Source organism: Flavobacterium branchiicola (genome assembly GCF_018383905.1).
Taxonomy (GTDB): domain Bacteria; phylum Bacteroidota; class Bacteroidia; order Flavobacteriales; family Flavobacteriaceae; genus Flavobacterium; species Flavobacterium branchiicola.
This window is the reverse complement of record NZ_JAGYWA010000003.1, coordinates 576,927-692,269: the sequence shown is the minus strand read 5'-3', so window position 1 is coordinate 692,269 and position 115,343 is coordinate 576,927. Positions and strand designations below refer to the sequence as shown.

Sequence of the window (115,343 nt, the reverse complement as noted above, 5' to 3'; positions counted from 1 at the left end):
TATTTGCTCAGAATATTTCAGAAAATAAGGATTGGTGTTCTTATTGGGAAATCAATAAATTTGGAAAACCGGCACCCGAAGATTATAGAAACGACAAAGAATTCTGGTACAATCTAAACAGTAATTTTGATGTTATGTATGCCTGCTGGAGATTGTATTTATGGACAGGTGACGAAAGCTATATTAATAATCCGGAGTTTGAGAATTTCTTCGAAAAATCAACTACTAATTACATAGAACGCTGGTCACTTCAGGCAGATTCGTTGCTAGCAAGATCCGAATTTAAGAACAGTCCGGTTCCTTTTAATGTAAAAGATGATTTTCATAAATGCCGAGGTTTGGCATCCTATTCTGAAGGAATTCCGGGTTTAATAATGGGAGTCGATTTAGTCGCAGCTATTTATCGCGGATTGATGACGTATTCTGCTGTTTTAAAACAAAAAGGACAATTTGAAAAAGCGCAGTATTTTGAAGATGAAGCAGCAAAATATCAAAAACAAATTGAACAAATCTGGTGGGATGAAAAAGCTTCGGCTTACAATGTAATTTACACTAGTGACGGAAAGTTTAGCAAAGACGGAGGTGAACTTTTTTTATTATGGTTTGATGCTTTAAAAGATGCAGGTCGTACAAAAAAAGCAATTGAACATATTATTTCACAGAAAACCAATGTTGAGAGTTTATCTTATTTACCATTTTTATTATATAAATATGGATTTGAAGATAAAGCTTACGAATATATTTTACATCTCACAGATCCTGCTACAAAAAGAAGAGAATATCCGGAGGTTTCTTATGGTGTAATCGAAGGAATTGTACACGGTTACATGGGTATTCAGGCAGATGCCACAAAAAAAACAATAACAACACTATTTCGCGGAAAAAAAGAGGGCATTTCAGAAGTCGACAATTTGGCTGTATTAAATACAGTGCTTTTTGTAAAACACAACAACCAAACAACAACAACAACAACAACAACACTGCACAACAAAGGCAAAAATGCAATACAATGGAGAGCGATGTTTCCCGGAAATTATAACTCGATAGTAGTAAATGGCAAAAAAATTACCGCCAATCATATTAAAGAAGATAATGGAAACGCTTATACATTTGTTGAGGTTCCGGTAAATGCCGGACAGAAAATAGATGCCGTTTGTCAGTAAAAAAACAACCCATCCAAAGTACTACTAATACAATGGATACAATTAATTTAATTTTAAAAGTAATGAAGAGATCCTTTAGAAAAAAACAAAAGTATTTTCTATTTGTAGCTGTCGCTTTTTGTTTGCTGAGCACTAAAGCATTTTCTCAGGAAGATCGTCGTTGGCAAATGGATCAGGATGGTTCTATTTCCTGGCAAATAAATAATAGTATTCCGCATGACGATCATATCGAGATGAGCGGCAAAAGAATCTCTTGCGTTCTAAGATATGGCGTTGCAGCCGATGGTTCTTTTCATGCAACCCGTAGCCTTGTATGGCCCATGCTTAGAACAATTCCCAACAACACACATGCGAGTTTAACACGCAGATTTGCACAAGATGCCTTTGATTTGGTAACGGTAAATTACAAACCAATTGCATCAGAAAAAGTAACTTCACTAAAGCTCAACGGAACCTTGTTGGTAAAGAGTACCGCCGGAAATACTTTAGAATTAACCCGACAATTTTTTCCATCAACAACTTTGGCAGGCTATTGCGAAATTTACACGATCAAAAACACTGCAGATAAAAGTTGTATAATTGAGATTCCGAAATCAAATGCAATATATACCACAGATGCAGCAAAAGGAACAGAAGGCAGTTATGATTTGCATGTTGATCTTTCTAATTCAGGAAGTTTTAACCTGCAGCCCAATCAGAGCCGAACATTCTCTGTTTTTTATTCCGGCGTAAAAGCAAACGAATCTGCTCCGGTTGCAAATATTGAAGAAGAAAAAAACAAACGTATTCAGTTAATCCATGAAATCTGGGATAAACTGATTTTAGAAACTCCGGATCAGGTTTTAAATACCGAATTTGCTTTTGCCAAAATCAGAGCCTCCGAAAGTATTTTTGAAACCAAAGGCGGGCCTATGCATGGTCCCGGAGGAGAATCGTATTATGCGGCAATTTGGGCCAATGATCAGGCAGAATATATTGGACCTTTCTTTCCGTATTTGGGATATCAATATGGAAATGAAGCTTCTTTAAACGCCTATCTTCAGTTCGCGAAATTCATGAACAAAGAGTATAAACCTATTCCGAGTTCAATTGTTGCCGAAGGAACTGATATTTGGGACGGAGCTGGCGATCGTGGCGATGGCGCAATGATTGCTTATGGAGCAGCTCGTTATGCTCTTTCGAGAGGAAATGCAGAAGAAGCAAAACAATTATGGCCACTAATCGAATGGTGTCTGGAGTATTGCCATAGAAAATTAAACGCAGATGGCATTGTAACTTCAGATTCTGATGAACTCGAAGGACGTCTTCCTGCCGGAAAAGCCAATCTTAATACTTCTTCATTATATTATGATGCCCTTAATTCGGCTGTTTATTTAGGCAAAGCTTTAGGGAAAAATAGTGCACAACTTAAAACTTATAAGACTGAAGCTGAAAAATTAAAAACAGCTATAGAAAAATACTTTGGTGCAAAAGTAGAAGGTTTCGAAACCTATAAATATTACAAAGAAAATGATGTTTTAAGAGCCTGGATCTGTACACCGCTTACAATGGGAATTTACGATCGAAAAGCAGGAACTATAGATGCTTTGTTTTCGCCTAGATTATGGACAAAAGACGGTCTTGCCAGTGTTGCAGGCGACAAAATATTCTGGGATCGCTCGACTTTATATGCGCTTAGAGGTGTTTTGGCAGCGGGAGAAACAGACAAAGCTGTGGATTTTTTACACTATTATTCTAATCGACGTTTATTGGGCGATCACGTTCCGTATCCTGTTGAAGCTTATCCGGAAGGCGATCAGCGTCACCTTTCAGCAGAAAGCGGTTTGTATTGCAGAATTTTCACAGAAGGATTATTCGGAATTCGTCCGACAGGTTTGCACAGTTTCGATTTCACACCAAGACTTCCTAAATCCTGGCCAGTGATGAAATTGCGCCAGATTCATGCTTTCGAAAAAGATTTTGATATAACGGTAGAAAGAGCAGGAAGTAAACTTAAAATAACGATAACAGATGGTAAAAAGGTATTGATAAATAAAGTCATCAAAGACGGAGAGACTGTAAATATCAAACTTTAATAAGTTAAAAAGATTTAATGCTGCACACTTCGTTTCAATCAGGATTTGTGTACACTAAATAAAGGGCGCTTTTTATAAACCAAAACAGGATTCTATGCAATAAAGTAATTAAACCAACGAATTGTTATTACAAAAAAAAAGGAGGAGCAATTGCTCCTCCTTTTCTTATTTAGCTTCCAGAAAGTTTTTCAAATTTCCGTTTTTATCAATAGTTTCAATTTTTGGATCACCTTTTTCATCTACATAAATTTTCATTCTCGCATTTCCATCAGCATCGTACAAGAACATTCCGGAATTATTAGCCTTGTTTCTTCCTATAAAAAGACGTCTTTTTGAACCCTCTTTAGTTCTAAGTTCCTCGATTTTTTGTGTCCTGATTTTCTCATCTTCAATTTTTTCGAGTTCTTTAAATTTAGCATTTCGGGTATCAATATTAGAACCAATCGGATATTCATTTATAATTAAACCCCTTTGAATACTGTTTTTTCCGTTATCATAATCTTCACTATTCAATATCTGAATGACCTGATCATCATGATAATTATCCATAGTAAAAGACATTCCGGAGCTTATTCTGTTTTCTTTAGTTTTACCCGCAAAGACCAGACCGCCACATTCGTCACCTTCATTATTAAAGAAAATCATTCCCGCCGGACGATCTCTTTTAGGATAATCTTTACCATTCATTCTCCCTGAATGTTGTCTGGTTTCATTACTTAAAACCATTCTTAGACTTCCGTCTTCCCCCACAAGGTTAATTTTCTTTACTGTAACTTCATCAAATGTTTCTTTTCTGTCTTCTTTTACAAAAGAACTTAATAATACAACACCAAAAACAAGCGTGCTGATAATTGCGTAACCGGTCAAAAAGTTGATTTTCTTTTCTAATTTTTTATCCATTTATAAAAATCTGTTTTTTCTTAATTGTATATTTTTATATTAATTAATATAAAAATATCAAAAAAAGTATATTTTTAATAGTTGCTTTCTTTTTAAAATACACTGCTGAAATTCTGGTTTTTCAGAACAGTTGCTACTTCCGATTCCAGATACTGATATATTTTGCTGTTGAGAAAATTCCCCATACTAATTCGTTTAACACCTGCATTTTGTAAAGTTTTAAAATCCGGTAAATCCGGCATGCACATTACATTGACAGGAAGTGCGGTAGCTTTTGTAATTTCAGCGATGTCTTCTGTTTTTGTAATGCACGGAAAAAATAACCCATGAACGCCTGTTGTTTCATAAAGGCTGATTCTTCTTTTTGCTTCAGTAAGACTATCCGGCATATTCAGCAGAAAAACATCAGAACGCAGATTGATAAAAATTTCAATATTTTCTTTAGAAAGTGCTTCAGTTACCGCTTTGATTTTTTCTGAAAAAATGGTCGCATCTACAATTGTTCTTATGCCGTTTTCAACCACAGAATCTTCAATATTAATTCCGGAAATACCAATTTTATGTAGTTCTTTAATGTTGGCAACAATTTCAGAAGCAGTATTTCCGTAGCCCGCTTCCAGATCAACAGAAAGAGGTACAGTTACAGTTGCCGCAATACGTTTTATAACAAATAAATATTCCGCAAAACTCATTTCTTCGCCATCAGCATAACCAAGTGTTTCGGCAATGGCATAACTTGAAGTTCCGAGTGCTTTAAAATTCAATTTTTCCAGTGTTTTTGCACTCTGTGCATTCCACACATTACCAATAAGTAAAGGTTCGGATTGTTCGTGTAGTTCTTTCAATTTTTGAAAATGATTTTTCATATAGTTTTATTTTCTAATAGGGGATTTTCTGTTTTAGTTTAGACTGCTAATTTCAGTCTCTTTGATTTCAGAAACAACAATATCATCTACATCCAGAGAATGTAAAAAATCAGTCGCATCAAAAGCTTCTCCCAAAGTGGTAACGCCTTTTTTGATTACTTCACCGTTCAGAATTCTTTTTACAGCTTCAACAATCAGAGGAGCGGTTACGGCATAAATATCAATTCCCTGTGCCGAGATCGTTCTTCTTTTGTTGCCTTTCACCGCTATAACTTCCATACAGAAAACCTGAGAAGATCTGTTTTTCGAATCGACAGCTTTCGGTTCCGGAGTTTCACTATTTCGGATATCGGTTATCGAATTCTGACTCAAATACGTATTGATGGTATGAACGTTGATGTGTCTTGAAATTGTAATTATTTCAGAAAGCGGAACCGTAATTACGTCTTTCGTAAAAATTGGACCGGGAAAATCCCAGCTTTTAGACTGTACTTCGCGAACAGGCTGCAAACTATGATTGGCAAAACTGAACCTTTGGTAATGATTTCTTTCGCCCGTCAATCGAGTTCCTTTCGTTGGATGCCAGGAATCCAGACCAATATAACTGGATATTTCATCCACTTTATCCCAGTCTTTGGTAAGCGTTGTACTTAACAAATCGCCCAAACCGCCATAAAAAGCAGCGGCAGGAATTATAGCAACATTCGCCAGTTTTGCCTGTTCAGAAAACTGTTCAAAAATGTCCAGGACCGCTTTTTGTTCTGCACTAACATCAAGATAATGTTTTTCAAGTCGTATTGCCGATTTAATAATTGGTTCGGCAGTATCAAGAAAAGGACCCGCACAGTTTACAATTATTTCGGCATCGGCAAAAGCAGCGTCCAAAGTCTGCGGTTTATTTATATCTGCCACTTTTGTGATTAAATCCGGATACACTTTACCAAAGGCAATTAGCTTTTCAGCATCGCGTCCGCTCAGAATAGGTTTATAGCCTTGTTGGTAAAGTTGCGCAACTAAAAATTTTCCGGTGTGGCCATAAGCGCCATATATTACAATTTTATTTTCCATAAAATAATTTTAATTTTTTGTTAGTGTTTTACTTTATTTAACCTTGAAATTAATGATGATTGATACTGCTTTAATTTTTATAATTTCCGGTTACTGCTAAAAGAATCGCGGAACATTTTCCAGCCTTCAGGAGTTTTTTTCCAAAGAACCAAAAACTTACCATCATCAAACAGTTCACCTTTTGCATTAAAAGACTGCCATAAACCCTCTTCTGTTACAAATTCTTTAGCATCGCCGTATACAGCTGTGGTAATAAATTTGCCATTTCGCATGCCATAGTTGTCATAAGCGACTCTGAAGAACTTTGCGGCAGCTTCCGGACCACACATTTGTACAGAGTTGGGAGCCATAATGCAGGCATCTTTTGAATATCGATTAATAAAAATAGAAGAATCGTTTTTTACAAATGATTCAAAATAAATGGCATTACTTGCTGCGATTGCTTTTTTTGCATCTTCGAATGCTGTATGCTGAAATTCTTTTTTTTGATCCTTGCAGGATGATAAAAGTGCAAGAATAAGTACTGAGATAATTAATTTGTTGTACATGGTTGAATTTGTTATTGTTACAGGACAAATTTCAGTTTATGTACAATAAGAACGAGTGACGTAAATCACTAATTTTCGAGTGCCATTTAATTTTTCAAACGACTTAATGTTTCTCTGGATACGCCCAAATAAGAAGCTAATTTCTTTTTTGAAATCCGCTGAATCAAATCCGGATATTCTTTCAGTAAAAGATTAAACCGTTCAGTGGCGTCATTAGACATATAGGTGAGGAGTCTTTTTTGCTGTTTGATGAAACTGTCGTTGGCTTTTTTTCGAAAAAAATGCTCCATCTTCGGGATGGCTGCACATAATTTTTCTCTATTCTCAAACGAAATTGAAATCGCAGTTGTGGGCTCCAGACAAACAAGATCAAAAATAGCGGTCGATTGGTTGTAAAAAGCCTGCTGATCTGTGATCCAGCAACCTTCGTTAGCAAATTGAATAATGTGCTCTTTTCCGGCATTGTCTATATAATTAGAGACAATCAAACCCTTGATAACCCAGTAGGTATGTTGTACTTTTTCTCCCGGTTTTACCAGAGTATCGCCCTTTTTGAAAGTGACTTCTGAGAAGTAAAATAAAATGTTTTCAAATTCCTTTTCTGTAACAGGAGAGAATTTTGAAATATGCTTATAAAATGCTTGAAATTCAGTGGTTGGGTTCAATTTTTTATAATTTATATATTGAATGTTTTTCGGATTTTTCGGATGAATTAACTGGTATTTGTATTGAAAAAAAAATAATCACTAAAGTAAGTTTGTTTTTCGGATTGGACAAATGTAATATTGTTTTAAATCAGTGGTTTAATCCTCGGTTTAGTGAAATTAATTAATCTAATTCCGCTCAACAAGTTAGATTTAATCGTTTTTAAAATTATATTTTTCAAGATCTTTAATTCTTTTTTGTTCAAAAAAACCAGGGCCTCTCATGATCTCATTTTCGTTGGTCTTTATCAGGAAAATAAATCCTGTAAAAGGTTTTTCCTCACTAAGATAATTTAATACAATGACCTTTTTATTGAAGCTGACAATATCATAAGTGAGATTTCCCCAGGACATAATGCTATCTTCGGTTACAGACCATTTTTGAGGAACTTCAACAATATCACCTTCTCCTTTATTTTCATGAAAATGGTTTTTATTATCAATCTCAAATCGGTGGCTGAGATGATCTTCGTTGAACTGAAAATAAGTAGAACTATTAGAATTTGTGGTGTAATATTTCCAGTATTCATCAGCATTATTCAGAAAAATGTTTTCAATATTGTTGTCACTTTTGCAGCTTGTCAGAGCAAGTAGTATTGCCATTAGATATGTTTTACTTTTCATAAAAAACAAGTTTATAGTGAGCCGGCTATTCGGGGTTATCCTTCCTTGAAAAATACAAAAAAAATCGCAATTATTTTTATTTCAGCTATGTATAGTCAAAATTTGGTATAAAAAAAAGCTGCTTCTATACATTTAGAAACAGCTTTTTTAATATTTTGATCTTTTGCTTATGCCGTTTGATCGTCTACAGTACCATCAGGAGCGTTTTTCTTCACAGATTCGATTCCATTTTCTCTGGCAGCAACACTTTCGTACATTTCGCTTGAACCAATAATCTGTCCGTTACTGGCTTTCAGATTAAAATAAGGTTTACCATTGCTCGACTCTTTTCTGTCGTAACGATTATCATCCTGTGAATTCGTTTTTACAGATTCGATTCCGTTGTTGCAGGCAGCTTTTGTTGTATAGCCTTCGCTGGTTAAAATCGTTTGACCATTTCCGGCTTTTAAATTGAATTGAAATTCTCCGTTGGTTCTTTTAGTAATTACAAATTTTCCCATTTAGTTTATTTTAAAATTAGATAATATTTTGCTTTGCTAATTATAAAAATACAAAACTTCATAATACAATTAATATTGTAAGAAAAAATAATTGTTTAGCGATTGTTAAATGTTACCTATTCAAATTAAAAAATTAAAGCTAATTACATTAAGTAAGAAAATATTTATACATTTATAAAAAAAAAGAAATTATGAAAAAGATATTGATACTACTGGCTGTCATTACGCTGCTGGTTTCTTGTAATTCAAAAAATAAACAAGAAGAAAATAATGAAATTATTGCGACAGATACAATTAGTACCGAAGTAGAAGATGACACAATAACTGCTGTTTCTATTTTTGAAGGAACGTTGCCCTGTGCAGATTGCAGTGGTATTGAAACGGTTTTAAAAATTGATTCAAAAACCAATAAATTTGAATTATCCAGTATTTATTCCGGAAAAAAATCAGAGAAGCAATTTACACAAAAAGGAAATTTCAATACAGAACGAGGTTTAGAAAAAGATATAGATGGCACAATTTATATTTTGAATTGGGACAAACCAGAAAGTGAGCAGGTTTATTATGGTTATTACAGCAAAAATCCTGAAAAACTTTTTATGCTTGATAGCCATAAAAAAGTAATCAAATCTAAGCTTAATTACTTTTTAGAATTAAACGAATAAAGAATTCCCGAAATAGCTTAACTCAAACAGAGTAAAGAAGAATATTATAAACTTAAATGCAGTAAATTCATTTAAGTTTATAATATTTTTTATTTTTAGGCAGTTAAAGAATCATCAGTACCTATTTATTGATGAATAATGATCTATGAAAGAAATCAACGAAATTCTTAAAGCCTATTCACAAGCAAAATCGGAAGAAAAAAAAACAGCTTTGGCAACCGTTGTCAAAGTTGAAGGTTCTTCGTACAGGCAGCCAGGCGCACGTATGCTGGTTACAGAAGATGGCATACTTACGGGAGCTATAAGTGGAGGCTGTCTGGAAGGTGATGCGTTGCGAAAAGCGCTTTTGGCTATACATCAAAAACAAAATAAAATAGTTACCTATAATACCAGTAATGAAGATGATGCCGAAGTTGGGTTGCAATTGGGCTGTAATGGAGTAGTGCATATTTTGTTTGAATATATTGACGATCAAAAGCCGAATAATCCAATTCAGCTTTTAAAACAATTAGAAGCAGAAAGAAAAGAAGCTGTAATCGTGACTATTTTTTCATTAAAAAGAGCAGCAATTCAAATAGGAACAGCGCTTTTTTTTAGAAAGGACAGTCCTGTATTACATCATAATAACGATGCTCTGAATTTGATTTCGGAAGTAAAAGAAGTACTAAAAAATAAAAGTACGATTGTTAAAAAACTCCAGGAAGAAAACAATAATGAAGCATTAATCGAATATATAAAACCACCTATTTCGCTTGTAATAGCCGGAGCAGGAAATGATGTGCAGCCCTTGGTAAAAATGGCAGCATTATTAGGATGGAAAATTACGGTTGCAGAAGGACGTGCAACACATGCCACTTCAAAACGCTTTCCAAAAGCAAATCAGGTTCTGACACTAAAACCGGAATATTTTTTAGATACTATTTCAATTGACGATCAGACTTATTTTCTTTTAATGACACACAACTACAAATATGATCTGGCAGTTTTAAAATCATTATTAGAAACAGATTGTCAGTATATCGGAATTCTTGGGCCGAGATCAAAATTAAACCGAATGCTTGACGATCTTCAACTTGAAGGAATTACCGTCAATGATGAGCAGCTTAAAAGAATTTACAGCCCGGTAGGGTTAGATATTGGTGCCGAAACTTCAGAAGAAATTGCATTGTCAATTGTATCCGAAATTAAAGCTTTTGCGACAAACAGATTAGGAACTTCCTTAAAATACAAAGCAGGTAAAATTCATAGTGAAATCTATTATGGAGAAAAAATTTCAGAATAAAACAGCTATTATTATCCTTGCTGCAGGTAATTCTTCGAGATTAGGCAGGTCAAAGCAATTATTAGAATATAAAGAAACAACGCTTTTAAAAAACACAATTCTTGAAGCTTTAAAAGTAGAAAATTCGACAGTAATCGTTGTAACGGGCGCAAATAACGAATTGATTGAAAAAGAGGCAAATTCAGAAGGGGTGCGGTTTATTTTTAATTCTGAATGGGAAAACGGAATGTCTTCTTCAATTGTAAAAGGAATTCAGGAATTATTACTTTTAAATTCCAATTGTGAACAATGCATTTTAACGGTGTGTGATCAGCCATTTATATCCAGTTTAGTTTTTGAAAACTTGATTAACGAAGAAATAAAAACAGAAAAAGGAATTGTAACCTCGGCGTATGCAAAAACACTCGGAACTCCAGTTTTGTTTCGACAAAAATACTTCAAAGAACTTCTGGAATTAAAAGGGAAGGAAGGAGCAAAAAAGCTACTTAAAATACATTCTGAAGATGTTGTTTCCGTTCCTTTCGAAAAAGGAAATGTTGATATTGATACAGAAGAGGATTATAGTAAGTTGATTTCTTGAATTAAAAACTTCAAAGTGTCAGAGTGGTAAAGGCATTTTTGTCATTTCGAGGAACGAGAAATCGCACTAGTAACTCGACAAAGATTGGCGATTCTCTTTGCGGAATCCCGCGTGCGATTTCTCGTTCCTCGAAATGACAAAGCTTGACTTAAAACAGTACTGTTTTAACTCTTTTACGGTGAAAAAATATTAAGCACGCAATTGTCTTGCCAACTCCAAAACCCGCTCAATAGTAATATCAATTTCCTCAGAAGTAGTAAAACGTCCTAAACTAAAACGAATTGAACTCAAAGCGTCTTCATCAGATAATCCCATCGCTTTTAAAACATGCGAAGGTTGAGAAGTGACTGCGGAACAAGAAGCTCCGTTTGAAACCGAAATATTTCTTAAAGCCAGAATTAGTTGTTCAGAATTTACACCCGGAAAACAAATATTAGAAGTATTATAAATTCGGTTTTCAATATTTCCATTCACAAAAGAACCTTTAAATTGTAATAAACCATTCTCTAGTTTATTTCGTAATATTTCAATTCTTTTTTTATCAGTTTCTAATTCATTTACAGCTATTTCAGATGCTTTACTTAAACCAATTATTCCGGTTGTATTTAATGTACCGCTGCGTAATTTTCTCTGTTGACTTCCTCCAAGAATCTGAGGAATCAGTTTTGTTTTGGCTTTCGCCGAAATATATAAAGCTCCAACACCTTTTGGGCCATAAAATTTATGTGCAGATAATGCCAGAAAATCAATTCCTAAATTTTTAACGTCAATCGGAATTTTCCCTGCAGCCTGAGTCGCATCACATAAAAAAAGAATATTTTTGCTTTTTAAAACAGATGAAATTGTGCTCATATTTTGCATGACACCTGTTTCGTTATTAGAAAACATTATAATGAAAACCAGTGTTTTATCGGTAATTATTTCTTCTAAAAGTTTAATATCTAAAATTCCATCAGAACTAGTTGGTAAGTACGTAATTTCAAAGCCAATAGTTTCCATAAAACGACAAGTTTCAAGTACCGCTTTATGTTCCGTTTGAATCGTTATAATATGTTTTCGTTCCTGATCAGCCAGACCTTTAATCGCCAAATTTATTGCTTCAGTTGCCCCTGAAGTGAAGATGATTTCTTCGGCATCGGCATTGATCAAATTAGCAGTTTGCCACGCAGCATTTTCAATAGCTTCATTCACTGTTAATCCTGCAATATGAGAACTCGTTGAATTAGCATACAGTTCAGTAAAGTACGGAAGCATGGCATCCAAAACACGATCGTCAACACGAGTTGTAGCGTTATTATCAAGATAAATGATTTCTTGCTGTGACATAATTTGGGCTTAATAGTGTAAAAATACACTTTTATAATCTCGCAAAGTCGCGAAGCCGTAAAGTTTAATGCAAAAAATAACCATATAAGTAATATAAGTTCAATTAAGAGAAAACTTAAAAAAACTTATATTACTTATATGGTTTAAAAAACTTTGCGACTCTGCGACTTTGCGAAATTTTCTTTTATAAGGGCTTCGTGTCTTTTGTGATTTAATAAAAATAGAAATTATGGTCTTTTGGGTAAAAGGCATATGATTTTTGTTTCTCGCTCCCGATAGCTATCGGGATTGCAGATCTAAACAGATTTTTTATTTATTTCTATCATAAAGAATTTGCACAAATTTTTTCATAGTATTCAAAATCTGCATTATCTGCGAAATCTGCGAGAGAAAAATAATAAAAAGCTTTGCGAAACCATCGAGCCTTTGTGGTTAAACAGAAACAAAATTGTAATTATTCTAAATAAGAGTAATGTTTGAATTTTATAACTTTTTGTTATTTAAGATCGCTAAATTTGTTAGAATGACAAAAGCAAATTTGCTAATTTAACAAATAGACTGAATGGCTTCTAAAAAAACAAATCAGAATAAAATAACGCCAGAGGATTCGAATTCCCGACGTGATTTTATAAAGAAATCAGGACTTTTTACCGCACTTGCCCTGACGCCTCCCTCATTGGTAATGGCTTCAGATAAGAAATGGGATGAAAAAATAGCGGAGTATTTAGAAACCGTTCCGCTTTCTATTGAAGTAAATGGCAAAAAACACAATCTGAATATCGAACCAAGAACTACTTTGCTTGATTTACTTCGCGAACAATTACAGCTTACAGGAACTAAAAAAGGTTGCGACCACGGACAATGTGGTGCATGTACAGTTCATGTAAACGGAACCAGAATTTTGTCCTGTCTTACTCTGGCATCGATGCAACAAAATGCACAAGTAACGACTATAGAAGGACTTTCGAAAGGCAAAAAACTGCACCCAATGCAGGAAGCTTTTATTAAAAATGATGGTTTTCAATGTGGTTATTGCACTCCAGGACAAATCATGTCGGGAATTGCCTGCATCAAAGAAGGTCACGCCAATAGTAGAGAAGAAATAAGCGAATATATGAGCGGGAATATTTGCCGTTGTGGTGCTTATCATAATATTGTAGACGCTATAACAGAAGTGAAGGAAGGAGGAAAGGAGCTATGAAAAACTTTCAAATAATAAAAGTCCTGTCCGCTTCGTCAGCAGTTACCGGAAATGCAAAAGACAATTCTTCCATGTTTATTGCCGGAGGTACGAATCTGGTTGATTTAATGAAGAAAAACATTGTGGCTCCCGATAAACTGGTTGACATCAACGGATTGGATTTAAGTAAAATTGAATTTTTAAAAGGAAAAGTTTCGATAGGCGCATTGGCAAAAAATAGTCAGGTTGCCGAAGACGCATCTATAAAAGAGAAATATCCTTTGCTGGCTTTGGCTTTAGCAGCCGGAGCATCTCAGCAAATAAGGCACATGGCAACGGTTGGAGGTAATATGTTGCAAAGAACACGCTGCTCTTATTTTTATAATACTGATATGCCTTGCAATAAACGTGTTCCAAAAAGCGGTTGCGGAGCTATTGGAGGTTCAAATCGAATGGCCGCTATTTTTGGTACTTCAGACAGTTGCATTGCCGTTCATCCGAGTGATATGTGTGTGGCTTTGGCTGCGCTTGATGCGAAAGTCTTGGTTGAAGGTCCAAAAGGAAAAAGAGAAATTGATTTCACTGATTTTCATCGCCTTCCAGGAAATACGCCTGAAAAAGACAATAAATTGGATGAGCGAGAATTGATTACTTCAGTTGAAATTCCCGATAATAATTTCACTAAAAATGTCCATTATCTAAAAGTTCGTGACAGAACAAGTTATGCTTTTGCATTGGTATCTGTTGCAGTGGCTCTGGATATAAAAAATAATACGATAAATGATGTAAGACTGGCAATGGGCGGTGTGGCACATAAACCGTGGAGATTGACCGAAACAGAGAAATTCCTGAAAGGAAAAACCGTTTCTGAGGAAACATTTAAAAAAGCAGGAGATTTGTCTATGAAAGGCGCAAAAGGATATGGAGATAATGATTTTAAACTAACGCTTGGAGCAAATGCAGTAACCGAAGCACTTACAATAGCAGCATCAAAATAAGTAGATTATGAGCAAGACAAGTAATATAAACAGAGTTGACGGATTTGCTAAAGTAACGGGTTCAGCTACTTATTCTGCCGAATATAAAACGGCTGGTGTTGTTTACGCCTGTTTGGTAGGAAGCACAATTGCAAAAGGTAGAATCAAAACCATTGATACCAAAAAAGCAGAATGGGCACCGGGAGTTTTGGCGGTAATAACGCATTTAAACGTAGATAAGCCTTCAGGTTATGAAAAAGCAAAAGACAAACATAATTTTGGTCAGCCGCTTCAGATTTTTAAAGATGATTCGATATTGTATTACGATCAGCCAATTGCACTTGTAATTGCAGATTCGTTTGAGCGTATGCAATATGCTGCAAGTTTAATTAAAGCCGATTATTTAAAAGAAGAACATTCTACTGAACTAAAAAAAGCTGCGGATAAAGAGAAAAAAGTTGAAACCGATAAAGGAAACGATTACCATCGTGGAGAACAGGACGGATATAAAAAAGCAGAGGTTATTTTAGAAGCAGAATATACAATTCCTACAGAGGTTCATAACCCAATGGAGCTGGCAAATATTATTGCAAAATGGGATGGAAATAAACCAATTTTATATACAAAAAGTCAGGGTGTAGAAGGAACAAGAAGAAGTGTTGCCGGAGTTTTCGGAGTTCCTGTTGAAGATGTTGAGGTACACTCAGAATATCTTGGAGGAGCTTTCGGAATGGGATTGCATACTTGGCCGTACGAAATCGCCGCTTTAATTGGTGCGAAAAAATTAAATCGTCCGGTTAAACTGGTTTTACATCGCGAACAAATGTTTACCAATGTTGGTTTTAGACCATACACCATTCAAAAAATGGGATTGGGCGCTACGAAAGATGGAAAACTGACTGGTCTAACACATGAAGCAGTTGCCATGACTTCGAGCTATGAAGATTTCATGGAAGGAACCGTAAACATGTCACGATTTATTTACGATTGCTCGAATGTTTCTACACGTTATCGAATTGTGCCTCTGGATACTTGTACACCAATCTGGATGCGTGGTCCGGGTGAAGCAACTGGTTCTTTTGCCTTAGAATCTGCAATGGATGAATTGGCTTATAAATTAAATCTAGATCCGATCGAATTTAGAAAACGCAATTATGCCGAAAAAGATCTGGAACAAAATAAACCATGGAGCAGTAAATTTCTTTTAGAATGTTACGAAGCGGGAATGGAACGCATTGGCTGGAAAAATCGTAAAAACGAACCTGGTTCTGTAAAAGAAGGAAACTGGCTGGTTGGTTACGGAATGGGAACAGGAACTTTTGGTTGTTACAGAAGTCCAACTTCGGTAAAAGCTAAATTTTTGCCAGATGGAAATCTGGTTCTTCAATGCAGTGTAAACGATATGGGACCAGGAACGGCAACGATGATGACAGCTATTGGAGCGGAAATAACAGGTTTGCCTGCAGAAAATGTTATTATCGAAATGGGAAAAAGCGGATTGCCAAAAGGCCCGACGCAAGGAGGATCTGCAACAACTTCATCTGTGGGTTCTGCCGTGCATGATGCCTGTAATTTATTGTTGAATAAAATAATTGAATTAGGAAGTAAAACCCCTGCTTTAAAAGGAATCGCTATTACAGATTTGACTTTTGAAAATGGTATAGTTTCTTCTAAAAAAGACAAATCAAAATCGGTTACGCTGGATTCACTTTTGAGTACTAATAAAATAGAAGATTTTGAAGTTGAAAATTTATCCAAAGCTGCAGAAGATGCAAAGAAATACTCAATTTACTCTTTTTCAGTTCACTTCGTAAAAGTATTAGTAAATCCAAATTTGGGTAAAATCAGATTGGCACATGTAGTTTCCTGCGCCGATATTGGAACTGTAATCAATCAGAAAACGTCTGCCGGACAAATGTTTGGTGGAGCTGTTGGCGGTATCGGAATGGGATTAATGGAAGCGTTAGAAATTGATCATCGTTTCGGACGTCCGATTAATAATAACTTTGCCGATTATCATGTTCCTGTAAATGCCGATATTGAAAAACAGGAAGTATTTTTCGTAAATAAAAAAGATCCAATTAGTAACCCGATGGGAACAAAAGGTTTGGGAGAAACGGCTTTAGTCGGAATGGCGCCTGCCATTGCAAATGCTGTTTTTAATGCCACAGGAAAACGTGTTAGAGATTTACCTATTACATTGGATAAGATTATAGAAACAGTTAAGGTTTAGCAAAAAAAAAAAAAAGACATTGAAAAATGTCTTTTTTTAATTCAGTTTTGAACATAGCCCAAGGTTTCAACCTTGGGAACGCAATCAGAATTTTTCCATGTGATTCTGCATGTCTCCCAAGGTTGAAACCTTGGGCTATATTCTGAAAATCTATATTTATAAGTTCAAAAGAAAAACAGATATTTTGCAGTGTCTCTTTTGTTTCGAAATATTCAATTTGTTATTTAATTGTAATAGGCAATTCAACCGTTGTTTTATCCCAACCAATAACTAAATTAGCGATATTACCCTGAGTTGTAAAAGCAATAGATAAAGCTTCAATAGTTTCGCCTACAGATTTAACTGGAACTGAAACTCTTACGACATCTTTACTTTCGTCATATGCATAAGATCCCCATAAATCAATTTCTTTATTGATAATGATTGTCCATTTGTCTTTTTCAGGAATAGCAAATAAACTGTAGTATCCAGCAGGAATTTTTTTACCGCCAATAGTTACTTCTTTGTAGAATTTGATTTCGGTATTTTCGTTAGCACCAACTCTCCAAACTTCACCATATTTTACGATATCACCAAAAATAGTTCTTCCTTTTACAGAAGGTCTTGCGTAAATTACTTTTACAACAGGATTTGGATTATCTGTTTTTTTGAATTTAACTGCTTTGTTTGGGAAATAAGAAATATCAACCGGACTTGCATCAAGCGGAGCAAATTTTACCACATCTTGCGCCTGAACTGTAAAAGCAGCAAACAATGTAACTGCCAATAAATAAATTTTTTTCATAGGATTACAATTTTTAGAATAACTACAAAAGTAAGTTAATAATGAAGAAAAATCATATAAATACAGTTTGTTTTTTGTTAATGAATTGATAATGGTCTTATTCGTTTTTCTTTTTAGCATACCAATTCTGCATAATGTAAAACGCTTTTTTCTTTTCGCCATCATTCGAAATTAAACCTTTACGATTGTATCCGTCTTGAATTCCTGGTAACAATCTTTTCGGAGACCTGAAATCAACCAGAATCCAAGGACTTAATCCACTTAGATGCGGAATCTTTTCGATCATTTTTAAATTCTGAATGTATAAGTATTCTTGATATTCTTCTGTCCAGCGCTCGTTTTTCTCTCCGTGAAATCCTGCTTTAGCATCACCTCCAAATTCAGAAACAATTACGGGTTTGTTATAAGGCGTTTTCCAGAAGCTTTTTTCTGCATCTTCTAGATTACCGCCATACCAGCCTAAATATTGATTAAAAGCGATAATATCCAGCGATTTTCCAATTTCATCATCAATCATTCCAACGCCGTCTGCGTGACGCGTTAATAAAGCCGCACTGATTAATCGGGTAGTGTCTAATGTTTTGGTATGAGCCACCAAATCTTTGATAAAAGTATTTCTCGCATCAGAAATTGGAGTTTCGTTTGCCATAGACCAAATAATGATACTCGCTCTGTTTTTATCTCTGGTTACTGCAGCCGTTAATTGCTCTTGTGCATTTTGATATGTATTTTTATTGGTAAATTCCACAGTCCAGTAAACCGGAATTTCTTCCCAAACCATCAATCCCATTTTATCCGCTTCGCGAATGATATTCTCGTTATGCGGATAATGCGCCAAACGAACATAATTACAGCCTAATTCTTTTGCCCAATTTAGCAATCGTAATGCATCTTCGGGAGAATTGGCGCGTCCGCCTTTGGCATTTTCTTCGTGAATAGAAATACCGCGTAAAAAGATCGGTTTTCCGTTCAGTAGAATTTTATCTTCTTTGGTTTCAATAGTTCTAAAACCAATTTGATCTTTCAATTTTTGTCCGTTAAAGTCAATTAAAACGTCATACAATTTCGGATTTTCAGGTGACCAATACGATAATTTTTTAGCAGGAATTTCGAAGTTTAAAATTCCCTGTGCATCTGCTTTTCCTTTGAAATTGATTTTTAATTCTGGAATCGAAATTGAAACATTATTCTGTGCAGCCTCTAAATTATTGATTTTGATAAAACCAGCAATAACATTTGCATTTCCCTTTTTTAACTGAATAGTATAATCTTCTACAAACGAAACTTCTTCTTCAATTAAAGTCACATCGCGCGTTATTCCGCCGTAATTCCACCAATCGGTATTTACAGTCGGAACATCTTCTTTATGACGTGTATTATCGACTTTTATAACCAGATAATTTCCTTTTGATTGAATGATTGTAGTCACTTCATAATTGAACGGCGTAAAACCGCCTTCGTGCGTTCCTAGTTTTTTTCCATTCAAATAAACATCAGCTTTGTAATTAATCGCTCCCAAATATAAAAACAGACGTTTCTTGGCTTTTAAATTATAATCGAAAGACTTTTTAAACCAAACATTTCCTTCGTAATATTTCAGTTCAGGGACTTGAGAATTCCAATCGCCTGGGATATTGATTGTTGGTGATTTATCAAAATCATATTCTACCAATTCTTGTTTGTTTTGAGCATGATAATTAGTAAAAAACGCTCCTTTTGCTGGTTTTTCACTTTTATCGTATTGATCTAAGTGAAAACTGTAAAACCCAGTTTGATAGGGATCAATAATATAATTCCAAACTCCATTTAGCGAAGTGGTGTTTCGGTTTGGGACATTGGAGATTAGACCTTGCGCAAATCCCAAAATGGAACAGGTTAGGAGTAATGTAGTTAATATTTTTTTCATTTTTTTTTTTTGTATTTGTTTGTGTTTTGCCACGAAGGCGCTAAGGCACGAAGTTTTTTATTTTTTCTCGCGTTTTTTTGTCATTCCGAGGAACGAGGAATTACACTAGAAGCTCCGTACAGGATTTCGCCAATCTTTGTCGATATGCGAGTGCGATCCTTCCTTCGTCAGGATGACAAACTGTATCAAAAATAAATCCGCTCAATCTGCAAAATCTGCGTGAAACAAAAAAACTTAGCCCCTCAGCAACTTAGAACCTTGTTTACTCAACAGAAATCCTCAAATATTCCCCTTTAAAACTTTGATTCAATGCTGTCATTTCGATTGGAGTATTAGAACCGTCAGGAATCACTTCGATAGAAGCTTTTCCGTTTGCCATTCTTATCGATTCGCTTCCGGTTGGAGTTCCTTGATTTTTTAATGTTTTTCCACCTTTTAAACATTGAAAATAAACACTCGCTTCATAATCCAAGCAGCGTAAATTATTATTGTCAATAGCAATTGCGGTTACCAAGTAATTTCCATTTTTCAATTTCTCTGATGATAATTGTAAAGAAACCGCCGTGTCATTTTTATTAAAGCGATAATTTACTTTTATAGTATCCGAAACTGTTTTACCGTCTTTTGTTTTTCCAATGGCAATTAAAATATTTTCACCTTTTGCAAAATTGACATCCCAAGTTAAACCATTTGCGGGATATAGAGAAAGATTTCGCTGTTTTTCTCCCAATGATTTTCCGTTATGAGATAAAGTGACTTTATCGCAATTACTAAAAACACTGATAGTTCTTGGCGTGTTTTCAGGCCCTTGACGTTCTGTCCACGTGTGCGATTCGATGTAGGTAAAAGGTACTTTTGCCCAATAACTTTTAAAAACATAATAAGCATCTTTTGGAATTCCGTTTCTATCAGTAAGTCCTTTTTGATTCATGTACGGAATATCATCTTCTGGACGTAATGGCGTTGCAAAATCCTTAAATGCCCATTGAATATTTCCCACAAACGTTGGGTCATTCTCGGATATATGCAAATGCCAGTCAAACAAATCAACTATATAATTTTCGCTCCAGTCACCAATTTGTGCAATATTCGCGACTTTCGTTTGTACAATTGCTTCTTCCCAGCCTTCGGCTTTTATAACATTTTCTCCCGTAACTGGGTTTTCGCTGTGACGGCCAACATGACTGTCTCCGCCATACTCGGCATGAATAAAATGTTTGTATTCTTTCTTGTAAACATCAATTGCTTTTTGATAGCTTTTGTAGCTTCCAGAATACCAGCCCGACCAAATCGAAGGCGAGAAAACATCTACAATATGTGAACCTTCATAATATTTTCTGATCGCTGTTTTTCGCGTTGGATCGAGTTTATGTGCGATATCATTCAATTCGGCTAAAAATGCATTTGTTTTTTCAGCATTATCTCCGTCAGGAAAATCAGGAAGCCAGTTCATTTCGTTTCCTAAAGACCAAATAATTATACTCGGATGATTGTAATTTTGGTTGATGATTTCCGGCAGCATATTTTTGGTATTGGTCTTCCAAACCTCATTTCCAATTCCGCCACGGCACCAAGGCAATTCGTCCCAAACCAATAAACCCAATTCGTCGCAAGCTTTGTAAACTTCTGGATCTTGTGGATAATGCGCCAAACGAACAAAGTTTGCGCCCATCTCTTTTATCGATTTCATGTCTGCCCAATGCTGTGCGTTACTCATGGCAGCACCAACTCCGGCTTGTTCTTCGTGACGATGCGTTCCGCGAATCAGCAAACGTTTCCCATTAAGGTAAAAAGGACCGTGATCTTTAAATTCAAACCATCTGAAACCTACTTTCTCTGAAATGCTGTCTTTAATTTGATTTTTTTCTGATAAAGTAGCTGTCAGTTGATATAAATTAGGTTTTTCGGTATCCCAAAGTTCCGGGTTTTTGATGTTTTCGAAAGTGATAGTCGAAGTTTTATCCGAAACTGAAATTGTTTTACTAGCTGCTTTTTTTCCTTTCGGAGTTTTTAAAGTAACCGTTAACGATAAATCTTTTGAATTATCCGGATTTACAATAGAGGAAACGATCTGTACCGAAGCTTTTTTAGCAGAAACTTCAGGAGTTGTAATTTTAATATTCTCTATATGATTTTTGTGTTTTGAAACTAGCCAGACATCGCGCGTGATCCCGCCATAAATAAAGAAATCGCTTTTTTGAGACGGAATAATTTCGATATCATAACTATTATCCACGCGAACAAAAATAGCATTGTTTCCTTCTTTAATTAAGTTCGTAATATCTATAGAAAAACCGATATAGCCGCCAATGTGCGATCCGGCTTCTTTGCCATTTACATAAACTTTGGTCGTTACATTTGAACCTTCAAAATATAAAGAATAAAGGCGATTTTTATCGATTTGCGGAATATTCAGTTGCTTTTGATACCAGCTGGCATCACGTCGGTAACCTGGCATTAAGTCCGTAGCATCTTCGGCATTCCACGTATGTGGTAAGTTTAACGAAACCCAATTTGAAGCTTTTTGTGCTTCGTTGAGGTTTAAAGTATGATTTTCTAGGTAAAGCCAATTGTCATTAATGTTCGTCTTTGTCTGAGCAAAACTGCTGCCCAGGCAAATTTGAAACAAAACAAAAAGCGCAATACTTGAAAAGATATTATTTTGATATAATGAGTTCTTCATAAGATATTTTTAGTTTCTGAGGTTCTGAAAGTGAGGTTCTGAGGGACTAAGATACTGAGGTTGCGATGCTGGAAATCTTTGTGGCTTAGTCCCTTAGTACCTTAGCACCTCAGTACCTTAAGTTATTTTTTCTCAACAACGCTTCCAAAAAATAATAATCGGCATAAATTATTGGTTCGTCAATTTCATCGTGTTTTGGCCAGTTTCCTGTGCTGTGATCAAATAGAAAAGGTGCCTTAATTTTTGTATCCAAAATATATTGATCTGTTTGCACCGAAGCCATTAGTTTATCGGCGAAAGCCAAATAACTTTTATTTTGGGTATAAGTATACAATTCGTATAATCCTGAAGCCATTACCATTGCGGCAGAAACATCGCGAGGAGCATTAGGAATGTTAGGATCTTTAAAATCCCAATATGGAATTCCGTCTTCTGGTAAGTTTTTATTCGTCATAAAAAACTTTGCTGTTCCTTCCGCTTGTTTTAAATAGGCTGGATCTTTTGTATATCGGTATGACATCGTAAATCCGTAAACTGCCCAAGCCTGACCGCGCGCCCAAACCGAATCATCATTGTAACCCTGAAGCGTGGTTTTCTTTCGAACTTCACCCGTAGTTGGGTTATAATCGATAACGTGATAACAGGAATTGTCTGCTCTAAATTGGTTTTTTAAAGTGGTGTTGGCATGCTGAATGGCAACATTGCGGTATTTTGGATTTCCAGATATTTTGGATGCTTCAAACAGCAATTCCAGATTCATCATATTGTCAATGATTACAGGGAAATCCCAAATTTCTTTATTGAAATCCCAAGAACGAATTGAACCTACTTTTGGATTAAATCTCGTGCATAAAGTTTCTGCGCCTTTAACAATTACCGCTTCGTACTCTTTCTTGTTTTCCACTTTCAGCGCTTCTCCAAAACTGCAAAACACTTTAAAACCTACGTCATGCGAATTATTATTGACACTTTCCTTTTTACTAAAAGGCGTCCATTTTTCTGCTTGTTCTTTGTATTTAGAATCGCCTGTAAGTCGGTACAATTGCCAAAGATTTCCGGCAAAGAAACCGCTTGTCCAGTCTCTTGAAGGCACTTTGCGAATTTCCAGTGTTTTGGTATTCATACTTCTCGGGATCGACATTGAATCGATTGGATAATCGAGTAGCATTTTGTAGCGCGTTTCCAGTTTTTCTGTTGCTGAGGTTGTTTTTGGTTGAGGATTAATTCCGGATTTGCATGCTGTTGTCAGCGATGCAAACCCAAGAATTAAACAAATGAAACTAACTTTATTCATAGTAAATATTTTGTAATCGTGATTTTTTGGAACGCGGATGACGCTGGTTTCTGCGGATTTTTTTATTTCACGCAGATTTAAAAAGATTTTAGCAGATTCAAACAGATTAATTTTGAAATGCGTTAAAAAAAAATATTCTCTCGCAGATTTTGCAGATTTTGGGGATTTTTTTATCTAATACATATTGATTGTAATTAGATCTGCCAAATCTGTGGAAAAAATAAATCTGCGTTATCTGCTAAAATCTTTTTAAATCTGCGTGAAACCAATTATGCGAAACGGGAAAAAAAATCCGTTCAAATCCGTTCAAATCCGTGTCATCCGCGTTCAATTAATAACCCGGATTATTTGGTTTTAAATTCGGATTAATAGCCAATTCGGTTCCCGGCAACGGCCATAAATAATCTTTGTTAGGATCAAAATTAGCATGCGGTTCTAAGCCATTTGGACCAAAAACTTCCGGACCATTTTTAAGCCTTTTAATATCGTACCATCTGATATATTCAAAAGCCAGTTCTAATCTTCTTTCGTCAATAACCATTTTTCTAAAATCGGCCTGAGAAAGCCCCGGAGTCACATTTGCCGGAAAAGAAACCAATTTTCCTGCTTTGTTTCTCGCTCTTGCACGAACACGGTTTACATAACCATCGGCTTCTGTAGTTCCCGGAGTGATTTCGTTTAAAGCTTCGGCAGCGGTTAATAAAACTTCAGCAAAACGCATGGTAATGTAATTGTGTTGCGAAGTTCTTCCATTAGCACCAGCTTTTCCCGGAAAACGGAAATATTTCGCAATATGCGGACGTGGCGCTTTCTCGTTATCGCTTGAAGGATAAACCTGCAAAGCTCCACCTGGACCGGTTTTCTTTCTGATAATAGTATCAAAACTTACGGCTCTTCTGTAATCTCTCTGATCCCAAGTGTTGAATACTTTTAAGGAAGGAACAGCAACCGAAAATCCTTGTCCGTAACTGTAACTGTCATCTTTTAACGATCCTGTAAAAAACGCTGTATAATCCTGACCGTAATTTCCAGAGGTTAAGTTGTTAAAGTCAATAGTAAAAAGAGGTTCTTTTAATGAAGCCGTTTTATTAGCATTAAACAAATCCTGAAAATCGGCATCAAGACCTAAACCAAATTTGGCTTCATTTGTAATAACATATTTTGCTTCATTATACGCTTTTTGATATTGCCCTAATGTTAAATAAACAGAAGCTAAATATCCTGCTGCAGTACCTTTTCCGGGAACGGCTTTTACTTTTGGTTTATCATCCAGCCATTGTTTTGCAAATTCCAGATCGGCAATGATTTTTGGATAAACGTCAGCTTCTTTGGTTTTAGTTATCGAATTAACCTGATTGACATCATTTACGACAAAATCAATATAAGGAATATCGCCAAAAAGGCGCACTAAATGATAGTAAGTAAAAGCTCTCGCAAAATAAGCCTGAGCCACAATTGCATTGACTTTTGCAGGATCTCCCGGTGTTTTTTTAGCACCTTCAATTGCCTGATTTGCTGCCGTAATAATCACATACGATTGCGGCCAAAAGTTGGCTACAAGCGCATTGGTATCGTTCATACTCATATCGTTTACATCGATACGGGCTGCCTGCGTTGTTCTGTCGCCAATATCAGACATATCGTCGCGAAGCATTAAGGCAATTGTAAATTCTCTTCCCCAGTAATTATTATGGGCGATGTTGGCAAAAGCGCCGTTTACAGCAGCTTGTAAATCATCAGTATTATTAAAAAAGTTGTCTGGACGAATAATTCCCACCGGATGTTCTTCCAGATCAGAACAGCTAAAAAAGGCAAGTGTTCCGAAGAAAAGAAAAGCTATATATTTTTTCATGATAGTTGTAATTAGACTAAAATTTGATATTGAATCCCATTGTAAATGTTCTCACATTTGGATATCCTCCATAATCCAATCCTAAATTGGTATTACTTCTGGAGTTAGTGTCGTTTAAATAATTGGTTTCAGGATCTGAACCCGGATAATCGGTAATCGTCCAAAGGTTTTGCCCGCTGATATAAAAACGAACTTTGCTCAATCCCATTTTCGAAACAATTTTTTCATCCAGACTATATCCGATAGAAATGTTTTTCAAACGAATGTAACTTCCATCATAAACAAATCGTGATGTAATTCTTTTTGTTCTTGCAGCATTTGCAGGAACATTAGTATCTGTATTTGTTGGTGTCCAGGCATCTAAAACTTCAGTTGTAGCATTGTTATTTCCGGAAGCCAATTCCATCAAAGTATAGTTTAAGATTTGACCTCCTTGTGAACCTTGAAAGAAGATATTCAAATCCAGATTTTTATAAGTGAAATCATTATTGAATCCGAAGATGAAATCAGGATTTGGATTCCCGATAATCGTTTTATCCTGAGAATCTAATTTTCCGTCGCCATTGTAATCTCTGAATTTTTCTCCACCCGGAGTAGTTTCAAAATTCCCCGGTAAAACGGTTTCTCCTTGTTGAATTACACCATCATAAATAAATCCGAAGAAAGAACCAACGGGTTGTCCAACTCTCAAAATCTGAGACTCTGTTGCCAAAAAGTGACCCGGAGCAGAATTGATTAAAAGGTCTTTATTATCTGCCAGTTTTAGTACTTTGTTTTTGTTTGAAGAAATATTAAAATTGGTTGACCAGGTAAATTCGGCACCGATAAAGTTTTTAGTATTTATTCCCAATTCCCAACCTTTATTTTCTAATTCGCCCACATTCTGAAGCTGTGATGCAATTCCCGAAACGCCCGGAAGCGGTCTGTTGAACAATAAATCTTTGGTAATTGTTTTATAATAATCGGCTGTAAGACTGATTCTGTTATCAAATAAACCCAGATCAATTCCGTAATCCTGCTGATAAGAGGTTTCCCATTTTAAGTTCGGATTATCTAATGAAGTCAATTGAACCGCATTTACAATCACGTCACCACTTACATCATAAATTTCTGAGAATCTTGATAAAGTAGAGTAGGCGCCAATGGACGGATTTCCTGTTGCTCCGTAACTTGCTCTTAGTTTTAAGTTGGAAACCGTTTTGTTATCCTTTAAGAAATTTTCCTTGCTAATATTCCATCCAATAGCTCCGGAAGGAAAAGTTCCGTATTTATAGTTTTTACTAAAACTTGAAGAACCGTCACGTCTCGCTGTAAAGGTTAGTAAATATTTATCGGCATAATCAAAATTCAACCTTCCAAAAGCCGAAATTAATTCTGTTTCGGATAAATTAGAATCCGGTTTTAAAAATACAGTTCCGGCACCTAAATTATGATACGAATTGGTATTGGTCAAAAAACCTCTTGAAGCAGCATACGAACTTTCGTTTTTATTTTTCTGATACGAATATCCACCCAACACGGTCAAAATTCCTTTGTCGATAATTTCACGCTTAAAAGTCAAGTAATTCTCTGTAAGGAAAGAAGAAAATCTAGTATTGTTAACAGAAGCTTCTCCTTTAATGTTTTTTCCGGAAATTAAGGTAGAAGGTGTATATCTTCCGGTTTGTGAATTATTATCGGTTAAACCTAAAGTCGTTTTAAAATCAAGATCTTTTGTAATTTGATACTGAGCAAAGAAATTACTTCGGTTTACAATCGAAACCGTTTCAAGAATATTTTCCATTGCTGTTGCATACGGATTGTCGATATCGTCTCCAATTGGTGCGGTAGAAGTATACGTTCCATCAGCATTATAAATTCCTTTATCTGGCATAAAACGGTAGGCAGAAGCAATTACACCTGCAGCACCAGTTCCTCCAGCACTAGTCTGGCTTACGATTCCTTCTTTGTTTTGCTTGCTTGTAAAAGTGTTTAAACCTACTTTAAATTTAGCACTTAAATCGGCCTCAAGATTGGCCACAATCGTGTATTTGTCAATTCCTGAATTAATTACAACTCCGTTTTGATTGAAGTAAGTTCCTGATAAATAATAACGCACATTTTCTGAACCGCCGGAAAAAGACAATTGTGTATTCGAAATCATTCCGTCACGATAAATTACATCCTGCCAGTCTGTATCTGCAGGACCTTGTGTGTGCGTGGTGAAACTTTTTCGGTATGCCGCAAACTGATCTGCATTTAATAAATGCAATTTGTTATTTACCGATTGTACAGAAGTCGAATTGCTGAATTCAATTACCGGTTTTCCAGGTTTTCCTTTTTTTGTTGTTACCATGATAACCCCGTTTGAACCTCTTGATCCGTAAATAGCCGTTGCCGAAGCATCTTTTAAAACCTCAATTGAAGCAATATCCTGAGGTGCCGGCATCGACACGCCCGCAAAGCCATCCACAACAATAAGAGCATCACCGCTGGCATTAATAGAAGTTCCTCCACGAACCCTGATTTTAACCGGAGCGCCCGGTTCACCACCATTATTGGTCATTACCGAAACCCCTGCTGCACGACCTTGTAAAGCTTGTTCTGCATTTAAAAGCGGATAAGCAGTAAGCTCTTTTGCCGTAACAGAAGATACAGATCCTGTAATGTCACTCTTTTTTCGGGTTCCATATCCTACAACTACGACTTCATCAAGATTTTTGGTGTCGGGTTTTAAACTTACATTGATAACACTTTTAGTTCCCACAGGAACTTCAACAGTTTGGAATCCGACGAAATTGAAGACTAAAACGGCATTTTTTTCTGAAACAATTACGGTGTAATTTCCATCCATATCGGCAGAAGCTCCCACAGAGGAATTTTTAATATAAACATTGGCACCAGGAAGCCCGAGTAAATCTTCGCTCGAAGTTACCTTGCCGGTAACTTTTCGTTCCTGTGCATTCATCATGATATTTACCAGTAAAAAAGATACCAGTAAACACCATTTAAACGATTTGTTTTGTTGGTCTGTAAACATTCATTTTTTGGTTTTAAGGTTAATAGTTAGTAAAGTAGAAAAGCAATAAACTCATTCCGATAATGACAATTACAAACAGAATTTGCAGCACTAAGAATTTCATTTTTTTGTTTTTCATATCGCAAATGTATACGTCGAAAAAGAAATAGAAATACAAAAAAGGGTATCTAAAAATACAGATACCCTTTTTTAAGTCTTTAAAAATAAGGATTGTTTAAAATACTACCGAAGATTTGTAAAATTTATCAGCGTATTGTGATGGCGTTTCCCCATACTTTTTCTGAAAGCATTTGCTAAAGTATTTCGGATTGTTGAAACCTACTTTATAACTGATTTCAGAAACGGTTAATTTGTTTTGTTCTAATAATTGAGCCGCACGTTTTAACCTGATTTCGTGAATGAATTCATTTGGCGTGCAATTCGTCCAAGCTTTGATTTTTAAAAATAACATGGTTCGGCTTACGCCTAATTCGGAACAGAAAAACGGAATATCAAATTGTTCATTCGAAATGTTTTCTTCAACAATTTTAAAAGCCTTTTTCAATAGTTCTTCATCGAGAGAAGAAACGGTGATTTCTGACGGAACAAAACTGTCTTCGCTTGAAAACTTGATTTTTAAACGTTCGGTCGTGTTCAGAAGGTTTTTAACACGAAGCCTGAATTCCATTAAATTAAATGGTTTACTGATATAATCATCGGCACCGCTTTCTAATCCTTCAAATTTGTAAACCAATGAAGATCTCGAAGTCAGTAAAATAACCGGAATATGACTGGTTTTAATGTTTTCTTTAATTTTAGAACAAAGCTCAGTTCCTACCATTTCGGGCATTATGACATCAGAAATAATCATATTCGGAACAAATTTTAAAGCTTTTTCTAAAGCGATTTTACCATTTTCAGCTTCGATAATGTTGTAGTCTTTTTTGAGAAGATTTTTCATGAACTTTCTCAGCACTTTATGATCTTCAACAATTAGAATTGTTTGTTTTTCTTCGTTTACAATTAAATCTTCGATATCATCATTTTCGATTATTTCTGAAGGTTCCAATTGAGCATTGTATTGTTCGATATCATCACTGATTTTAAAATCAGAAATAATCTCAGTGTGTAAAAGATGTTCGCGTCCAAGCGGTAAAGTCACTTTAAAAATAACACCGCCAGTAGTTTTGTTGGTAACATCGATTTTTCCTTTATGCAATTCGACAATGTTTTTTACTATCGAAAGTCCGATTCCAGTGCCTTTATTATAGTTTTTCTGAACCTGATTGTGCATCGGGATTTCAAAAAACAAATCAAAAATTTTATCGATATGCTCTTCAGAAATCCCAACACCCGAATCTTCAACAGCAATAAAAAGATTTTGCTGATCTTGGTTGATTTTAACTTTAATGGAACCACCTTTTGGAGTGTATCTAAAAGCATTCGAAATCAAATTATAAAAAACACGTTCGAGTTTGTATCGGTCAAAATAAACCAGAATTTCTTCATTTTCTGTTTCAAAAGTATAATCGTAACCGCCGTCTTTGGCATATTCGATAAAGGATAAAAAGATTTCTTTAGTGAATTTGACAATGTTTCCGTTTGCAGATTCTAATGTAACCTGATGATTTTCGAGTTTTCTGAAATCCATTAAACGATTAATCAGACTCAACAAATGATTGGCACTTCCTTCAACAACCAGAAGCTTTTTGTACATTTCGTTTGTTCCGTTGTAATCGGACAGAATTTGTTGCAATGGCCCTAAAATCAAAGTTAAAGGCGTTCTAAATTCATGCGAAATATTGGTAAAGAAATCTAGTTTCAGTTTGTTATTTTCTTCAATTCGCTGTGTTTCCAGATATTCCAGTTCGAGTTTTTGTTTCAGTCTGGCTTTCGATTTCATAATCCAAATCAAACCATATAACCCCAAACCTATTATAATTCCATACAATAAAAACGCCCAAATACTGCGCCACGGAGCAGGATTTACAATTACAGTCAAAGTCGTTGGAGTCTGATTCCAAACCCCGTCATTATTGGCTCCCCGAACTTCAAAAGTATACGTTCCCGGATTTTGAATTGCAAAATTGGCTTCGCTGTTTTTAGTCGTTGTCCAGTTATTTTCTAATCCTGTTAAACGATAACTGTATTGATTGTTTTTGGATCGAATGTAATTTGGAATTGCAAAACTGATCGAGAAATTGGCCTTGTCATAATCTAAAGTAATTGTTTTGGTAAAACCAATACTCTGTTCTAAAATGCCGTCTTTATCATGTGCATTTACAGTTTCGTTTTTAATTTTCAAATCGGTAATTAAAACCTGTGGAGCATAATTATTTAAAGAGATTTTGGTTGCATCAAAAAACGTTGCACCTGACGGACTTCCAAAATAAAATTGATTTGAACTTAATTTTAAAGCCGAATTATCATTGAATTCATTACTTGCCAAACCATCTTTTTGATCGTAAATAAGTATTGATTTTTTAGCGGTACTGTATTTTATAATTCCCTGATTAGTACTAATCCAAAGATTTTTATCATCATCTTCTAAAATCGAATGAATAGAAGTAATGACCGAATTTCCGACTTTAAGATTGATACGGCTGAATTTTTTTCCATCAAAATAATGTAGTCCTTTTGCTTTTGTTCCCACCCAGATTTTGTTTTGAGAATCCTGAAACAAGGTCAGAACATCATCACCGGATAAAGCAGCGTGATCATAGAAAAAATGCTGTATAGTATATTTTTTAGGATTAAAATCTCGTAACGGTATACGATTTAAGCCATTTTGAGTGCCGACCCAAAGTGAATTTTGTTTGTCTACCAAAAGCGTTCGCACAATATTATTGGTTAGGAAAATGGGTTTTGTATTGTCGTTGCCGATAATTTCAGAAGTCTTATTTGTGGTATTGTACCGAATTAAGCCTTTTCCAAAAGTTCCAATCCATAAAATGGAACCTTCCGTTTTAAGCGAATAAACGCCGTTTTCTTTTAATGATGCGGCTAAATCCGTGGCAATTCTGTTGTCCTCGATTCTTCTAGTTAAAGTATTATAAGCTGATAATCCTTTCGAAAAAGTACCAATCCATAAAATATGATCATCAGAAAGACACATTGCTTTAATATCATTTTTATTGGCTTGTCCGGTTTTACTGTTGATGTAACTTACGGCTTCGGTGTTTTTATTGTAAATAGTGATTCCGCCGCCTTCAGTTCCAAAATAAATGTTTTGGTTTTTATCGGCAATAATCGAACTGACCACATCAAAACTCATCGGAATCTTTTTTGAATTCTGATTGTAGTTGGAGAAATTAACGTTTGAAGCATCCCAAAGATTCACGCCTTTGTAATAACAGCCAATCCAGATCGAACCTTTTTTATCCATAAAAAGAGATTTTACTTTGTCGATTCCGTTACTGTTATTGCTATTATTTATTTTTTGCAGACTTTTATCTTGCCCCAGAATATAAATTCCGTCGTAAGCACCAATCCATAAAGAACCTTGATTGTCAATTGCTAAAGATCGAATATCCGTATTGATTTCATTGTATTTTTCATTCGATAAAAAGGAAACATATGCATTCTGTTTTTGATCGAATTTTAAAAGTCCTTTGTTTTTTGTGCCCACCCAGAGAGTACCGTCTTTTTCTTCAATAACCGATTGAACAGTCAATAAATCGACATTATTTAAGGGATAATTTTTAAAGATTAATTTCCCATTTTTTCGATTCGTTAATTGGCATAAACCTTTTGTAGTTCCAATCCAGATATCGCCTTTTTTGGTTTTTAAAATGCTTAGAATATTGTTGCTAGGAAGGGTAGAAGGATCATCATCCGAATGAAAAACCGAAGTAAACAATCCTGATTTTTTATTGTAAATTGTTAATCCTTTAGAAGTTCCAAACCACATTTCGTCACCAATTTCTTTTATGCTCCAAACCGCATTATTGCTAATAGTATGATTGGCTTTGGTATGGAGATATCTTGTAAAACGGTTCGTAACCGGATCGTAGCAGTTCAATCCGTTGTAAGTTCCCACCCAGATTTTTCCAGAGCTGTCTTCTTCAATGGCTAAAATATCATTGTTGCTGATAGAATATTTATCGGTGGTATCATTTCTAAAAATCGTAAATCGGCTTCCATCGTATTTATTCAGACCATCACGTGTTCCAAACCACATTTGCCCTAATTTATCCTGATGAATAGCAATGACAGAACTCTGCGAAAGCCCGTCGGTCGTAGAGAAATTTTTAAGACGGTATTTATTTTGGGAAAATAGATTCCCAGAAATAAAAAGTAAAACTAGAAAGACGCTCGTGTATTTCATAGTGTGGGTTTTTAGATTCAAAGTTGCAAAGTTTTTTTGTCTCGCAAAGGCGCTAAGACGCAAAGTTTTATATGTTCATTTAAATAGTTAAGTACTGTATGTCATTTCGACGAAGGAGAAATCTCCACAAGTAACTCCGCTGCAATAAGCCAATCTTTGTAGAGCTTCTCGCGGAGATTTCTCCTTCGTCGAAATGACAAAAATGAGAAAAAACTTTGCGTCTTAGTGACTTTGTGAGATTATTTTAATCGCTTTTTTAGCTGATAATCATACAACGAAGGAATCTTCTCAACTGATTTATTCAAAAACTCAATATAAGGATCAATGTCATATTTGATTTCAAATTTAGCATTTCCGTGAACACCAATAATTCTTGCTAAAGCGCCATCTTTCATTCCGTACAATAAAACTGGTTTTGAAACATCTGGATTTTCGACTTGAACGTTCAGATTCCAAAAAGTACTGAAAGGTCCGTGTGAAGGTTTCCAGTAATCGGCACCGCCGCCGCCAAATATCGCGTAACTATTGTTTTTATCGGCTTTTAAATGAACCGTAATATTATCAAATAAATTTTGGTGATTCGCTCCCGAATGCTGGTCTAAAACCGGATCTGTAAAAATTTCGCAATTTTGATACACGTTTTTAGTCGCAAAAGTGTTGAAACTTAACGGATGAACGGCTGAATTGTAAATCTTCAGGTTCTTTACCAAAATATTATGAACGCCGCCTAAAGTTACCGTGTAATGTGCAAAATGAGTTCCATCGGTTGTAATATCCTGAATGGTAACGTTTGCAACTTCTTCGGCTAAAATTCCGCTATCGGCATTGGTGATTTTGACATCTTTTACCCAACTGTTAAAAAGACGCGTCAGAAAGATTCCGTTGTTTCCCGGCTCAACATGATGTGCCACTCTTGGAATATCGGGAAATGTAAAACGAAGATGCTCAATTCCAACTTCACTTAAATGTTTCCATTCAACCAATTGCGCCTGATAACTTGGTTTTATCGAAATAGTTAAAGGCGTTTTTAAAGTGATTTTTGAAGCGGAAATTTTAATGATTTCGACTTGCTGTCTCACAATTGGAAGTTTCGGAAATTTCCAGTGATGCGAACCGGGTTTTACTTTTGCACCCTGATATAAATCTTTGATGATTTCGCCGTTTTCGCCATCTTTATTGAACAATTGCAATTCGACAACATCACCAACTTTCAAACCTTTTACATCTGAAACCGTAATAGTATGTTCGCCCATTTTGCCCAAACTAACTTTCGCCAACGGATTCGATTCGGGTTCGTATTTATCCAGATATGATTTCACACGTTCACCTGGAACTTGTGTCCAGATAAAGCCTCCGGACCATGCATATTGCGAAAAAGGAAGATCGATATTGTTTTCGGGTTCGCGTTGTCTTTTGTCAAAAGTGGTGAGATATTCGCGAAGTTCAGCCAAAACTTCAGAATCTTTAAGATACATCATCGGCCTTGGGCAATAGATTTCGGTTCCGTTTTCGGCAGAACCGGCACCGCGAAGAACAAAATTGCTTCTTTCGATATACAAAATATCACTTAGAATAATTTTCCCCGCTGGTAATTGCAGAATTACATTTCCTTCAACGGCATTAGCGGCTTTAAATGCTTTTAAAAGTGCTTTTGAATCGTCTAATTCGTCATTGGCTTTTACTCCAAAATCTACCGCGTTAATGATTTTTCCGTTAGGTTCAGGAATCTGGCTTTCGCCGAAATGATAGCCTGCGTAGCTAAAATCGGGAAGATAATTGGTTTTCGAAGTGATAATTTTAGGTAATTCCTGCGCCGGTAAAGTATTCATGAAAAGACCGCAGGATATAAGAAGGATTTGGCGAATCATGGTTTGGTGGTTTTTGTGGTTAGTTAGTTTTTTTATAGGGATTTGCCACGAAGGCGCTAAGGAACGAAGGTTTTTCTCTCGCAGATCTCGCAGATTTAGCGGATTTTTTTGTCATACCCAATGGTTTCAACCATTGGAGCGCAACGTAAATCACGATACGTTTCCCAAGGTTGAAACCTTGGGCTATGTTTGCTTTTATGTCTTAAAAACTTTGCGTCTTTGCGAGATTAAAAACACAAGTTTTATTTTATTTCACACAGATTTAAAATGATTTAAGCAGATTGTGCAGATTTATTAAATTTAAATCTCATTAAAATCTGCTCAATCTGCCAGATCTGCGTGAAACAAAAAAAACTTTGCGTCTTAGCGAGATTAAAAACACAAATTTTATTTTATTTCACACAGATTTAAAATGATTTAAGCAGATTGTGCAGATTTATTTAATCTAAATCGTATTAAAATCTGCTCAATCTGCCAGATCTGCGTGAAACAAAAAAAACTTAGCGTCTTAGCGAGATTAAAAACACAAGTTTTATTTTATTTCACGCAGATTTAAAATGATTTAAGCAGATTGCACAGATTTATTAAATTTAAATCTCATTAAAATCTGCTCAATCTGCCAGATCTGCGTGAAACAAAAAAAACTTTGCGACTCAGTGGCAAAACCCTACTATAAGGAACGCTTAATTCCTAATTCAAGTCCGCGTAGTTCTGCAAGACCTCTTAAACGGCCAATAGCAGAATACCCCGGATTTGTTTTTTTCTTTAAATCGTCCAGCATTTGATGTCCGTGATCGGGGCGCATTGGTAACTGGCTGTTGTTTTTTTTCTCCACTTCCAAAATCGCTTTTACGACTTCGTACATGTCAACGTCGCCTTCAAGATGATTAGCTTCGTAGAAACTTCCTTCTTCGTCTCGTTGCGTACTTCTTAAATGAATAAAATTCATTTTATCGCCGTGACGTCTTACGATTCCCGGTAAATCATTATCGGCACGAACGCCGTATGAGCCTGTACACATCGTGAATCCGTTTGATTTAGAAGGAGCAACGTTCATTAATTCTACCAAATCTTCTTCGGTACTTACGACCCTTGGTAAACCTAAAATTGGGTAAGGAGGATCGTCTGGATGAATTGCCATTAATATACCTTTACTTTCTGCAACCGGAATAATCTGCTGTAAAAAATAGAATAAATTGTTTTTTAAAGCCTCTCTGTCAATATGATTGTAAGCGCTTAATGTGATCAGGAATTCTTCAACAGAATATGCTTCTTCGGCACCCGGAAGTCCAGCCAGAATGTTCTGTTGTAATTTTACTTTATCTTCTGCAGACATTGCTTCAAAATAGCTTTTTGCTTTTTGTCTCTGCTCGTCAGAATATTCATTTTCTGCGTTTGGTCTTTTTAGAATATACAATTCAAAAGCAGCAAAAGCGTTGATGTCAAAACGTAAAGCTTTTGAACCATCTTCAACTGTATAAGACAAATCTGTTCTTGACCAGTCCAGAACCGGCATGAAATTATAGCAAATACAGTTAATACCACATAAAGCTAAATTTCGTATGCTTTCTTTGTAATTCTCAATATACTCAAGGTATTTTCCGGTTTGTTTTTTAATGTCTTCGTGAACCGGAACACTTTCTACAACTGACCATATTAAACCCGAAGCACCTTTTTTAGGATCACCATCTTCGTGTTCAATTTCGACTTTTCGCTTTATAATTTCATCAATACTCCAAACTTCCCCGTTAGGAATATGATGCAAAGCGGTAACAATTCCGGTTGCTCCGGTTTGCGCAATATCTTGTAAAGAAACGGGATCATTTGGTCCGAACCATCTTAATGTTTGTTCCATTTTTATATTTTTTATTTCCTGCAAGGTTTTGAAAACCTTGCAGGAGAGATTGAAACTAAATATTAAATACTTGTAGCAGCAAAACCACCATCAACTTTTAATGTGATTCCTGTTACGAATTTTGACATGTCGCTGCATAAAAATAAAAGTGCGCCGTCAATATCTTCTGGAGTTCCAAATCTTCCCATTGGCGTATGATCGATAATTTTTTCTCCTCTTGGCGTTAATTTTCCTTCTGGAGTCAGTAATAAAGCACGATTTTGCTCTCCAATGAAAAAGCCTGGAGAAATAGCATTTACACGAATTCCTTCGCCGTATTTTTGAGCCAATTCAACCGCCATCCATTGTGTGAAATTGTCAATTGCTGCTTTTGAAGCTGAATAACCCACAACTCGTGTTAAAGGTCTTTGTGCTGAAGCCGATGAAATATTGATAATAATTCCCTGTTTCTGTTTTGCAAAGATTTCAGAGAAAACCTGTGTTGGAAGCATGGTTCCGATAATATTTAAATCGATCACTTTTTGAAGATCATCTGTTTTCATGTCAAAAATCTGCTGATCCGGGGCAATTGTTGCGCCCGGCATATTTCCGCCTGCTGCATTGATCAGAATATCCAGACGACCGTATTTTTCAAGTATTAAATCTCTTGCTTTTTCTAGGTCTTCTTTTTCCAGCACATTAGCCTGAACCGCAAATGCCTGACCGCCGTTTTCCTGAATGGTTTTTACTGTATTTTCTGCTTTTTGCAGCGATTGAGAAACGATTCCAACGATAACGCCTTGTTTAGCCAAAACGTTTGCAAAGTTGGTTCCCAGAACTCCGGCACCACCTGTTATTAAAGCTATTTTTCCTTTTAGATTAAATGTAGAATCCATTTTTTTTAATTTTCAAATTCCAATACTTTCAAATTCCAAATTCCAATTTGAAAAGTAAAGTATAGTTATAGTTTAGTTTTAATATTTTCAGTTTTTAATTGGAATTAGTGTTCAAATTCAAATGTTTTTAAATCCCAAATTCCAAATTTTTAAATCCCAAATTCCAAATTCCATTTTGAAAAACATAGTATAGTAATATTTGGAATTTGGAATTTCATTAATTGGAATTTAAACTATAGTAATAATTGGAATTTGGAATTTCATAATTTGGAATTTATACTAAAGTTGGAATATCAATTTATTTTTACCTTAATAACTATTTTTTTTAATTGACCGTCGCCAATCATTGCGGCGTGAACATCTTCCGGAAATAAAATAGTAAACTGTTTTTCCTGCAGCTCAAAAAACATGTCGGGTTTGTCATGAAAAAATCGAACATCTCTTTCATCACTGTAATCTCCATTGGGACTTACGCATTTTTCTCTTGGTTTCCATGCATAAGTTTCAGGGCCTTTTATTACAACTTGTATGTCAATATTTTTATCATGACATTCAAAACCTTTTATGCTTTGTTCTCTTGTTGCACCTTCGCCTATAATTACAATTACTTTTAAACCTTCGGCAATTTCAAATGCACCTTCTTCAAGATTGGCAATATCAGTTTGATTTATATAATCAAAGGCTTTTTTGAAATTAGGATGTAAGCTGTAATATTTTGCGGCATTTTGTACTGAATCAATGATCATTTTTTAATTTTTTTTATTTGGTTTTTATTCTGTTAGTAAAGAAATTTCTAAAAAAATATTTTTCTTTTTCTGTTTTGTATAACTTTGCGTGTACGCACACGGTGTTTTACAAATGTATGTAAAATGTGCTATAAAACAACTTATTTTTAATAAAATAAATTAATTTTACCGTAGTGCTTTTATTTTTTTAACTTAAAAGGAATCAATATCATAACAATAAAAAAAATTGCCGAATTAGCCAATGTTTCACCGGGTACGGTGGACAGGATTATGCACAAGCGCGGACAGGTGGCGCAGGAAACAGTAGATAAGGTAAATGCCATAATCGAAGAGTTTGGTTATAAACGAAATATACTGGCAAGTAATCTGGCATTAAATAAGAAATTCCGTTTTGCTGTTTTTTTACCGAAATCTGAAACGCTGGAATATTGGCAAAGTCAGGTGAACGGAATCGAAAAAGCAGCTTTGGAGTTTAGTAAATTCGGAGTTGTTTTAGATTATTTCTTTTACGATTACAATGTCGAATCTTTTAAGGAGTCTATTAAAAAAATCATGAAGTTTGATTGCGACGGACTTTTATTCGCGCCCATTTTTCACGATGATTCGATTCAGTTTTTGAAGGAATATCAAAAGAAAAATATTCCTATTGTAATGATTGATTCTAATATTTCTGAAGAAAATAATCATGCTTATGTGGGACAGGATGCTTTTCAGAGTGGTTATTTGGCAGGAAGATTAATAAGTTTTGCCGTAAAAAACGAAAGACAGATTCTGGTTTTTAAAATCACCAGAGAAATCGAAAGCACTTCGGTATATCTCCAGCGTATAAAAGGATTTTATTCTTATTTTGAGGATCATGATGAACTGACCAATTTTACTTTTTCGGAAGTTACCTTAAAAGATTCCAAAATCGATCAGTTAAGTCTAGAAATGTTTTCTGGTATAAACAGTGTTTTTGTGCCCAATTCAAGAGCGTATATTGTCGCTCGATTTTTAGATAAAAATAATATAAAAGGCGTTCGGATTATTGGATACGATTTATTGAAGGAAAACATCGAATACCTTAATAAAGACGTAATTGATTTTTTAATCAATCAAAGACCCGAAGATCAGGGTTATATGGGAATTAACTATTTGTATAAAAAACTAGTTCTTCAGGATCAGGTTGAACGCATGCATTATATTCCTTTAGAGATTATTTTGAAAGAGAATTATTTTCCTGCGAGGAAGTAAGATAAATTTAGCCACGGATTTTACGGATTAAACGAATTAACGCAGATTTTTTTAATCGAACCTGTGAAAACCCGTTTAATCCGTAAAATCCGTGATCCAAATCTTATCTCTTAACCTTCACAACCAATGGATTATTTATTTTTTCTGAGAAAGAACTCAAATATTTTTCCCATTCTTGTTTGGTTTGAAACGGACTTCCTTTTTTCCATCCAAAACCAACATAATAAATTGCTTTGTTGTTTTTAACAGAGATATTTCCGTAAAGATTACTTAAATCTTTTTCGTTTGTGATATGATTATCAAAACTCAATAAAGTACCTTTTGGAGCAACCAAACCCGTTCCAATTTCTGAGTCGTCGATAGGTTCCCAATAACTTAACCAGCCTTCTTTTAAGTTCGTTCCAGTTGTTCCTTTTTTATCGTGAAGCGTTAAGCCAGCCGCAATAGTCTTTGTTCCCGTAATATTGATTTCAAAACGAGAAAGCTGACTTCCGTAATCTAAACTAATCAATTTTGATTCGGTTATTTTATTTCCTTTCGCATCCCAATCGGCATACGTTATAATAAAACTCGTTCTGATTGGTCCAGTTGTAATGGTTTTCCAACTAATGAAATTCTTAGAGAAATAATACTTTCCGTCAACGTTTACTGCAATTCCGCCCACGCCGCGGCTGTCTCCAACATGAAAATTATCCAGACCTTCACCCGTATCTTTATGATATGTTCCGGTTCCGTTAGTAGCTTTTTCGTACCATTTATTAATGATCGGGTAATCGACTCTTTTAAGCCATGCATCGATTCCGCTGGTTAAAGTTCCGCCTGCAATATTATCTTCGACCATTTTTTGTGCCACAGGACCATAAGTTCTAAAAGCCACTTTATTGTTTTCCCACGCATAATCGTCTGTACGTTCCGGAACAAAACGAGAATAACAATTAATCACTTTTGAAGCATCAGGATTTGTTCCAATAGAAACTTCAAAATCCTGTTTGGATGAAGCTTTTATTTTAGGCTGAAATAATAATACATCAGCAGTTCCGTCTCCATCATTATCTACAGTTTGGGTTTCTAAGAGAGAATTTGAGTTTAAGTCTTTTACAACATAATTTTCGAGTTTGGAATCTGCAGCTAATCCCAGAGATTTTTTAGTGAGTTCGATAGTTTCAAATTCCCTGTCAATCTTCAGAGAATTGGAAACTGTGATTGTTTTATTTTGAGAATAGACGACAAAATTGCTTGTCAGAATTGCGATGATTAAGAAATGGTTTTTCACAATTTATAGGTTTATGTTTTTTAGTTGATTTAATAGAACCTGATAAAATTAGTGATTGAAAGCGAATTAGAAGTCCGAAATAGGAGTGATTTTGTACAGTAAATGATAATACAAGGAAATGGTAGGCTTTTAGTCCATGATTAGTCAGGAAATGTTATTTATTTAAAGATCACAAAATTTTTAGCAAAAGAATTTTTTTTATAAAAGACAATTATATACTTTAGCATACCAGAACGGAACAGAACGGTATGCGAAAAGAAGAAGAAAAATTTACGTTTATTATCAATCATGAAAGTGATACTCCGAAATACCAGCAATTGGTTGACGGAATCACGAATGCCATTGCGGAAAATATTTTGCAAAAGGGAGATTTACTGCCCTCTGTAAATGTAATCTGCAAAACGTATCAACTCTCAAGAGATACAGTTTTTAAGGCGTATTCGATATTAAAAGACCAAAATTCAATTGAATCAGTGCCGAATAAAGGCTATTATGTTTCGGGCGAAACCAGAAAAGTACTTTTGGTTTTAGACACTTTCAAAGCTTATAAAGAAGTTTTGTACCATTCGTTTGTCAATAATTTGCCGGATAATGTAATTACCGATGTACAGTTTCATCATTATAATATTGATGTTTTTAAAACGATCATCAATAACGGAGTTGGAAAGTATTACAAATATGTGGTAATGAATTTTGATCATAACGATATTGGTGAAGCTTTATCTGCCATTTCAAATGACAAATTGCTTTTGATCGACTGGAATATTCAGGCCAATGCAAATAATAATTATGTCTTTCAGGATTTCGGAAATGCCTTTTATAATTCGTTGATTGAGGCAGTTGATTTATTTAGAAAGTATAAAAAACTACAATTTGTATATCCGGATTTTACCAACCATCCAAAGGAAACTGTTGACTTTTTTGAGAAATTTTGTGCCGATTTTAATTTCAAGTTTGATGTTATTACCGATGCCAAAAAGTTCAATATAGAAAAAGAAGTAGCCTATATAAGTGTAAGCGACAGGATTTTGGGACACTTTTTAGAGCAATGTAAAGAGAAGAATCTGGAACCCGGAAAAGACGTTGGTTTTTTGTCTTATAACGAAACGCCGATGAAGAAATTTATATACAAAGGAATTTCGGTTGTATCGACTGATTTTAATGAATTAGGAACCAAAGCAGCGGCATTTATTACGCATGACGAAGAAACGCAGTGTTATGTGCCGACAAATTTAATAATAAGAGAATCACTGTAAGTTATGTATTATATCGGTTATGATATTGGAAGTTCTTCTGTCAAGGCAGCCTTGGTAGAAGCAGAAACAGGCAAAAAAATCATTGTTCTCAATGAGCCTCAGAACGAAATGGAAATCCTTTCAATTCATCCGGATTGGGCAGAACAGGATCCGGAAATTTGGTGGCAGCACATTTGTACCGCAACCAAAAGAGCAATTCGAGAATCGAATATTGATGCTTCTAAAATTCAGGGAATTGGTATTTCATACCAAATGCACGGATTGGTAATTGTTGATGAAGCTGGAAATGCGCTTCGAAATTCTATCATTTGGTGTGACAGCCGTGCGGTTGAAATAGGTAATAAGGCTTTCGCCGAAATTGGAGAAGAAAAATGCATGTCTCATTTATTGAATTCGCCTGGAAATTTTACCGCTTCGAAATTAAAATGGGTGAAGGAAAACGAACCAGCAGTTTATAATAAAACTGCTAAATATATGCTTCCCGGAGATTATATTGCTTTGAAATTAACCGGAGAAGTAACAACTACCAAAAACGGTTTGTCTGAAGGAATGCTTTGGGATTATAAAGAAAATAAAGTAGCAGACTGGCTTTTGGATTACTACGGAATCGATCAGTCGTTGACGCCAAAAATTGTAGAAAATTTTACCAATCAGGGAGTTGTAACAGAAAAAGCTTCGGCAGAATCTGGTCTTCCAGCAGGAATTCCGATTGTGTACAGGGCAGGAGATCAGCCGAATAATGCTTTGTCCTTAAATGTGCTTCGTCCGGGAGAAGTGGCAGCAACTGGTGGTACGTCAGGAGTTTTCTACGCCGTGACAGAAACAAATTCTGGAAAAAGCACTCGTGTAAACAACTTCGTTCATGTAAATTATACGGAATCAAATCCGAGAGTTGGAAAATTACTGAATATAAACGGAGCGGGAATACAATACCGATGGATGCGAAATACTATCGGAAATGAGTCGTATGAAGAAATGAATGAAAAAGCATCTCAGATCAATGTAGGTTCGCAAGGATTGGTTGTAATTCCATTTGGAAATGGAGCTGAAAGAATGTTCAATAATAAAAACATTGGTTCTCATATTTTAAACCTGAATTTTAATATTCATACCAACGCGCATTTATTCAGAGCCTCTTTAGAAGCAATTGCATTTTCTTTTGTGTACGGAATGGAATGTTTGAAAGATGATAATGCAACAATTAATGTAATCAGAGCCGGAAATGATAACTTATTCCGTTCGGAGATTTTCTCTAATACCGTTGCAACTTTAATAGGACATGAAATAGAAATTTACAATACAACCGGAGCAGTAGGAGCGGCGAGAGCGGTAGGCTTGACAGATGGCGACTTTGAGAAATTTGGTTCAGGAATTACAACAAACGATCACGTAATGACCTTTTTACCTCTAAAGAATAAAGAGGAATACGAAACGGCATATAAAAAATGGAAACAAGAATTAGAATTAATATTAACAACTAAATAAAAAACCAAATGATAATTTTAGGAGATAAAGAATACTATAAAGGTATAGGCCAGATTAAATTTGAAGGAAAGGAATCTGATAATCCACTGGCATTTAAATATTATAATCCGGATCAAATCGTAGCAGGAAAAACAATGCGTGAGCATTTTAAATTTGCAATTGCATACTGGCATACCTTCTGCGGACAAGGTAGCGATCCATTCGGACCAGGAACTCAAAACTTCGCTTGGGATTTGGCATCAGATCCGTATCAGGCTGCAAAAGATAAGGCAGATGCTGCTTTTGAATTTATCAGCAAAATGGGATTTGATTATTTCTGTTTTCACGATTACGATTTGATTGCTGAAGGAGCAACTTTCGCAGAATCAGAAAAACGTTTGGCATTCATTACAGATTACTTAAAACAGAAAAAAGCGGAGTCTGGAATTAAATTGCTTTGGGGGACTTCAAACTGTTTCTCAAACCCAAGATTCATGAATGGAGCGGCTACAAATCCTGATTTTAATGTGGTGGCAAGAGCCGGAGGACAAGTAAAATTAGCTTTGGATGCTACAATTGCTTTAGGTGGAGAAAATTATGTATTCTGGGGCGGTAGAGAAGGATATATGTCTTTACTAAACACAGATATGGGTAGAGAATTAGACCACATGGCGCAATTCCTGGCAATGTCTAGAGATTACGCAAGAGCGCAAGGTTTTAAAGGAACTTTCTTCATTGAGCCAAAACCAATGGAACCATCTAAACACCAATACGATTTTGACTCTGCAACTGCAATTGGATTCTTAAAAAATTATGGTTTAGATAAAGATTTCAAAATCAATATCGAGGTAAATCACGCTACTTTGGCGCAACATACTTTCCAACATGAATTGGAAGTTGCTGCAAAAGCCGGAATGTTAGGAAGCATCGATGCCAACAGAGGAGATTACCAAAATGGTTGGGATACAGACCAGTTTCCAAACAACATTCAGGAAACAACTGAAGCAATGTTGGTTTTCTTAAAAGCAGGCGGATTACAAGGCGGTGGAGTTAACTTTGATGCTAAAATCAGAAGAAATTCTACCGATTTAGAAGATGTTTTCTTAGCGCACATTGGCGGAGCAGATACTTTTGCAAGAGCTTTATTGACAGCAGATAAAATCATCACTTCTTCTCCTTATGAAAAATTAAGAACAGAAAGATACAGCTCATTCGATTCAGGAAAAGGAAAAGATTTTGCTGATGGAAAATTAAATCTTAAAGATCTTTATACTATCGCGCACGAAAATGGAGAATTAAATCTTCAAAGCGGTAAACAGGAATTGTTTGAAAACATCATCAACCAATATATTTAATTGGTTAAATAAGGTTCTAAGCTTCTAAGGAGCAAAGGAACAAAGGTTTGAGCAACTTTGTCAAAGTTTTAAACTTTGACAAAGTTTATACGCAATATACATTCATTATCTAATTGACAAATTATCTAATTGTCACATTATCTAATTCTCAAATTCCCCCATTTTCCAATTAACAGATTCCAATGTAATTTGTTACAGTAAAATAAATTTTTATATATTTGAATTTCTGCATTCGTTTTTTTGAGGTATTATTAATGTTAAATTAGTAATTCAGCGCCTGAAAAATCGGATATTTAAGAGCGAAAGATGATTTTTCCCAAAGGATCATTTTTTTAGTTTGTGATTCCCAAAAATCGCAAAATAACCTACAGACAGAAACAAAATGAAGAAATTTATAATTAGAATTCCAGTTCTATTACTATTGCTTATTTCTCCAATTCTGAGTTCCCAAATTAAAAAAATTGGGGTTCCGTTTATTACCAATTATAATCCGAAGACTTATAAAGCAGCTTCAGAGAACTGGGATGTTTTGCAGAATTCAAAAGGCATGATGTTTTTTGCCAATCATTTTGGAATCCTGCAGTTCGATGGTGTGCGCTGGAGTATTGTTACACAACCGGAAAATCGAAGCATGGTTCGGTCTATGGCGATTGATAAAAACGACAAAATCTATGTAGGCGCGCAAGGCGATTTTGGTTATGTTATGCAGTTGCCAAATGGTCAGTATCAGTATACTTCTTTAGTGAAATTAATTCCTGCTGCTGCCCGAAATTTTGGTGATGTTGTTCATACGGTCATTCGAAACAACGAAGTTATTTTTTTCTCTTACGAGGGAATTTATATTTATAAAAACAATAAAGTCAAAGTTTTACTTTCGGAGAAAAAATTTGACGATTTCTACGAAGTAGGAAATGAAATGTACGTTTCAGACAATGCTAGAGGTCTTTTAAAACTGAAAGTGGATAAATTGTTTCCTATTGATAATGGCGAACAGTTTACAGGAATGAAAATTCGGAAGATCTTCGCTATAAAAAATGGACTTTTATTATTGACGCAAAAAAGCGGACTTTTTAGTTATAAAGAAAATAAAATCAGTCCTTTTGTAACCGAAGCAGATCATTTGCTGAAGCAAAATCAGATTTCTACAGGAATACAACTTTCTGATGGTTATTTCGGAATTGGAACGCGTCAGACCGGGTTGATAGTTATAGATAGTGAAGGAAATTTGATTCAGCATATCGACAAACAAATGGGTTTACAGAATGATTATGTAACCAATTTAAAAACCGACAAAGAGGGAAATTTATGGGTGACACTCAAAGAAGGAATTTCGCTGATTCAGATTTCATCACCTTTATCGCGAATTGTAGACAGCTCCAACTCTGAAACCAAAATATACTGTAGCGAAATTTATCAAAACAAATTGTATATCGCTACCGATAATGGCTTATTTTGGCTCGATTGGGAAGCTTATAAAAGCGGAAAACGAGAGAATGTAAACTTTCATTATGTTTCCGGAATGTCTGAAAACGTTTGGGATATTGGTGTTTTTGGAAACTCTCTTTTGGCTTTTGAAAAAAACGGCGTATTTGAAGTCAGTGGAAATTCCGCGAAAGCGATAGCCAAAACTGACGGTGCGTGGAAAGGCGTTCTCATCCCGAATAATCCCGATTTATTGCTCGTGGGTGGTTATACAGGATTATATCTTTTAAAGAAAATAAATGGCTCGTGGATTTTTCAGCATAAAATAAAAGGCTTTGAAGAAAGCAGTCGCGTAATCGAAACCGATAAAAATGGCAATATCTGGGTGGCACATGGCTATAAAGGAATCTATAAATTAAAATTTACTAAAACATTTGATGCTGTTTTAAAGGTTCAGTTTTACAATCAAAAGAATGGTTTTCCGTCTAGTTTATTTCTGAATACGTTTAAAATTCAGGACAATATCCTTTTTGGAACGACAAAAGGCGTTTACAAACAAAATACAACTTCAGGTAAAATGATTCCTGATCCGTTTTTCAAAAAATATCTCGGACTGGAAAGTCATATTCGTTTGCTTAAAGCTGACAATCAGGATAACATTTGGTACATTTCGGGAGAGAATACGGGAAGAATTATCGAAACTAAAAATCATAATTTTGAAGTTGAAGAATTGCCTTTTAGAAAACTGAGATATTTATATGTTCCCGGTTTTGAAAACATACAAACCACCGCAAGCGGAGATGTGTTTTTTGGAACTCAAGACGGCTTAATACATTATAGCACGGTTCGAAATAAAAAATACGAGACGAAATATAAAGCGATAATTTCGGAAGTGAAATGTATTTTCCCGAAAGACAGTTTGTTATTTTCCAGCAGATATGACGTACTGCCAAATAAAGCTGACGAAATAGAAGAAAAATTATCTCCTGTTTTATCGTATTCTAATAATGCCCTGCACTTTTCTTTTGCCTCGCTTTTTTATGATGAAGCCGATGCTACACAATATGAATACTGGCTGGAAGGTTTTGAACCGAAATGGTCGGATTATAGTCTTCAGACGGAAAAGGAATATACTAATTTACCCGAGAACGAATATGTTTTTCACATCAGAGCAAAAAATATTTATGATGTAGTTAGCGAAGAAGCCGTTTTTCGTTTTGAAATTTTACCGCCCTGGTACAGAACCAGCTGGGCTTATATTTTATATTTAATTCTTTTTGGCGTTTTAATTTATGCCATTATTCAATATCAAAAAAGCCTTGCAGAACGCGAACGTGAACAGTTAATTCTGAATCAGGAGAAAGAATTACTCAGAAACCGCGCTGAACTTAACGAACAGAAACTGGCACTAGAACAGGAAAATATGGCCATTGTACGCGAGAATCTCGAAGCTACAATCAATCTTAAAAATGCAAAAGTAGCATCAAATACCGTCAATCTTATTCATTTAAATGAAATTCTGCTTTCTATAAAAGAATTGATTAGTCAGATGGATAAGAAAAATGACGCCAATGTTAATTTCAGTTTACTAACTAAAATCAACAAATTAATTGATCATGAATTGCAGGGCGATAAACATTGGAATGAGTTTGAAGAAATCTTCAATCAGCTTCATGATAATTTCATGCAAAGGCTCAAAACAAGTTATCCCGAATTAACACCTCGCGATATGCGATTGTGTGCTTATTTGCGAATGAACTTCAATACAAAAGAAATAGCACCGCTTTTAGGAATCTCTGTTCGTGGGGTAGAAGACACCCGTTACCGTATCCGAAAGAAATTACAACTTCCGTCTGATGCCAACATCACCGAATTTATTCTAAATTTTTAGACTATTATTTAAACACATAGTCCCAAAGCCTCGGGATAGTTTTACATTGTCTAAAAAAAGGCGTTTCACTAGTTGAAACAAACATAGCTATGTGTGAAAGCGAGCTTTTTTTATAATCTCAAATAAAAAGGAAGAAGAAAATCTAAATTTTTAGACTATTATTTAAACACATAGGAACATAGTTTTACTTTGTCTAAAAAAGGCGTTTCACTAGTTGAAACAAACATAGCTATGTGTGAAAGCGAGCTTTTTTTATAATCTCAAATAAAGAGAAAGAAGAAAATCTATGTTTCTATGTGTTTAGAATAATTTGCGCAGACTTTACATTAAAATTGCCGTTTAAAAAACGAGTTTCATCTCGTAAGTAAAACCCTAAGTGTTTTATGTCTTTTTTTTTACGGTTTCCCGTATTTTTTTGTGACCACCGTAGTCAAACCGTACTCCAAAATGTAAGTCTTGCCTGATTTATTTGTTAATATTGCCTCGTTATTTGCAAAATATATAGTCTATTTAATACAAAAATGACTTTTGTTTTGTTAATGCGCTTTACTAACAAAAAACTAAAAAAATGAAACAAAATGACCCTTTTTTCGGCCGACCACCGAAAAGCAATTCCTATTTATTTAAGCGATTTTTTATGGCAGCACTATTACTTCTGCCACTGCTCAAAATTCAGGCACAATGCAATACCTTAGTCTGGGCAGATGAATTTAATGGTACTATAGTCGATTTAACCAAGTGGCAGAGTATTTCAGGAAACGGCTGTCCCTCGCTTTGCGGTTTCGGAAACGCAGAAGCCCAGCGTTACGATCCCAATCAGGCTACAATTGTAAAAGAAGGAACAAACAGTTACCTGAACATTGAGGCTAAATATGCGCCCGATGGAGCATTTCCACAGCAACCGTATGCTTCTTCTAAATTAACTACAGAAGGAAAGTACGCTATTAAATACGGGCGAATTGAAGCTCGTATGAAGCTTTCAAACGGGCAAGGCGCATGGCCGGCATTCTGGATGTTGCCTGCCGGTACATCAAACTGGCCGTATACAGGTGAAATTGATATTATGGAAGCCAAGCACAGAAATCCAAAATCTATTGATGGAACCATTCATTACGATGGAGGTGGTTATCATTTTACAGGAAGAAGTTACTCTTCGCCAACCGATTTGTCTACAGAATTTCACGTTTATGCGGTAGAATGGGGACCAAATATCATTAAATGGTTTATTGATGGAAACTTATTTCACACTGCCACACCAAATACGACTGTTAATGGCGGGTGGCCTTTTAACGATCAGCAGTTTTACATTATTCTAAATCTTGCTGTTGGTAGTTTAGGAACACCTTATACCAGTGTAAACGGAGCAGGAGTAGAACCAATTCCGGCAGATTTCCCTGCAAAATTGCAAGTTGATTATGTGCGTGTTTACGACGGAAGTTTTAAATATGCCGTAACAGGAGATAACAAAGTATATCAAAACGAAACCAGTAAAACGTATTCGGTTAATGCAATTGCAGGAGCTACTTATAACTGGACAGTTCCTTCGGGAGCGTCGATTACTTCCGGGCAGGGAACAAATACAATTACAGTAAACTGGGGATCAACAGGCGGAGATATTTCTGCAACTGCTACAGTTTCGGGTTGTACGACAAATACCTATAAATTGGCTGTTACGACAGAACCTGCAATTCCGGTAGAGAAAATACACGAAGATTTTCAAAGTAACCGTAATGTGCTTTATCCGTTAAAAACAGGTGTTTTAACAGAAGCTGTTGCCAATCCTTCGGCAACCGGAATTAATACGTCTGCTTTGGTAGGGAAATATGTTCGTAATTCAAGTGAATTGTATGATGTTTTGAATATCAAAAATGTAACGATCACTAATGCGAACGATTATGTTTACGGAAGAAAAAAACTTTCTTTTGATATTTATACATCGGCTCCGGTTGGAACAAAAATATCCATGCAGCTTGAGAATAGTTTAGTGACTACAGCAACCAATTATCCGTCAGGAAGACATAGCGGATTTAAAGCGACTACAACGGTTCAGAACAAATGGGAAACCATTGAGTTTGAATTCGAAAAAGTGATTGATCCTAATACAAGTGCCTTGACGATTAATAATGTAGTTATCCTTTTTGAATCCAATTCAAATTCAGGAGCGACATATTATTTTGATAATCTGTTGACAAAAGCTGCGCCTGAAAAACCAATTATAGCCACAGATGTACTTCAAAACTATGATGGCATTAATAAAATTATAAAAGGAACTACAACCGGAACTTATTCTGTTGTTGCAAATCCGGGATCAAATTCCGTTAACGCTTCCGCGAATGTGGCAAAGTATGTTCGAAATGTAACTGAGCAATACGATGTACTTTTCTTTAATACCCAAAGCACGATTGAAGATGCCGGTTTATTGAAAAATCAGACCAATAAAATCATGATTGATGTTTATACTTCGGCTCCGGTTGGAACAGTGGTAAGTCTGAATTTAGAAAACAGCGCAACATCGCTTCCAGCTAATTTTCCAACAGGAAGAAACAGTAATTATGTAGCGATTACAACAAAACAAAATCAGTGGGAAACGCTAACGTTCTATTACAATTCAAGTCCGGATGCAGGAACTTCAAACTTAGCAATTAACCAAATGGTTTTATTGTTTAATTCAGGTTCTTATACCAGCGATACGTATTATTTTGATAATATCAGAATTGGTGCAACAAAATTACCGGATACTTTTACGCCTGGAGTTGTTTATGAAGATTATCAAAACACGCACAATATTACGTTTAGAGATGCGATTGGAACTTATACGCCAAATACAGCAAATCCAAGTGCAAGCGGAATCAATACATCTTCAAACGTGGCCAAATATGTTCGTAAAGCAACCGAATTGTATGATAACTTTTCGTTCAATACTACTTTAACAAACATTGGAGATTTTAAAGGCGGCGTGAAAAAATTCGCGATGGATGTTTATACATCTGCTCCGGTTGGTTCTGTTATTTCGTGGCAGGCAGAAAGCAATGCTTCGATTCCGTCCAATTATCCTGCGGGAAGACACAGTATTTATCAGGGAGTTGTAAAACAAACCAATGCGTGGCATACCGTAACTTTTACTTATGCAAGTTCGCCAGATGCTTCAACTTTAGACAGCGAAGTAAATCGTTTTGTTTTCTTGTTTGAGCCGGGAACAAGTTCCGGAAATACGTATTATTTTGATAATATCAGAGCAGTAGATTTAGTTTCTACAGAAAACCCGCCAGCAGGATTGCCATCGCCTTGGATCAGTACAGATCTTGGTGCGGTAACGCCGGCAGGAGAAGCAGCACACGCCAACGGAACTTTTATAATTAAAGGTTCAGGAACTGATATTTGGGAAACAAGCGATCAGTTTCAATTTGTAAATCAGCCAATAACGGGTGATGCTGAAATTATTGCCAAAGTAAATTCTTTAACCAATACCAATACGTATGCAAAAGCAGGAATAATGTTTCGCGAAACGCTTACGCCAACTTCTAAGCATGCCATGACAGATATCACTGCGGCAGCGGGAGTAGAGTTTTTAGCAAGAAATGCAGTTTCAGGAACTACAACTGCCGATGTTGCGGCAGGAACAGCTCCAAAATGGCTTCGTTTAGTAAGATCAGGAAATGTATTTACATCGTATTCATCTGATAACGGAACAACCTGGACGCAATTGGGTACGCCAAAAACAATGGCAATGGCGAACACGATTTATGTTGGAATGGCAGTTACATCTCATGCAAACGGGACATTGACAACGGGAGTTTTCAGCGATGTTACGGTTAGAACTATTACGGCAAATCCGAATGTAAATTTAGCTTTAGCGAAAACCACTACAGCTTCGACAGAAGAAAATGCCACTTATTCTTCGGCGAAAGCCACAGATGGAGATGGAGGAACAAGATGGGCGAGTTCTTTTGCCAATGCAACCGAATGGATTTATGTTGATTTAGGAAGTAATTATAACCTTAACAGAGTAGTTCTAAAATGGGAAGCCGCTTTTGCGACGCAATATAAAATCCAGCTTTCTACGGATAATGTGTTTACAGAAAATGAAACACTAAATACACAAACAGCAAGTGACGGCGGAACAGATGATTTAGCCGTAAGCGGTACAGGAAGATACCTTAGAATTTTATGTAACGCAAAAGCTTTAGCGCCTTACGGATATTCGTTATATGAAATTGAAGCATACGGATCGGCATCAACGGCAAAAATGGCTTTGAATACGGTTGAAGAACCAGAAGCTGCTGAAAGTGATTTTGTGATGTATCCAAATCCGGCCGGGAATTATGTACAGCTTTCTACACCTGAAAATTTAAGCAATAAAGTCATTACGATTTATGATAATTCAGGAACCTTAATTCTTCAGACAAAAGCAGACGCTGAAAGCAATGAAAGTTGGATTGATTTAAGCAAACTTAAAAGCGGAATCTATCTTCTGAACTTCAAATCAGATCAAAAAAGCTGGAACAAAAAGCTTATTAAGAAATAATTAAAAATCCGTCGGGTGTAATTTGAGTTAAAAAAAATACTGCTTGGTTAGTTTGCAGGAATTTAGATTTAAGAATAGCATCACTAATTACACCTGACGGATAATACAAGTCATTAATATAAATGGTATAAGATGACTCAGGTTTAAAATCTATTTACGTAACCCCCAAAATTATTTAGATATGAATAAAATTAAACTACAAGTATTTTATTTTCTGATGACACTGTTTTTGGTGTTTTCAAACGCGCTGCAGGCGCAGGGACCAATTCCGTTTACGATCAGCAATACCTCTACATTTAACGATAATGAATTGTATGTAGCCATTGTTGGTATAGATTACACTACCGGAAATCACGTTTGGGTAAATGCCAAAACAGGTCAGGTTTTACCAATGAGTTCGTCTTACAATACAGTAACCGGACCCACAATTGGCGGAAATACCGGGCCGGGGCAAAACTCCAAATATGCGGCTTGTTTTACCAAACTGAGTGAAATTCCGAATAAAACCTTTACACTGCCATTAATTGCAGGTTGCAGGGTTTTTATTTCTAAAGGACAACAATTGTATTTTTACTTTTTTGGTGCAAGCGGAGCTCCTTCTGGATATACTTCACCAAATCCGTTGAATGCCACAGATCCGAATCAGGGAATTTTGTATGAAATTATCGAATTGACGAATAACCAATACGGTTTCTTCGGAAATCCTTCGAGAGTAGATTCGTATAAATACCCAATGGGACTGGAATTGTTTGGAGCAAATGGTTACCAAAAAAGAGTTGGAGAATTAAAAAAACACGCTGATGTTGTAGCCGCTTTTAAAGCGAATGTACCGTCAGAATTTCAAGGCTGTGTAAACGATGCAACCGGAGAAATTACAGCGCCATCTAAAACTCCTGCTTTTGCTGATGGAACAGGCGGAACGTCAGTCGGGCCACAGGCTAATTATTTAAAATCGTATATCGATGCGATCTGGAATAAATACAAAAACGAAGATTTAATCTTTTATGCCGGAGATGCCGGAGTTTTTAAAGGAAGAGTTATTGGCGAGCAATTAGAAATGGTAGGACAATCCGGTGGATTTGTTGGCCGTACCGGAAGAGTTCAAAACCGTCCGACAACACAGGAAGCCCTTGAAGGAAAAGGTGTTCTGGACAGAAGATTAGTTGATGGTGATCTGGATCTTGTGATTCAGGCGCAATTAACAGCGGCAATAAATCGACATGTTGTAAATACTACAACCGCAAATCCCGGACAACAAAACTGGTACGATGCGTCAAAATTCTATCAGGTAAACCCAACGAATCATTATTCTAAATTTTGGCATTTGCCAGGAATCAGCGTTGATAATTTAGCGTATGGTTTTGCTTATGATGATGTTGCAGATCAGTCACCTTCATTGCATTCTCCACAACCTACAAAAGTAATTGCTGCTTTTGGAGGTTATGCCGGAACAGTACCTTCAGTACCTGCATCGACAGATGTTATTACGGTTTATAAAGATTGCAATTACACCGGATTTTCTGGCGGATTGACCATTGGAGATTATAATCTGGCACGTTTAAATACTTTAGGAGTTCTTAATGATGATATTTCGTCGCTTAAAATTACTCAGGGTTTTCAGGCGATTTTATATCAGGATGATAATTTTACCGGAGCTTCAACTGTAATCAATTCTGATAATTCTTGCTTGAATACAACATGGAATGATAAAGTAACTTCTATCAGAATCCTTGCTAACGGAACTACAACTCTAGGAAACCAGACTTTCTTTTTACAAAACAGAAACAGCGGTTTGTATATGGATGTTTGGAGTTCCAGTATGGCAAACGGTGCAGGAATTAATCAGGGCGCTCTTAATTCCGGAAACAACCAGAAATTTACTTTGACGCATTTAGGAGATGGATTGTATAAAATCATTGCCAACCATAGCGGTCAGTCTTTTGACATCAACAACTTTAATAAAGCAAATGGTGCACGTTTAGAGCAATATCCGTACAATGCTACAACCAATCAGCAATTTGTTTTGGTTGCAACAGGTGATGGATTTTATAAAATTGTTGCAAGACATAGCGGAAGAATTGTTGAGGTAGCTGGAGCAAGTACAGCTTCCGGTGCGATTGTACAACAATGGGATAACAACAATCAAACGTGCGGTCAATGGAAATTAGTTCCTGCAACAAGTTCTCAGACTTCTGTTTTAATTCAGGCCGAAGATTATTCAGCTATGAGCGGTATTCAGGTTGAAGCGACTACTGATACAAGTGGAGGCTCAAATGTAGGTTATACCGAAACGGGTGACTGGTTAGCTTATAATAGTATTAATTTCCCAACTACAGGTTCTTATTTAATTGAATACAGAGTAGCAAGTGCCGTTACAGGTGGAAAATTATCTTCAGATTTAAATGGCGGAACTATCGTTTTAGGAAATGTTGATATTCCAAACACTGGTGGATGGCAGAACTGGCAGACTGTTTCTCAAACCGTAAACGTGAATGCCGGAACGTACAATTTCGGAATCTATATTCAGAATACGGGAATGAACATCAATTGGATTAAAATCACAAAAGTTGGGGCAGGCGCAACAGCCAGAACCGCTTCAGTTGAAACTGTTGAAGAAACGTCGGAAGAAATTGCCTTAAATATTTATCCGAGTCCGGTTACCAATACACTTTACCTGACTACAGATCTTTCCGGAGCAAATGCTAAAATAGTTGATGCACAATCAGGAACCACAATTTCATCAAAACCAATTAGTGGTAATAGTGTAGATGTTTCGCATTTGAGACAAGGAATTTATTTCATTGTTTTTGAAAAAGAAGGTAAACAAACGATTAAGCGCTTCATTAAGAAATAATTTTAGATTGCAGATTTTAGATTTTAGATTGATTTGTGATGACTCCTAAATCAAGAAATTTGGAATTTGGCAAAGCCAAATTCCAATCTAAAATCTAAAATCTAAAATCTAAAATCTAAAATCTAAAATCTAAAATCTAAAATCTAAAATCTAAAATCAAAACTTCCCCATTTTTTACAAATATTTATTAATCTATTAAACAAATCATTATGAAAGACAATTACAAAAGAATGTCGGTAAAATGGATTCTCATTTTAGTATTGGGTGTTTGTAACCTATCAATTGCCCAGAAAAAAGTTATCGCTTATATTCCCAATTGGGTAGATCTGAATGCTTTTTCAGCTACTATTCAGTACAGTAAATTAACCCACATTAATATTGCGTTCGAAAATCCCGATGCCAATGGTTATTTGAGTTTCAACTCAGGAAGTAATACCATTATTAACGCTGCTCATGCTCAGAATGTAAAAGTTTTTGTTTCCCTTGGCGGAGGCTCAGTTTCAGAAGGCGGTGCAATTCGCGATAATTACTTCAATCTGATTACGCCAGCTAACAGAACAGCATTTGTGCAAAAAATATACGATTACGTAGTAGCCCATAATTTTGACGGGGTTGATGTAGATCTGGAAGGTCCTGCAATAAACGGCGATTATGGCGGATTCGTTATTGCTTTGGCCAATAAGTTGCACGCCAATGGTAAGTTAATTTCAGCAGCCCTTTCAGAAGGATATGGTGGTGCAAATGTACCTTCATCTACTTTTGCAGCGTATGACTGGATCAATATCATGGCTTATGATGCAACAGGCCCGTGGGCACCAAATAATCCGGGACAACATTCTCCGTACAGCATGGCGGTAAATCAGTTTAATTACTGGACCGGAAGAGGATTACCGGCAGCAAAAGCAATTATTGGACTTCCGTTTTACGGATATGGTTTTGGAGCATCGGCCAATCAGGGAATTTCATACGCCAATATCGTAGCGCAATATCCAGGTGCAGAAAATCTGGATCAAGTAGGAAATACGATTTATTACAACGGAATTCCAACTATCAAACAAAAAACAACTTTTGCCATTCAAAATGCCGGCGGTGTTATGATTTGGGAATTATCTCAGGATGCAACAGGTTCAAAATCGTTACTTACAGCCGTTAATCAGGTTATTACAGGAAGTAATCCTCCGGGAACTGGAACTTTGATTCAGGCAGAAAATTATAATACAATGAGTGGTGTTCAGACAGAAGCGACAACAGATACTGGCGGAGGCTTAAATGTGGGTTATTGTGACACAGGAGACTGGATGGCGTATTACAATATAAATTTTCCGACTTCAGGAAATTATGTAATTGAATACCGAGTTGCCAGTGCAGTTAACGGAGCAAAATTATCATCTGATTTAAATGCAGGAACGATTCAGCTTGGAGCAGTAAATGTTCCTAATACGGGAGGATGGCAAAACTGGCAGACGGTTTCGCAAACCGTAAACGTAAATGCAGGAACGTATAATTTCGGAATTTATATTCAAACTTCGGGGGTGAATTTAAACTGGTTCAGAATCACCAAATCGGGATCTGCCTTGGCGGCAAAATCAGCTCCGGCAGATAAAATTCAAAGCCTGACCATTTATCCAAATCCTACGGAAAGCGAACTAAGCTTTAGCGCTGATGTTTCAGGAGGAAATGTAAGCATCATAAATACCGAAGGCGGAGCTACAGTTTCGACCCAAACGGTAAGTAATAACAGTATTGATGTTTCGACTTTAAAATCTGGAATCTACCTAATTTCAGTAGAAAAAGACGGAATCAAAACGGTAAGACGTTTTATTAAAAAATAAGCTTTTTAGAATATAGCCACAGATTAAAGGATTAAACTCAATTCTTTTGATTTGAGACAAAAAAATGTTGCCACGAATTACACTAATTTACACTAATTAGCGGATCACTTAAAAAAGAAATTTGCGAAAATTGGTGCAATTCGTGGCAGAATAATCATTTTAATCTGTGGCTAAATAATAGGCATTTAAAAAATAAACAGTTTAAATCGTAACCCTTTTTTACCCCAAATCATATGAAAAATAATTACAGATTTAGTTTAAGTCTGCTTGTATTTTTGGCCTTTGGAAGTTTTGCCGTCGCGCAGACTTCTTTAGGTTCAAGCAAGACTTTCATGAACAGTTTAAAGAAAGAATTAACCAGTTCCGCAACTTCAAAAAGTACCGAAAAAACAGTTTTGCTTCAGGCAGAACAGGTAAACTTTAGCGGAAAAATAAATTATAAAGAGTCCAATGAAACAAGCGAGTTTTTGATTGGAGAAATTAAAAATATTGCAGAATCTTCCTTTTATATCAAAGTAAAAGATCAATCACTCGAAGGTCATATTCTTTTAAAGAAAACAAAAGAAGCCTATAAATATTATTCTGATGCAAAAGGAAATGCTTATGTCAAAAAAGTTGATATCAATACTTTAGTTTGTATCGATTATAAAAATCAGCCTACATCGACCAATAAAACGACAAGCAAAACAGCTGCCGCTGCAATTGCTCCGGCCTTGCTTAATTTACAAAGTTTACCCGGAGCATCAGGATGTGTAATGCTCGATTTTGACGGTTACAATATGCCGGCAGGAAATCTCTGGAATAACGGAAACGCGATTAATGCCGCGCCATCCGGAATGAGCGATGCCGATGTACAGCAACACTGGGAAGTAGTTTCTGAAGATTACAGACCTTTTAGTGTAAATGTCACTACAAATGAGGCTGTGTTTAATTCTTACCCAAGAAACAGAAGAATGCGCGTGGTGGTAACTCCAACCAATACTGCGGCTCCGGGAGCAGGAGGTGTAGCTTATATTGGATCCTTCAATTGGGACAATGATGTACCTTGCTGGGTATTTATTACCTCGGGTAAATCGGGTGGAGATGCCTCAGCGCATGAAGTTGGGCATACTTTTGATCTGGGACATGACGGACGCACCAATCCTGCCGAAGATTATTTCTTAGGTCTGGACGGAACTTCCTGGGCACCAATTATGGGGGCAGGTTATTACAGACCTGTTGTGCAATGGAGCAAAGGCGAGTACAATTATGCTAATAATTTACAAGATGATGTTGCTACAATTGCCAGCGCCAAATTTGGGGTTGGATATCGCGGAGACGATTATGGAAACAATACCTCGTCTGCAGCGACTTTAGATTATAATGCAAGCGGACAAATTAGTCAGAGAAACGGAGTAATTTCCAGTGAAGCAGACTACGATTTTTTCACTTTTACAACTGGCGGAGGAAATGTTTCTATAAATGCCAATACAGTAAGCCGTGACGGAAACCTACATTTATTAATCCGCTTATATAATTCGGCGGGAGCAGAGGTGGGAACCTATTGGAATTCCGATCCTTTTGCTTTGAATGCTTCTATGAATGTCAATTTGCCTGCAGGTAAATATTTTATTGGCGTTGACGGAAACGGTGCAGGAAATGTGGGCAGCGGAGGTTATTCTGCTTACGGATCTATAGGAAGTTATTCGGTTACCGGAACTATTCCGCCAGGCGGCAATATAAGTCCGTCAACCGATGTAATTACCGTTTATAAAGATTGTAATTATACCGGATTTTCAGGAGGATTAACAATTGGCGATTATAATCTGGCACGTTTAAATTCTTTGGGCATTTTAAATGATGATATTTCTTCGCTTAGAATCACTCAGGGTTTTCAGGCGATTTTATATCAGGATGATAATTTTGGAGGAACTTCAACCGTAATTAATTCTGATAATTCCTGTTTAAATACCACATGGAATGATAAAGTAAGTTCGATTCGCATCATTGCAAATGGGGTTACCACTTTAGGAAATCAGACTTTCTTTCTGCAAAACCGAAACAGCGGCCTCAACATGGATGTCTGGAACGCCAGTATGTCAAACGGAGCCAATATTGCGCAGGGAACAGTAAATACAGGAAACAATCAGAAATTTACATTTACCCATTTAGGCGACGGATTGTATAAGATTATTGCAAACCATAGCGGACAATCGATTGATGTTAATGGTTTTAATAAGGCCAACGGAACTAATGTAGAACAATATCCGTATAATGGTACAACCAATCAGCAGTTTATATTGGTTTCAACCGGAGACGGCTTCTATAAAATTGTAGCCCGTCATAGCGGAAGAATTGTTGAGGTTGCCGGAGCAAGTACAGCAAATGGTGCAAACGTACAGCAATGGGACAACAATAATCAGACTTGCGGACAGTGGAAATTAATTGCCACAACAAGCGCTCAAACGTCTACTTTAATTCAGGCCGAAGATTATTCAGCCATGAGCGGTATTCAGGTTGAAGCTACGACAGATACCGGTGGAGGCTCTAACGTAGGATACACAGAAACGGGCGACTGGCTGGCGTATAACAATATCAATTTCCCAACAACGGGTTCTTATCTAATTGAATATCGCGTAGCAAGCGGTGTTACAGGAGGAAAATTATCTTCTGATTTAAATGGCGGTACTATTATTTTAGGAAATGTTGATGTACCCAATACCGGAGGATGGCAAAACTGGCAAACGGTTACGCAGACGGTAAATGTAAATGCAGGAACCTATAATTTCGGAATCTACATTCAAAATACCGGAATGAATATCAACTGGATCAGAATAACTAAAGTAGGTGCCGGAGCTCCAATTGCTGCTGCCGCTATCGCAGAAGATGAAGAATTGGAAAGTTCAGTATTCAATATTTATCCAAATCCGGTTTCTGAAACGTTATTTTTTACTTTAGATATTGTAGGAGGAAATCTTCACGTAATAGATTCTCAGGGAACGGTTATTGCAACACAGCAAATAAAAGATAACAGTTTGAATGTCTCTGGTTTGAGACAGGGAATTTACTTTGTTGTTTTTGAAAATAATGGAGTAAAAACAATCAAGCGTTTTATAAAAAAATAGTTTAACCCATTTGCCATAATGGTTTTAACTGCATTAAAAGTTAGGTTTTAATGTATTTAAGGCTGTCTGAAAAGTGATTTCAGGCAGCCTTTATTTTAATGAGTTGCCTCTGGTTTTAACCCAATGTCATTAAGTTTAGGAAACAGCCGCACTATTTTATAGAATAAATCTCTCGCAAAGGCGCCAAGACGCAAAGGTTTTGTCATTTCGATCCCGAAGCTTCGGGAGAGAAATCACACGCGGGATTCCGTAAAGTTTGTCTTCAATCTTTGTAGAGTTTCTGGTGCGATTTGCTTCGCCTATTCGCTATCGCTCGGGTCTCCTCCGTCGAAAAGAACTGTGTTTAAAACTTTGCGTCTTAGCGTCTTTGCGAGATTAATTATATTTAAAAAAAAACTTAACTTAATGACATTGGGTTTTATCCGGAGGAAAAAATAAAGTCAATATTCCAGGCTTTAGCCGAACCTTATGTTCAGCTAAGCCTTTTTTAAGAGATAGCATTTAAATACCTCCAGTTGAAACTGGAGGCAATTAAAAATGCTACTATGAACATTTTTATTCAAGCGAAAGATCATAACGTTCTTCGTTAAAGACTTTTCCCCATTCACTTATTTGTTCCGATTTAGTGAGTTGAAAACCTGCTTTTTTATACATTCCAAGAGCGGTGTCCTGTAAGCTTGTAGTAAGAAGAAATACATTTTTAAATCCTTTTTCGCGACAAAAATTTATGGAATCGTTTAAAAGTTTTTTACCAATTCCTAATCCTCTGAAAGATGGGTCCAGCAGAAACCATCTTAATTGTGCTTCTTCGGTGCTTTGATGTACAATGGCAATGCAACCTATAATTTTATTGTTGTATTCTGCCATCCAGATGCGATCATTTTCCGGAGAATATTTTTCTAAAAACTCATAAAAGGTTTTGATGACATACTTTTCAAAATCATTTGAAAAATTAGATTCATTCCCATAAATAAATCCGTGCAAATAAATGATATAACCAATATCGCCGGGAGTAATGTTATGACGATACGTAATATCGGCAGGAGTTGGCTTTTGGGCAGTTAGAAGATTTTTGATATTTTGCATGGAGTTTACCAGATTTTCTTTTTCAATGAAATTCAGACCTTCCATTTTATTTTCAATTTGTTTCTCAGATTTAGCATTAAATCCACGTATTAACTCCTTTCCTGATGAGGTCAGTTTTATATTAAATGCACGTTTATCTTCTGCAGCAATTACTTTTTCGATTAAATTTTCTTTTAAAAAGCGTTTTAATATCCTGCTCAAATAACCTTTATCCAGATTTAGAATTTCTGCTATTTTTTGAGCAGTTATCAGTTCGCTTTCGCTAATCTCATACAGAATACGAACTTCCGTTAGAGAATAATCGCTTTCGAGATAATGCTGGCTTAAAATATCTAAATGAGCAGTGTAAAATCGGTTGAAACTTCTGATTTTTAAAGTTGATGTATTCATAATATAAAATAAAGAAACTGTTTATATTGCAAATATAATAAATAGTTGCTTTTGTCAACTAAATTTTAAAGATTTTTATAAAGATTAAAATAAAGCAGTTCTTTTATACCAATATTTAAGGTAACCCGTTGGGTGCAATTAAAATAGTATAAATTTTGACGCGGATAAGACAGATTCATTATCACGAAAACGCGGACAAAAACGAATTTGCATAAAGAATTAAAAAAAAATCCGTTTTTATCCGCGTTTTTACGGAGTAAATCCGTTTGATCCGCGTGCTCTTTTATTCAAAGAAGCATTTTAAATATAATTACACCCAAAGGGTTTAAGGTATAATTTTGTTTTGGCGAAACTGATCAAACAAATTGAAAAACATTTCTTCAGTATCAATAAACTCATAAAAACCAAGACGTCTGGCTTTTGTTCCATCAGCAAAAAAATCATAATCCCAGGAAAAAACAAAATCGCCAAATTCCCAGCCCACTAATTTCTCATACGAGTGTTTTTCTAAATTGTATTTTTCCTGCATATTTTCCCAAACGGTATTTTTATCTGCCATTACAGTTTTTAATTGCATTTGTAATGGTTGTGCAACCGGAATGCCAAAATAAGCAGCAATTTTTGGCCAGAGTTCTGTCCATCTGAATAAATCTCCATTGGAGATATTAAAAGCCTGATTAGCACAATTAGCATTAGTTGCAGCCCAGACTGTTGCTTTTGCCAATAATCCGGCATCTGTCATTTCCATTAGTTTATCATAGGCTCCAGCTTTTCCCGGAAAACGAAGCGGAATTTTTAATTCTTTTGAAATAGACGCATAAACGGCAATTAATAATGCCAGATTCATTGGGTTTCCTAATGCAGTACCACCAACAACCGAAGGGCGAATGGCACTCCATGTCCAGTTTTTTCCTTGCTGTCTTTTTTCTAAATAATGTTGTTGTGAGGTATTAAATTCCGGAGGCATATGTCCCGCATCGGTTTCCTTGGCTGGAGTTTTAAAAGGACCAAGATGTGCACCATAAACTTTGTAACCCTGCATTAAGCTTATGTGCTGCAGATGTTGAGCGATCGGTTCAATTGCTTCCACCACATTTTGAAGCATTTTCATATTCGGTTCTACAAGTTCAGCCCACGAAGGACGATCCTGATAAGCGGCGTAAAAAATATGAGTAACATTATTTAAGCCAGATAGCTGTTTTTTGCTATCATCAATATCCAGTAAATCAACGGAAATGAATTGTAAATTTTCCTTATTGATTCCGCCTTTTCTGGATAAGCCAACAACGTTCCAGTTTTTTGTAGATAAAAGATAATCGATCAGATTTGTACCAATTACTCCGTTTGCACCCACTACTAATGCAGTGTTTTTATTTGTTTCCATTTTCTTTGTATTTAAAATTCTATTACAAAGATCAGCTGGTTTACAGGGATTAAAAATGAAGTAGATTAGGAAAAAAGGTTGAAGTAGATCAACTTTTATTCTTTAGTTTATTGTTCCGTATTTTCGAAAGAAACTCAGTCGTCATTCCTAAATAGGAGGCAAGGGTATATTGCGGAACACGTTTTACGACCAAAGGAAATTCAGTAACAAAATTAGTGTAGCGTTCTTCGGCCGAAGAGGTAAGATTCATAATAATTCTTCTTTGAAAAGCGGCGGCGGTGCGTTCGGCAGTAATGCGAAAAAAGGTTTCAAATTTTGGATTGGCTTGTTTTAATTTCGTTTCCGTTTCAAAATCGATTTGAAGGATTACAGCATCTTCCAGGGCCACAACAAACATAGTAGCAGGTTTTTGATAGATGTAACTATTATAATCAGAAATCCACCAGTCTTCAATAGCAAACGCAATGGTATGTTCTTGTCCGTCATCTCCAGCGACATAGGCTCTTAAAGCACCTTTTACAACATAACTTCTATATTTTGCTATAAAATCAGGCTGAACAATAAACTGTCTTTTTTTGATATGAGTTATTTTAAATTCAGATACAAACTGATTCATTTCTTCATCAGAAAGTTTAATTCTGGTTTGTAAATGATCTACTAAAGACTGATATTCTGTCATTTGATTTTGGTTTGTTTTTGTTCGGGGCAGATGTTATAATCAAAATTACAAAACATTATTATTCCGTAACACTACGGTAAACTTATTTTGAGTTTAAATCGATAAAATTGCAGCCGTTTACCACTTCAGGATTTATTCAGAACATTATCAGACAATGATATAAAGGCATTTTGAATACCAAAAGAAGAAAATATGCGTTTATAAGAACTGTGGACAGAGGAACGTTTTCAATAAAAAACTATTTTGTCTTCGATACCACATTTAAAATTAAGACACACAAAAGATAAAATTCGTAAAGTCATTTGGCAAGAATAACTAAAAGAGAATTTTTAGATAAAGAAAAAAAAGCCAACCCATTTTTAGCAAAGGCGGCATGTATAAGCCTAATTTGAAAATCGAACAGCCAGTTGTCATAACGGCCGACATTGCTAAAATGGGTTATTTATCTGGAACTGATTTTAAAGATCTGTTTTCAATTCTACACTTCACAATTTAAATATCAAAAGAATTTATTCAAAACAAAAATTAAAACTAAATGTGTTCGTTTGGTTTCCGTTTTTTACCAAAAACTAGTCTTAAATAGTTAGAGTTTTGTTTTCCTGTTACAGGACCAGATTTTGCATGATTTGATGGATAAAATAAAAATGAACTCAAAATTACCCGTTTTTAGGTATCATTTTGGTTTCAAATTAGAATTTGAAACCAAAAAGACCTACAAAATTATTCATAATTATTTGCAATTTGAATAATTTTGACTTAAAGGAATTCAGTTATAATCATTTTCATTATAAAGAGTTAACTTTAGAATTTAGAAGTAGTGACCCTAAATTATAGTTATTTTTTGTAAGAATTGAATTTCTTTTATTTATAAAATAGTTTTAAAAAAAATCAAACCATTTAAAAAATCAAGATTATGAAAAAGTATCACTTATTATTTATTGTTTCTTTAGTATCGCTTACAATGTCGGCCCAAAGTGCGCAGTCATTTTTGCTTAATTTGTACGGAGGTTATACCTTTTCGGACAAAGTAGATTTTGATTCCTCTTACGCTCGTGTGGAGGATGGTTTTGAGTATGGTCTGGGTTTGGAATATTTTATAATGGATAACTCTTCTATAGAATTAAAATACAACAGACTTGATACCAGTATGCCTTTATATACAAAAATTACCTTAGGTCCTGGTCTTCCTGCCGGAAGTCAGGTTAATGCAGGAGATGATAAAGGAGCTATTAATTATATATTAGTAGATTATACGTATTATTTTGGGGGAAGTTCTCAAAAAGTGCTTCCGTTTTTAGGAGCCGGTGCAGGGGTAGCTATACTTGAGTCACCTAAAAGTGGAAGTGGAACTTATTTTGCATGGGAAATTAAAGGAGGTGTAAAAATAAAAACCGATTCACCATTCTCCATTAATCTAAATGCCTATTTGCAATCAATGTCTGCAGCTGTTGGATATGATTACTACTGGGATTACTATTGGGGACCTATAGCAGTTACTGATTATGCTTCAACATTCCAGTTTGGACTTGGTGCTGTTTTAAGTTATGATTTTAGTAAATAATATTTCTAAAAGAGTCATTAACTAAAAAACAGAAATATGAAAAAAATAATTTTATTATTTGCTATCCTTGTCTCAGGATACTCTTTTGCGCAATCTAGTGCAAAAGATGAAGTAGCACTTCTTCAGGATATTTACGGAAAATCGAAAACAGATTTGGTGAGAGAATATATGGCGTTGTCAGATACTCAGACTGCTGCATTTCAGAAAATCTATGATCAGTATGAAGTAGATCGTAAAGCACTTGGACAAAAGAAAATTCAGTTGCTAAACGATTATGCGAGTAATTATGCTACTCTTGATGATGTAAAAGCTGCGGAACTTACAGAAGCAAATTTAAAAAACAATGCCGATTCAGAAAAATTGTTGTCTAAAACCTACGGCAAAGTTAAAAAAGCGATTGGTGGACGTAATGCTGCAAAGTTTGTTCAATTAGAGCAATATTTGCAGGTAACAATAAGAAGTGGCATTCAGGACTCAATTCCTTTTATTGACGAAATTGATAAGTCTAAAATTGGTAAAAAATCATAACGTAAGATCAATATAAAATTGATAGTTAGAAACAATTTTCCAAAACGGATCTTTTGATCCGTTTTGGAATTTGTTTTTTAAGCTAATTCATTTTTAATATGCTTATATAGATGTAGTTATTTTGTAAATTTGTAATGGGATGATATAATAATTGAATGCTATTCCAGAGGTATTTTTGATTGGATTTGTATTCAAATAGAGAGAAGTTAAAATTCTCAAAAATGGCCTTAATATAATTAACATTCAAAATAAAAATATCATGATACATCAAATTGATACAACAGATAATATAGTTGCTTTTAGAGCATTGGCACAAGTAACAAAAGAAGATTTTTTAACCGTGGTTACGCCAGCGGTTGAGCATTTGGTAAAACAAACCAATGAAATCAATTTTTTATTGGTTTTAGATACAGATATTGAAAATTTTAGTCCAGGCGCCTGGCTTGAGGACGCTTTACTTGGTTTGAAACATCTGGGCAAATGGAACAGAGCTGCTATAATTACAGATTCTGAAGAAATAATTTCTTTTACAAATGGCTTTAGTTTTCTGGTTCCGGGTGAATTTCACGGTTTTAAAAAAGAAGCGTTTAATAAAGCTTTAAATTGGGTAGAAGGGAATATTAATCTTGCGTAGGTTATTTTGTTTCAGGCTTAAAATTGTTTCAAGTTTAAATTTGTTTCAAGTTTCAGGTTATGCTCAAATAAAAAAAAGCCACGAATTCACGAATCTTTCTGTATAATAACAGACTATAATTCGTGAATTCGTGGCTAATTTTTTAACCCGTTTCAACGTCAGACTTGAAACTTCAAACCTGAAACCTGAAACTTTTTTTAATGGTTATATTCTATACCGCTGCTGTCGTTTCTTTCTTTTTTTGCTTTAGATGATTTTGCAATTTGTTTGTAGCAAGCTGTTGTTAGTAAAGGCAATGCAAGACTTCCGACAATTGCAGCGCTTGTATTGTGTCCTGTTTTCTTTAAAATTGCGCCTGCCAAAAGTGAGCCCAAACCGGCACACACTAAATGTTTTACAGAGACATTAGCTAAACTATTTGTATTTGAAGGGGTAATTCCGTGCAATAGAGGGTCAATGAATTTTAAATCTTCCATGATTGTAACAATTTATTAATTAAACTTATTTGTATTTAAGAGGACAGCTTTTCGCTGTCGGTTTCATTTTCAATTTTTTCTATTTCTACTTTTTCTTTCTTAATTGCCTGACGAAGCAGCGCAAAAAGACTCATGTAAATATTTGCCATAAAGACCAGCGAAAACCCAGCCAAAATGTATCCTTTCCAATCATTTAACAAAAGTTTATAATCAGAAAGCAACAAAACAGCGATCGTGACATAGTGGCTGAAACAGTATTCGCATGTAAATAAATAAAAAGCCTTGCGAGAGAGTAAAAAGCGATCATTTTGAGAATGCTTTACACACCATTCACGAGGCTCTTTAAATATTTCCTCATGTGTTACAGTCCAGCTTATACAGGCTATCGGAATAGCAAGTAGTACGAGCCAAATAATCTGAGTTCCTATTTCCATAATAAAGTTAGAAATAATTTTTATTCTCTGGGATGATTTTCGGGATAATGTTCAGCATCAAAATCATCTAATTCTTCGTCATTATCCAGATCTCCGTCTTTTTCAAGATCATTTTCATAATCCAGGTCTTCAGTATCAGAATTGTCGTTCCAGTCATTTTCTTTACCGTCATTAGTAATCAAATTATCTTCGTTTACAATTCGTTCTTTATCCGGAATATTTTCAGCTCTAACGGCTGCATTTTGATCAAGGTCATAAGTTTGATGTCTTCCGTCATCAATAAATTCTTCCTGAAATTGATACTGATCTTCGTCCGGGAAATAATTCCCGTTGGAGTCGGCAGGCGTATTCTGTTCTATAAAATCAGGGTCGTACAGACCATAATCTTGGTTGGGTCTCTTTTCCATAATTTATAATTTTATAATTAATATTCAGGATTAGTCTTTTCTGATTCACTACGATTTTTTAGCGTCTTTTGGAGCCGTTTTTGCGTTTGCTTTTTTAGCCGTTGTAGTTTTTTTTGTGGTCGATTTTGTACTATTCATATCAGTACTGTTACTTTTTTTATGATCTGTAGTTTTCATACTATTTAGTTTTAATGTTGAATTTCAAAGTTACTTCCAAACCACATTCTTTATCTTATAAGAAATCGATTCAAAATTGCATAATTAACAGTCAATCAAGATGTAATAATTGTTTCGAATTGTGTAAGTCATTTAGAACTTGATAAATGTATTTTTGAAATGAAAATAATGAAGTGACTAACTTAAATGAAAAGCAATATGGCGTCTGAAAAAGTTATAACCTGCTGTGAAGCTTTAATCGAAAAAAACTTAACTCTGAGCTTTGTAGAAAGTGCTTCAGCAGGAAAAATGTGTTATGAATTCTCTACTGTATTTAATTCCGGAAGAATATTAATAGGAGGAATGGTGTGCTATCATGTTTCTATGAAAGAAGATCTGTTGCAAATTCCGTGGGGAACAATTGAAAAATATACTGCCGAGTCTGCCGTTGTAACAGAACTTATGGCACAAAATTTTCATCGTTACAGTAAATCTGATATTTGTGTGGCGTTAACCGGATTGACTACGCCCGGAGGAAGCGAAAGTTCTTCTAAGCCCATAGGAACTATTTTTATTCATATCATCCTTCCTAAAAAAGAAATAGCAAAGCGATACGAATTTAAAGGAACTCCTGAAAACATCGTCGATCAGGCGATCGATACCGTGGCGAATTTAATTATGAAAGAAATTTAATTACTTCTCCTTTTCATAATAAATAAGAAAGTAAACCATAATTAAGTTTAAGCACAGCGAAATACTATTGGTGATGATAATTGGAAAATCTTCTTTTAAAATCCCATAGATGATCCACACCAGAATTCCGAACGTTAGTATACTAAAAGTTTTAAGCGAAATCTCTTTTACTTTTTTAGTCCTCCAAACTTTAAGAATCTGCGGAATTACAGATATGGTTACACAAGTACCTGCAAAAAGCCCAATTATTTCTGTAAAATTCATATTTGAAATTAATCTTTATAAAATAAAAAAAAATAATCATCCGCCAACCAGTTCACCACCATTTATATGGATAAATTGACCAGTGATATAACTGCTGTCTTCACAAGCCAGAAAAACATACGCAGGTGCAACTTCAGAAGGTTGTCCGGCTCTTCCCATTGGATTATCTTTTCCAAAATCAGACAATTTATCAAAACTGGCTACAATCAATGGTGTCCAGATTGGACCTGGCGCAACACCGTTTACCCTGATTTTTCGCTTAGCAATCATAGTCGATAAGGATCGGGTAAAACTTACAATAGCACCTTTTGTACTTGAATAATCAACCAAATGCTCACTTCCACGATAGGCCGTTACAGAACTGGTATTTATAATACTATCACCTTCTTTTAAATACGGAAGTGCTGCTTTTGTAATATAGAAGTAAGGATAAATATTGGTTTCGAATGTTTTATGAAGCTGAGCCGAAGTAATTTTTTCTAATTCATCCTGAGGAAACTGAACGGCAGCATTATTTACTAAAACATGAATCGTTTTAAATAAAGAAATGCATTGTTTGATGGCACTTTTACAGAATTTTTCATCAGTGAGATCACCGCTTATAATAAGACAGTGCTGACCTTCTTTTTCTATGAGTTCTTTTGTCTTTTGGGCATCTTTATTTTCTTTCAGGTAGACAATGGCAATATTGGCACCTTCGCGTGCAAAATGCACGGCAACGCTTCGGCCAATTCCGCTGTCTCCACCGGTAATAAAAGCAGTTTTGCCCAAAAGTTTTCCGCTTCCGGTGTAGTTTTCTCTTATTATTTCCGGTTCAGGATTCATTTTATATTCGTGTCCCGGAAGTTCCTGTTTTTGCTCTGGAAAATTTACTGGTTTTTTCATGACATTATTTTTAATGTTAACCCTTTGGGTGAAATTATTTTTAACACATAGAAACAATAGATTTTAGTTTTAAAATAAAAAAAGGTTAAAGAAAAAACTAGTTTTCACACATAGCTATGTTTATTTAAAAAAGTGAAACGCCTTTTATGGACAAGAAAAACTATGTATCTATGTGTTAAAATTGAATTTTGTTGAATTTCGCTCAACAGGTTAATGTTAATGCAAATTAGTACAGGTTATTAGATAAAATTGACTGAAAGAAATTAAAATGTAGCGCAAAAAAAACAGACTGAATTTTATGGTCAAACATGGGAATTATGTAACGAATCTTATTTTGATTAGAATAGAAATGTTAATTTTTTAACTAAATTTGAAGGTTTGTGCGTAATAATGAAATTATAGGATCAGCTATATTTTGCGTACAGATTTTTCAAAACAGAAATACCCAAAATTTAATTCACCAGTATTACTCCTAAAAACGACATGGTATTAATTGTAGACGATATAAAGGCCAATATTATTGCCCTGAAAAAAACATTAGAACTGCATAACATCGATGTCGATACTGCCGAATCTGGTGAGGAAGCACTCAGGAAAATATTAAAGACAAATTATTGTCTTATTATAATGGATGTTCAGATGCCGGGACTTGACGGATTTGAGGTAGTCAAAATTCTTTCCGGAAACAAACGAACAAAAGATATTCCGGTGATATTTCTTTCGGCCTTAAATATTGAGAAAAAATATATTTTTAAAGGTTATGAAACCGGAGCGGTAGAATATATTACCAAGCCTGTTGATACCGATTTATTAATGCTGAAGGTAAAAACGTTTATCAAGATTTACGAGCAGCAAAATGAATTAAAAGGAATAAAAGATCTTCTCTCTAAAGAAATTAAAATTAGAAAAGAAGCGCAGGATAATCTTGAAATCAAAATTGCTGAAAGAACAAAGGAACTGGTTTTAAAAAATGAAGAATTAGAATTAAAAAACCACGAACTGCAGCAATTTGCCTGGGTGGTTTCGCATGATTTGAATGAACCTATCCGTAAAATTCAAATCTTTATAAAAATCATTAAAGAGTTGTATTTAACAACTGATGAGAAAGCAGTTGATTATGTGAACCGAACAATAAAATCGGCAGAAAGAATGCAGACTTTAATTACGGATCTTCTCGCATATTCCCGTTTGTCTGCGCAGGTAAAACCCGAAACGACAGATCTTAATGTTGTTTTGCAAGAAGTACTTTCGGATTTTGATTATCTAATTGATCGAAAAAATGCTACGGTCAGATCTACAGAATTGCCAACAATAGACAGTATTCCTAGCCAGCTGCGACAGGTTTTTCAAAATTTAATTGGAAATGCGATTAAGTTTTCGGGGCAAAACGGAGCTCCGCTTATAGAAATTACGTCTGAATTGATTGTCGATAAATCGTTTGACAGTCCGACTTCTCCCGATGGAAAATTTTGCAGGATTACAGTAAAAGACAACGGAATTGGATTTGATGAAATTTATCTGGACAGAATTTTTATCATTTTTCAAAGTCTAAACGATCGCCAGACCTACGAAGGAACGGGAATTGGGTTGGCCATTGCAAAAAAAATCATTGAAAAACATAACGGATTAATCACCGCCAAAAGCGAAGTAGGAAAAGGGGCAAGTTTTATAATTGTGCTGCCGCTTAAATACCAATAAAATATAAAGCATCTATATGAAGAATAATTTTAAAAGAAACCTTCTGATCAGTTCATTAGTGTCTTTGTTTGTACTTACAATAAGTTCTGTAGCTTCTTTTATCAGTATAAAAAGTTTGCTCAACAGTAATTTTTGGGTAAATCATACACAGGAAGTTATTTATAATCTAAACGAAGGTTCGTCGATTATTACCGAGGCGCAAACCAGTATGCGTGGTTACTTAATAACAGGCGATGAGCAATTTATAGAAAGATATAGAGATTCTGAAACCAGATCAAATAGCTATTTTGATAAATTGGATGAACTAACAACAGATAATCCTTCGCAACAAAAACAATTGAATGAATTGCGGGAAATGCGTTCTAATTTTTTCAAATATCTGAACAACCAGATTGTTAAAAAACGATTAAACAAAGAAAGCACCACCTTTGATCTTAACCAGGGCAGAGAGATGATGAATGCAATGCGTGAAGTGATTAAAAAAATTGAAACTACAGAACAAGGACTTTTGGCAGAGCGCAATGCTAATTCGGAACGCTACGGAAGTTATAGTCTGATATTAATAGTCATTGCCTTTTTTATTGCTTTTATTATTTCAATTGTATTCTTAATCCGTATTCTGAAAGATTATAACGAACGTTCTGCTCTACAACACGAACTAGAGAAAAAAGATCGGGAAACGGCTCAGAGAATAGAAGCGATTAGTACAATTGCCACCAATATATCAAACGGAAATTATGACATTCGCGTAGACGATACAAAAGCGGATGCACTTGGAAGTGTAGGAGAATCGCTGAACACAATGGGCGTAAATCTTAAAAGTTCTTTTGATTTATTGTCACAAAAAGAATGGCTTCAAACTGGGATTGCAGAATTGAATAATACGATGTTGGGGGACAAAACATTGCAAAAATTGTCTAAAGATATTATCGAGTTTTTGTGTAATTATACCAATAGCAGCGCCGGAGTTTTGTATGTTGTAGATGGTGATGATCTTGTGGCTGCCGGAGGATACAGTTATATACCCAGCAAAAACAGAGAACGCATTAAAAAAGGAGAAGGCTTAATTGGTCAGTCTATTACATCCAGAAAAATTTTGGAATTAAAGACCTTGTCGCCAGATGATATTCAGATTAATTATGCTTTGGGACAAATAAAACCAACGCATATTATTGCATTGCCTTTGTTGGATAATAAAATTGAAGGTGCGGTCGAACTGGCAAGTATTTATGGATTTTCAGAATTGCATTTAGAGTTTTTAACCGCTATTGCAAGTAATATTGGAATTGCCATTCGATCGACTCAAAACAGAAAACGAGTGATGGAATTACTCGAAGAAACCAAAGCACAATCTGAAGAACTTCAACTACAACATAGTGAACTCGAAGCAATCAATGCAGAATTAGAAGCTCAGACGGAAAAACTTCAGGCTTCAGAAGAGGAACTTAGAGTGCAGCAGGAAGAATTGGAACAAACCAACGAAGAGTTATCTGAAAGAAGTGTTTTATTGGAAGAAAAAAACAATGAAATTCAGAAAAAATCGGAAGCTTTGGAGTTGACAACCCGATATAAATCGGAGTTTTTGGCCAATATGTCACACGAATTAAGAACACCTTTAAATTCGATTCTGCTTTTAAGCCGATTATTATCTGAAAATAATAATCAGAGTATGAACAATGAAGAAATTGAATTTGCTAAAGTGATTCAGAGTTCAGGAAACAGTTTGTTAGGTTTAATTGATGAAATTCTGGATTTATCTAAAATTGAAGCCGGTAAAATGGAACTGGAATTTCTGGATGTTTCAACTAAAGAAATTACAGATACACTTTGGAATTTATTTAATCTGGTAGCCAAAGAGAAAGGAATTGAATTTGAAATTATTTCGAAAGAAGCGCCAATTGTCATTAAAACAGACAAGATGCGTTTGGAACAAATTCTGAAAAACCTGATTTCTAACGCGATTAAATTTACTGAGAAAGGAAAAGTTAGTCTTGAAATAAAAGTAAGTACAGATGATGATAAAATTATTTGTTTTATTGTAAAAGATACCGGAATCGGAATTCCGTTAGACAAACAACCACTTGTTTTCGAAGCCTTTCAGCAAGCCGATGGTTCAACCAAACGCAAATATGGCGGAACAGGTTTGGGATTGTCAATCAGCAGGGAATTAGCAAAGCTATTGCGAGGAGAAATAATTCTGCACAGTAAAGTTCAGGAAGGAAGTTCGTTTACTTTGTGTCTTCCTGTTTTTGGTGCTGCCTATCATAAAGTAAATGTTGAAAAAATACCGCCAACAGAATTTACAGAAATAGAACCTGAAGAAGAAAAATCTCCAGCAAAAAAATACATTAGTCCAATAATTCCCGATGAAGTAGACGACGACAGAGCCTCGATAAAAGATGGTGATAAAGTAATCCTGATTGTAGAAGATGATGTTAATTTTGCGAAATCACTATTGACTTTTGCACATAAAAAAGGATATAAAGGTGTTGTTGCGGTTCGTGGAGATCATGCATTAAACTTTACATTGCTTTATAAACCTGCTGGTGTTTTACTGGATATCGAACTACCTGTAAAAAGTGGTTGGGAAGTTCTGGAAGAGCTTAAAAACAACTCGCAAACCAAACATATTCCGGTTCATATTATGTCATCACATAAACTGAAACAGGAAAGTTTACTAAAAGGAGCAGTCGATTTCTTAGACAAACCTGTTGCATTTGAGAAAATTCCGGAGGTGTTTTTACGAATCGAACATATCATTAATAAAGAAGCTCAAAAGGTTTTAATTATAGAAGACAATCCGAAACATGCCAAAGCACTGGCTTTTTTCTTAGAGACTTACAATATTAATTCAGAAATAAAAAGTGAAGTTTCTGAAGGTTTGCAGGCTTTAAATAAAACAGAAGTAGATTGTGTAATTCTTGATATGGGAATTCCGGATAAGCAAGCTTATCAGATTCTGGATGGCGTTAAAAAGAATCCGGGATTAGAGAACTTGCCGGTAATTGTTTTTACCGGGAAGAGTTTATCGCTTAAAGAAGAAGTAAAAATTAAAAAGTATGCGGATTCGATTATTGTAAAAACGGCACATTCGTACCAAAGAATGCTCGATGAAGTTTCACTGTTTTTGCATTTGGTAGAAGATAAAAGTGAAGGAAAAGATAAAAAAGAAGGACATAAAAAGCTAAATTTACTAAACAATATTCTGCACGATAAAAAAGTACTGATTGTAGATGATGACGTTCGTAATATTTATTCGCTGACAAAGGCTTTAGAAGTTTTTAAAATGAATATTATTACTGCTTTTGACGGGAATGAAGCCATCAAGATTTTAAATGAAAATCCGGATACAGACGTTGTTTTACTCGATATGATGATGCCAAATATGGATGGTTATGAAACGGCAGAAAAAATACGTGCAAATCCGAAGTTCTTAAATCTGCCTTTAATTGCCGTAACAGCCAAAGCAATGACGGGTGACCGGGAAAAATGTATAAAAGCCGGAGCTTCCGATTATATCACAAAACCGGTAGATGTTGACCAGTTGTTGTCGCTATTGCGCGTATGGCTTTACGACAAGGTATAAAAAAAAAATAGATCTGACAGGTTTTCAGAACCTGTCAGGTCTGATAAAATATATAAAATGAGTAAAAAAAGACTTTTAATTATAGACGACGATTCCAGGAATATCTTTGCTTTAGAAAACACTTTACGCGCCAAATCGTTTGATTGTTTGTCTTGTATAAGTGCCGAAGAAGCTTTGAAATTATTAGAATCAGAAGAACAGATTGATGCTGTTTTAATTGATATGATGATGCCCGAAATGGATGGTTACGAAGCCATTCCGTTAATAAAAGCCATACCGTCACGAGAATCAACTTTTGTTGTTGCCGTAACGGCTCAGGCAATGACAGGAGATAAAGAAAAATGTTTAGAAGCCGGAGCAGATGATTATATCTCTAAGCCGGTGGATGTTGATAAGTTACTGCTTGTTTTAAGCAAAATTTAAATGCGTTATGATTGAGGATATTGAGCTCGAAACACTTATCAATGAGGTTTATGAATATTACGGTTTTGATTTTGGAAGTTATTCAAGAGCTTCATTAAAGAGACGTGTAAACAGAATTTTTCATCTGGATGGTTTTACACACTTTCATGACTTTCTTTCCAAAGTACGTTCAGATCCGGAATATTATAAAAGAATGGTCGACGAAATAACAGTTAATGTAACTGAAATGTTTCGTGATCCGGCATTTTATGCTATTCTAAGAAATGAAATTTTGCCTTTGTTGGGTACAAAACCTTTCATCAGATTATGGCACGCGGGATGTTCAACGGGCGAAGAAGTGTATTCTATGGCCATTATGCTCAAAGAAGCGGGCTTGCTTCATAAATCTTTAATCTATGCGACAGACATAAATGCGACCGTATTAGAAACGGCCAAAAAAGGCATTTTTCCGCTTAGAATGATGAAAGAGTATTCACAGAATTATCGTGATGCTGGTGGTCAGGAAGATTTTTCAAGTTATTATACAGCTAATTACGGAATCGCAAAATTTAATGAAGAGCTTGCGCAAAAAATGGTTTTCTCGCAGCACAACCTGGTTTCAGATACTTCCTTCAATGAATTTGATATGATTTTATGTCGAAATGTTTTGATTTATTTTGATAACGAACTTCAAAAAAGAGTTATAAATTTATTTGATGAAAGCCTGGCTGTTCTGGGTTTTCTGGCTTTAGGAACAAAAGAAACGATAAAATATTCTGTTGCTCCAAACAAGTACAAACAGTTGGATAAAAATAAAATATGGAGGAAATTAAAATAACAGCAGACTGTAAAGTAGTTATAATTGGCGGATCTGCGGGAAGTCTTAATGCTTTAATGCAAATTCTGCCTGAGATAGTGAAACTCAATAATTTTGCCCTTGTGATTGTTTTGCACAGAAAAAGCACAGACGACCAGACGCTTGAAGATTTGTTAGCGCTTAAGTCAAATGTAAAAGTAAAACCAGTAGAGGATAAGGTTCCGCTTTTGCCCGGTTTTATTTATGTTGCTCCGTCAAATTATCATTTATTATTCGAAAAAGAAGGCATTCTGGCATTAGATACATCAGAAAAAATAAACTATAGCAGACCAAGTATAGATGTTTCTTTTGAATCGGCGGCGGAAGTTTACGGGACTTCTCTCATCGGAATTTTATTATCAGGTTCAAATGCAGATGGTACAGACGGTTTAAAAGCGATTAAAGCTGCTGGCGGAAGTATTGTAGTTCAAAATCCACTTTCTGCCGAAATGCCTTTTATGCCCAACAATGCCATTTTGTATTCCAATCCTGATTTTATTTTAAATACACAGGAAATACTTCAATTCATTGTTGCAATAAACACGTAGTAACTCATTGGGTGAAATTACATTTAAAAATGCTCCTTTGAATAAAATAGCACGCGGATAAAACGGATTTACTTCGTAAAAACGCGGACAAAAACGGATTTTTTTTAAATTCTTTCTACAAATCCGTTTTTCTCCGCGTTTTCGTGATAACGAATCTGTCTAATCCGCGACAAAATTTCTAATATTTTAATTTCAGCCAACGGGTTAAAGTTATTTCCATAACCCCTGGTTTGAACTAGGGGATTTTACGAATTGTAAGTAAAACAGGCTTTAGTCAAATTAACGCATAATTTTGGCTAAAGCCACGTTTGTAATAGTTTCTTGTAGCTCCATCTAAAGATGGAGGGAATTGATTTATTCTGTTTCAAGTATATAAGAATAAATAATTTCACCCAACGGGTCATGTAGTACTTTATTTTTGAGGTTTTGGCGCTTCGTCTTCCGGTAAGATAACTTTATTAAGTTCGGCTTCTTTTTCCGCTTTTCTTTGTGCCGCTTTTCCTTTTCCAATAGGTATTCCCGCAGTAATATACCACGATCTGTTGTATTGGTTATTGGGTCCGTCGCCTTTCATTACCGTAACCAAACCGTAATAATACTGAACTGTAAAGTTAAGTCCGTTCCCCACATTTAAATGATAACCAAGACCTGCGGCAAGTCCCGCATCAATAACATGAATTTGATCTCTGATGTTTTTCTTGTAAATAATATCATCTTTATCAATTTCACTTTTAAACTCATCAAATGCTTTGGCTAATAAACCAAATTGTGGTCCGGCCTTTACATAAATATTGTTTTTGAACTGATATTTAATTAATATCGGAACATTAAAATAACGTATTTCGCGACTCACACTTCCGTTAGCATAAATGTTATCCAAACTTTCATCATTTAAAGAATAAACAGGAATTCCGTGCGCTCCCATAGGAGATTTTACAATTACCCCGGTATTAATCATCCATGCCGGATTTTTTCTGGATTTTAAATCAAAGTAAAAACCAAGATTAAAACCCGGATTAGTTCCTGAAGCATCCATATTGGTAATGGTAGAAAAATTAACTCCGCCTTCCAATCCAAATTCCAGAAACTCAGAATTTAATTTATCTCCAAAAATTAAGGAAATTAAAACCTGTGAGTGCGCCGTAGAAATGCAAAAGAAAGTGATAACTGCCAGTAAAACCTTTTTCATATAAGTAATGAATTAAAGTCCAAAACGATATTGTAAGCTTCCTAATACTTGAGTACGGCTCGCTAAGAAACCGCATTCTGCACGGAACATAAAGTGTTTATTAAATTGATACTGAGAACCAATAATAAAATTCCACATATCTTTTGGTCTTTTTTGAAGGGAGTATTGAACAGATGATGATCCTGCTGTACTCAAAGCCCCGTCAAGAGAAGTTAAGATATTTCCCGCACCTTCCAAAGCTCTGTTTGCGGTATTATGTTTGGCAACGTTTACAGGATTTTTTTGTTCTGCTGGTGTTAAATCTGCCCACCAGGCATCTACTTTTGTCTGATTCTCTGAGACTTTCGCTAAACCACTGTCAACTTTTGCCTGAGCATTATCCAAATTTATAAAATCAGAAAGCGGTAAATCACCATTGGTATCCCCTGCGATATGTACTCTAAAACCTCCAACCCATAAAGCAATATTTTCATCCGGTTTATTAAACTTAAAAGTCTTACCCAGTCTTGGTCCAAAAATATACGAGAAAGCAGGTTTGTCAAGAGAACTAATATCGGTCCAGGCCATATTCATATCCAGTGCAAGCCAGCCTCCGCCAATACCAATTGTTGGGGTCATACCTATACCAAATGTAGTTGCATCAAAATTGGCTCTGGTACTGAAAGTAGTAATTTCCGACCAGTTATTATCGGCATCGGGAATCCATATCCCGGCGTTTATTTTTGTAGAAGTATTGGCTTTTCCGAAAATTCCGTAAATATTTAAAAATGGCAGCAACCAGATATCCGGTCTTATAGTTAAGGCACTTGCTTCAACGGAGGATTTGTCGAAACGTACAATTTCATCCAGATTGTACATCGTTCCGTTATTGAAACCAACTTCCAGATTATTAATTACAATTTCAGATTCCTGCCAAAACCAGTTTACAGACAATCCCGCAGAGTAAGGTAATTTATACCCTTTTTGAGCTACTTTTTCTCCCCAGATAGGAAGAGCATATGGGTATTCTTCTGTTTTAAGACTATCCTTAAGTTGCTCATTGGCTTTACCAACAATTTTATTGGTGTAAACCTGTCCAAAAATTTGCATGCTAAATAATAATAAAAAGGCTGATATTAGTGTATTACATTTCATTGATGAGAGTGTTTTAATGTTAATTAATTAAACTGCGAAAAATAAATATGTACTAATGGTATTCTTATAGAAAATCTCTGCTTATCTTTTGTATTATAATGAAATAGGTTTTTTGCTTTTTAAATTTGGGTTGACTTAAAATGTTAATTATTGTTAAAGTTAACGAAATTTTCTTACCACGTATCATATTTTTTCAGAAAGTATATATTCAGTTAAAAAATATATTTGGAGCAGTATAATTTGATACTTATTTTTTTATCAAATTCAGCCTCAGTGTTATACAAATTAAAGCTTAACGATAAAATTTATTATAGCGAAAACCCAAAATAAACAAGGTATACTAATAGAATATTTATATAACTTTAACAATAGAATTGACACAATATGCTTAAATTTAAAGCATTAATTGATTTATAGTTTCTCAAAGAAGAAACTATAAATAACAAACCCAAAATGCCATAATGATACATCAAGATAAAGAAGTAAAGAACACAAAGATTAAAACAAAACCATCCTGTTGTTCTCATGATGAGCCGGAACATACAGATCATGACGGACACGATCACGATGGACATGATCACGAACACAATGTAGAAGGAGGCTGGTTTAAAATGTTTCTGCCTGCAATAATTTCCCTAATCTTACTTCTTATCGGGATTGGTTTTGATAACTATTTTCCTCAAAATTGGTTTACAGGGTATATTAGAACTGTCTGGTATGTAATTGCCTATCTTCCGGTTGGACTTCCGGTTTTGAAAGAAGCGTATGAAAGCATTGTAAAGGGAGATATTTTCTCTGAGTTTTTCCTGATGTGTATTGCAACAATTGGCGCATTTGCTATAGGTGAATTTCCTGAAGGAGTTGCCGTGATGTTGTTTTATACCATTGGAGAAACCTTTCAGGGAATGGCGGTTAACAGAGCAAAATCAAGTATTAAAAGTTTACTGGATCAGCGTCCGGATGAAGTCAGTATTCTGGAAAATAATGTAGCTGTAAAAATCAAAGCAAAAGAAGCTCAGATTGGAGCCATTATTCAGCTTAAAGCAGGTGAAAAACTAGGTTTGGATGGTGAATTGATATCAGATTCGGCTTCGTTTAATACCGCAGCTTTAACGGGTGAAAGTAAACCGGATACTAAAAAGAAAGGCGACACCGTTCTTGCCGGAATGATAAACGGGAACACAATCGCGTTGGTAAAAGTTACAACAGCTTATAATGATAGTAAATTGTCTAAAATTCTCGAATTGGTTCAGAATGCGACGACTAAAAAAGCACCGGCTGAATTATTCATTCGCAAATTTGCCAAAATTTATACCCCAATTGTAGTGTATCTGGCAATCGCAATTTGTATTCTTCCAATGCTTTTTGTAGACCATTATATTTTTAGTGACTGGTTGTATCGCGCATTAGTTTTTCTTGTTATTTCCTGTCCTTGTGCATTGGTGATCAGTATTCCGCTTGGGTATTTTGGCGGAATCGGAGCTGCAAGTAAAAACGGAATTCTGTTTAAAGGAAGTAATTTTCTGGATAGTATTTCGACCATTCAGAATGTTGTGGTAGACAAAACCGGAACCATGACCGAAGGTGTTTTTAAAGTTCAGGAAGTGGTTATTAAACCTGAATTTGATAAAGAGGAAATACTCAAACTGGTTAATGCCTTAGAAAGTCGCAGTACGCATCCGGTGGCAACCGCTATTCATAATTATGTTGGACAAATTGATCCTTCGGTTGAACTCATCGATATTGAAGAGATTTCAGGACACGGTTTAAAAGCTTCTTATAATGGTAAAAAACTATATGTCGGGAATTTTAAACTGCTGGATAAATTTGGTATAAAATACGATATTGATCCGGCGTCAATAGTTTACACGACAATAGCAATTGCTTTTGATGAAAAATTCGCAGGTTATCTTACTATTGCCGATGAAATAAAAGCAGATGCTCAGGAAACCGTTTCTAAACTAAAAGCATTAGGTGTAAAATTAACCATGCTAAGCGGTGATAAATCTAATGTTGTGCAATTTGTAGCCGATAAACTCGGAATCGCGACAGCATACGGAGATTTGCTTCCGGAAGATAAAGTCAACAAAGTAAACGAAATTAAAGCCAAAAATGAAACAATTGCCTTTGTTGGTGATGGTGTAAATGATGCGCCCGTAATCGCTTTAAGTACTGTGGGAATTGCGATGGGAGGTTTAGGAAGTGATGCCGCAATTGAAACTGCCGATATTGTAATTCAGGACGATAAACCGGGTAAAATTGCAATGGCAATCAATATAGGAAAACAGACCAAAAAGATTGTCTGGCAGAATATTACATTAGCGTTTGTGGTAAAAGCTTTTGTTTTGATTTTGGGTGCCGGCGGACTTGCTACGATGTGGGAAGCTGTTTTTGCCGATGTTGGCGTAGCTTTGTTAGCCATTTTGAATGCTGTAAGAATTCAGAAAATGAAATTTTAAATTCTCATTATAAAATAGTTAAAAGCCCAATTCAAATTTGATTTGGGCTTTTTTGTATTCTTTATTTAAGTTTTTCCAAATGCTTAGAAACCTGAATTTCGCCATTGCCAAAAGACCAGTTTTCCTGACCATTATTTTCGAGTAAAACAATGATTACATTGTTGATTGTAATTTCGGTTGAAGCGGCAATTTTCGCCGCAATTTGCTGATACAATTTTTTCTTTTGTTCCAAAGTTCTTCCTTGTCCGGCAGTAATTTGCACATATACAATTTCATCAGAATGAGAAACGCCTAAGTAACTTTTAGGATATTTTATCTGATGTGATTCCAGTTCTTCGATTACATGAAAATAATCATCAACAGGAATATTAAATTCTGCAATCAAAGCCTGATGAATGGCTTCTGAAATATTATTTTTAGTTTGCAGCGAAAGTTTTTTAGGCAAACTGATTCGGACAAATGGCATAGTGTGGAATTTTAATTTTGAATAAAAATAAGCAAACTTTAAAGGATAGAGAAAGCAATCCGGTTTTAAAATTTCAGCTCAATTATACTTTCATTATGCTCTAATATAATTTGCGTTGGATTGCTTTCAGATGGAATTTGCGTTGGATACCAGTTTCTATTTGGGCGAACCAGAATCAGCAAGCCTTCATCATCACCAATTGCAGCAAAAGCCTCACTATTATTGTTTTTAGAGAAGAAACTCAAATCATGCTCACTAATTAATTGATTTCCTAGTTCTAATGGGTTTTGAGTTACAATTCCGATTTCGCTAATATTTAAAATAGACTCAGCATTAAATTCTCCCACTTGTTCATTATTGAGGTCATGTCGGGCAATGAATTCTAATAAATTTCGGTTACTATCATAAAAGTAAACAGCATGTGCATTCCAGTTTTCAAAATTGGTAATTACATTTTGATCTTCAATAACAATTAAATCCACTTTATTTTTGCACCATTCTATGGCTTCTTCAAGCTGGTTTTCGGGAATATTAAAAGCAAAATGATAAATGGAATTAAATTGAGGATCTTCAACAAATTTTAAAATAGAAGTTCCCGCCTGTATCATGATAGAATTTTTGTCCTCTTCCAGAATGAAAAGGCCTAAAACATGTTGATAAAATGCCTTTGTTTTTTGAATATCGTTAGTCTTTATTTGAATCTGATCTATTTTCATAATCGTATATTTTATAAAAGAAAAGTTTCTTTTGAGTGATATTCAAATTTAAAAAATGACAGCCGTATTTTGACTAGCATACTATTTTTTACTTCGATGAAAGCATAGTAAATTGTGATGAAGTTTTAAAAAAAGACAGTTTTAAAAGACAGCCTTAAACGGTGGATGATTTGTTTCTTTGTTTTGCAATTGAGACGGTTTTCTAAATCGGGAACTGGATTCTAGTTTAAAGATAATGGAATGCTCTTTAAATTCTTCAACCGAAACATTTATCCATAGAGGAAAACGAACTCTGGGATGAGCAAGTAAATCAATAACGTCGTCTAGTTCTATAATTTTTTGAGGCATGTTGTAGTTATTGAATACAACCAATCTCATCAGGTCATCGTCTGAATTATGTTTCTTTGAAATTTCTTCATTTATTGTTACTATAAATCTAAAGAAAGTATCCGATTGTGTCTGAATTGGAATTAATTCGTCAATTGTTTTTAAGAGATTTTCTCTAAACAACTGCTTATCCATTTGATTCCATTTTTTGTTTACTTCCCAATCGGTCATTTCAAGTGATTTTATTCTCTCGTAAAGTTATTTATTTCAAAAATAAAAAAATCCGTTTCATTTAGAAGAAACGGACTTTGTATTTTAAAGCAGTATTAGGCCATATCGATTAATCCTCTTTTCAGGACATAATGATCATCGTTTTTTACCAGATAAAATTGAGCAGCAAATCCCGAAGGTTCTTCTAAATAAGTTACGCTTACATCAAAATATCTGTTATTCTCATTTTCATCTCCCCACATAAAATCATCTAAAATTCCTAAATTGCCTAGCCATTCTAAGTTATTCAGCCATTCTTTTCCTTCAAAAGATTCATCCTGTGCACTTTCATGAATAAGATAATGATCACGCCAAATTACATGAATAGATTCTTCCCAGTCATCATAAAGATGATCTACGCTATTTTTTGCATTGTCTAATTCTCCTTTTTTTAGATAAACAAAAAAGTCTTCAACTGCTTTTTGAGCTTCAAGTTCGGTTGGTTTTTCTTTCCAGGTTTTAAAGGTTGTCATAAAATCGTAGTTTAAATGAATGTTTTTGGGGTCTAAAGTTTTTTTTCTTTACATACAAATAAAGTAATTTTCTTTCAAAATGTACTATAGGTTTATTTTAATTTGTAAAATTTGCTGTTAAAAAAAGGCAATTTGATTTTGGTAAATAAAATAGCCCGTTCCATAAAGAAACGGGCTTAGCAGGTTTGTAGATTTTGGGGACAATTTACAAACCATTGCAACTAACATTATTTAGGCATTTCGGGTGCCATGATTCTTCTTGTAGGTGTACTTAAAGTTTCTATAAAAGCTAATAAATCACTTATTTCTTCCTTGTTTAAATTCAGTTTTTTAAGCATCGGATCTGATTTTGGAATTAAGGAATCCCGTGCTGTTCCCAGATATTTTTTCTGAACCGGAGACGGATTTCCTAAATTGTACAATTCGACAACATCCAGCAAACTTGGAAAATGCCCGTGGTGCATCCAGGGTTTTGTATTTACAACTTCGCGAAGTGTCGGCGTTCTGAATTTGCCAATATCTTTAACCTCTTTAGTAACATTATAACGTCCGAAATCTTCATTTTTTGTTCCGAATAAAGTCTGCCCGTCATTATGAAACTGATTATCGCTGAAATAAGGTGTATTATGACAATTGATGCATTGTGCTTTGGTTCTAAATAAATGCATTCCGCTGACTTGTGCGTCTGTAAAAGCATCTGATTTTCCGCTTACAAACTGATCAAATTTACTTTTCGGACTATTAATAGATCTTTCAAAAGTGGCAATTGCATACTGAATGCGTTCAAGCGTTACTTTTTTGTCTCCAAAAGCCGAAATAAACATAGCATTATAACCCTTAATTTTAGCAATTTTATCCACAGCAATCGTCAGTTTTTCATTCATTTCCAACGGATCTGCAACAGGAAATTGTGCCTGATCTTCCAGACTTTTTGCTCTTCCGTCCCAAAATAAAGAAGTTGCATAAGCCGAGTTTAAAATCGTCATTGAATTCCGTTTTCCGTTTTGACGGTCGTGACCAAAAGAACGCGTTAAATTATCTGTCCAGCCCAATTCCGGATTATGACAGGAAGCACAGGCAATCTGACCGCTTTTGGATAATCTCGGATCAAAAAACAACACTTTTCCAAGGCTTTCTTTTTCTGCTGAATACGGATTATAAGCCGGATAGGGAACAGCAGGAAGAACACCAATATCCTGAAATTTTGATTTATCGACGTTTTCATGCAATTCTGCAACAGGCCACTTCGAAGTATCTCCGCCAGAATAAAGTTTTCGTAATTCCTGAATATCTATATAATCAGGATTTTCTACGCTTTGATAAGCCGAAAGGCAAAGCAGAAAAAGGATTGGAAAGAGTAGTTTTTTCAATTTTTTGACTTTTGATTTTTGGTTTGTTTTGATTTGTTTCAAGTTTCAGGTTTCACGTTCAGCAGTAACTTGAAACTTGAAACATGAAACCTGAAACATGAAACTTGAAACATGAAACTTGAAACATGAAACTTGAAACATGAAACCTGAAACGTAAAACTTTTTTTAAAGTGCAACTTCCTTGGCACAAGGCTCATTGATTGGGCTTAATTTTGGATACGTTTTGTTGTTGTAAATTTTATATTGGGATGTGGCAGTTCCTCCAAATAATTCATCATTGGTTAATCTTAATTCAAAAGAGATTTCAAACAAACCAGTACTTATTTCTTTGTACGTTCCTTCACCGGAAATGGCAATAATATGACTGTTTTTTGTCGTGCTGGCAACTGTAATATATTGCGGAATCACCAATACTTTTCCGGCAGTTTTGCTGTTACCGTTGTCCGGGAAAAATTCTAATGCCGATGTAATATTAAAACCGGGAGAATTTGCTCCGGCCGTACTTTCATTCGTAAACCATCTTTTTAAATTAAAAGAATTAGTTGTTGAAGTTCCTGAGGCGACATTAAAACCAATTCTAAAAGCATCGTGGTAAATATCATCATTAGGATTTGTGGTGCCTTTGTCGCTGTACAAAATAGCATTTGGATTGTCTTTTGTAACGACAACCGGAAACGTAAAAGCATTAAAAGCCTGCCATGCACAAGTACCACTTTTATCAAACCAGTTTTCGCCATAAGTCAGATAAAATTGATTAGACAAATCGTAGAATTTTGATGCCGGATTTGCCAGAATATCTCTTGGTGATTTTATTGGTTTTACAATTTGCAAAATCGTATTTCCTGTTGCGGGATAATCTGTTGTATTGTTTAAAGCAATAGAGCTTTCATAATAAACATCATCATTCTGAATGTCTTCTAAAAGCGTTAAATGATACGTTATTGAACTTCGGTTATCGCCATAATCATCATGAGTCAGTGTATATTCAAATCCGTTCAGGAATTTAAACATAACAAGATTATCAATTTCTGAAGGGAAAAATCCGTTAGGGAAATTCACCTTAAAATCGATAATTTCACCTTTTGTTCCTTTGATATCAATTTTACTAATGGGAAAAGTATAATTGGTAGAAATAGTTCCCAAATCAATTCTGAATGTATCGTTTGGTGCCTCTGTATTTAAATTTCCGATATGAATATCAGGATCAGAAGCACTTTCCAGTTTTAACGTAATGCTTTGGTTTTCTTTCCATCTTTTATCAAATGAAACATAAATAGTATCATTTAATTTATTTGGCAGAAACGTCAGTTCCGTTTTTGGATTTAAGCTAAAACCATCGCTGGTTCCGTTTGTTGTAGCACTAAAATTGGCAGTAACCCCATTTTTTAATGTAAATGAAGTTAAAGCAACAGGCACTTTTAATGTTTTAACCGATTTGTTCTCAAAGCTGTTTTTGGGAATTAGATTAGCATTGACTGCAGGATATTCTAAAGGTATATTGTCGCTCTTGGTCATAAAATTGAATCTCAAAAACGGATCTGTTTTTTCTCCTCCTAATTTATAATCATCCTTTGAACAAGAGGCTAATAGCAGGATTGCAGCAAGACTTAATGTCGATATAAATTTAATACGATTCATTTTGCTTTAGGTTTGAGTTAAGATTGGTATTGTACAATGGAATTGGCAATATAAATTTTGGTGAAGGATAATTTAAACTGCAAACGCTGGAAATACAGCCGTCATTTCTCGTGATTCCTTTTTGATTTCGAACAAGATCAAAAAATAAATGACCTTCAAAACACAGTTCTTTTCTTCTTTCCAAAAGAATATCTTCTTTAATATTCGATGAATTAGTTAATAGAGAGGCATTGGCGCGCGCTCTTATGATATTTACATCTGCCATTGCAAGATCGGGTTTGTTGGTTTCGGCGGCAGCTTCGGCACGAATCAAATACAGTTCACTTAATCTAAAAGCGACATAACCCGGGTTGTCATGGTATTTTTTAGTAAAATTATAGGGCATTGGGACTTGATTTCCGGCAATTAAAGTAGAAAGCTGAAGCGGTAAGAATAGCTTTTTGCGTAAATCATTGGTTTCATAAAGATCCAGTAAATCATTTGATGCCACATATTTTCTGCCCGTATTTGTTATCGTATTTGCAGGTGGAGGAGAAGTAGTATAACCAAAATAGGCCGCGACAGAACTCGAAGTTGTACCTGTAGCATCTCGCGGAGTTGAAAATTCCAGTAAAATTTCAGAAACCGGTAAATCTGTTTTTTCCCATTGTGCGATCAAATCGGATGAATTCATTAATGTAACTCCTGAATTTGTAATAACATCATTTGCGGTATCATACGCATTTTGCCAGTCTTTTTTGTACAAATAAACACGGGCAAGCAAGGCTTTGGTATTATTGCTGTTAAAATAAGAATAAGCCGGACCTTCTAATCCTGAGTTAGTTCCGTAATTGTCTAATGCCGTTTTTAAATCTTTGATAATTAAAGAATACGTATTGGCAACAGTTTCTCTTGCCGGATATTTGACACCGCTTTTTATGGAGCTGGTAGTATAAACGATTCCCAAATGTGATGCATCTGGCGTATAGCTGTAATTCTGACTGAAAACCAATGATAACAAAAAGTGCGAATAAGCACGAATCGTCAAAGCTTCGGCGATAATCTGATTTTTTTCTACCTCAGTCGCATCAGTTAATTTTGGCACATATTCTAAAAGTAAATTCGCCTGATTGATATTGTCGTAATTCGTATCATAGAATGATTTAAACTCGCTGATATCAGATTGATCTTCAAAAGAATATACTTTTGCAAAAGCAGTTGGTATAACAATTTCTCCCTTGTTGGTACTTTCAAAAGGCGTAATTTTTAAATTTCCGCCCTGTAAGTCGGCATACGCAGCAAAACGTTCTCCTCTCACATTTTCTTCAACACTGGTATAAAGTCCTTTTAAAGCCGTTAAAATACCTTGTTTGTTCTGCAAAAGCTCATCGATAGAAGTTTGTGTTCCGGGTTCCTGTTCCAGAAAATCACTGCAGCTTTGTGCCGAAAAAATCAGGATTGCGATGGTTATATATTTTAAATATTTCATGGTCTTAAAATTTAGCGTTCATTCCGATCGAGATGGTTCTCGCTTGCGGATACGTATAATTAAACTCTCTGATTCCGTTCATTCCTTTCGGACTTTTTTCTTTGTACCAATACCAAACATTTGAAGCATCTGCAAAAACCGCCAGACTATCCAGGAAAGTGTTTTTTAAAGGAACATTGTAACTCAAATTGACGTTGCTGATTTTTAAGAAAGTAGCATCGTAAATATATTTGCTCAAATTGGCATTAATAGGAGAACTGCTTACAGATGACTGCGCAACCAAATCGCCAGGCTGTCTCCAGTGATCGTAGGCATTAACAGAAAGATTTCGGTTTAAAGTATTCGAATATTTATCAATAAGAACATCTTGTACCATAAAATCACCACCTATTTGAAATGCGCCTCTAATCGATAAAACGATGTTTTTATTGATCGTAAAATTGTTATTAAAACCTCCGTAAGCATCGGCTTGTTTATCGCCAATTGGCACCCAATCCGCATTTGTGTATAAAGATTTGTATGTTGCAGCGTCGTATATTTTACCGTCTTTTTCCAGTAAATCACGACCAGTTGCGGGATCAACGCCCACCCAGTTTATTCCCCAAAGGGTAGTGGTGCTGTATCCTACTTTTTGCGCTAGTGCCAAAGTTCCTACAGAATAATCACTTCCTAAACCTTTTAGCTCGGTTACTTTATTTTTTACGGTAGAAATATTAAAGGAAGTTGTCCATTTAAAATGGTCACTTTTTATCCATTTAATTCGGGTTGTAAACTCAAAACCTTTATTGTACATGCTTGATGCATTTAGTTGTACAGTAGAATAACCTGTTTCGGTTGGCACATCTCGTGTTGTGATAATATCACTTAAATCATCATAATAATATTCTAGTAATAATTCAACACGGTTAAAAATATTAAAATCTACACCAACATTAAATTTGGTATTCTTTTCCCAGCCTAAATGTTCGTTTGGCGCTTCGGTTGTAGAAGCTTCGCTGCCGCCGTTGTAGCCATTTTGTTTGATATTATACAATCCTTTAGATCGGTATGAACCAATTCGGGAATTTCCTGTAGTTCCGTAACTTACTTTAAACTTTAATAAATCAAGCCACGAAGCCGATTTTAAAAAGTTTTCGTTGCTTGTAATCCAGCTAAAACCTGCACCGCCATTATTGGCAACATCAGAATCATTACCAAAAACGGAACTTTGATCGCGTCTGTAATTGACTAAGAAATAATAGCGTTTTTTATAATTATAGTTGATTTGCGAAAACGCAGAAACCTTAGAATTATAACTGATATCGTGCGAATAATTTTGATTTGCTTTTGACTCATCGATTTCGGTGTCCGGATTATCATCTTTTAGCGCTTCAGAAACGTTATGAATCTGATTCGGATTTACAAATCCAGCTGCCGATGCATAATCAAAATTGGTTTTATCTTCAGAAAGTTCCATACCCAAAACTCCGTCAATCTCATGATTTTCATTCAATTGTTTTTCAAATAAAAGTTGTCCCTGCCAGTTCCATTTGGTAGAATTTCGCTGATTGATTAAACGGCGTCCCCATGCCGGATACGTAATTTGGTCCAAAACAAAACTTCCGTTAAACTGACCACTTTCATTTTCGCCCGAAAAATAACGATCCTGTTCTTTATCAGTATAATCTAATCCAAAAAGAGTCGAGAATTTCAAACCTTTTGCAATCTGATAACCAACGCTCAAACTTCCTAAAATACCATACGTTTGGGTTTCATTTTTATTTTGAGCAATAGCAGCAAACGGATTTCCGCCGCTTATTCCTGTTAAGCCAATTTTAGAGTAGCTTCCGTCAGCGTTATAAGGTGAAATCGTTGGCAGGTAAGCAAAATTGTAAAAAATATTTGGTGCATCTTTTTCAATATAACTTGGATTCAGCATTAAGTTAACATCCCATTTACCGGAGCGATAGCCTAAATTTAGTCCAAGATTTAATTGTTTGGTGTTATTACCAATCTGAGGCTCATCAATCTTTAAATAGTTGATATTACTGCGATAGGAAAATTTTGAAGTTGAACCGGAAACACTCAAATTGTATTTATTAAAATATCCGGCATTATTTAGTAAATCAAACCAATCTGTGTTAACGCCATTGTACGGAACAGCAACAAATCCGGCAGTTGTGCTTTTTTGAAATTCATTTCTGATTTCATTGTACTGCTCGCCGTTTAAATATCTAATCTGATTAATAGCAGATGAAATACCGGATTGATTAGAAAATCCAAATTGTGTTTTCCCTTTTTTTCCTTTTTTTGTTGTAATCAAAATAACACCATTTGCACCATCGGCACCGTAAATACCAACGGCTGCAGCATCTTTTAAAACTGTAAATGATTCAATATTTTCGGGTGCAATTTTCATTAACGGATTAGAAAAGTTTTCAGAGGAATCTCCATTTCCGTCAAAAAAATCGTTGTCAATTCCCATTTCCTCGCTCATCACCAAACCATCAATAATGATAAGTGGCTGACTTGAAGTTCCTGTTTTTGCGTTTGATAATGAAGAAAGTGTACCTTGTCCGCGAATATTAATTTTAACCGGAGTACCAACTCCTGAAACATTTTCGACCAAAACTCCGGCAATTTGACCTTCAACCATTTTATCAATACTTTCTGAGGCTTGTTCTACGGCAATATCTTTGGCGTTTAAAGTAGAAATACTTCCAACGATTTCTTCTTTTAGTTTTTTAGTTCCGTAAGAGGACGTAATAATAACAGGATTAAGCTCGTCTGTCGTTTCTTCCAGATAGAATGTAAATTCTTTTTTAAGATCTGCTTTTTGAGATTGACTCTGCATTCCCATAAATCCAGCTTCCAGAACAAGATTTTGGATATTATTTCCGGTTAACTGGTAAGCAAATTTTCCGTTAAAATCGGTTACAGCGCCCATTCCGGTGCCTTTTATGCGAATTGTTGCTCCGGGAAGTGGTAATTTGTCTTTTGCATTATAAACAGTTCCGGTAATAAATCTTTCCGTTTCCGGAGTTGTTACGCCCGATGTTGGAGCCGGAGCCGAATAGGTTAACAAAACCTGCTTTTTCTGAATATAATAAGATATGTTTTTGTCTTTTAATAACTGTTTTAAAGTCGTTTCCAGAGTTGCATTATTCACATCCAGATCGGCTAATTGTTCGGTGTCTATTTTTTTAGCATTATAAATAATTCTAAAATCAGTTTGCTCTTCAATCGATTTGATAATTAGGCTTATAGGTTTATTCTTGGCATGTATGGTAATTAATTTATTCTGAGAAAATCCTTTAAAACCTGATATGAGTAGGGCTAAGAAAAACAGAATTTTTCTTAAAACGGGTTGTATCGTAAATGTCATGTTTGTTTATTTATCGAGGATTGGTAATGGTAATGGTTTTTTGTTTAATTGAATAATTAAATGGCGTGTCACGTTTTAGAAGGTCTAAAATGTTTTCGACACTAGACTCACTGATTTTTATCGTACCGGTAAAATTCTGTCTGGCCAAATCAGAATTTTCGTTGATAATTTCAACATCATAAGTACGCTGAATAATTTTAGCGATGGTAGAAAACGGAGTGTCTTTAAAAGCAAGTTCGCCTTTTGTCCAGGCAGCATAAAAGGCAGGATCAACTTCTTTTATAACAATCTTTTTGGTGTTATTTTGCCAGGTTGCCATTTGATTTGGTTGAAGCAAAATAGCATTTTCGGGTTTTGCGGCTTCAGACATTTGTACGCTTCCTTCAATTAATGTACTGTTAACTGTAGGGTTTTCAGGATAAGCACTCACATTAAACTTAGTCCCGAGAACTTCAATATCTGTCTGATTGGCGTGAACAATAAACGGATGCATTTTATCTTTGGCAACTTCAAAAAAAGCTTCACCGGTTAAATAGACATTTCTGTTTCCGTTAATACCAAACTGCTCCGGATAACGAAGTGTAGTTCCTGAGTTTAAACTCACAGCAGTACCATCTGAAAGTTGAAGCTTGAAACGTTTTCCGTAAGGAACCGTAAGTGTATTATAAATGACTTCTTCATCCTGAACTTTACCAAAGTATATAATTTGGTTGGACAGTTTTTTAGCCACCAGATTGCCTTTGTCATTTAACAAAGCCGTCTGATTTTTTCCTGAAATATATTCTAAACGGCCGTCGCCCAATTCCAGAACAATTTCTTTTGAAGATTCAGATTGGTTATTAAATAACAAAAGAGTTGTTCCTAAACCTAAAAGCACTAAAAATACAGCAGCGTATTGCAAATACTTTCTGATTTTGTTTTTAGATTTTATCTGGATAACCGGAACGACATCAATTGATAAATTGGAAGTAAGTGAGGTTAAAACCCAGGCTTTCTTGGCATTTATAAATTGTCTTTTGTTTTCTTCTGAGGCTTCAATCCATTCAAAAAGTGCCTGAACTTCTTGTTCTGAAGCTTCATTAGAAAGGTATTTATTTAATATTTCCGATGTCATAATTGCGTTTTAAAACGTATCGCTATAGTAAGTACACTTCAGAATTAAAATACCCTACCTTTTGTTTTTAATTATTATAAATAAGGATAAAAATCAGGAATAAATAATCGGATAATTTAGTTTTTAAAATCTTCAAAGCCTTTGTCATATGGGCTTCAACAGCTTTTAAGGTAACACCCATTTCTTCTGCTATTTCGGTATTTTTTTTATTCTCAAAGCGTTTTTTTATAAAAACTTCTCTGGTTTTTGGTGGTAAATCACTAATAGATTCCTGAATTATACGTTCTAATTCGGTCAATTCTAAAGTGTCGAATTGTATCGAATTTAAAACTTCGATATTCAGTTCTTTTTCTTTTTGGTTTAAAAGGTCGTTTTTGAATTTATCCTTTACTTTATTATGGCGAATTAAATTCAGACATTTTGATTTGGCATACGTAAACAAGAAAGCCTGAATTCCGTTGATAGATGCTACACTTTCTCTGTTTTGCCATAAATGCAGTAAAGCTTCCTGAGCAAGATTTTCGGCTTCGTCCTGATCGTTTACAAACTGAAAGCTGAAAGATTGTATTCTCCTGAAATATTGATCGTAGAAAAATTTAAATGCAGTTTCGTCGCCTTCCTTAAAGGAGAGGAAAAGGTCTAATTCGAAACTGGTATTATTGGACATTAAATAAAATTTACTTTGGAAAAGCAATATTAAGTAAAATTTAAAAACTACTAGAATTTGCTCAGAAAGCGGCAAATATAAAAGTTTATTTATATTAATTCTAAATAAAATTCAAATAAAGACAGATTACATAAAATTTATTCAGAATTGGATGATTTAACCGCAAAGAGCGCAAGGTTTTTTTGATATACCAGACTTTATATAAGCGCAAAGTTCGTAAAGCTTTGTATAAAAAAGCCGTGCGAACTCTATATAAAACATAGCCCAAGGTTTCAATCTTGGGTACACAAAGATTATCCACAACATGCATTAGAATGATTGTGTCAATTGATTACGTACCCAAGGTTGAAACCTTGGGTTATGTTAAAATGTTTGCATAGATTTAAAATCCTTTTAATCATGATAATCTGTGGCAAAATAATAATCGCAAAGCTTTGTATAAAAACCTTGCGACTCTATGTAAAACATAGCCCAAGGTTTCAACCTTGGGTACACAAAGATTATCCACAACATGCGTTAGAATGATTGTGTCAATTGATTACGTACCCAAGGTTGAAACCTTGGGCTATGTTAAAAACCTTTGCGTTCTTTGCGAAAAACCTTAGCGCACTCTGCGTTAAAAAAAAACGCTACAGTTAAAGACGACGTTTAAAATTAAACCATCCAAAACCAATAAGCAAAGCATTGAAAATCAGTAACGGCAAAAACGCCTTTACAAAGCTTATTTCTGTAGGATCAGTAAACGTTTCTACTTTAAAATCTTCCCATTTTTGTTGATTTACCGGCGCATTATCAAATATCTTCGGATAAAAATGCAAACGCAGTTTTTCATGAAAATGTTTAGTTTCTTTCAAAAATAAAAGCTGATTCTGTAAGTCAGATTTTGCAATTTCATTAAGCTGAATTTGCGTGTGAAGCGTTGGAATAAACTGTGCAATTAATTCGCTGGCACGGTTTCGCTGTTCCAGTTTGGTTTCTAATTCCTTAGACTGTACCGCCGATTCGTCGTCACCCATTTGCTGCATCGCATAATACCAAAGCCAGCTGAATTCAGCATCCGGCAGCGGATATTTTTTGAACTGCGGATAATGATTGCAGAACTTATCAAGTGTTGTTTGCTTATCCATATCCCATTTTTCGTGATAAGCGTTTCGTTGTTTCAATGTCAGTTCTAAGGCTTCAGGAACCTTGTATTTATTGATAATATAGGTATTAATGGCAGCCGGAAGAATAATAATCAGAAACAGCCAGATAGTCAATAAAATAACCGCATTGAAGTTTGAATTTTTCTGAAGTGAAACAATAAAAAAGCAAACGGCAAACCAGAATAGAATATACAAAACAGCAATTCCATAAAAAACGATCAATGATTTGTCTATTGGAATCTGAAGCAATAAAACCGCAATTATAAGCACTAAAGTTAAAAGAGCAATTAAACTCAGAATGCGGATGTAAAATAATTTTAAGATATATAAAAACGTATTTGAACTTTGTGTTGCCACAATTTTCCAGGTTCCCGATTCTTTTTCTTCGGAAATAATATTATATGAAAAAGCAATAATCAAAAGAGGAAAGAGGTACAAAAGCACAAAACTAAAATCGATATTTCCCGCCAGTAGATTACTCGGATTATTGAGTTCTGAATCATATTTCTGAGCTTCCAGTCCGCGAATCGTAACACTCTGAATCGACGGATTTACATCGCGCTGACCAATTGCCAGACTATTTATGGGCAAGGTTTTGTTGACCAAAGAAAACTTGATGTAATACAATAGAAGTCCAATTTCGTCTTTATGAAAAGCGGCATTTCTGGCAATATGTTCTTTTTGATAAATTGCCGTTTCAGCAATATTATTTTGTTGTTTTTCCTGAAACTGACGTCCAATTAAAAGACTAATAAAACCAATAAGAAGCAAAAACAGCAATCCAATTTTTGTTCCTTTAGAGCGTATAAAATTTTTAAATAAAAGTTGTAACATAATTAAATGGCTTTAAGGTTTTTGGCAGCAAAACGAATGAGTATTAAAAGAACAATGATCCAGATTGAAATGGAAATAACGGATAGAATTTCGGTCTTTAAAATAGCAGAAAGCTCTTTTGGCTCATAATGAAATTCGTCCAGATCAGCCCAGTGTTCTTTGCCAATTGCAAGCGGTTTATCGTTTGGTCCGGGTTTTTTATTGCTGATGAATTTGATTTGCAAACCGTTCATTTTCTGCGCCATTTTGTAACGATAAGATTCAGCTTGCTTTTGAAAATCGATATACGAATCGTAATCTGTATTGGATAATCCCATCGATAAATTTTTCATTGCGATATAAGGATTTAAAAACGAAACAGCTTTTGAAAAACTATTTTGCTTAGCATAGATTTTCAGCAAATCTTCCAGATGTTTGTTGTAAATATTTGAACTGATTCTTTCGCCTTCGGTCATAATAAATCCGGAATAATTAAAGGGAAGTTTTTGTACCGAATCGACTTTGTAAACGCGTAACAAAGAATCTTTAATGGCTTTATAATGAACATCATTTGGGTTGTGGCTGTCGCCTTGTTTCAGGATATCTTTTTCGATGTCACTGTTGAACTTCACTTTAGAAGGAGCTTCATACAAATATGCGCCGATTGCCTGTGTCGTTCTTGGCAGAATTATAGTAAGAATAAGCCAGATTCCAATTAAGGAAACCAGTGCTTTTTTTGAAGTTTTGCTTGATGCGGATATCAAAACAGCGATCACGCAAAAGAACATTAGATAAACAAAATGAAACAGAATGAACAAAATCATTTTGAAAGTATCATCTGCCGAAATCGTAAAGTTTTGAAGTAAAAGCCAAACGAAAACCAATATGATTATGGTTGGAATAAAAAGCAGCATAATAACGCTGGCAATTCCCAGAATTTTACCAAATAAAAGTTGTTTCCAGCTAATTCCTTGGCTTAAAAGGAGTTTCAAAGTTCCGTTTTCTCTTTCGAAAGCAACAGCATTAAATCCTAAAAAGAAGATTAATAAAGGCATTAAAATCTGTAAAACCATTGCAATACTAATTTCTCCAAAGCGAAGCATACTGCTGGAAAATCCAGCTTCAGAAAAATTGGCTGTATTTTGTTTGTGTGCTTCCAGAAAAATAGCATTCCCGAAAAAAGGTTCCATTCCAAATTCAAAAACGCTCAGTGCAGTACTTTTTCTAAAAGCAAAATTTCCGTAATGCGCCATTCGATGAGGGTTTTTATCCGGATTTTTTAACCAGTCCTCTCGTGATTCGTGTTGGTATTTTTCGCTGGTTTCGTTTTGGCTGCTATAATTGTCCCAGCCCGAAAAGGCGGCATACAAAAGCAATAAACCAATAAAAAGAGTAATAATATATACCGCTGAATTTTTAAAAACCGAGTTTCGAAAATGTTGAGCGATAAGGAGTTCTGTATGTAATAATTTCATATTAATTAAAATTTACGTGTTGAGTATTTTTTTTAAACACATAGAAACATAGTTTTTTTACTAAGGGAGAGGTAATTAAAAGAAACTAGTTTCTCACACATAGTCCCGAACCTTCGGGATAAATTGATGCTAGTGAAATGCCTTTTAAAAATCGTCCAAAATTTATGTTTCTATGATTTAAAGTGTTTTCTATTTACCCAACGAATTAAAATTTATAAGTTACCGTTAAGCTTGCATTTCTTGGGCTTCCGGGAAACAATCGTAAATAATTCTGTGCGCCTAACCAATAAGTTTTATTGAATAAATTACCGGCATTAAGAGCAATTTGTACATTGCTTTTGCTTGGTTTGTAAAATACAGCAGCATCAAAAATGGTAAAATCAGGAAGAGTAAAATCTCTTGTAAACCAAGGGATTTTGCTGCTTTGATATTGTACGCCAAAACCAATTCCGAGATCTTTTAAAGCCGAATCTGAAGCAAAATTGTATCTCGTCCATAAATTAGCACTGTTCTTTGGCGTATTTTGTTTTTGGGCACCAATTAAAGCAGGATTGCTGTCTTTTGTAATTTCGGCGTCAATATAACTGTACGAGGCGTTTATCTGCCAGTCGGTCGTAATGTAGCCCGCAACATCACATTCGAAACCACGGCTTCTTTCTGCACCTCTGGTCACCAATAAATCTGGTTGCACAGGATCATTAGCATTCATTAAAATATTGCGCTGATTGATTTCGTAAACAGCAGCATTAAAAGTCATTGTATTATTGAAAAAAGAAGTTTTTATTCCCACTTCTTTTAAATCACTTTCGAGCGGATCAAATAAACTACCGCCCGGCAAAGAACCTGTCTGAGGCATTAAAGTCACCGTATTCGATTGAGGCTGATAACCTTCCAGATAAGTAGTGTAAATATTTATGGCACTGTTTACAGCATAAGTGATTCCGATTCTGGGTAATAACGCTGATTTTTTAACGGTTAATTCGTTGTTGGTTTCATAATTGGTAATGTCTTCAAACCATTCGTTTCTTAGCCCCAATAAAAAAGTAAATTTTTCCCACTGAATCTGATCCTGAATATAAATCGCATTTGTAGTCGTCAAAGCAGATGGCAGTGCAGTTCGAACATTTAGAGTATAATCTTCCGGACTTGTAATAATGTATTTCGGATTACTCAGATTGAAGTATTCTACATTTGGTTTTGGCAGTACAACACCATCAATAGTCATGGTTTGATAGTTTGAAGCATTTGCAGGAACAAAGGAACTTGCGACCGTACCGTTATTCAATAAATAACCTCTTGCAGCATTTTGTCCGCCTCCTTTATTTTTATTCCAGCTGCTTAAATCATATCCGGTTAATAGTTTATGATGAAGTTTTCCTGTTTTGAAATCAAAATTAAAATAGGCGGTAAGATTGTCAATATCCCAGTTTTGCTGACGCTGTACAAACTGCATCATTGCCAGATTGGTTACGGGCTGGTTGTTCATATCTACAGCAAAAGCATTTGTAGTTCGGTGTTCCTGAAGATCCTCAGTCCAGGTCTGTTTCATATATGTAGCATTAAATCCAACTTTAGAATTGAATTTATGAGCAAAATTTGTCGTTAAAATCATTTCTTTAGATTTAAAGAAATCACTTGGCGCACCGAGATTCAAACTGATTGGGGTTTGATTTAAATTGGTTTTCCCGGCAACGGCACCAAAAATAGGCTGACCTCTGTCGAGAACTCCACTCATATTGCTCAGGATTAATTCGCTATTAATGGCCGTTTTTTCATTCGGAATATAACTGAAAGAAGGAGAGACCAGGAATGATTTATTATTAACGAGATCACGAAATGATTTTGCTTCCTGATATGCTCCGTTTACACGATACAAAAGTGTTTTTGATTCGTTTAAAGGTCCTGTAAAATCAAGAGTTCCGCGTAAAGTGCTGAAACTACCAACGCTTAAACTTACTTCTTTGCGATTTGTTGCCAATGGTTTTTTAGTCACCATATTGATGCTTCCGCCCGGATCTACAGAAGAGAAAGTTGCACTCGATGGGCCTTTTATCACTTCAACACGTTCTATATTACTTGTAAGCGGTTGCAAAAAATAATATTGACGTGTTCGCATTCCGTTAATAATCTGTCCCTCTTCATTTTGACTGATTCCACGAATGGTGTATTGATTGTAATAACTTGCAGGAATTACACCACTTGCCATTTTTACTGCATCGGCAAGATAAAAGGCTGCTTTATCTGCAATTAATTCTTTGGTTACGGTCGAAATAGATTGCGGAATGTCTTTATTTAATGCGGCAGTTTTTGTTGCTGCAAACGAATAGTCGCTGTTGTATTTTTTTGTAGATCTCCCCACAATTTCAACAGTTTGCAGTTCATTTTTTGCCATTTTAATAGAATCCTGAGCAAGACTGTCCTTACTTTTTTTGTTTGTAATCTGTGATTGTACAGATGGTATGGCTATCACCAGAAAGATAAAGGAAAATATATTTTTCATTTTTTTTGATGTACGGAAAATACATTTCCTTTAAACGGTTTGTAGATATAAGTTTTCCAATTCATTGGCCGAAATTTTTTCAGCTTCGATTACCGTAACTAGATTTCCTTGTTTCATAATACCAATATGCGAAGCCACTTCGCGGGCTCTGAAAATATCGTGTGTAGCCATTAGAATAGCAGTTCCGTCTGCGGAAAGTTCTTTTAAAATCTGAGAAAATTCATTGGAAGCTTTTGGGTCTAAACCACTTGTTGGCTCGTCGAGTAAAAGCACTTTGGCTTTTTTAGCAATGGCGATTGCAATGCCAACTTTCTGGCGCATTCCTTTAGAATAGCCACCAAGATTATTATGATGTGCTTTGGTCTGCAATCCGGCTTTGTTTAAAAAATAAGTCAGTTCACCTTTAGAGTATTTAAATCCCGCCAGTGACGAGAAAAACTTTAAATTTTCTAATCCTGTTAAGTTGGGATAAAGCATTACCGTTTCCGGAATATAAGCGACATGTTTTTTGGTTTCCTGATTATTTTCGGTAACTGAAATATTGTTGATTTCCAATTCTCCAGATGTTGGTTCTGTAAAACCCAGAAACAGGTTAATTGTTGTGGTTTTTCCGGCGCCGTTCTGACCTAACAGAGCAAAGATTTCTCCTTCTTTAATAGTTAAATTAAGTTTATTCAAAGCGGTGTAATCACCATATTTTTTGGTGAGATTTCTTGCTGTAAGCATTGGTTTTATGTATTTGAGTGAATTGATTTAAAATGGAAACAAAAGAAATTTCAGGCTTTTACAAGTGGTAAAAGCTTGGTTTTTAATTTGTTTTTTTCGAGAAATGTGTACTACAGAATAAGGGTTTAAAAATAGGAGTGTTTAAAGAACTCAAATCAAAAAATGCGATAAAACGTGCTTTACTCTTTATCAGTTTTTGCAAAACAGATAAAAAAGGAATTCGTTTTTCGAATAAATAAAATGTAGTAAATTAGAATAACGCGGGTGGTGCGCGCAGTGCAAAAAGACTGCCTTTGAAAAATGATGAAACACTCTTTGTGTAAAAGAACTGATAAGAGGTTTCAATAGTTATTTTTTGAAAAGTAACTGCCTGAAAAGAATTTGGAATATAAGTACTAAAGGTAAAATGGCAAATGTGGCAGGTATTCTCAACAGAATGACTGTGAGTGATTTCTTTTTGACCTTTTGTGTATTTATGAGCGCAGTGTTTCTCTGAAATTTGCTTAAAAACATGCTCGTAGGAGTGCAAAGTCTGAAACAGCATTGCAAACAATACGGCAAAAGACATTAAGAAATTTACAACTACGATTCTCTTTTTCATTCAGTGGTATTTCTGTGGCAGATTTAAATCATTAATGCTGAAGTAAACAAACGCAACAGTGTTGCAAATATAAAGATCTTATTTTTAAAAATCTTTACTTTTGATAAATAAAGGTTAACAAATAATCCTGTGCTGTTTTATAAATTACTGTAGAGCAATTGAAGTGTATGAAAATCGGTCGATCCGTCGAAGTATTTGTCTAAAACTTCTTCAAAAATAGGTTCTGTATTTTGAATACTGGCAAACAACGTCATGCAGGATTGCAGATTTTCATCGTCGGGATTTCCAAAAATTTCAGTGACTGATTTCTCTTCATTTTTAATGAGTTCAGACGTAATTTCAACCAAATGTTTTCCTAAAATAGGATGCTCTAAAAAAGCGATTGCTTCATCGGCATTTTTAATTTCGTAAAACTTGGAGTTATCACAAGAACCAAATCCTTTTATCTGAGGAAAAATAAACCACATCCAGGGAGATTCTTTCTTTCCGTTTTTTATTTCAGAAAGCGCAGATAGGTATAACTTATTTTGTGCGTCTAAAAAACGCATTAATTCATTGTTATTGTAGGCCATTATATGCTGATTTTGTTTGGGGACAATCAGGTGATAAAACTACTCAAAATATATTAAGGGATACATTATTGCTACTTTTTTTTACTACTAAATCTTAATTTTTAGTAAACAAAATGGAATTTGAAAAGTGGTGTAGAAATTTTCTGTAAAAAAGTAATGAAATGATCCTGAACTTTATAAAATGCTTTTGTTATTTATCACGATAATTCCTGTTAAGGACTTGTCTAATTGTTATATAAAGCAATATTTACTAGAATTCCTGTTATAAAATTTCTATTTTAGCTCAAATAGATAATTATTGATACGTCAAATAATTATTTTTTGCTTCGACATTAACTTCTAAATAATGTCAATTTCTACTAACGGACATTTCGTCCAACAAAAAAATAAAATATGAAAATAGGATTAATCGGATTCGGAAAAACTGGAAAATCAGTAGCGTCAATTTTATTAGATAATGAGAAATTTTCTTTGGAATGGGTTTTAAGACAAAGTAAGGTTTTAGAACACAGATCTGTGCCTGAATTTTTTGGAGTTGAATCAGACGAACCCGGCTTAATCTATTCAAGCGCAACAACAACGGCAGAGGAATTGCTGGAGAAACATCCTGTTGATGCAATTATTGATTTTTCTTCAAGTGACGGAATTTATACTTATGGGGAATTTGCAGCAGAGAAAAAGGTTAAAATCATATCGGCAATATCTCATTATCAGGAAAAAGAATTACAATTATTAAAGAAACTGGCGCGCAAAACAACTGTGTTTTGGTCGCCAAATATTACGCTTGGCGTGAATTATTTGTTATTTGCTTCTAAATTTCTGAAGAAAATAGCGCCCTGGGTGGATATTGAAGTGAATGAAGAACATTTTAAAACCAAGAAAGGTACATCGGGAACTGCTGTGAAAATTGCTGAAGCGCTTGATGTCGAAAAAGAAAATATAAACTCAGTGAGGGCAGGGGGAATTGTTGGGAAGCATGAAGTGATTTTCGGTTTTCCATATCAAACGGTTCGATTAATTCATGAATCTATTTCGAGAGAAGCTTTTGGAAACGGAGTTGTTTTTGTGGTGGAGAATTTAAAAGATAAAAAGAAAGGTTTATATAATTTTGAGGATATTCTGTCGCCTTATTTTGCGGTTTAAAATATGTGGTATAATAATTAAACCCGACAGATTTTTGAAACCTGTCGGGTTTGTTATTTTATTAAAGCGACTAATTAAAGCGATTTTTATTTCACGCAGATTATTATCTGCTTAATCTGCCTGATCTGCGTGAAAAAAATTACCTTCCAATAATTTCTTTTCGGTGTAAATCGCCCCATTCTTTTAATGCCATAATAACATTTGTAAGCGATTTGCTGTGTTCTGTTCTTGCATATTCTACTGTGGGCGGAAAAGTATCGTAAACCGTTCTTGTTACAAGTTTATTGATTTCCAGATCTTTTAATTCTTTAGAAAGCATTTTGTCTGTGATTCCGTTTATGTCTTTAGAAATTTCTTTAAACCGTTTTGGGCGATTAGAAAGCGCAATTAAAATAGGCAATTTCCATCTTCCGCTTAAAATTTCAAGCGCATCTCTTACCGGTAAAAGTGCAGCCATACATTCTTGTGGTTGGTGTTTTTGTGCTTCTATTTCGCTTATGATATCTGCTGTAGTTTTCATGTTTTTTGCTTTACTATCTTCGAGGATAGCGCTATCCTCAGGGATAGTACTATAAAAGAGATAGTAAATGTAAATAAGTTTGTATTGTAAAACAAATCAATATAAAATTATGAGTCAAAAAATTCTACAAATAATAACGAGTACTAAAGGAGAGAATTCTTCTAGTACTAAATTGTCGAATGCAGTTATAGAAAAATTAAAAGAAGCAAATCCTGAAAGTAAGGTACAGACGCTGGATCTTACCAAGAATCCATTGCCTTATTTGACAGATTCTCAAATAAATGCTTTTTATGCTGTAATACCTACTGAGGAGCAGGCTGCAATAATTAAATACTCAGAAGACGCGATACAAGATTTGCAGGAATCTGATATTATTGTTATCAGTGTGGCTTTGTATAACTTTGGAATTCCGGCAGTTTTAAAAGGCTGGATTGATCAGATTGCAAGGGCAGGGAAAACTTTTAGTTATAGTGCAGAAGGACCAAAAGGATTGGTTAAGAATAAAAAAGTTTATTTATCTATTGCATCGGGTGCTATATTTTCTGAAGGTCCATATAAGAATTACGATTTTGCAGAACCTTATTTACGTACCGTATTAGGCTTTTTAGGAATGACTGATGTAACGACTTTTCGTGTAGAAGGAACTGCAATTCCTGATTTTGCTGAAAATGCTTTGCCGAAAGCTTTAGTAACTGTTGAAGAGTTTGCTTTTTAATTTAAAAAAAAATCTTTGTCAAAGTTTTAAACTTTGACAAAGATAATTCTAGTTGAAAAAATTTTACTTTTCAATTATCATCGTAACACCTTGTCCGCCTGCAGCACAAATAGAAACAAGACCTCTTCCTGAACCTTTTTCATTTAGTAATTTTGCCATTACACCAATAATTCTTCCTCCGGTTGCAGCAAAAGGATGTGCAGCAGCAAGACTGCTTCCTTTTACATTTAGTTTTTCGCGATCAATTGCGCCGAGTGTTTTCTTTAAACCTAATTCGGTACTAAGTTCCGGACTTTCCCAAATTTTTAAAGTGGCTAAAGTCTGCGCTGCAAATGCTTCATGAATTTCATAATAATCAAAATCCTGAAGATTTAACCCTGCTTTTTCAAGCATTCTGCTGGCTGCAAATAAAGGGGCCAATAAAAGATTTTGTTGTTTTTTTACATATTCAATGGCAGCAATTTCGGCAAATGTAATATAAGCCAAAATAGGAAGTCCTTGTTCTTTTGCCCATTCTTCACTTGCCAGAAGTATACATGATGCACCATCGCTTAGAGGAGTAGAGTTTCCTGCGGTTAATGTTCCGTTTACTTTATCAAAAGCCGGATTTAATTTTGCCAGCTTCTCCATTGTGCTGTCTTTTCTCAGATTATTATCTTTTTCAAGTCCGTTAAAAGGCGTAATCATATCATCAAAAAAACCTTCATCGTAGGCTTTTGCCATATTTAAATGACTTCTAAGCGCAAATTGATCCTGATCTTCTCTGGATATTTTATAATATTTGGCTGTAACTTCAGTATGTCCGCCCATAGAAAGTCCGGTTTGGGATTCTTCATTTCTCGGAACTAATGGGACTAAATCCTTTGGACGGATTTTTAGAAAAGATTTTATTCTTCCACCCAATGATTTTGCTTGTCGGGCTTCTAATAAAATCTTTCTCAAATTCTCGCTCATTGCCATTGGGATATCACTAATAGAATCAACACCACCGGCAATTCCACAGTCAATTTGTCCAAGCGCAATTTTATTAGCAATGTAAACCGCACTTTCAATTCCGGTATCGCAGGCTTGCTGTAAATCGCAGGCAGGAGTTGCGGGATCGAGAGCTGTTTTCATTACGCATTCGCGAATCAAATTGTTATCGTAAGTATGTTTTATAACGGCTCCGCCAGCGACCTCGCCAAGTAGTTTTTCTTGTAAATGGTATTTGTCAATTAGGCCATTTAGTGCAGCTACCATCATATCCTGGTTTCCAACGTTAGAATATGCGGTATTTGCTCTTGCAAAAGGAATTCGGTTATAACCTACAATGGCAACTTTTCTGGTAGTAGTGGTATTGTTCATATCTGGATTTTTGTTTTGGAGAATATTAGAAGATTAAAGATAAGCAGACTTTCGGATTATTTTGCAAAATGAACCTGAAAGTACGAGAGCGCGTTTCCTTTTTTAATTTTTTAAAGGGAATAATTGTTCCAATGTAGATAGTTCGGATAAAATTTTAAAGGGATTTGGATAGATTTCTGAGCTTCTATAACTGTGCTGAATCTTATTTTTAGTCAAATAAATAATGATATTTATTTTTTTTATAAGTAAAAAGGAGTAAATTCTTATCTTTATTTAGAATGATTAAAAATAATTTGGAAAACAGAATTTTAGGAATTACTTTTGCCAACGAAATTTAACATCTTACTAAAATGAATATAATAACCATTAAAAAAATCTGCTTTTTTGTACTTTTTTTAACATCACTAAATATGATGGGACAGAACGGCGGAAGAGTAACTGGAAAAATATCTTTGAGCGGAAATGTTCCCGCAGAAGGTATTTCTGTTGCGTTAAAAGGAACAAAGTATAGTGCCATTACAAATGAAAGTGGACAATACGATATTAGAAATGTAAAACCGGGATCGTATACAATTAGTATACATTCTGTTGGAATTCATTCAACTGAAGATGCGATCGTGGTGAAAGCAAAACAAGTTACTACTAAAAACTTTGCACTTTCTGAAAGTCAGGAAGATCTTGATGAAGTTGTTATCACAAAAAATAAATACAAACAAGACAAACCTTCGTTATCATTACGTCTTCAGACTCCGGTTTTAGAAATTCCACAAAACGTACAAATTGTAAGCGGTCAGACTTTAAAAGATCAGCAAATTGTAAGTATGAGTGACGGAGTTATTCGTAATGTAAGTGGTGCTACACGTGTAGAACACTGGGGAGATTTGTATACGAATATTACGATGCGTGGTTCTCAAATTCAGGCATTCCGTAATGGTTTTAACGTGGTTTCTTCTTTCTGGGGACCATTAACAGAAGATATGAGTTTTGTAGACCATATCGAATTTGTAAAAGGGCCAGCAGGTTTCATGCTTTCAAGCGGTGATCCAAGTGGACTTTATAATGTGGTGACTAAAAAACCAACCGGAATTACAAAAGGTGAAGTTTCTGTTTTGGGTGGAAGCTACGATTTTTACAGAGTAAGTATTGACCTTGACGGGAAATTGGATAAAAAAGGAAAATTATTGTATAGATTTAACGGAGCTGCTCAAAATAAAGGATCTCACCGTGCTTTTGAACACAACAATCGTTATGTAATTGCTCCGGTAATTTCATACCAAATTGATGATAAAACAAAAATTACTGCCGAATACAATTTTCAATATGCAAATATGACTGAGGTAGGTTCTTTTTATGTTTTTGGACCACAATCTGACGGATATGCAACTTTACCAGTTGGGTTTACAATGACTCAGCCAGGATTGCCGGATACTAATATTCAGGATCACAGCGGTTACTTTACATTTGAACATAAATTTGATGATAACTGGAAACTTACTGCACAAACTTCTTATTTTAAATATATTCAACAAGGATATAGCTCATGGCCTGGTGTAGTTGGTCCTGGTGATGTTGACAGAGATTTTAACGGAACTCCTGAAGGAACACTTGCAAAAGGGGAAATCATTAGAAATGTTGGTATCTGGGATGCAGAAAGTAATATGTACTTAGGACAAATTTTCGTAAACGGAAAATTCAATACAGGAGCTGTAAGTCATAAATTATTGGGTGGAGTAGATTTAGGAAACAAAGATTATATGGCAGATTGGGGACAATCTCACGATCTTGACACGGTTGATAATCCATTTAATGTTTACAATCCGAATTATGGTACACCTTCTAATGGTTTTCCTAATTTCGATCACGAGACTCCACTTAGTCAAAGAGCAGGAGGACTTATGAGTTCTAGGTATGCTGCAGGATATATTCAGGATGAACTTGGATTTTTTCAAAATAGACTAAGAGTTACTCTTGCTGCAAGATATACCTGGATTAGCCAGTCAAGCTGGGGAGAAACACAGGAAGACAGTCATATTACTCCTCGAGCAGGAGTTAGTTATTCTATAACTGATAATTTCGCGGTTTATGGATTGTATGATCAGGCTTTTACTCCTCAATCCGGGATTACTCAAAATGGTGATCCAATAAAACCATTAACAGGTAATAATACTGAATTTGGTATTAAAAAAGACTGGTTTGACGGATCATGGTCTACTACTTTATCTGCCTACAGAATTTTAAAGAAAAATGAACTTACTGCAGATCCTACAAATGGACCAAATGATGTATTTAAAGTTATTCTAGGAGAAAAAAGAGCAGAAGGTATTGAATTTGATGTGAGAGGAAAATTATTTGATGGCCTTAATCTTATTGCAAACTATGCTTTTACAGAATCTATTGTTTTGGATTCTAATGTACCAAGTATTACGGCAGGTTCTGTCGTACCAGGTTATGCAAAACATACTGCAAATGCATGGTTAAACTATACGGTTCAAAATGGTAAATTAAAAGGATTTGGAGCTTCTATTGGAGGAACTTTCCTTGACGGACGTCAGACAGATACCTGGAGTCCGGGTCTTCAAAAATTGCCATCTTATTTTAAACTGGACGGAGGTTTATCTTATGAAAAAGGAAAAGTTAAAGTAACAGCAAACGTATTTAATATTCTGAATAAATACCTTTATAGCGGTTCTTACTACCAATGGTTAAGTGCTTACTACTGGCAAACAGAACAACCAACAAACTTTAGAGTTGGGGTTACTTACAAATTGTTTTAATCGTAAGTTCAATATAAAAAGAAAGCATCCGTTCATACGGATGCTTTTTTGTTTTTATTGCCCGCGGATTAAACGGATTTGCACTGATTCTTTTTTTTATATAACGCATAGAAATGAATCAGTGCAAATCCGTTTAATCCTTTAAATCCGTGGCCTAAACCCCAAAGTATTATCCTTTTTTAATTAAAGGAATCAGTTTTGTTCCGATAAGTTCTATAGCATTCATTAATTGAGAATGTGTCAATCCTGCATTATCCATTTGAAAAGTAAATCGGTCAACACCTCCAAGAGCTTCACTGTGACGCAGAATTTTCTCGGCCGCTCTTTCCGGACTTCCCACAATTAAAACACCCAGATCATCAATTAAACTATCAAATTTGCCTTTTGTAACTGGAGGCCAGCCACGTTCGTATCCTAATTTTGTCCAAAGTTCAGCATATCCCGGATAATAGTCTTCTATTGCTTTTTCTGTAGTTGTTGCAACATAACCAGGAGAATGCAAACCAACGATTAATTCTTCGGGTTTGTAACCTGCTGCTTTTCCGGCTTCTCTGTATAAGTCAATTAAAGGGCGAAAACGATGTGTTTGTCCTCCAATAATGGCAACCATCAAAGGTAAACCAAGACTTCCGGCTCTGACAAAAGATTCCGGAGTTCCTCCAACGCCAAGCCAAACAGGTAGTTTTTCCTGCAAAGCTCTCGGATAAACCGGAAGATTATTTAATGCGGGACGAAATTTCCCCGACCAGTTTACAAATTCATTATCTCTAATTTGCAGAAGCAATTCCAGTTTCTCTTTAAAAAGAGCATCATAGTCATTTAGATCATATCCAAAAAGGGGATAAGCTTCTATAGAAGAACCACGTCCAACGACAATTTCTGCCCTTCCTTTAGAAATCAAATCTAATGTGGCAAAACTTTGATAAACCCTTACAGGATCTGCAGCACTTAAAACTGAAACAGCACTCGATAATCGTATATTTTTTGTTCGTGCTGCGGCGGCGCTCAAAATGACAGCCGTAGCAGAATCCAGAAATTCTTTTTTATGATGTTCTCCAATTCCAAAAACATCCAATCCAACCTGATCAGCAAATTCAATACGCTGAAGCAGTTGTTCCATGGCATCAACACTACTTAAAGTGTTGTTATCGCCGTACATTGCCGAAGCAAAACTATCGATTCCTATTTCCATAAATTTTTATTTTTTGCTTTAAGCCTTAAGCTGTAGGCTATAAGCTTTTTAGAAAAGCCTACTGCTTATAGCTTAAAGCTTAAAGCGTTTATCAATGTGAAAAACCAAATGAAATACTGGTGATAATAATCAGAATAACAATTAGCGTGATAACAACATATAAATAATCTTTTTCAAGAATAAAGGAGAACAACGACAATATAACCCTGAATACCGGAGTCAGGAACAATAATATAATTCCGAAGAAGATTAAAAATTCCCCATTCCCTCGAATAACACCTTTATAAATATCCCCAATAACTTCAAAAATATTGCGGTCATTTTCTTTAAAAACAGAATAATCTTCAATGTCATTTCCGTGATGCATTAAGTAAACAATTCCTCCAATAAACGCTACAGATAATGAAATCCAAACTCCGTAACGCAATAAATTTCCAACAATGGTCTGAAAATCTTTTTCTCCAAATTTTTCGTGTTGCATAGTTTTAGATTTTTCCATTTAATCCGTTATAAATCATATTAATTGCCAATACAAAAATTAAACAGGCAAAAAAGATTCTTAGTTTTTTAGGGTTAGTTCTAACCAAAATTTTAGCTCCGGCCATAGCGCCAAATAATACACCAATTACAACAGGCATACAGATTCCCGGTTCTATATATCCTTTCTGAATATAAATTACAGAACTCGCCATAGCCGTAACTCCCATCATAAAATTACTGGTTGTAGTTGAAACCTTAAACGGAATTCGCATAATATTATCCATTGCAATTACCTTAAAAGCGCCAGATCCTATTCCTAATAAACCAGACATCATTCCGGCAACTCCCATCATGCTAAAACCTCCAATTACATTTTTGGTTCCGTAACTTACTACTTCACCGTCGTGGGTTGGATATGTTCCATTTAGTCTTAGTTTTTTAGCCAGAGGACTGGATTCTAAAACAATATGTTCTTCTTTCTTTCGAAGTGAATTTATAGCGGAGAAAATTAATGTAAGTCCGAATAAAACGGCGATAAAGGAAGTAGGGGCGATAGTAGAAAGTAATGCACCGCAAACGGCTCCAATTGTGGTCGCAATTTCAAGAAAAATTCCCAGGCGCATATTGGTAATTCCTTCTTTTACATAGGCAGCGGCAGAACCGGAAGAAGTTGCAATTACCGAAACTAAAGCGGCACCAATTGCATAATGAATATCGACACCCAGAATAATAGTTAGAAGCGGAATTATTATAATACCACCTCCTAAACCTGATAATGAACCAATAAAACCTGCTAAAAATGCACCAAGAATCATAATCAGGGTAAACGTAAGTACTGTCATTCGGATAAATTTTGTTGATGCTAATTTACGAATAGAAATTTTCTGATGAAAAATTTGATCTCTTAATTAAATATTAAAATAGCGAAAACGTTTTTTGACAGAGTAAATTTAAAAGGGAATAAGCCGTTGGTTGAGATTATGATGTTTTGTTGGTGATATAAAAATTAACGCAAAGTTCGCTAAGTTTTTTTTTAAAATTATAAGACTAATCATAATCTATAAATTAAGTTCGCAAAGCTGTGTCTATACAGAGCTATGTCTATACAAAGCTATGTTCTACATAAAGCTTTGTGAACTTTTTCATTTTAATGATTCTCAAAAAACTTTACGCCCTTTGCGAAAAAACTTAGCGTTCTCTGCGGTAAAATTAATACAAGATTTTTATTTTCTCGTTGGCTGAAATTATGATGTTTTGTTGGTGATATAAAAATTAACGCAAAGTTCGCTAAGGTTTTTTTTAAATTCTAAGACTAATTATAATCTATAAATTAAGTTCGCAAAGCTATGTCTATACAAAGCTTTGAGAACTTTTTCATTTTAATGATTCTTAAAAAAAAAAATCGCGCCCTTTGCGAAAAAACTTAGCGTTCTCTGCGGTAAAATCAATACAAGTATTCGAAAAAAAAAGCCACAAAGTTGATTTTTTGTGGCTTTGATAAATCATGATTTTATAAAATAAAGTGAACCATTCTTAGTAGATATTTTGTTCAGTTTACCTTTTTCGTATAATTTCCCCAGAATCATACGAGCATCAAAATAGGATTTATCTAAGAGTACAGCATATTCTTTTGCTGTTAATGTGGGATAAATGTCAAAAAGATCTAATGGGTTTTCATTCGGAATATTTTTCTTTTTTGCCCCAAGAAATAAAGCTACCAAAGCATTTTCGTACGCAGCGTAGGGTTTAGAACCATAAACGGTAAATTGGTTACTATTTCCGTCAGAAAAGAATAACGTTGGAAAACCTCTTACACCCAGTTTTTTTCCGTAATCAAGATCTTCCTGAAAAAGCTTTCTGGCATCTCCTTCATAATCCGTTTTCAGTTTTTGAATATCAAGATTAGCCAATTTTGCGGCTTCTTCAATGTTATCCCATTTGGCAATATTTTTCTTTTCCAGAAATAATTTTTCACGAAGAATACGCATAAAAACTACTGCTTTCTGTTTGCTTTGTATCTGTGCGGCTTTCATAGCAATGCACGAAGGATAAGAAGAATTCAGCGGATCTTCAATCCATACATCTCCATCAATTGGCATTTCATAATGTAAACTCGCTTCATCCCAATGCTCCGCTACGTCAGCTGGTTTGCTTATGCCGCCACTGTTGTAACTCCAATCGGGTAACAAACCTCCCATGCGATATTCAATTTCAAAGTAATCACCATATTCCAGCTTAAGTTTTCGTAACTGAGGCTCAATTCCCCAACACGAAGAACAAATAGGATCTGTATAATAAATTATTTTCACCGGTTTTTCTTCAGTTGAAATTGTGGCAGTTTCATTCGATTTTTCACCCATTGGCATTTCACAAGTTCCGGTAACCGGATCACATAATAAGGGATTTGTTTTATTTTCGTTCATTTTTAAATTTGTTTTGAATTGGCAACTGATACAGGAAATCAGGATTAAAAAAAGGGACAGAATTTTCATAAAAACTGTTTAAAAAATTACGCTGGGCTTTTAAATTTTTATATTTTTATGGCTAAGTTCGTTTGTATTTATTCACCAGTCAATTAGTCTAAAAAATATGACTACAGAAAATTTGCCTCAAAAAGAAAGCGGTTGTCCGGCAGAAGGACTTTTAAAATTATTATCAGGTAAATGGAAACCTCAGATTTATTTATTAGCTGTTGATGGACCAATCCGTTTCAACGGACTTTTAAGAGATATTCAAGGAGCAAATAAACAATCTATTGCCGTGGCATTAAGAGAACTCGAAGAATTTGGACTTCTGGATAAAAATGTCATCAAACTAAAACCTCTTCATATTGAATATAATTTATCAGAAAAAGGAAAATCCCTGATTCCGGTTTTTAGACAACTGGAGCTTTTTTTTGAGAAATAAAACAAAACAATCCTTATTATTAAAGCAATTTTAATGCTGCGTTTTAAGTGGTTTAGAGTTTGATTCTAAGCTGTTTGAAGTAGTAACGAAATTGTATGATTAAAAAAGTAATAAATGAATTTTATACAAAAGATCAAACGTCTTTACAATATCCCGGAGAATGAAAACCATGGATTTTCTGAAGATGAAATTTCTGTACTTGAAAAGCAATTAGATCTGACTTTACCTAAAAAAATCAGAGCTTATTATTTAGAATTAGGAAAACACGAAACTCTTAATTATTCACATAACCGACTGTTAAAACCGGATCACGAAATTGGATTTTCTGATGATGGTTATTTGGTAATTTATGAAGAAAATCAGGTTGTGGCTTTTTGGGGAATTAAAACAGAAGATTTAAAAGTTGAGAATCCGCCAATTTGGGTAAATTATGATACTGTTGAAAAATCGGACTGGATGATTGAAACTGAAACAGCAGAAGATTTCTTTTTGCTAATGGCTGCATATAATGGCACATTGGGAGGATTACAATACAACGGAAATTATTTTGGAGAAGTTGATGATGAAACAATACAATTTATTGAAACTAACTGGACATTGATACCTGAAATAAGCAGAGAAAATCAAAAAGTATATACGGATGAATTTTATGCTGTTATTAGCCTTTCTTTTGATGAAGAAAACATTTGCAATGGCGTTTTTGCAGGATCTTCTGAGCAGGAACGATTTGATCAAATTCTGGATAGTTTAGATCTCGACTGGTCGTATCTTTCTTATGATGATGAGGAAGAATATGAAGATGACGAAGATTAAAAATTGAATTTCAAATATATATACAAGCCGAAATAAGAATGAGAGAACTAAATTATTTAGTAGCGATAGAAGGCAATGAAACACTTTTAGAGCGATTTATTGAAGCAATAAATAGTGATTCATGTAAAACAGATAAAGATTATCCAAATCCATATTGGTTAGATTCGGGTGAAAAATTTCTTCCTGCATCTGTTATAAAGTACTTTTTTAAGACGAGAACTTTTTCTAAAGAAGTTTATATAGCTTTCTTTGAGAAACTTCAAAAATTAAGTGGTTTCAATAATTATAGTTATGTTTTAGGAAACGAGCTAAGAGAATTAGTTTGTTCTAAATTTGATGAAGTTACCAAAACGAATCATAAAATATTTGTACCGAAATCGGCAGAAAAATTGCCAAAAAGAATCTTATCTGGTGATGAAAAGGAATTATTAAGTTTTGTTTGTTATGTAGCGGTTTGTCATATTAAATATGGCGCTAGTTACGAAACTGTTACAGCAACGCAATATTTTGATATAGTTACAGCATTAGGTTCTGATGAAGTGGAACAACTTAAGAAAAACGGAACTGGAAAACTTTCAAAAGAAATAACAGAATACAAAGACGATGATTTAAGTTGTAAAGCCAATGATGTTTTTGCAACAATTGCCATTAAGCTGGAAAACGATAATGAAGAAAGTTTCGGGAAAGCACTAAATTTTATAAATGTGCTTTTGAAAACGGATTTTCCTAAAAGCTTTGAAATTAGTTTTTCATCAAAGATCAAAGAATTGCTTCCAATAAAGGGGTTTCCTAAATGCGGACAGCATTATCTTTTTGCCGGAGCAGTAAAATATCCAAACCTGCACGAGAGTATTTTAGAATATATTAATCTTGCAAAACTGAAGTACGCATGGTACAATAATCTCGAAGCCGAAGATTGTGGAATGCCTTCAACTTTTGCCGTTTTTGCCTTAGGATTAAAAGATGAAAAATACTTTGACACTCTGATATCGTATTTTCAAACGGTTGACGGAGAACATCAGTCTGTTCAGCAGAAATTTACACCCGCTTTTCTGGAGAAATTTGGTTTGACCGAAAAATCGATAAGTGTCTATATTAATGCCGTTTTATCGATGCAGGAACATCCGCATAATATGGCTTTCATATCTTATTATGCAAATGAAAATGGCTTAAAGTTATTGTTGGATAGTAAAGAAAACTTTGCAGTATATTATTTTACAGAAGAAAAACTAAAAGAATATTCTAACGCAGAAAATGATGTTCAGGAAATGGCCGATTATTGCTGGGAAAGCGTGATGTATACCACCTTTGGACCAAGCGAAGATTATGGTAAAATCATTAAAAAACTGACAGAAAATGAACGAATTATTTTTGAAAAGTTGTCGTAATATTTTTTAGAGATAAAATATTCTCAAATCCATTTTACTAAGAAAAAGGATAGTGTGTTGTTTTTGAAAGAAAAATCTATCAAATATAAATAAGAAACATTGTTTTTCTTCGTTCTACTTGGAATGTTTCATCAGTAGATAATAATGGCAAATACATACACACAGCTGCATATTCAGTTTGTTTTCGCGGTAAAATATAGAAAAGCATTGATTGATAAGGAATGGAAAGACAGATTGCATCAATATATAACAGGGATTATTCAATCTAATCAACATAAGATGCTTTGTATAAATAGCATGCCTGATCATATTCATATTTTTATCGGAATGCGTCCGACGCAATCTGTTTCATCGCTTATTCAGAATGTAAAAACAGAAACCAGCAAATGGATTAAAGAGCAAAAATTTTGTTTAAATTTTGCCTGGCAAGAAGGTTATGGTGCCTTTTCATATTCCAGAAGTCATGTGCCTAATGTGATTCGCTACATACAAAATCAGGAACAACATCATCAAAAGAAAACGTTTCTGGAGGAATATCAGAAAATGTTAGAAGCCTTTGAAGTCGAGTATGATGTGCAATATGTTTTTAAGGAACCATTATTGTAATTTCAGTCGTCCCTACGGGACGATATGAGTTGGTGGGGTTTTAAGGTTACCGATAAAATGTTCCGCTGGAACATTGTTTTTGAGAAGCATATAAGTCAAAACAAAATAATGTTCCATCGGAACTTCTCGACGATAATTCGGCTCCAAGAGAGTGTTCCATCGGAACATTTCATCTGTAGAAATATCGGATGTCAAATGAAAATGTTCCGTTAGGAACAT

Annotated in this window: 88 protein-coding genes (1 of these 88 only partly in view); 34 read left to right on the top strand and 54 right to left on the bottom strand. The window is 35.1% G+C overall.

What is annotated here, in order from left to right; translation table 11 throughout:
* Together KHA98_RS09795 and KHA98_RS09790 are read left to right on the top strand one after the other, a co-directional pair.
* Nucleotides 1-1,163 carry the 3' portion of a hypothetical protein gene (locus tag KHA98_RS09795; RefSeq protein WP_213257668.1) on the top strand. Its footprint begins 286 nt before the window's first position, so 1,163 of the gene's 1,449 nt are visible here — the last part of the coding sequence; the start codon falls outside the window, past its left edge; it ends in the stop codon at nt 1,161-1,163.
* 32 nt (nt 1,164-1,195) lie between these two features.
* Nucleotides 1,196-3,238: a hypothetical protein gene (locus tag KHA98_RS09790; RefSeq protein ID WP_246522264.1), complete on the top strand. Its 2,043-nt coding sequence runs from the start codon at nt 1,196-1,198 to the stop codon at nt 3,236-3,238.
* A gap of 165 nt (nt 3,239-3,403) precedes the next feature.
* Here the strand turns inward: KHA98_RS09790 and KHA98_RS09785 are convergent, their stop codons facing one another.
* From KHA98_RS09785 to KHA98_RS09755, 7 genes are all read right to left on the bottom strand, one after another.
* On the bottom strand, nt 3,404-4,138 hold the full coding sequence (locus tag KHA98_RS09785; RefSeq protein WP_213257662.1) for a hypothetical protein: 735 nt from the start codon (nt 4,136-4,138) through the stop codon (nt 3,404-3,406).
* 92 nt (nt 4,139-4,230) lie between these two features.
* Entirely contained in the window at nt 4,231-5,004 is a 774-nt protein-coding gene (locus tag KHA98_RS09780) for an isocitrate lyase/PEP mutase family protein (RefSeq protein ID WP_213257661.1), read from the bottom strand.
* A 33-nt stretch (nt 5,005-5,037) separates the two neighbouring features.
* Nucleotides 5,038-6,072: a saccharopine dehydrogenase NADP-binding domain-containing protein gene (locus KHA98_RS09775; RefSeq protein ID WP_213257660.1), complete on the bottom strand. Its 1,035-nt coding sequence runs from the start codon at nt 6,070-6,072 to the stop codon at nt 5,038-5,040.
* Between the two features lie 77 nt (nt 6,073-6,149).
* Entirely contained in the window at nt 6,150-6,620 is a 471-nt protein-coding gene (locus tag KHA98_RS09770) for a YybH family protein (RefSeq protein WP_213257659.1), read from the bottom strand.
* Between the two features lie 86 nt (nt 6,621-6,706).
* Nucleotides 6,707-7,285: a Crp/Fnr family transcriptional regulator gene (locus tag KHA98_RS09765; protein WP_213257658.1), complete on the bottom strand. Its 579-nt coding sequence runs from the start codon at nt 7,283-7,285 to the stop codon at nt 6,707-6,709.
* Between the two features lie 192 nt (nt 7,286-7,477).
* The gene (locus KHA98_RS09760; protein ID WP_213257656.1) at nt 7,478-7,948 is read right to left on the bottom strand and encodes a hypothetical protein; all 471 of its coding nucleotides are present in this window, start codon (nt 7,946-7,948) and stop codon (nt 7,478-7,480) included.
* 167 nt (nt 7,949-8,115) lie between these two features.
* Nucleotides 8,116-8,448 (bottom strand): YegP family protein, encoded by a 333-nt coding sequence (locus KHA98_RS09755; protein WP_213257654.1) that lies wholly within the window; start codon nt 8,446-8,448, stop codon nt 8,116-8,118.
* 191 nt (nt 8,449-8,639) lie between these two features.
* Here KHA98_RS09755 and KHA98_RS09750 point away from each other — a divergent pair, with 191 nt between their 5' ends.
* The 3 genes from KHA98_RS09750 to KHA98_RS09740 all read left to right on the top strand — a co-directional run bounded on the left by KHA98_RS09750 (nt 8,640) and on the right by KHA98_RS09740 (nt 10,975).
* The gene (locus tag KHA98_RS09750) at nt 8,640-9,113 is read left to right on the top strand and encodes a copper resistance protein NlpE (protein ID WP_213257652.1); all 474 of its coding nucleotides are present in this window, start codon (nt 8,640-8,642) and stop codon (nt 9,111-9,113) included.
* 145 nt (nt 9,114-9,258) lie between these two features.
* Entirely contained in the window at nt 9,259-10,395 is a 1,137-nt protein-coding gene (locus KHA98_RS09745) for an XdhC family protein (RefSeq protein WP_213257650.1), read from the top strand.
* Nucleotides 10,373-10,975, top strand: a complete 603-nt coding sequence (locus KHA98_RS09740; protein ID WP_213257648.1) for a nucleotidyltransferase family protein — start codon at nt 10,373-10,375, stop codon at nt 10,973-10,975. Before KHA98_RS09745 ends, KHA98_RS09740 begins: the two co-directional genes overlap by 23 nt.
* A gap of 189 nt (nt 10,976-11,164) precedes the next feature.
* Here KHA98_RS09740 and KHA98_RS09735 read toward each other — a convergent pair whose 3' ends face one another.
* Entirely contained in the window at nt 11,165-12,301 is a 1,137-nt protein-coding gene (locus KHA98_RS09735) for a cysteine desulfurase family protein (protein WP_213257646.1), read from the bottom strand.
* A gap of 562 nt (nt 12,302-12,863) precedes the next feature.
* Between KHA98_RS09735 and KHA98_RS09730 the strand changes: the two genes are divergently transcribed.
* The 3 genes from KHA98_RS09730 to KHA98_RS09720 are packed head-to-tail and all read left to right on the top strand — an operon-like array spanning nt 12,864 to nt 16,691.
* Complete coding sequence (locus KHA98_RS09730; protein ID WP_213257644.1) at nt 12,864-13,502, top strand: 2Fe-2S iron-sulfur cluster-binding protein; 639 nt, start codon at nt 12,864-12,866, stop codon at nt 13,500-13,502.
* A complete protein-coding gene (locus tag KHA98_RS09725; protein ID WP_213257642.1) occupies nt 13,499-14,479 on the top strand; it encodes an FAD binding domain-containing protein in 981 nt (326 codons plus the stop codon). Before KHA98_RS09730 ends, KHA98_RS09725 begins: the two co-directional genes overlap by 4 nt.
* A 7-nt stretch (nt 14,480-14,486) precedes the next feature.
* On the top strand, nt 14,487-16,691 hold the full coding sequence (locus KHA98_RS09720; RefSeq protein ID WP_213257640.1) for a xanthine dehydrogenase family protein molybdopterin-binding subunit: 2,205 nt from the start codon (nt 14,487-14,489) through the stop codon (nt 16,689-16,691).
* A 220-nt stretch (nt 16,692-16,911) separates the two neighbouring features.
* Here KHA98_RS09720 and KHA98_RS09715 read toward each other — a convergent pair whose 3' ends face one another.
* The 11 genes from KHA98_RS09715 to KHA98_RS09665 form a co-directional block, all read right to left on the bottom strand.
* Complete coding sequence (locus KHA98_RS09715; protein ID WP_213257638.1) at nt 16,912-17,475, bottom strand: DUF2911 domain-containing protein; 564 nt, start codon at nt 17,473-17,475, stop codon at nt 16,912-16,914.
* Between the two features lie 97 nt (nt 17,476-17,572).
* Nucleotides 17,573-19,381, bottom strand: a complete 1,809-nt coding sequence (locus KHA98_RS09710) for a glycoside hydrolase family 2 protein (protein ID WP_213257636.1) — start codon at nt 19,379-19,381, stop codon at nt 17,573-17,575.
* Nucleotides 19,382-19,643: 262 nt separating this feature from the next.
* Nucleotides 19,644-22,064, bottom strand: coding sequence for a glycoside hydrolase family 2 protein (locus tag KHA98_RS09705; RefSeq protein WP_213257634.1), 2,421 nt, complete (start codon nt 22,062-22,064; stop codon nt 19,644-19,646).
* A 109-nt stretch (nt 22,065-22,173) separates the two neighbouring features.
* Nucleotides 22,174-23,358 carry a glycoside hydrolase family 88 protein gene (locus tag KHA98_RS09700; RefSeq protein ID WP_213257633.1) on the bottom strand — a complete coding sequence of 395 codons (1,185 nt, stop codon included), beginning with the start codon at nt 23,356-23,358 and terminating at the stop codon, nt 22,174-22,176.
* Nucleotides 23,359-23,689: 331 nt separating this feature from the next.
* On the bottom strand, nt 23,690-25,210 hold the full coding sequence (locus tag KHA98_RS09695; RefSeq protein WP_213257632.1) for a RagB/SusD family nutrient uptake outer membrane protein: 1,521 nt from the start codon (nt 25,208-25,210) through the stop codon (nt 23,690-23,692).
* A 16-nt stretch (nt 25,211-25,226) separates the two neighbouring features.
* Complete coding sequence (locus tag KHA98_RS09690; RefSeq protein WP_213257631.1) at nt 25,227-28,229, bottom strand: SusC/RagA family TonB-linked outer membrane protein; 3,003 nt, start codon at nt 28,227-28,229, stop codon at nt 25,227-25,229.
* A 214-nt stretch (nt 28,230-28,443) separates the two neighbouring features.
* The gene (locus tag KHA98_RS09685; RefSeq protein ID WP_213257630.1) at nt 28,444-32,535 is read right to left on the bottom strand and encodes a two-component regulator propeller domain-containing protein; all 4,092 of its coding nucleotides are present in this window, start codon (nt 32,533-32,535) and stop codon (nt 28,444-28,446) included.
* A 239-nt stretch (nt 32,536-32,774) separates the two neighbouring features.
* Nucleotides 32,775-34,403 carry a hypothetical protein gene (locus KHA98_RS09680; protein ID WP_213257629.1) on the bottom strand — a complete coding sequence of 543 codons (1,629 nt, stop codon included), beginning with the start codon at nt 34,401-34,403 and terminating at the stop codon, nt 32,775-32,777.
* A gap of 670 nt (nt 34,404-35,073) precedes the next feature.
* A complete protein-coding gene (uxuA, locus tag KHA98_RS09675; RefSeq protein WP_213257628.1) occupies nt 35,074-36,258 on the bottom strand; it encodes a mannonate dehydratase in 1,185 nt (394 codons plus the stop codon).
* Nucleotides 36,259-36,320: 62 nt separating this feature from the next.
* On the bottom strand, nt 36,321-37,133 hold the full coding sequence (locus KHA98_RS09670; RefSeq protein WP_213257627.1) for an SDR family oxidoreductase: 813 nt from the start codon (nt 37,131-37,133) through the stop codon (nt 36,321-36,323).
* 293 nt (nt 37,134-37,426) lie between these two features.
* Nucleotides 37,427-37,879 (bottom strand): YhcH/YjgK/YiaL family protein, encoded by a 453-nt coding sequence (locus KHA98_RS09665; protein ID WP_213257625.1) that lies wholly within the window; start codon nt 37,877-37,879, stop codon nt 37,427-37,429.
* Nucleotides 37,880-38,080: 201 nt separating this feature from the next.
* On the opposite strand from KHA98_RS09665, the gene KHA98_RS09660 reads away from it, so the two are divergent.
* The gene (locus tag KHA98_RS09660) at nt 38,081-39,112 is read left to right on the top strand and encodes a LacI family DNA-binding transcriptional regulator (RefSeq protein WP_317192574.1); all 1,032 of its coding nucleotides are present in this window, start codon (nt 38,081-38,083) and stop codon (nt 39,110-39,112) included.
* Nucleotides 39,113-39,215: 103 nt separating this feature from the next.
* Here KHA98_RS09660 and KHA98_RS09655 read toward each other — a convergent pair whose 3' ends face one another.
* Complete coding sequence (locus KHA98_RS09655) at nt 39,216-40,385, bottom strand: DUF4861 family protein (protein WP_213257623.1); 1,170 nt, start codon at nt 40,383-40,385, stop codon at nt 39,216-39,218.
* A 248-nt stretch (nt 40,386-40,633) separates the two neighbouring features.
* Here KHA98_RS09655 and KHA98_RS09650 point away from each other — a divergent pair, with 248 nt between their 5' ends.
* The 8 genes from KHA98_RS09650 (at nt 40,634) to KHA98_RS22895 (ending at nt 60,088) form a co-directional block, all read left to right on the top strand.
* The gene (locus KHA98_RS09650) at nt 40,634-41,641 is read left to right on the top strand and encodes a GntR family transcriptional regulator (RefSeq protein WP_213257622.1); all 1,008 of its coding nucleotides are present in this window, start codon (nt 40,634-40,636) and stop codon (nt 41,639-41,641) included.
* A 3-nt stretch (nt 41,642-41,644) separates the two neighbouring features.
* Entirely contained in the window at nt 41,645-43,126 is a 1,482-nt protein-coding gene (locus KHA98_RS09645) for a xylulokinase (protein WP_213257620.1), read from the top strand.
* Nucleotides 43,127-43,134: 8 nt separating this feature from the next.
* Complete coding sequence (gene xylA / locus KHA98_RS09640) at nt 43,135-44,460, top strand: xylose isomerase (protein ID WP_213257618.1); 1,326 nt, start codon at nt 43,135-43,137, stop codon at nt 44,458-44,460.
* A 382-nt stretch (nt 44,461-44,842) separates the two neighbouring features.
* Nucleotides 44,843-47,773: a triple tyrosine motif-containing protein gene (locus tag KHA98_RS09635; protein WP_213257617.1), complete on the top strand. Its 2,931-nt coding sequence runs from the start codon at nt 44,843-44,845 to the stop codon at nt 47,771-47,773.
* Nucleotides 47,774-48,410: 637 nt separating this feature from the next.
* Nucleotides 48,411-52,298, top strand: coding sequence for a family 16 glycosylhydrolase (locus KHA98_RS09630; RefSeq protein WP_246522262.1), 3,888 nt, complete (start codon nt 48,411-48,413; stop codon nt 52,296-52,298).
* Between the two features lie 181 nt (nt 52,299-52,479).
* Nucleotides 52,480-55,152, top strand: coding sequence for a beta-1,3-glucanase family protein (locus tag KHA98_RS09625; RefSeq protein WP_213257613.1), 2,673 nt, complete (start codon nt 52,480-52,482; stop codon nt 55,150-55,152).
* 209 nt (nt 55,153-55,361) lie between these two features.
* Nucleotides 55,362-56,984: a glycosyl hydrolase family 18 protein gene (locus KHA98_RS09620; RefSeq protein ID WP_213257611.1), complete on the top strand. Its 1,623-nt coding sequence runs from the start codon at nt 55,362-55,364 to the stop codon at nt 56,982-56,984.
* A 233-nt stretch (nt 56,985-57,217) separates the two neighbouring features.
* Nucleotides 57,218-60,088, top strand: coding sequence for an RICIN domain-containing protein (locus tag KHA98_RS22895; protein WP_246522260.1), 2,871 nt, complete (start codon nt 57,218-57,220; stop codon nt 60,086-60,088).
* 555 nt (nt 60,089-60,643) lie between these two features.
* On the opposite strand, the gene KHA98_RS09610 is transcribed toward KHA98_RS22895, so the two are convergent.
* The 3 genes from KHA98_RS09610 to KHA98_RS09600 all read right to left on the bottom strand — a co-directional run bounded on the left by KHA98_RS09610 (nt 60,644) and on the right by KHA98_RS09600 (nt 63,627).
* Complete coding sequence (locus KHA98_RS09610) at nt 60,644-61,564, bottom strand: bifunctional helix-turn-helix transcriptional regulator/GNAT family N-acetyltransferase (RefSeq protein ID WP_213257610.1); 921 nt, start codon at nt 61,562-61,564, stop codon at nt 60,644-60,646.
* 325 nt (nt 61,565-61,889) lie between these two features.
* Nucleotides 61,890-62,948 (bottom strand): SDR family oxidoreductase, encoded by a 1,059-nt coding sequence (locus KHA98_RS09605; protein ID WP_213257608.1) that lies wholly within the window; start codon nt 62,946-62,948, stop codon nt 61,890-61,892.
* Between the two features lie 88 nt (nt 62,949-63,036).
* Nucleotides 63,037-63,627, bottom strand: coding sequence for a Crp/Fnr family transcriptional regulator (locus tag KHA98_RS09600; protein ID WP_213257606.1), 591 nt, complete (start codon nt 63,625-63,627; stop codon nt 63,037-63,039).
* Nucleotides 63,628-64,540: 913 nt separating this feature from the next.
* On the opposite strand from KHA98_RS09600, the gene KHA98_RS09595 reads away from it, so the two are divergent.
* From KHA98_RS09595 to KHA98_RS09585, 3 genes are all read left to right on the top strand, one after another.
* Nucleotides 64,541-65,188: an outer membrane beta-barrel protein gene (locus KHA98_RS09595; protein WP_213257604.1), complete on the top strand. Its 648-nt coding sequence runs from the start codon at nt 64,541-64,543 to the stop codon at nt 65,186-65,188.
* A 36-nt stretch (nt 65,189-65,224) separates the two neighbouring features.
* Nucleotides 65,225-65,716, top strand: coding sequence for a hypothetical protein (locus KHA98_RS09590; RefSeq protein ID WP_213257602.1), 492 nt, complete (start codon nt 65,225-65,227; stop codon nt 65,714-65,716).
* 259 nt (nt 65,717-65,975) lie between these two features.
* Nucleotides 65,976-66,350: a SpoIIAA family protein gene (locus tag KHA98_RS09585; RefSeq protein WP_213257600.1), complete on the top strand. Its 375-nt coding sequence runs from the start codon at nt 65,976-65,978 to the stop codon at nt 66,348-66,350.
* Nucleotides 66,351-66,547: 197 nt separating this feature from the next.
* Here the strand turns inward: KHA98_RS09585 and KHA98_RS09580 are convergent, their stop codons facing one another.
* Genes KHA98_RS09580 through KHA98_RS23000 form a run of 4 tightly spaced genes read right to left on the bottom strand, consistent with a single transcriptional unit; the run spans nt 66,548 to nt 67,844 of the window.
* A complete protein-coding gene (locus KHA98_RS09580; protein WP_213257598.1) occupies nt 66,548-66,826 on the bottom strand; it encodes a PrgI family protein in 279 nt (92 codons plus the stop codon).
* Nucleotides 66,827-66,861: 35 nt separating this feature from the next.
* Nucleotides 66,862-67,260, bottom strand: coding sequence for a hypothetical protein (locus tag KHA98_RS09575; protein WP_213257597.1), 399 nt, complete (start codon nt 67,258-67,260; stop codon nt 66,862-66,864).
* 20 nt (nt 67,261-67,280) lie between these two features.
* The gene (locus KHA98_RS09570; RefSeq protein WP_213257596.1) at nt 67,281-67,667 is read right to left on the bottom strand and encodes a hypothetical protein; all 387 of its coding nucleotides are present in this window, start codon (nt 67,665-67,667) and stop codon (nt 67,281-67,283) included.
* 48 nt (nt 67,668-67,715) lie between these two features.
* Nucleotides 67,716-67,844 (bottom strand): hypothetical protein, encoded by a 129-nt coding sequence (locus tag KHA98_RS23000; RefSeq protein ID WP_262898987.1) that lies wholly within the window; start codon nt 67,842-67,844, stop codon nt 67,716-67,718.
* Nucleotides 67,845-68,042: 198 nt separating this feature from the next.
* On the opposite strand from KHA98_RS23000, the gene KHA98_RS09565 reads away from it, so the two are divergent.
* On the top strand, nt 68,043-68,516 hold the full coding sequence (locus KHA98_RS09565; RefSeq protein ID WP_213257594.1) for a CinA family protein: 474 nt from the start codon (nt 68,043-68,045) through the stop codon (nt 68,514-68,516).
* On the opposite strand, the gene KHA98_RS09560 is transcribed toward KHA98_RS09565, so the two are convergent.
* Both KHA98_RS09560 and KHA98_RS09555 read right to left on the bottom strand, forming a co-directional pair.
* On the bottom strand, nt 68,517-68,780 hold the full coding sequence (locus KHA98_RS09560) for a SemiSWEET family sugar transporter (protein WP_213257587.1): 264 nt from the start codon (nt 68,778-68,780) through the stop codon (nt 68,517-68,519).
* 36 nt (nt 68,781-68,816) lie between these two features.
* Nucleotides 68,817-69,665: an SDR family oxidoreductase gene (locus KHA98_RS09555; protein ID WP_213257586.1), complete on the bottom strand. Its 849-nt coding sequence runs from the start codon at nt 69,663-69,665 to the stop codon at nt 68,817-68,819.
* A gap of 483 nt (nt 69,666-70,148) precedes the next feature.
* Here KHA98_RS09555 and KHA98_RS09550 point away from each other — a divergent pair, with 483 nt between their 5' ends.
* The 5 genes from KHA98_RS09550 to KHA98_RS09530 are packed head-to-tail and all read left to right on the top strand — an operon-like array spanning nt 70,149 to nt 76,755.
* On the top strand, nt 70,149-71,363 hold the full coding sequence (locus tag KHA98_RS09550) for a hybrid sensor histidine kinase/response regulator (protein WP_213257583.1): 1,215 nt from the start codon (nt 70,149-70,151) through the stop codon (nt 71,361-71,363).
* Nucleotides 71,364-71,379: 16 nt separating this feature from the next.
* Nucleotides 71,380-74,949 (top strand): response regulator, encoded by a 3,570-nt coding sequence (locus KHA98_RS09545; protein WP_213257581.1) that lies wholly within the window; start codon nt 71,380-71,382, stop codon nt 74,947-74,949.
* Between the two features lie 57 nt (nt 74,950-75,006).
* On the top strand, nt 75,007-75,372 hold the full coding sequence (locus KHA98_RS09540; RefSeq protein WP_213257579.1) for a response regulator: 366 nt from the start codon (nt 75,007-75,009) through the stop codon (nt 75,370-75,372).
* Nucleotides 75,373-75,379: 7 nt separating this feature from the next.
* On the top strand, nt 75,380-76,189 hold the full coding sequence (locus KHA98_RS09535) for a CheR family methyltransferase (protein ID WP_213257577.1): 810 nt from the start codon (nt 75,380-75,382) through the stop codon (nt 76,187-76,189).
* Nucleotides 76,171-76,755, top strand: a complete 585-nt coding sequence (locus tag KHA98_RS09530) for a chemotaxis protein CheB (protein WP_213257575.1) — start codon at nt 76,171-76,173, stop codon at nt 76,753-76,755. The genes KHA98_RS09535 and KHA98_RS09530 overlap by 19 nt, the downstream gene beginning before the upstream one ends.
* Before the next feature lie 412 nt (nt 76,756-77,167).
* On the opposite strand, the gene KHA98_RS09525 is transcribed toward KHA98_RS09530, so the two are convergent.
* Together KHA98_RS09525 and KHA98_RS09520 are read right to left on the bottom strand one after the other, a co-directional pair.
* Nucleotides 77,168-77,944 (bottom strand): porin family protein, encoded by a 777-nt coding sequence (locus tag KHA98_RS09525; RefSeq protein ID WP_213257574.1) that lies wholly within the window; start codon nt 77,942-77,944, stop codon nt 77,168-77,170.
* A 12-nt stretch (nt 77,945-77,956) separates the two neighbouring features.
* Entirely contained in the window at nt 77,957-79,078 is a 1,122-nt protein-coding gene (locus KHA98_RS09520) for a hypothetical protein (RefSeq protein ID WP_213257572.1), read from the bottom strand.
* A gap of 461 nt (nt 79,079-79,539) precedes the next feature.
* Between KHA98_RS09520 and KHA98_RS09515 the strand changes: the two genes are divergently transcribed.
* Nucleotides 79,540-81,537: a heavy metal translocating P-type ATPase gene (locus tag KHA98_RS09515; protein ID WP_213257570.1), complete on the top strand. Its 1,998-nt coding sequence runs from the start codon at nt 79,540-79,542 to the stop codon at nt 81,535-81,537.
* Between the two features lie 61 nt (nt 81,538-81,598).
* Here the strand turns inward: KHA98_RS09515 and KHA98_RS09510 are convergent, their stop codons facing one another.
* From KHA98_RS09510 to KHA98_RS09435, 16 genes are all read right to left on the bottom strand, one after another.
* Complete coding sequence (locus tag KHA98_RS09510; RefSeq protein WP_213257568.1) at nt 81,599-82,003, bottom strand: tautomerase family protein; 405 nt, start codon at nt 82,001-82,003, stop codon at nt 81,599-81,601.
* A 65-nt stretch (nt 82,004-82,068) separates the two neighbouring features.
* Entirely contained in the window at nt 82,069-82,719 is a 651-nt protein-coding gene (locus KHA98_RS09505) for a VOC family protein (RefSeq protein WP_213257566.1), read from the bottom strand.
* Between the two features lie 141 nt (nt 82,720-82,860).
* Nucleotides 82,861-83,277: a hypothetical protein gene (locus tag KHA98_RS09500; RefSeq protein WP_213257564.1), complete on the bottom strand. Its 417-nt coding sequence runs from the start codon at nt 83,275-83,277 to the stop codon at nt 82,861-82,863.
* A 95-nt stretch (nt 83,278-83,372) separates the two neighbouring features.
* Nucleotides 83,373-83,789, bottom strand: a complete 417-nt coding sequence (locus tag KHA98_RS09495) for a hypothetical protein (protein ID WP_213257562.1) — start codon at nt 83,787-83,789, stop codon at nt 83,373-83,375.
* Between the two features lie 227 nt (nt 83,790-84,016).
* Entirely contained in the window at nt 84,017-85,159 is a 1,143-nt protein-coding gene (locus tag KHA98_RS09490) for a cytochrome-c peroxidase (RefSeq protein ID WP_246522258.1), read from the bottom strand.
* A 165-nt stretch (nt 85,160-85,324) separates the two neighbouring features.
* Entirely contained in the window at nt 85,325-86,797 is a 1,473-nt protein-coding gene (locus tag KHA98_RS09485) for a hypothetical protein (RefSeq protein ID WP_213257560.1), read from the bottom strand.
* Entirely contained in the window at nt 86,784-88,265 is a 1,482-nt protein-coding gene (locus KHA98_RS09480; RefSeq protein WP_213257559.1) for a RagB/SusD family nutrient uptake outer membrane protein, read from the bottom strand. Before KHA98_RS09480 ends, KHA98_RS09485 begins: the two co-directional genes overlap by 14 nt.
* Nucleotides 88,266-88,269: 4 nt before the next feature.
* Nucleotides 88,270-91,629 carry a SusC/RagA family TonB-linked outer membrane protein gene (locus KHA98_RS09475; RefSeq protein WP_213257557.1) on the bottom strand — a complete coding sequence of 1,120 codons (3,360 nt, stop codon included), beginning with the start codon at nt 91,627-91,629 and terminating at the stop codon, nt 88,270-88,272.
* Between the two features lie 10 nt (nt 91,630-91,639).
* On the bottom strand, nt 91,640-92,743 hold the full coding sequence (locus KHA98_RS09470) for a FecR family protein (protein ID WP_213257555.1): 1,104 nt from the start codon (nt 92,741-92,743) through the stop codon (nt 91,640-91,642).
* A 67-nt stretch (nt 92,744-92,810) separates the two neighbouring features.
* A complete protein-coding gene (locus tag KHA98_RS09465) occupies nt 92,811-93,410 on the bottom strand; it encodes an RNA polymerase sigma-70 factor (protein ID WP_213257553.1) in 600 nt (199 codons plus the stop codon).
* A 635-nt stretch (nt 93,411-94,045) separates the two neighbouring features.
* Complete coding sequence (locus tag KHA98_RS09460; RefSeq protein WP_213257551.1) at nt 94,046-95,389, bottom strand: DUF3526 domain-containing protein; 1,344 nt, start codon at nt 95,387-95,389, stop codon at nt 94,046-94,048.
* Nucleotides 95,390-95,391: 2 nt separating this feature from the next.
* Nucleotides 95,392-96,843, bottom strand: a complete 1,452-nt coding sequence (locus KHA98_RS09455) for an ABC transporter permease (protein WP_213257549.1) — start codon at nt 96,841-96,843, stop codon at nt 95,392-95,394.
* A gap of 205 nt (nt 96,844-97,048) precedes the next feature.
* The gene (locus tag KHA98_RS09450; RefSeq protein ID WP_213257547.1) at nt 97,049-99,343 is read right to left on the bottom strand and encodes a TonB-dependent siderophore receptor; all 2,295 of its coding nucleotides are present in this window, start codon (nt 99,341-99,343) and stop codon (nt 97,049-97,051) included.
* A 30-nt stretch (nt 99,344-99,373) separates the two neighbouring features.
* Nucleotides 99,374-100,069: an ABC transporter ATP-binding protein gene (locus KHA98_RS09445; protein WP_213257545.1), complete on the bottom strand. Its 696-nt coding sequence runs from the start codon at nt 100,067-100,069 to the stop codon at nt 99,374-99,376.
* Nucleotides 100,070-100,319: 250 nt separating this feature from the next.
* The gene (locus tag KHA98_RS09440; RefSeq protein ID WP_213257543.1) at nt 100,320-100,670 is read right to left on the bottom strand and encodes a hypothetical protein; all 351 of its coding nucleotides are present in this window, start codon (nt 100,668-100,670) and stop codon (nt 100,320-100,322) included.
* Between the two features lie 137 nt (nt 100,671-100,807).
* Nucleotides 100,808-101,242, bottom strand: a complete 435-nt coding sequence (locus KHA98_RS09435; protein WP_213257541.1) for a DUF1810 domain-containing protein — start codon at nt 101,240-101,242, stop codon at nt 100,808-100,810.
* Nucleotides 101,243-101,635: 393 nt separating this feature from the next.
* On the opposite strand from KHA98_RS09435, the gene KHA98_RS09430 reads away from it, so the two are divergent.
* Complete coding sequence (locus KHA98_RS09430; RefSeq protein ID WP_213257539.1) at nt 101,636-102,385, top strand: 4-hydroxy-tetrahydrodipicolinate reductase; 750 nt, start codon at nt 101,636-101,638, stop codon at nt 102,383-102,385.
* 139 nt (nt 102,386-102,524) lie between these two features.
* Here KHA98_RS09430 and KHA98_RS09425 read toward each other — a convergent pair whose 3' ends face one another.
* The gene (locus tag KHA98_RS09425) at nt 102,525-102,905 is read right to left on the bottom strand and encodes a winged helix-turn-helix transcriptional regulator (protein ID WP_246522256.1); all 381 of its coding nucleotides are present in this window, start codon (nt 102,903-102,905) and stop codon (nt 102,525-102,527) included.
* Between the two features lie 109 nt (nt 102,906-103,014).
* Here KHA98_RS09425 and KHA98_RS09420 point away from each other — a divergent pair, with 109 nt between their 5' ends.
* Nucleotides 103,015-103,620 carry an FMN-dependent NADH-azoreductase gene (locus KHA98_RS09420; RefSeq protein ID WP_213257537.1) on the top strand — a complete coding sequence of 202 codons (606 nt, stop codon included), beginning with the start codon at nt 103,015-103,017 and terminating at the stop codon, nt 103,618-103,620.
* Nucleotides 103,621-103,683: 63 nt separating this feature from the next.
* Here the strand turns inward: KHA98_RS09420 and KHA98_RS09415 are convergent, their stop codons facing one another.
* The gene (locus KHA98_RS09415) at nt 103,684-104,964 is read right to left on the bottom strand and encodes an acetyl-CoA C-acetyltransferase (RefSeq protein WP_213257535.1); all 1,281 of its coding nucleotides are present in this window, start codon (nt 104,962-104,964) and stop codon (nt 103,684-103,686) included.
* 410 nt (nt 104,965-105,374) lie between these two features.
* Between KHA98_RS09415 and KHA98_RS09410 the strand changes: the two genes are divergently transcribed.
* Complete coding sequence (locus KHA98_RS09410; protein WP_246522254.1) at nt 105,375-107,738, top strand: TonB-dependent receptor; 2,364 nt, start codon at nt 105,375-105,377, stop codon at nt 107,736-107,738.
* A gap of 169 nt (nt 107,739-107,907) precedes the next feature.
* On the opposite strand, the gene KHA98_RS09405 is transcribed toward KHA98_RS09410, so the two are convergent.
* The 4 genes from KHA98_RS09405 to KHA98_RS09390 form a co-directional block, all read right to left on the bottom strand.
* Nucleotides 107,908-108,930: an LLM class flavin-dependent oxidoreductase gene (locus tag KHA98_RS09405; RefSeq protein WP_213257531.1), complete on the bottom strand. Its 1,023-nt coding sequence runs from the start codon at nt 108,928-108,930 to the stop codon at nt 107,908-107,910.
* A gap of 91 nt (nt 108,931-109,021) precedes the next feature.
* A complete protein-coding gene (locus KHA98_RS09400; RefSeq protein WP_246522252.1) occupies nt 109,022-109,411 on the bottom strand; it encodes a DUF1634 domain-containing protein in 390 nt (129 codons plus the stop codon).
* A gap of 4 nt (nt 109,412-109,415) precedes the next feature.
* Nucleotides 109,416-110,252: a sulfite exporter TauE/SafE family protein gene (locus KHA98_RS09395; protein ID WP_213257529.1), complete on the bottom strand. Its 837-nt coding sequence runs from the start codon at nt 110,250-110,252 to the stop codon at nt 109,416-109,418.
* Nucleotides 110,253-110,912: 660 nt separating this feature from the next.
* Nucleotides 110,913-111,833, bottom strand: a complete 921-nt coding sequence (locus KHA98_RS09390; protein WP_213257528.1) for a DsbA family protein — start codon at nt 111,831-111,833, stop codon at nt 110,913-110,915.
* Nucleotides 111,834-111,999: 166 nt separating this feature from the next.
* Here KHA98_RS09390 and KHA98_RS09385 point away from each other — a divergent pair, with 166 nt between their 5' ends.
* From KHA98_RS09385 to tnpA, 4 genes are all read left to right on the top strand, one after another.
* Nucleotides 112,000-112,317, top strand: coding sequence for a winged helix-turn-helix transcriptional regulator (locus KHA98_RS09385; protein WP_213257527.1), 318 nt, complete (start codon nt 112,000-112,002; stop codon nt 112,315-112,317).
* A 114-nt stretch (nt 112,318-112,431) separates the two neighbouring features.
* Nucleotides 112,432-113,130, top strand: coding sequence for an SMI1/KNR4 family protein (locus KHA98_RS09380; RefSeq protein WP_213257526.1), 699 nt, complete (start codon nt 112,432-112,434; stop codon nt 113,128-113,130).
* 38 nt (nt 113,131-113,168) lie between these two features.
* A complete protein-coding gene (locus KHA98_RS09375; protein ID WP_213257525.1) occupies nt 113,169-114,518 on the top strand; it encodes a DUF6138 family protein in 1,350 nt (449 codons plus the stop codon).
* Nucleotides 114,519-114,662: 144 nt separating this feature from the next.
* Nucleotides 114,663-115,124: an IS200/IS605 family transposase gene (tnpA, locus tag KHA98_RS09370; protein WP_213257524.1), complete on the top strand. Its 462-nt coding sequence runs from the start codon at nt 114,663-114,665 to the stop codon at nt 115,122-115,124.
* A 12-nt stretch (nt 115,125-115,136) separates the two neighbouring features.
* On the opposite strand, the gene KHA98_RS09365 is transcribed toward tnpA, so the two are convergent.
* Nucleotides 115,137-115,343 (bottom strand): hypothetical protein (locus tag KHA98_RS09365; RefSeq protein WP_213257523.1); only part of this gene is annotated, 207 nt, incomplete at its 5' end.

Coding starts and splice junctions, on each gene's coding strand:
- KHA98_RS09790 (WP_246522264.1), top strand. CDS start 1,196: ATGGATACAATTAATTTAATTTTAAAAGTAATGAAGAGATCCTTTAGA.
- KHA98_RS09785 (WP_213257662.1), bottom strand. CDS start 4,138: ATGGATAAAAAATTAGAAAAGAAAATCAACTTTTTGACCGGTTACGCA.
- KHA98_RS09780 (WP_213257661.1), bottom strand. CDS start 5,004: ATGAAAAATCATTTTCAAAAATTGAAAGAACTACACGAACAATCCGAA.
- KHA98_RS09775 (WP_213257660.1), bottom strand. CDS start 6,072: ATGGAAAATAAAATTGTAATATATGGCGCTTATGGCCACACCGGAAAA.
- KHA98_RS09770 (WP_213257659.1), bottom strand. CDS start 6,620: ATGTACAACAAATTAATTATCTCAGTACTTATTCTTGCACTTTTATCA.
- KHA98_RS09760 (WP_213257656.1), bottom strand. CDS start 7,948: ATGAAAAGTAAAACATATCTAATGGCAATACTACTTGCTCTGACAAGC.
- KHA98_RS09755 (WP_213257654.1), bottom strand. CDS start 8,448: ATGGGAAAATTTGTAATTACTAAAAGAACCAACGGAGAATTTCAATTC.
- KHA98_RS09750 (WP_213257652.1), top strand. CDS start 8,640: ATGAAAAAGATATTGATACTACTGGCTGTCATTACGCTGCTGGTTTCT.
- KHA98_RS09745 (WP_213257650.1), top strand. CDS start 9,259: ATGAAAGAAATCAACGAAATTCTTAAAGCCTATTCACAAGCAAAATCG.
- KHA98_RS09740 (WP_213257648.1), top strand. CDS start 10,373: ATGGAGAAAAAATTTCAGAATAAAACAGCTATTATTATCCTTGCTGCA.
- KHA98_RS09735 (WP_213257646.1), bottom strand. CDS start 12,301: ATGTCACAGCAAGAAATCATTTATCTTGATAATAACGCTACAACTCGT.
- KHA98_RS09730 (WP_213257644.1), top strand. CDS start 12,864: ATGGCTTCTAAAAAAACAAATCAGAATAAAATAACGCCAGAGGATTCG.
- KHA98_RS09725 (WP_213257642.1), top strand. CDS start 13,499: ATGAAAAACTTTCAAATAATAAAAGTCCTGTCCGCTTCGTCAGCAGTT.
- KHA98_RS09720 (WP_213257640.1), top strand. CDS start 14,487: ATGAGCAAGACAAGTAATATAAACAGAGTTGACGGATTTGCTAAAGTA.
- KHA98_RS09715 (WP_213257638.1), bottom strand. CDS start 17,475: ATGAAAAAAATTTATTTATTGGCAGTTACATTGTTTGCTGCTTTTACA.
- KHA98_RS09710 (WP_213257636.1), bottom strand. CDS start 19,381: ATGAAAAAAATATTAACTACATTACTCCTAACCTGTTCCATTTTGGGA.
- KHA98_RS09705 (WP_213257634.1), bottom strand. CDS start 22,064: ATGAAGAACTCATTATATCAAAATAATATCTTTTCAAGTATTGCGCTT.
- KHA98_RS09700 (WP_213257633.1), bottom strand. CDS start 23,358: ATGAATAAAGTTAGTTTCATTTGTTTAATTCTTGGGTTTGCATCGCTG.
- KHA98_RS09695 (WP_213257632.1), bottom strand. CDS start 25,210: ATGAAAAAATATATAGCTTTTCTTTTCTTCGGAACACTTGCCTTTTTT.
- KHA98_RS09690 (WP_213257631.1), bottom strand. CDS start 28,229: ATGTTTACAGACCAACAAAACAAATCGTTTAAATGGTGTTTACTGGTA.
- KHA98_RS09685 (WP_213257630.1), bottom strand. CDS start 32,535: ATGAAATACACGAGCGTCTTTCTAGTTTTACTTTTTATTTCTGGGAAT.
- KHA98_RS09680 (WP_213257629.1), bottom strand. CDS start 34,403: ATGATTCGCCAAATCCTTCTTATATCCTGCGGTCTTTTCATGAATACT.
- uxuA (WP_213257628.1), bottom strand. CDS start 36,258: ATGGAACAAACATTAAGATGGTTCGGACCAAATGATCCCGTTTCTTTA.
- KHA98_RS09670 (WP_213257627.1), bottom strand. CDS start 37,133: ATGGATTCTACATTTAATCTAAAAGGAAAAATAGCTTTAATAACAGGT.
- KHA98_RS09665 (WP_213257625.1), bottom strand. CDS start 37,879: ATGATCATTGATTCAGTACAAAATGCCGCAAAATATTACAGCTTACAT.
- KHA98_RS09650 (WP_213257622.1), top strand. CDS start 40,634: ATGCGAAAAGAAGAAGAAAAATTTACGTTTATTATCAATCATGAAAGT.
- KHA98_RS09645 (WP_213257620.1), top strand. CDS start 41,645: ATGTATTATATCGGTTATGATATTGGAAGTTCTTCTGTCAAGGCAGCC.
- xylA (WP_213257618.1), top strand. CDS start 43,135: ATGATAATTTTAGGAGATAAAGAATACTATAAAGGTATAGGCCAGATT.
- KHA98_RS09635 (WP_213257617.1), top strand. CDS start 44,843: ATGAAGAAATTTATAATTAGAATTCCAGTTCTATTACTATTGCTTATT.
- KHA98_RS09630 (WP_246522262.1), top strand. CDS start 48,411: ATGGCAGCACTATTACTTCTGCCACTGCTCAAAATTCAGGCACAATGC.
- KHA98_RS09625 (WP_213257613.1), top strand. CDS start 52,480: ATGAATAAAATTAAACTACAAGTATTTTATTTTCTGATGACACTGTTT.
- KHA98_RS09620 (WP_213257611.1), top strand. CDS start 55,362: ATGAAAGACAATTACAAAAGAATGTCGGTAAAATGGATTCTCATTTTA.
- KHA98_RS22895 (WP_246522260.1), top strand. CDS start 57,218: ATGAAAAATAATTACAGATTTAGTTTAAGTCTGCTTGTATTTTTGGCC.
- KHA98_RS09610 (WP_213257610.1), bottom strand. CDS start 61,564: ATGAATACATCAACTTTAAAAATCAGAAGTTTCAACCGATTTTACACT.
- KHA98_RS09605 (WP_213257608.1), bottom strand. CDS start 62,948: ATGGAAACAAATAAAAACACTGCATTAGTAGTGGGTGCAAACGGAGTA.
- KHA98_RS09600 (WP_213257606.1), bottom strand. CDS start 63,627: ATGACAGAATATCAGTCTTTAGTAGATCATTTACAAACCAGAATTAAA.
- KHA98_RS09595 (WP_213257604.1), top strand. CDS start 64,541: ATGAAAAAGTATCACTTATTATTTATTGTTTCTTTAGTATCGCTTACA.
- KHA98_RS09590 (WP_213257602.1), top strand. CDS start 65,225: ATGAAAAAAATAATTTTATTATTTGCTATCCTTGTCTCAGGATACTCT.
- KHA98_RS09585 (WP_213257600.1), top strand. CDS start 65,976: ATGATACATCAAATTGATACAACAGATAATATAGTTGCTTTTAGAGCA.
- KHA98_RS09580 (WP_213257598.1), bottom strand. CDS start 66,826: ATGGAAGATTTAAAATTCATTGACCCTCTATTGCACGGAATTACCCCT.
- KHA98_RS09575 (WP_213257597.1), bottom strand. CDS start 67,260: ATGGAAATAGGAACTCAGATTATTTGGCTCGTACTACTTGCTATTCCG.
- KHA98_RS09570 (WP_213257596.1), bottom strand. CDS start 67,667: ATGGAAAAGAGACCCAACCAAGATTATGGTCTGTACGACCCTGATTTT.
- KHA98_RS23000 (WP_262898987.1), bottom strand. CDS start 67,844: ATGAAAACTACAGATCATAAAAAAAGTAACAGTACTGATATGAATAGT.
- KHA98_RS09565 (WP_213257594.1), top strand. CDS start 68,043: ATGGCGTCTGAAAAAGTTATAACCTGCTGTGAAGCTTTAATCGAAAAA.
- KHA98_RS09560 (WP_213257587.1), bottom strand. CDS start 68,780: ATGAATTTTACAGAAATAATTGGGCTTTTTGCAGGTACTTGTGTAACC.
- KHA98_RS09555 (WP_213257586.1), bottom strand. CDS start 69,665: ATGAAAAAACCAGTAAATTTTCCAGAGCAAAAACAGGAACTTCCGGGA.
- KHA98_RS09550 (WP_213257583.1), top strand. CDS start 70,149: ATGGTATTAATTGTAGACGATATAAAGGCCAATATTATTGCCCTGAAA.
- KHA98_RS09545 (WP_213257581.1), top strand. CDS start 71,380: ATGAAGAATAATTTTAAAAGAAACCTTCTGATCAGTTCATTAGTGTCT.
- KHA98_RS09540 (WP_213257579.1), top strand. CDS start 75,007: ATGAGTAAAAAAAGACTTTTAATTATAGACGACGATTCCAGGAATATC.
- KHA98_RS09535 (WP_213257577.1), top strand. CDS start 75,380: ATGATTGAGGATATTGAGCTCGAAACACTTATCAATGAGGTTTATGAA.
- KHA98_RS09530 (WP_213257575.1), top strand. CDS start 76,171: ATGGAGGAAATTAAAATAACAGCAGACTGTAAAGTAGTTATAATTGGC.
- KHA98_RS09525 (WP_213257574.1), bottom strand. CDS start 77,944: ATGAAAAAGGTTTTACTGGCAGTTATCACTTTCTTTTGCATTTCTACG.
- KHA98_RS09520 (WP_213257572.1), bottom strand. CDS start 79,078: ATGAAATGTAATACACTAATATCAGCCTTTTTATTATTATTTAGCATG.
- KHA98_RS09515 (WP_213257570.1), top strand. CDS start 79,540: ATGATACATCAAGATAAAGAAGTAAAGAACACAAAGATTAAAACAAAA.
- KHA98_RS09510 (WP_213257568.1), bottom strand. CDS start 82,003: ATGCCATTTGTCCGAATCAGTTTGCCTAAAAAACTTTCGCTGCAAACT.
- KHA98_RS09505 (WP_213257566.1), bottom strand. CDS start 82,719: ATGAAAATAGATCAGATTCAAATAAAGACTAACGATATTCAAAAAACA.
- KHA98_RS09500 (WP_213257564.1), bottom strand. CDS start 83,277: ATGACCGATTGGGAAGTAAACAAAAAATGGAATCAAATGGATAAGCAG.
- KHA98_RS09495 (WP_213257562.1), bottom strand. CDS start 83,789: ATGACAACCTTTAAAACCTGGAAAGAAAAACCAACCGAACTTGAAGCT.
- KHA98_RS09485 (WP_213257560.1), bottom strand. CDS start 86,797: ATGAATCGTATTAAATTTATATCGACATTAAGTCTTGCTGCAATCCTG.
- KHA98_RS09480 (WP_213257559.1), bottom strand. CDS start 88,265: ATGAAATATTTAAAATATATAACCATCGCAATCCTGATTTTTTCGGCA.
- KHA98_RS09475 (WP_213257557.1), bottom strand. CDS start 91,629: ATGACATTTACGATACAACCCGTTTTAAGAAAAATTCTGTTTTTCTTA.
- KHA98_RS09470 (WP_213257555.1), bottom strand. CDS start 92,743: ATGACATCGGAAATATTAAATAAATACCTTTCTAATGAAGCTTCAGAA.
- KHA98_RS09465 (WP_213257553.1), bottom strand. CDS start 93,410: ATGTCCAATAATACCAGTTTCGAATTAGACCTTTTCCTCTCCTTTAAG.
- KHA98_RS09460 (WP_213257551.1), bottom strand. CDS start 95,389: ATGTTACAACTTTTATTTAAAAATTTTATACGCTCTAAAGGAACAAAA.
- KHA98_RS09455 (WP_213257549.1), bottom strand. CDS start 96,843: ATGAAATTATTACATACAGAACTCCTTATCGCTCAACATTTTCGAAAC.
- KHA98_RS09450 (WP_213257547.1), bottom strand. CDS start 99,343: ATGAAAAATATATTTTCCTTTATCTTTCTGGTGATAGCCATACCATCT.
- KHA98_RS09445 (WP_213257545.1), bottom strand. CDS start 100,069: ATGCTTACAGCAAGAAATCTCACCAAAAAATATGGTGATTACACCGCT.
- KHA98_RS09440 (WP_213257543.1), bottom strand. CDS start 100,670: ATGAAAAAGAGAATCGTAGTTGTAAATTTCTTAATGTCTTTTGCCGTA.
- KHA98_RS09435 (WP_213257541.1), bottom strand. CDS start 101,242: ATGGCCTACAATAACAATGAATTAATGCGTTTTTTAGACGCACAAAAT.
- KHA98_RS09430 (WP_213257539.1), top strand. CDS start 101,636: ATGAAAATAGGATTAATCGGATTCGGAAAAACTGGAAAATCAGTAGCG.
- KHA98_RS09425 (WP_246522256.1), bottom strand. CDS start 102,905: ATGAAAACTACAGCAGATATCATAAGCGAAATAGAAGCACAAAAACAC.
- KHA98_RS09420 (WP_213257537.1), top strand. CDS start 103,015: ATGAGTCAAAAAATTCTACAAATAATAACGAGTACTAAAGGAGAGAAT.
- KHA98_RS09415 (WP_213257535.1), bottom strand. CDS start 104,964: ATGAACAATACCACTACTACCAGAAAAGTTGCCATTGTAGGTTATAAC.
- KHA98_RS09410 (WP_246522254.1), top strand. CDS start 105,375: ATGATGGGACAGAACGGCGGAAGAGTAACTGGAAAAATATCTTTGAGC.
- KHA98_RS09405 (WP_213257531.1), bottom strand. CDS start 108,930: ATGGAAATAGGAATCGATAGTTTTGCTTCGGCAATGTACGGCGATAAC.
- KHA98_RS09400 (WP_246522252.1), bottom strand. CDS start 109,411: ATGCAACACGAAAAATTTGGAGAAAAAGATTTTCAGACCATTGTTGGA.
- KHA98_RS09395 (WP_213257529.1), bottom strand. CDS start 110,252: ATGACAGTACTTACGTTTACCCTGATTATGATTCTTGGTGCATTTTTA.
- KHA98_RS09390 (WP_213257528.1), bottom strand. CDS start 111,833: ATGAACGAAAATAAAACAAATCCCTTATTATGTGATCCGGTTACCGGA.
- KHA98_RS09385 (WP_213257527.1), top strand. CDS start 112,000: ATGACTACAGAAAATTTGCCTCAAAAAGAAAGCGGTTGTCCGGCAGAA.
- KHA98_RS09380 (WP_213257526.1), top strand. CDS start 112,432: ATGAATTTTATACAAAAGATCAAACGTCTTTACAATATCCCGGAGAAT.
- KHA98_RS09375 (WP_213257525.1), top strand. CDS start 113,169: ATGAGAGAACTAAATTATTTAGTAGCGATAGAAGGCAATGAAACACTT.
- tnpA (WP_213257524.1), top strand. CDS start 114,663: ATGGCAAATACATACACACAGCTGCATATTCAGTTTGTTTTCGCGGTA.